We start from the raw sequence: 115,343 nt of genomic DNA on the forward strand, positions 1-115,343 counted from the left end.
GTTTCCAATCGGGACGGTAATGAAGAGTTCGTTTTCTACGACGGACCGCCATTCGCAAACGGTTTGCCGCACTACGGCCACCTGCTGACGGGGTACGTCAAGGACCTGGTGCCGCGCTTCCAGACAATGCGTGGACGCAAGGTCGAACGACGCTTCGGCTGGGATTGCCACGGCCTTCCGGCAGAGCTCGAAGCGGAGAAGCAGCTCGGCATCAAGGACAAGGCCGAGATCGAAGTCATGGGTCTGGCCAAGTTCAACGAGTACTGCAAGGCCTCGGTGCTCAAGTACACCGACGAGTGGCGTGACTACGTCACCCGCCAGGCGCGCTGGGTCGATTTCGACAACGACTACAAGACCCTGGACGTCGACTTCATGGAGTCCGTCATGTGGGCCTTCAAGGAGCTGCACGACAAGGGCCTGATCTATCAGGGCTTCCGTGTGCTGCCCTACAGCTGGTACGAGCAGACTCCACTGTCCAATCAAGAGACTCGCCTCGACGATGCGTACAAGATGCGTCAGGATCCTGCAGTCACGGTCGACATGCCGCTGGTCGCTCCGGGTTCACCCCTCGACGGCGCAAACGCGATCATCTGGACCACGACTCCGTGGACACTGCCGTCCAACTTGGCCACTGCGGTTCATCCCGAGGTCGACTACGTCCAGGTGCTCGGCGAGGACGGAAAGCGGTACGTGCTCGCAGAAGCACGGGTAGCTCATTACGCACGTGAGCTGGGGGAGGACCCCGAGGTCGTTTCCCGTCACAAGGGCGCCGAACTGGTCGGACTGTCGTACACACCGCCGTTCGACTTCTTCCTCGGACATCCGAATGCGCACGTCGTGCTCTCGGCGGACTACGTGACAACCGACTCCGGAACCGGAATCGTCCACCTCGCACCGGCTTTCGGTGAAGAGGATATGGACGTGGCCACGGCCAACGGTATCGAGGTCGTACAGCCGCTCGATCCGGGTGGAAAGTTCACCTCGATGGTTCCGCCGTACGAGGGTCTGATGGTGTTCGACGCCAACCCGGTCATCATCAAGGACCTCAAGGCTGCCGGAAAGCTGCTGCGGCACGAGACGATCGAGCACTCGTACCCACACAGTTGGCGCAGTGGGCAGCCGCTGATCTACATGGCGGTCCCCTCGTGGTTCGTCGCGGTCACCAAGTTCCGAGATCGCATGGTCGAGCTGAACAAGGACATCACGTGGGTGCCCGAGCACATCCGTGACGGCCAGTTCGGCAAGTGGCTCGAAGGTGCACGAGACTGGAACATCAGCCGAAACCGTTACTGGGGCAGCCCGATCCCGGTGTGGGTGTCGGACGATCCGCAGTACCCGCGTACGGACGTGTACGGATCGCTCGATCAGTTGGAGGCAGACTTCGGCGTGCGTCCGACCGATCTGCATCGCCCGATGATCGACGACCTGGTTCGCCCGAACCCCGACGACCCGACCGGGAAGTCGATGATGCGCCGCGTTCCCGAGGTGCTCGACTGCTGGTTCGAATCCGGTTCGATGCCGTACGCGCAGGTGCACTACCCATTCGAGAACCGTGAATGGTTCGAGGGCCATTTCCCGGGCGATTTCATCGTCGAGTACAACGGGCAGACTCGCGGCTGGTTCTACACGCTGCACGTGCTGGCAACCGCACTCTTCGATCGTCCGGCGTTCAAAACCGTTGCTGCGCACGGCATCGTGCTGGGCGACGACGGACTGAAGATGAGCAAGTCCAAGGGCAACTACCCGGACGTGAAGGAGGTGTTCAACCGCGACGGCAGCGATGCCATGCGATGGTTCCTGATGTCTTCGCCGATCTTGCGCGGCGGAAACCTCATCGTGACCGAGCAGGGCATCCGCGAAGGCGTACGTCAGGCGTTGCTCCCGCTGTGGAACGCCTGGAGCTTCTTGCAGTTGTACGCGCCGGAATCCGGTGTGTGGCGTACCGATTCGGAGAACATCCTCGATCAGTACATCCTGGCCAAGCTCGCTACCACCCGCGACGTGATCACCGAGGCCCTCGAGGTCAACGACATCGCCGGCGCGTGCGACGAGCTTCGGTTGTTCTGTGATGCGCTCACCAACTGGTATGTGCGACGGTCTCGTTCGCGGTTCTGGGACGAGGATCGCGACGCGATAGACACCCTGCACACCGTGCTCGAGGTCGTGACGCGTCTCGCTGCGCCGCTGTTGCCGCTGGTGTCCGAGGTGATCTGGCGCGGGTTGACCGGGGAGCGCTCGGTTCACCTGGCTGATTGGCCCGAGGCGTCGGAGCTCCCCGCGAACCCCGAGCTGGTAGCGGCGATGGACGACGTCCGGACCGTGTGCTCCACGGTGCTGAGCCTGCGCAAGGCGCAGAATCTGCGTGTTCGTCTTCCGCTGCCCGAGGTCACGGTTGCGGCGCCGGATGCCGAGCGTCTGCGTCCGTTCCTCGGACTGATTGCCGACGAGGTCAACGTCAAGAAGGTCGATCTGACCGATGACGTCGACGTGCACGGGCGCTTCGAGATCGCGGTCAACGCGCGTGCTGCAGGACCGCGTCTGGGCAAGTCCGTTCAGACTGTCATCAAGGCGGTCAAGGCGGGCGACTGGACCGAGAACGCGGACGGCGTCGTGGTTGCGGCGGGCATCGAACTGCTGCCCGAGGAGTACACGCAGAAACTGGTTGCAGCCGAGCCTGATTCGACGGCTGCATTGCCAGACGGTGTGGGACTCGTCGTACTCGATTCCGTCGTGACGGAGGAACTCGAAGCCGAGGGCTGGGCGAAGGACCGTATCCGTCAGTTGCAGGATGCGCGTCGTGCCGCCGGTTTGGACGTCTCGGACCGGATCAACGTCGTACTCGAGGTTCCGCAGGACTGCAAGGAGTGGGCGGAGCGTCATCGCGAATTGATCGCCGGTGAGGTTCTGGCCACCTCGTTCTCGGTGGGTGAAGCGGGAGACGACGCCGTCGATCTCGGTGACGGTATCCGCGCCGCGATCACGAAGGTCTAATACCGCCGTAACTACTCCGGCTCCCCGATGAATGTCTGTATGTCGGGGTGCCGGAGTAGTTTGCTCTCATGAGTACGAGCAAGGAAACCGTGGCGCGCATTCTCGAGCAGTTGGAACCGCTCGACGTGCGGGCAAGGGCGATGTTCGGCGAGTACGGATTGTATTGCGACGAGAAGATCGTGGGCTTGATCTGCGGAGACGTTCTGTTCGTCAAACCCACCGAGGTCAGTACGGAGTTCGGATCAGAGGCCGATCTGGCTCCGCCGTACCCGGGAGCGAAGGATTACTACCGGGTGACGGAGGAACGGCTGCAGGACCTCGATCACCTGCACGCCTTCATTCAACGGACTGCCGACGTACTACCCCTGCCGAAGAAGAAGTCGCCCAAGAAGAAGGCGCGGACGTAAATTCTGCACCTACTTTTGAGAGAACCGTAACTCCCGATGAATCAAGGTGATCCCACACGAAGTCGCAGGTGGGTGCTGCATCTCGACATGGATGCGTTTTTCGCTTCCGCCGAGCAGTTGACGCGTCCCACGCTGCGAGGCCGGCCGGTGCTGGTCGGCGGCTTGGGTGGGCGCGGAGTGGTGGCCGGGGCAAGTTACGAAGCGAGAGTTTTCGGTGCGCGTTCGGCAATGCCGATGCACCAAGCACGCCGGGTGGTCGGTGGCGGAGCGGTGGTATTGCCGCCGCGGATGTCGTTGTATTCGGTTCTGAGTAAACGCACCTTCGACGCGTTGCGCCTTCGTATGCCGATCCTCGAGCAATTGTCGGTGGACGAGGCCTTCGGCGAACCAGTGGAATTGGCCGGAGTCGGGGCCGACGAGGTCCGCGCGTTTTGCGAGGACCTGCGGGCGTTGATCAAGGCCGAGACCGGGTTGGTCGCCTCGATCGGTGCCGGCGCAGGTAAGCAGGTCGCCAAGATCGCGTCGGGACTGGCAAAGCCCGACGGCGTCGCAGTGATTCCTCCCGGGATGCAGCACGAGTTGCTCGATCCTCTTCCGGTGCGAAAGCTGTGGGGGATCGGTCCTGTTGCCGAGGAAAAGCTCAAGCGTCTCGGCATCGAAACCATCGGAGGGTTTGCCCGCACTCCCATAGCCGAGGTGGCGTCGATACTCGGAACCACTGTCGGACCGGGGTTGCATCGGCTTGCGCAGGGGATCGACGATCGGCCGGTCGCCGAGCGTGCCGAATCCAAGCAGATCAGCGCGGAATCCACGTTCGCCGCAGACATCGTCACGATGGCACAATTGCGCGCGGCCGTCGAAAGTAGTGGTCGTGCAGCATTTTCCAGGCTGGAGAAGGACGGAAGAGCTGCTCGCACCGTCGTACTGAAGCTCAAGAAGTCCGACATGAGTATCTTGACTCGATCCGTGACGCTGCCGTTTGCCACGATCGACCGCCAAATCCTTATCGCGACCGCGCAGAAACAGGTCATCGATCCACAGGAATTGGGGCCGATTCGCCTGGTCGGTGTGGGATTCGCGGGTTTGTCCACCGTTCGGCAAGGATCACTTTTTCCCGAGTTGGATCAGGACGTTCCCGGCTATCCGGTCGAGACTCTCACGGGCGCCCTCGATGAGGCCGAACTCGACGTTCCGGTGGCCGCACGCGTCCCTCAGCGCTACTGGCACCCTGGTTTGGACGTGAAGCATCCAGAATACGGACACGGTTGGGTGCAGGGTGCCGGGCACGGAGTGGTGACAGTTCGCTTCGAAACCCGTTCCAGCGGAACGGGAATAGCCAAAACCTTCGCCGAATCGGATGAGGTGCTCGAGGTAGCAGATGCGGTCGACAGCCTTCTCTGAGGATGTCCTTAGACTTTTTCCGCTTACCGTTGGGTAATGTTGTCGACGATCCTCGAGCAAGCACGATGTTCGACTGACGCTCGAATGTGAACACCCGAATGGATAGGACTGAGAAGTTGAAGCTTCAGAAGATGACCGTTGCAGCCGTGGCGATCGCAGCAGCCCTGACGATGACCGCTTGTGGTTCGGACGGAGGAGACTCCGACAAGACGACTTCGGCGAAGCCCACGACCACCACCGCTGCGGCACCCACGTCCGAGGTTGTCCTGCCGACGTCCGCTGAGCTCAACGCCAAGGTCGCTCAGGCACTCGACGAGACCGTTCCGGCCGCAGACAAGGTCAACCTCGTCCAGGGTGCCGAGCAGGATCCCGAGCTGATCAACCAGGTCGCCGCTGCCGCCAAGGCTGCCGGCGCGCAGGTCGAGATCCTCGACCCGGTCACCGACACGGGTAGCGAGACGGCCGCAGCTTCGCTGAACATCGTCGTCAACGGCCAGCCGCTGCAGCAGGGTCTGCAGGCTTCGTTCGTCTACGAGGACGGCGTCTGGAAGCTCTCGAAGACCACCGCTTGCCAGATCGTCGGCGTTGCAGGTCTGACCTCGCCTGCTTGCGCTGCTTGATCTCTGCGCAACACCTGAAACACCAGAGCGGCCGTCGACTCCCGAAAGGGAGCCGGCGGCCGCTCTTCATGCAGTGAGCGTCGTCAGTGATGGAATCCCTCGGTGACGCGTGGCCGCGGCATCGGGCTGTCGAGTTCGTCGAGGAACGCGGTTTCCTCTTCGATGATGCGCAGCAGATTGGCTGCCAGGTCCATGCTCAGTCCGTTACGAACCACGATGCGCTGCACTGTCAGATCCGAGAGATCGTCCGGCATGGGATAGGCCGGCACCAACCAGCCCTTGCCCCGCAGTCGGTCCGACAGGTCGTACAGCGTCCAGTTGGACGTGTGGCCCTCGGCGAGGCGCCACGCGAAGACCGGGATGTCGGAACCGTCGTTCCACAGTTCGAAGGCGTCGAGCTTCCCGATTCCTTCGGCGAGGAATTTCGCCACGTCCTGTGAGGACTGCTGGATCGCGCGATAGCCGTCGTGGCCGAGACGCAGGAACAAGTAGAACTGCAGGATCACCTGAGCGCCGGGCCGCGAGAAGTTCAGCGCGAAGGTCGGCATACTGCCGCCGAGGTAGCTCACCTTGAAGACGAGGTCGTCGGGAAGTAGATCCTGCGATCGCCAGACCACCCAGCCGAGGCCGGGGTAGACGAGTCCGTACTTGTGCGCCGAGGTGTTGATTGAGTGCACGCGTGGGAGCCGGAAATCCCATTCGAGTTCGGGCTGTAGGAACGGGGCGATCATTGCGCCGGAAGCGCCGTCGACGTGGATGGGAACGTCGAGTCCCGTCTTTTCCTGGATCGCGTCGAGTGCCTTCGAGATTTCCAGGACCGGCTCGTACATCCCGGTGTACGTGACACCCATGATCGCGATTACGCCGATCGTGTTCTCGTCGACGTACTTGTCCAGATCGTGACCGTCCAGGGTCCGGTGTTCCTCGCTGATCGGCACGTAGCGCGCCTCGACGTCCCAGTAGTTGCAGAATTTCTCCCAGCACACCTGGACGGCGGAACTCATGATGAGATTTGGTTTTTCGGTGGACTTCCCCGCGGCTTTTCGTGCGTGCTGCCAGCGTCGTTTCATCGCCAGGCCGCCGAGCATGCACGCCTCGGACGAACCGATCGTCGAGGTACCGATTGCGTCCTTGGGGGAGGGCGAGTGCCAGAGGTCGGCAAGGATGCGCCAGCAATAGGTTTCGATCGCGGCGGTCTGTGGATATTCGTCCTTGTCGATCATGTTCTTGTCGAACGACTCGGCATACAGTTTGGTGGCGTGATCGTCCATCCACGTGCTGACGAACGTCGCGAGATTGAGCCGCGCATTGCCGTCGAGCATCGTTTCGTCGTGGACGATCTGATAGGCGGTCTCGGGAAGCATGCCGTCGGGTTCGAGTGTGTACTTCGATGCAACCGAATCCTCGCCAGGCCTCGAGAAGATCGGATTGACGGCTACGTAATCGGTGTGATCTGACCTTCTGGGTTCCGGCATGAACTCTGGCTCCTCACATCAGTGTGTCGCGTTGGTCTGTTTCGTACCTACTCTCACCGTTCAGTGTGGACGGGCAGTTGTCAAAGGGTCTGTGGTCCCGAATCATTCGCGTAAGGCCGAGACGGGACTAATCCGCTCGTTGTCAGGGCGTTAGTGCGCGCAGGCGATCGGCGGCGGCCGATGCCATCGAGTGCAGAACATCGGGGGCGATCGGACTCGGCGCAGTTGCGGACACCTGGGTCAACGTGGTCCCGACTGCGGCCACGATCGCATCGGCGACCAAGGTGAAACCGCCACTCTCCGTGATGATTCGGAAAGCGAAAGACGCGTCGCCGACGTTCGGGTCCGATGCTCCGCCGACGCGATAGGTGATTGTCGTTCCGTCGGCATCGGTTCCCGAATACTCCGCACACCCGGCCAGCGTGGTCTGAAGTTTCTCGAAAGCTGCTGCTGCCGCTGCGCCGTCGGCGTACGAAGCAGAGTCCTGATCGATGCTCGTGAAATCGGGGCCGGTGAACATGTCGGAGAGGTCGGCGACGGATCCGGCGGCCTGGGTGGCTATCGGTGCCAGAACCTGAGCGCAGACGGCAGGGTCGGTGCTCGACTTGTCCGCCTCCGAACTCTCCGGCGCCGGTGCGAGGCCGAGGTCGTCGACCGGGTCGGGAACTATGTCGAAGTCCGCAGGTAGTTCGGAGCGGGTGAGCGCGGCTCGTTGCAGCGCATCACGGTCGAGAGGTGCCCCGCTCAGCGGTGGGGCCGGAGCAGCTGTGAACGGCGCCAAGCCGACCTGTGGGGCGGAAACCTGCGTAGTTGTGACAGCACTAGGAGAGTCGTCCGAGCCGCAACCGGTGACGACGAACAGTGCCGCCGTTGCTGTCAGGCCCAGTGCGAGCGACCGGCGTGTCACGATTCCCACCGAATGCTGTTGGAGATGGTCTGCCGGATCACCGAGGAGCTGTCCGGATCGCCGTACGCCTGGTCGCCGCCGACGGTCATCTGTCCGTCGATCGGCAAGGGGAGTGAGAGGTCGACGGTGAGGTTTCCGGAGCCGGCCATGACGTACTGATCGATGTTCAGCGTTCCGGCGTCACCGGCCAGGTTCCAGACCGGGCTCTGCGGGGTCTGCGATACGTCCACCGCGAGCGAAAGCCGATTGCCATCCCGCGCGGTGAGCGTGACGGTGGTTGTCTGATCGAGCAGGATTTCGCTGCTGACTTGTTGTCGAACCACCCAACGTGCGCCGACACCGACCGGAGCGTCGGGGAGTGCAACGGTCCGGTAGACCGCTTGGCCGAGCGCCTGTTCGATTGCAGCGCGGGCAGCATTGGCCGAGTTGGCGGACGGCTTCAACCGTAGGGCGGTGATGGCGCCCGAATCCGTGACCGACAATCCGGCCGCAGATCCGTCGGCCCCGCTCAGCGCTGCCTGCAGCGTTGCGTCCGGCGAGGTCATCGACGACAGCGTCAGGTCCACGACAACGGTGGGATCGTCAGCGGTCACGTTTGCCGAGAGCGGGATCGTGATCTCCGGCGAAGAGAAATCTTGTGCCGGCTGTTGATCGATCTGCTGACTCACGACCGCCTGGGTGACGAGCGTCGCCGTCTGCGTGGTGCCGACAGGCAAGTTCATGCGCAGTACCTCGCGCGGTTCGCTTCCCGCATCGAGTACCTCGACGGTGGCGGCGGTCACCGGAACAGTGACTTCGCTCGGCGACGAGGTAGGTGTGGTGGGAGGTTGATCCGAGTCGCCGCAAGCGGTGAGAACGGTGGTGAGAGCGAGGGCAGCGAGGGCGAACGGAACTCGTCGGCCGGTCGTGGACAGCAGTGGCACGCGCTCCAGGCTAGCCGCAGTTGCAGAGTGCGTGACCCGGTGCGGTGAACATGAGGGATGATGGTTGCGTGAGTACAGACCACCCAGACCGAGATGTCAACGCGGAGGATCAGCCGATTACCGAAATCTCGAAGGCCGACGAGCCCGAAACCGTGAAACCGGAAGCCGTGAAATCGGAAGACGGTGACCTGGCGGTTGCGCCGGTCGCAAAGCCCCGCCGGCTGACCATGCTCATTGCCATCGCCGCTGTCATCCTGCTCTCGGACATTCTCACGAAGGTGTGGGCAGTCGCCGCGGTCAAGCCGGGGCAGCCGATCGAAATCATCGGTGACGTGGTCACATTCACGATGGTGCGCAATCCCGGTGCAGCGTTCTCGATGGCGACGTCGATGACGTGGATCCTCACCCTCGTCGCCATCGGTGTCGTCATCGGTGTGATCAAGATCGGTCGCACGCTCCGATCACCGTGGTGGGCGCTCGGTCTCGGCCTCGTTCTCGGTGGCGCGCTGGGTAACCTCGTCGACCGATTCTTCCGCTCTCCCGGAATCATGCGCGGACATGTGGTGGACTTCGTCTCCGTCGGTTGGTGGCCCGTGTTCAACATCGCGGATTCCGCGATCGTCTGTGGCGCGATCCTGCTTGTCGTACTGACTCTTTTCGGCTTCGAACCCAACGGTGAACGCCTGCGTGATCACAAGGCGGACGACAAGAAGGTCACCGAATCGAAGGCCGCAGCCGAGGGAGAAACCAAGTGAGGGAATCCCGTTCGATGCCCGTGCCCGACGGCCTCGACGCCATGCGGGTCGATGCCGGCCTCGCGCGCCTGCTCGGACTCTCGCGCACCGTGGTCGCGACACTCGCGGAAGAAGGCTCGGTACTCGTCGACGGTGTGGCCGTCGGCAAGTCCGATCGTCTGACCGCAGGATCGTGGCTCGAGGTAGTCCTGCCCGAACCGCCGCGGCCTCTGACCATCGAGGCGACACCGGTCGAGGGAATGGAGATCCTCTACGCCGACGACGACGTCGTGGCAGTCGACAAGCCCGTCGGAGTTGCCGCGCACGCCAGCGTCGGGTGGACGGGACCGACCGTCATCGGCGGACTTGCCGCGGCCGGTTTCCGTATCTCGACGTCCGGTGCCCACGAGCGTCAGGGCATCGTTCACCGTCTGGACGTCGGAACGTCGGGTGTCATGGTGGTTGCCACCTCCGAGCGCGCATACACCTTGCTCAAGCGCGCTTTCAAGCAGCGGACCATCGACAAGCGCTACCACGCACTCGTGCAGGGACACCCCGACCCGAGCAGCGGAACCATCGACGCCCCGATCGGACGCCACCACGGGAACGACTGGCGGTTCACGGTCACGGCCGACGGCAAGCCCAGCGTCACGCACTACGACACCATCGAGGCGTTCCAGGCAGCGAGTCTGCTGGACGTGCACCTCGAAACCGGTCGCACACACCAGATCCGTGTCCACTTCTCGGCGTTGCGCCATCCGTGCTGCGGCGACCTGACCTACGGCGCGGACCCCCGACTTGCCGAGAGGCTCGGTCTCGAACGCCAGTGGCTGCACGCAGTCTCGCTCGGCTTCGCCCACCCGGCGGACGGTCGTTGGGTCGAGATCAAGAGCAAGTACCCGAAGGATCTCGAACACGCACTCGAAGTTCTCCGGTCCTCATGACGCCGCGCGGGCTTACCCCCGCGCTGGCCGTCGTCGCGGTGGTGGTCGGTGTGGCGGCGGTGGTGGGCGTGGGGTTCGCGAATCCCGTGCCGACCCCGCCGATCACGACGGACACTCTCGGTCCGGACAGTGGGGAAGCTGTGCCGGACTACCTCGACCGAGCGCGAGATTCTGTCGCGTCGGTCGACGGGCCGGTGTGGGCGTTGGTCTCGTTCACGAAGGCACTCACCGTCGACGAGGTCATCACGTCGACCAGCAGTGTTCAGGTGCCGGGCGCTGAGGTCTCGGGCGTTCGCGTGTCCAGGGTCATGTTCCGAGTTCCGATCGAGCGCGTCCAGACGCCGCTCATGTCGGTGCCCGTTCCCGACAACGACGAAGCAGTGCGCAGAGCGCCCGGTGTTGCAGCCACGCGACTGGTCTCGCTCGGCGGCGACACCGATCGTCAGCAACAGGTGGCGCTCGCGTCGGCGAAGCAATTGTCCGCCGGGTGCGCCTGCGCGGTGGGCGTGCTGGTGCGAGCTACTCCCGAAGGACTCGAAGCGATCGAACATGACTCGAACGTCCGTGCAGTGGAAGCGTTGCCGTCCGACGCCTCGCCGTGGTTGGCGGCCGTCCGTCCCTTGCTGCCGGAGTACGTGGACGTCGTTGCTCCCGGCCCCGACGACGGCCCGGTCCCGTGAACTCCGGTTCTGTGAACAAGGACGGACGCGCTAGGTCCGGTTCGTCCTCGGGGATCCTCTACGGTGTGGCGGCGTTCCTGTTGTGGGGAACGTTCCCGGCATTCTTCGGACTACTCGACTTCGCCGATCCGGTCGAGATCCTTGCGCACCGAGTGGTGTGGACCCTTCTGTTGATGCTGATCGTGTTGGCCTTTGCCGGCCGCCTCGGATCGCTTCGCGGAATCAGCGCACGCACCTGGCTGCTGGTGACCGCGGCATCAGCGGCGATCGCGGTGAACTGGGGAACGTACATCTATGCCGTGGTGTCAGGCCGCGTCGTGGAGGCGGCCCTCGGGTACTTCATCAACCCGCTGGTCACTGTTCTGCTCGGCGTCGTGATCTTCCGCGAACGATTGCGCCGCGCTCAGATCGCCGCCCTTGTTCTCGCTGCAACGGCAGTTGTCGTGATCACGGTCGACTTCGGTAAACCGCCGATCGTCGCATTGGTGCTCGCCGGTTCGTTTGCCACCTACGGGCTGGTCAAGAAGGTGGTTCCGCTCGATCCCCGAACCAGTTTGACTGCCGAGGGAGTCGTCGCCGCACCCTTCGCGGTCGGCTACCTCGTGTTTCTCGGCCTGACCGGGGCCGGTGCCTTCATCAGCAGCGGCGCCGGACACAGCTTGTTGCTGCTTGCCGCCGGCCCGGTCACCGCACTGCCACTGCTCCTGTTCGGCGTTGCCGCTCAGCGAGTTCCCTTGGCGACGATGGGCATGCTGCAGTACCTCACCCCGGCGCTGCAGATGGCGTGGGGTGTGGCCGTCATGCACGAGGACATGCCGGCCTCACGCTGGATCGGCTTCGTACTGATCTGGGCTGCGCTGGTGATCTTCACGACAGATACCTTCGTCGCCAGTCGACGTTCGCGGCGTTCGATGAGGTCGAGCGCCGAACCCGAGGTTCCGGTCACGTGATCGGAGGCGGCACACTGCGACTCCACGATGGCGGTCGCCGAACGTGTCGGCAACGCGGCATACACTCGATCTCGCTCCCAGACCTTCAGAGAGGCGCACGTGGCTGACTCGTTCGTACATCTTCACAATCACACCGAGTACTCGATGCTCGACGGTGCGGCCAAGGTCGGCGCCATGTTCGAGGAGGCCGCTCGTCTCGAAATGACCGCTGTCGGCATGACCGACCACGGAAACATGTACGGCGCCAGCCAGTTCTACAACGAGGCCAAGAGTGCCGGCATCAAGCCGATCATCGGCATCGAGGCGTACATCGCACCCGAATCCCGCTTCAACACAAAGCGAGTTCTCTGGGGAGATCGCAGCCAGAAGTCCGACGACGTCTCCGGTAGCGGTGCGTACACGCACATGACGATGGTGGCCGAGAACGCCACGGGGCTCCGAAACCTCTTCAAGCTGTCTTCTCTCGCGTCAATCGAGGGACAGCTCGGCAAGTGGCCTCGCATGGACGAGGAACTCATCGCGGCGCACGCCGAGGGCATTATCGCCACCACCGGTTGCCCTTCGGGTGAGATTCAGACGCGTCTTCGTCTCGGTCACGATCGCGAGGCTCTCGAAGCTGCCGCGAAGTGGCAGGAGATCTGGGGACCGGACAACTTCTTCCTCGAATTGATGGATCACGGTCTCTCGATCGAGCGCCGGGTGCGCGAGGGTCTGCTCGACATCGGCAAGCAACTCGGTATCCCGCCGCTTGCCACCAACGACTGCCACTACGTCACCAAGGACGCCGCCGAGAACCACGAGGCGCTGCTCTGCATCCAGACCGGCAAGACGCTGTCCGACCCCACGCGCTTCAAGTTCGACGGCGACGGCTACTACCTCAAGTCCGCTGCCGAGATGCGCGCCATCTGGGACAACGAAGTACCGGGGGCGTGCGACAACACCGTGGCCATCGGCGAGCGTGTGCAGTCGTACGAGGACGTGTGGGCGTTCCACGACCGCATGCCGATCTTCCCGGTCCCGCAGGGTCACACGCAGCAGACCTTCCTGCGCGCCGAGGTGATGCGCGGACTCGATCGCCGCTTCCCGAGCGGACCTCCGCAGGAGTACCTCGCCCGCGCCGACTACGAGATCGGCGTCATCAACGAAATGGGCTTCCCGGCCTACTTCCTCGTGGTCGGCGACCTGATCAACCACGCCAAGGACGTCGGAATCCGCGTCGGGCCCGGCCGTGGATCGGCAGCCGGTTCGTTGGTGGCCTACGCGATGGGGATCACCAACATCGACCCCATCCCGTACGGGTTGCTGTTCGAGCGATTCCTCAACCCCGAGCGTGTGTCCATGCCCGATATCGATATCGACTTCGATGATCGCCGTCGCGGCGAGATGGTTCGCTACGCGACGGACAAGTGGGGCAATGACAAGGTCGCCCAGGTCATCACCTTCGGCACCATCAAGACCAAGGCTGCCATCAAGGACTCGGCTCGCGTCCAGTTCGGCAAGCCGGGCTTTGCCATCGCCGATCAGATCACCAAGGCGCTCCCGCCGCCCATCATGGCCAAGGACATCTCGGTTTCCGGTATCACCGACCCGAAGCACGAGCGGTACAAGGAGGCAGTCGAGGTTCGAGCGCTCATCGACTCCAGCCCGGACGTCGCGAAGATCTACAAGACCGCGGTGGGTCTGGAAGGGCTGATCCGTAACGCCGGTGTGCACGCCTGCGCGGTCATCATGTCGTCCGAACCGCTCACCGACGCAATCCCGGTCTGGAAGCGCGCCCAGGACGGCGCCATCATCACCGGTTGGGACTACCCCTCGTGTGAAGCCATCGGTCTGCTCAAGATGGACTTCCTCGGTCTGCGAAACCTCACGGTTATCGGCGACACGCTCGAGAACATCAAAGCCAACCGCGGCATCGATCTGGACCTCGACACGTTGCCGATGGACGATGCGGCAACATACGAACTGCTCGCCCGCGGCGACACTCTCGGTGTGTTCCAGCTCGACGGCGGCGGCATGCGCGAGTTGCTGAAACTGATGCAGCCCACCGGATTCGGCGACATCGTCGCCGCATTGGCGCTGTATCGACCGGGACCGATGGGTGTGGACGCCCACATCTCGTACGCCAAGCGCAAGAACGCCTTGGAAGACGTCAAGCCGATTCACCCCGAGCTGGAGGAGCCGCTAGCGGAGATCCTCTCGGAGACATACGGCCTGATCATCTACCAGGAGCAGATCATGCAACTGGCGCAGAAGGTGGCCGGTTACACCCTGGGTCAGGCCGACTTGCTGCGTCGCGCCATGGGTAAGAAGAAGCTGTCCGAGCTGGAAAAGGCCTACGCCGGCTTCCGGCAGGGCATGTTGGACAACAACTTCAGCGAAGCCGCCATCAAGGCGCTGTGGGACACGGTCCTTCCCTTCGCCGGGTACGCGTTCAACAAGTCGCACTCCGCCGGCTACGGACTCGTGTCGTACTGGACTGCGTACCTCAAGGCGAACTACCCGGCCGAGTACATGGCGGGTCTGCTGACCTCCGTCGGTGACGACAAGGACAAGTCCGCGATCTACCTCGCCGACTGCCGCAAGTTGGGCATCACCGTTCTCCCACCGGACGTCAACGAGTCACGCGTCGACTTCGCGACCGTCGGCGACGACATCCGTTTCGGTATGGGGTCGGTGCGCAACGTCGGCGCCAACGTCGTTGCCTCGATCATCAAGGCGCGCACGGAGAAATCGAAGTTCACCGATTTCTCCGACTATCTCGGCAAGATCGACGCGATGGCTTGCAACAAGAAGGTCACCGAATCTCTCATCAAGGCCGGTGCTTTCGACTCGTTGGGTCACCCGCGCAAGGGCCTGATGTTGGTCCATGCCGACGCCATCGATTCCGTGATGAGCACCAAGAAGGCAGAGGCGATCGGACAGTTCGACCTCTTCGGCGGTGCCGAGGCGGACGAGTCGATCACCTCGGTGTTCGACGTCAAGATTCCTGACGAAGAGTGGGACTCCAAGCATCGCCTGGCGCTCGAACGAGAGATGCTGGGGCTATACGTTTCCGGTCACCCGCTCAACGGCGTCGAGCACATTCTTCGCCAGCAGTCCGACACGTCCATCGCCGCGATACTCGAAGGCGGCGTTCAGGACGGTGCCCAGGTAACTCTCGGCGGCATCATCGCCTCGGTGGACCGCCGGGTCAACAAGAACGGTCTGACCTGGTGCATCGTGCAGCTCGAAGATCTCGTGGGTGGAATCGAGGTGCTGTTCTTCCCACAGGCGTACGCGGTGTACGGAATGGACATCGCCGAGGATGCCATCGTGTTGGTCAAGGCTCGCGTCTCGATCCGAGACGATCGGATGTCGCTGATCGGCAACGACCTTGCGGTGCCTGATATTTCGGCGATCGGGGTCGCACGCCCCCTGTCGGTCTCACTGCCCCTTCGGCAATGCACCAAGGACAAGCTCAGTGCTCTCAAGCAGGTGCTGACGAGGCACCCCGGAACGTCCGACGTCCATGTCCGGCTGATCGGCGGAACCGAGATCAGCTTGTGGAAGGTCGACGACGTCCTTCGGGTCGAACCGTCCTCGGCGCTGATGGGCGACCTGAAGGCATTGCTCGGGCCGAGCTGTCTGACGGTCTGACCGCCGATCGAGCGGATCTGAACCGAACGAAGGGACCTTGCTGCATCAGCAGCAAGGTCCCTTCGTGGTTCGCGGGAGATCGGGGAGTGGGGTGATCAGGTGGTGCGTGAGTAGTACACGCGACGCGCCCACCAGGTGACCACGGCTGCTGTTGCGGCAGTCAGTACGGCTACCTGCATCGACTGGGTGACAGCTCCGGCGACCACGAACAGCACAAAACCGACCGCGAGAGCTTCGATCTTGTACAGCGGCCACCGAGTCCCGGCCAGATCGACGAAATGGTCGGACGCGGGGCGTGATTCGCGAGTGGAGATATCTGCGGTAGTCATCTCGTCCCTTTCTCGGTGCAGTCTGTTCTCGCTGCGGCCTGGTTAGCGATACGGCTGTTCGAAGCTGTGGTTTCAGAGTAACCAGAGATGAGAGTTCGGGCAAGCGAACTTTATTGATCGGCAGCTCACTTAATCGATCAACCAGGGGAGTGTGCCGACGACGGACCTGGTCGGTGTGGTTCGGTGGCCAAGGTGCTCGAGTGGGTGTTCACTGGTACACATGCCAATCACAGGTGAGTACGAACCCAGTCCAGCGTCGTGGGCCGCCGATCAGGTCGCACGCATCGAGAACTCCGGTGGCACCGAGGGAAACGACATGAACGGCATGCCCGTCGTCGTTCTCACGACCGTCGGGGCAAAGTCCGGCAAGGTCAGGAAGACGCCGCTGATGCGCGTCGAGCACGACGGCTCGTATGCCGTTGTGGCTTCGCTTGGTGGCGCTCCGAAGAATCCGGTTTGGTACTACAACGTCAAAGCCGATCCGCACGTCACGCTGCGTGACGCGACGCAGGTCTTCGACCTGGTTGCTCGTGAAGTCACCGGAGACGAGAAGGCGATCTGGTGGGAGCGCGCTGTCGCTGCGTACCCCGACTACGCCGATTATCAGACGAAGACCGATCGTGAGATCCCGGTGTTCGTGCTCGAACCCAAGTAACGCACTGCAGTCCTCACGAAACGGCAGTCCACAAGAAGCACTGCATAAACCACAAGCAAATCGTCACTCGCGGGGGTCGGCGATCCCGACTCCCGTGAGTGTGTCATGGAGGTCTGATGAGTCCGAAAACCGTTGCAGATCAATTGGTTCAGCAGCTCGTTGAGGCGGGTGTCAGTCGGATCTACGGAATTGTCGGTGACAGTCTCAATCCCATCGTCGATGCGGTACGTCGCACCGGTGGTTCCGAAAAGGGCGGAATCGACTGGATACACGTCCGTCATGAGGAAGCAGCTGCGTTTGCGGCCGCAGCGGATGCCCAGATCACCGGAAAACTCGCGGTGTGTGCCGGATCCTGCGGTCCCGGAAACCTTCACCTGATCAACGGCCTGTACGACGCTCATCGTTCGGGCGCCCCGGTCCTCGCGATCGCGTCACACATCCCCAGCGCCCAGATCGGAATGGGCTACTTTCAGGAAACGCATCCCGAGCGGATCTTCATCGAATGTTCGAGTTACACCGAACTCGTCAGCACGGCAGTCCAATCACCTCGCGTGGTGCAGTCGGCGATTCAGCATTCGGTGGCTCGAAACGGCGTCTCGGTGATCGTGCTTCCCGGGGACATCGCCGATTGTCCGGCAGAAGGCACCCCGCCGACGCTCGTCGAAACCCGAAGGCCGACAGTCGTTCCGGATGCCGGTGACGTCAAGGCGTTGGCAGATGTGATCAACGGCTCGCGTAAGGTTGCGATCTTCGCCGGCGCAGGCGTGCGAGACGCACGCGCCGAGGTGTTGGCGCTGGCCGAAACCGTCGGGGCTCCCATCGGGCATTCGCTGCGCGGCAAGGAATGGATCCAGTACGACAACCCGTACGACGTCGGGATGACGGGATTGCTCGGTTACGGTGCGGCGCACGACGGTATCCACGGCGCCGATCTCCTGCTCCTGATCGGTACGGACTTTCCTTACGACCAGTTCTTGCCCGATGACGTTCGTACCGCTCAGATCGACATCGCGGCCGAGCGGTTGGGGCGTCGAACCAGCCTGGACCTGGCGGTGCACGGTGACGTCGCGAGCACCTTGAGCGCACTGATTCCGCAGCTCGATCGAAAGACCGACCGCGGGTTCCTGGAGGATACGCTCGCAAAGCACAACACTCTGATGACCAAAGTGGTTGGTGCGTACACGGATCCGGTCAAGCAGCGCACACCCATTCATCCCGAGTATGCGGCCTCGATCCTCGACGATCTGGCGGCCGACGACGCAATCTTCACCGCCGACACCGGGATGTGCAACGTGTGGACGGCGCGCTATCTCAATCCGAACGGATCGAGACGCTTCATCTCCTCGGCGCTGCACGGATCCATGTCCAATGCGCTCCCACATGCGATGGGTGCGGCATGGTCGAGTCCGGGGCGTCAGGTCATCTCGGTGTCGGGCGACGGTGGATTGTCGATGCTGCTCGGTGAGTTGGTAACCGTCGCGATGTACAAGTTGCCGGTCAAGATCGTGGTGTTCAACAACTCGACGCTCGGAATGGTCAAGCTCGAGATGCTGGTCGACGGCCTTCCGGATTTCGGGGTCGACGTGCCCGCGGTCGACTACGCGGCGGTTGCTGCTGCGCTCGGTATCTTCTCTCGCCGAATCGAGAATCCCGCGGATATCGAAGCGGGCCTACGCGCCGCGCTCGATCACGACGGTCCGGCCTTGGTTGATCTGGTGACCGATCCGCTGGCATTGTCGTTGCCGCCCACCATCACCGGTGGTCAGATGAAGGGCTTCGCTTTGGCGATGTCGAAGATGGTGATGAACGGCGGTGTCGGCGAGGCGGTGCAGATGGCCAAGTCGAATCTGCGGAACGTGCCACGTCCCTCACAGTTGGATCCGCGCGGCTGACCTACCCGCCGCCCTGCCTCGCAGACCATGTGGGGCGGGGTGGTGGGAAGGTTGATCCCCGACGTGCGAAAATGGCGGAGTGTCTAACTCGCCCGATGTCGTAGTAACGAAGTCCACCGTCCCCGCGCTCGACGCGCAGGAGATCGACGCGGCCATCGAGCGAATTCAGCACGTCATTGCGGCGACACCCCTGCAGTACAGCGACCGTCTTTCGGCGTTGACCGGCGCGCACGTGTACCTCAAGCGCGAGGACCTCCAGGGCGTTCGTTCGTACAAGATTCGTGGCGCGTACAACCTGATCGCTCAGCTCAACGAGGCCGAGCGCGCGGCCGGCGTGGTGACTGCCAGTGCCGGTAACCATGCGCAGGGTGTTGCCTTCGCGTGCCGAACGATGCAGATCAAGGGTCGGATCTACGTTCCGGCAAATACCCCCAAGCAGAAGCGTGATCGCATCCGCGCCCACGGTGGAGCGTTTGTCGAACTGTTCATGATCGGTGAGACCTATGACGCCGCCGCTGCTGCGGCCGCGGAGGACGTAGCCGAAACCGGCGCAACCATGGTTCCCCCGTTCGACGACGTGCGCACCGCTGCGGGGCAAGGAACCATCGCAGCGGAGATTCTCACGCAACTGGACGCACCTCTCGACACGATCGTCGTGCCGGTCGGCGGCGGCGGTTGCATCGCGGGCATAGCCACCTATCTGCACGAGCGATCGCCCAAGACGTCGATCGTCGGGATCGAGCCGTCCGGCGCGGCGTCCATGACGGCCGCTCTCGTTGCCGGGGGCCCGGTGACTCTTCCCGACGTCGATCCATTTGTCGACGGGGCAGCGGTCAAGAGGATCGGCGATGTTCCCTACGAGGTCGTCTCACGTCTGGGTGCCGCAGTCGTGTCGCACGCGTCGTTGCCGCTCGTGGCTCGTCAACTTCAGACACGGTCCGGTTCGGGATCATTTGTCGTCAATCAGATCGACGAGGGCGCTATCTGCACGGCGATGCTCGAGCTGTATCAGAGCGAGGGCATCATCGCCGAACCCGCGGGAGCGCTTTCCGTTGCGGCACTTCAGAATTTGACGTTCGAGCCGGGTTCGACCGTCGTGTGCCTGATTTCCGGTGGCAACAACGACGTATCCCGTTACGGCGAAATCCTCGAGCGCTCGCTCGTTCACCTCGGGCTCAAGCACTACTTCCTGGTGGACTTTCCGCAGGAACCGGGAGCGCTCCGTCGCTTCCTCTCGGACGTGCTCGGGCCGGACGACGACATCGCGCTGTTCGAGTACGTCAAGCGAAACAATCGCGAGACGGGTGCCGCGTTGGTGGGTATCGAACTCGGTTCCGCCGACGGGTTGGCGGCGTTGCTCGAGCGGATGGAGCGCGCGCCGATGCAGTCCGAGAGGCTCGAGCCGGGAAGCCCGGCGTACCGCTATCTGACGTAAGGGACGCCCCCGGTCAGGGCCGCAGTCGCTCGACCACCTGTCGATGCAATTCGGGATCTGGCTGGGGGAGCCCGAGCATGGCCGCCAGGTACAGACCGTCGCCGACGAGTCGGATGATCTCGGCTTGTATGGGATCGGCGATCTCGGTCTGAAGGCCCTTGTCCCAGCTGCGCATCACGTGGGTGACGGCTTTCTGGATCTCGTCGTGTTGTCCGTCGACTGTTCTCAGTGCCGCGATGATCGACCGGAAGAGTGAGAGTTCTTCGCTTTCGTTCGCATCGGGGATCTGCAGATAGAACTCGGTGACCGTCGTACCGCCTGCTACGGCGTCTTCGAGTTGCTGATCCGAGCGTTCTCCGAGTCTGCGGACCATCGCCGCGAGCAGTGCTTCCTTGCTGGGGAAGTGATAGAGAAGTCCGCCCTTGGAAACCCCGGCTTCGGCAGCAACGCCTTCGAGCGTGACTTGGGCAACGCCGCTGACCAGCAGCAGCTTCTCCAGTGCGTCGAGAATTCGATCGCGAGTGTCGGCAGCCATGTGATGTGACCCTACCCGGAAATAACTTTACCGCTTGGACGGTTCACTGTTACCGTAGACCTACTGTACCGGCTGGACGGTTCAGTGAAATCTTTTCGAAAGAACTCAGAGAAAGTCGCAGGGGAGCAATGTCAGTGTCGGCAGATCAGACGTCTGCAATCAATCCCGACGAGGTTCGGGCGACAAAGCGTGACTGGGCGGGCTTGATAGTCCTTGCCTTTGCTGTGTTGCTCATCGCAGTCGACGGCACGGTGCTCGATCTTGCGCTTCCGTTCATCAGCGCCGATCTCGAGCCGAGCAGCACGCAGTTGCTGTGGATCATCGACGTCTATTCGTTCGTGCTCGCCGGTCTGCTCATCACCATGGGTACGCTCGGTGACCGGATCGGTAGGCGAAAACTGCTCCTGATCGGCGCAGTCGGCTTCGGTCTCGCCTCGATCATCGCCGCTCTTGCTGTCAGTCCCGAGATGCTCATTGCCGCCCGCGTGCTGCAGGGTATTTCCGGTGCAACGCTGATGCCGGCCACCCTCGGTCTGATCCGCACGATCTTCGTCAACCCGCGTCAGCGCACCGAGGCAATCGGTGTCTGGGGCGCGATGGCCGGTGGCGGTACAGCGGCAGGCCCTTTGGTCGGTGGTTGGTTGCTCGAGCACTTCTGGTGGGGTTCGGTCTTCTTGATCAACATCCCGGTCATGATCGCGCTGGTAGTACTCGGCCCGATCCTGATCCCGGAGTCGAAAGACCCCAACCCGGGTCGATTCGACCTCATCAGCGCTGGTCTGTCGATGGCGACCATGTTGCCGTTGGTGTACGCGGTCAAGGAATCCGTGGTGCACGGCGTCAGCATCACGTTGCTGGTGATCGGCCTTGTGGGTCTCGCCGCCGGCTACGTGTTCGTGCGTCGTCAGCGGATGCTGAAGGATCCGATGTTGGATCTGAAACTGTTTGCCAATGCGTCGTTTTCCACCGCCGTCATCACCAACCTGCTCTCGATCTTCGCACTCGCCGGTGTCCTGTTCTTCGGCTCGCAGTACCTGCAGTTGGTGCTGGGTAACTCGGCGCTCGACGCCGGCCTGCTGATGCTCCCGGGTATGTTGCTCAGCGCATTCACCGCGGTTGCGGCGGCCTGGTTGATTCGCCGGTGGTCGGTGTCTCACGTGCTCAGCGCAGGCCTCGCGGTTGCCGGAATCGGTGCTGCGATGCTGCTCGCCCTCGGGGTGGACAGCGGCCCGTTGATGTTCGTGATCGGCTTCGGTCTGGCCGGTGCAGGTGTCGGTGTCGCACTGACCCTGACGTCGGATCTTGTGGTCAGTTCGGTGGAACCCGAGCGTGCCGGCGCTGCGTCCGCGGTGTCGGAGACTGCGTACGAACTCGGTATCGCGCTCGGTGTGGCGATCCTGGGCAGCGTGGTGATGGCGATCTTCCGCAAGGGAATCGACACGTCCATGCTCGAAGCAGATCAGGCGCACGCTGCGCAGGGCACCCTCGGCGGTGCGCTGCAGGAAGCGACGTACCTACCTGGTGAACTCGGTTCGGTGCTTGCCGATTCCGCGAAGGCGGCGTTTGTCGACGGTATGCACGTTGCCGCCGGCGCAACCGCTTTGGTTCTGTTCGTCAGTGCCGCATTGGTATTGCGGATGCTGCGGAGTACACCAGAGAACGCGAAGCGGTAACGCGTGTAACGGTAGAACGCGAAGCGCTAGCTCCTGCAGAATCCGGGTAGTCAGCTTTCGAGTACGACGAACGAGTGCCCAGGCACGACTGTTGCGGACGCGGTCTCGTCCTGTGTCGGCGGATCCCACCAGAGGATGGGGGTTCCGCCGGCTGGGACCGAGGCCGCGTCCGTTCCCAGATTGCACACGATCTGTAATGCGCCGCGGCGCAGGGTGATCCACTGGTCGTCCTCGTCGTAGTCGACGTGCAGGTGCCCCAGCCAGGGGTCGGTGATCTCGATTCGCTTCTTGCGCAGGGCAAGGAGATCGCGATAGCACGCCAGGACGCGAGCGTGTGTCTGGTCGGTTCGCTCGTCCCAGTCCAGTTTGGACCGCAGAAATGTCTGTGGATCTTGCGGATCCGGAATGTCGTCGCTGTTCCAGCCGTGTGCCGCGAACTCCGCCTTACGGCCTTTGGCGGTCGCCTCGCCGAGTTCCCGTTCCGGATGCGAGGTGAAGAACTGGAACGGAGTGGTGGCTCCCCATTCTTCTCCCATGAACAGCATCGGCGTGTACGGCGAGAGCAGGACCAGTGCTGCCTTGATCGCCAATTGTCCTGGCGTCAGATAGGCGCTCGGGCGGTCGCCGATCGCTCGGTTGCCGATCTGATCGTGGGTGCACGTGTATGCGAGCAGAGCGCTGGCGGGCTGGTGCGTGATGTCGATCGGCCGGCCGTGAACCCGCCCACGGAACGAGGAATACGTTCCGGCGTGGAAGAACCCGCGCCGCAATGTACTTGCAAGGGATTCCAAGGATCCGAAGTCGGCGTAATAACCCTGACGTTCGCCGGAGACGGCTGTGTGAATGGTGTGGTGGATGTCGTCGTCCCACTGCGCGTCCAAGCCGAACCCGCCCGCCGCTCGTGGCGTGATCAGAGTGGCGTCGTTGAGATCACTTTCGGCAATCAACGTGAGCGGTCGGCCCAGATGGGCCGACAGTGTTTCCGTTCGGACGGCGAGTTCCTCGAGGATGTGCGTTCCGGTGTGATCGACCAACGCGTGGACGGCGTCGAGGCGTAGGCCGTCGATGTGGAAATCACGCATCCATCGCAGGGCATTCCCGATGATGTATTCGCGAACCTCGCCCGACTGCGGGCCTCCGATGTTGATCGTTCGGCCCCAGGTGTTCGCGCCATCGGCAATGTAGGGGCCGAACTTTTCGAGGTAGTTACCCGACGGGCCCAGGTGGTTGTAGACCACGTCCAGGATCACGCCGAGTCCACGTTCGTGGGCCGCATTCACCAAGCGCTGTAACCCGTCCGGGCCACCGTAGATCTCGTGGACCGTGTACCAGAGCACACCGTCGTAGCCCCAGTTGTGAGTTCCGTTGAAACCGTTGACCGGCATGATCTCGACGAACCCGACGCCGAGGTCCACGAGGTGATCGAGACGCTCGATCGCGGCGTCGAAAGTTCCTTCGGGGGTGAACGTTCCGATGTGCAGTTCGTAGACCGACGATCCTGGGAGTTGCCGTCCGGTCCACTGAGAGTCGGTCCAGGAGGACTCGTCGAGTTGGTGCAGTTGGGAGCGGAGATGCACGCCTTCGGGCTGGCGTGGTGACCGCGGATCCGGGAGTATTTGACCGTCGACGACAAAGCCGTAGCGAGCTTCGTTGTCGCAGTCGACCTCGCCTCGCCACCACCCGTCGTCGGTCCGCTCCATGTCGTGCGTGATGCCATCGACTTCGACCCGGACCGATTCCGGCGTTGGCGCCCAGACCTCGAAAGTATGCACACGATCAGCATGCCTTGTTCGGTCGGATGTGGCAGCCCGGCGGGGTGGATCCGTCGTCATGGACTGTTTCTAGCCGCGGGTGTTGCCAGACGGAGCGGACAACGTGATCAGTTCCGGAGTGGGTGCGCCGCAGCATCCGCCCTCGGCTTCCCCGCCTTCGGCTTCCGCTGCGTCAGCTTCGTCGAAAACACCTGCACCGCCGCAGACTCCGGTCTCCGGAAGGATCAACTCGACCCGGGCTGCCGCTTCGTGATCGCCGGCGAGTTCGGCGGCGATGCTGCGAACCTGCTCGTAGCCGGTCATCGCCAGGAAGGTGGGTGCCCGGCCGTAGCTTTTCATTCCTGCCAAGTACACGCCTGGCTCCGGATGGCGAAGCTCCTTCGCGCCATGCGGGTACACCGTGCCGCACGAGTGGACGTTCGGGTCGATCAGTGGAGCCAACTCGACCGGTGCTTGTAAGACCGGGTCGAGGCCGAGTCGAATTTCCGAAAGCCAGGAAAGATCGGGGCGGAATCCGGTCAGCGTTATGACGTTGTCCACGTTCTCGATGCGATCACCGGCATCGGAGGCAAGTACGAGTTGTCCCGAAGGGGTTGTTGTCACCTCTGCGGTGCGGAAGCCGGTGACCACTCTCAGTAGTCCGTCCTCGACGGCCTTCTTTGCGCGCAATCCCAGGGCGCCGCGAGCGGGCAGTTCGTCAGCTTCGCCGCCACCGAACGCTGAGCCGACGTTTCCTCGGCGGACCGCCCAGATGATGCGGGTGCTCGGAGCCTGCTCCGCCAACCCCGACAGCGCAACGATCGCCGTCAGCGCAGAGTGGCCGCTCCCCGCGATGACCGTGTGTTTTCCGGCAAACTGTGCACGCACCGCCGGATCGTCGAGATCAGGAACCCGGTACCTGATCGCAGAGCCCACAGCGCCCTCGCCGAGGGCGGGAAGACCTTCACCGCCGAGCGGGTTGGGAGTACCCCAGGTGCCGGATGCGTCGACAACCGCCTGGGCGAACACGCGGTCCTCGGTTCCGTCACGGCGGCGCAGATGAATCGAGAGGGGTTCGGTATCGCGGCCGGCGTCGACGACCAGGTCACGTCCGCGTCGGGCTACGCCGATCACTTCGGTGTCGAACTGGATGGCGTCGCCGAGTGCTGAGGCGAGTGGCCCGAGGTAGAGGTCGCGCCATTGCCGGCCGGTCGGGTACGTCTCAGCGGCGGGAGAGCGCCATCCATTCTGCTCGAGGAGTCGCTGCGCGGCGGGGGAGACGAGTTCGGACCACCGGGAGAACAGTCGCACGTGATTCCACTCGGAGATCGCAGCACCGGCTGTGCTTCCGCGCTCGAACACAAGGGGTGTCAGTCCGCGCTCGCGCAGATCTGCTGCGGCTGCCAGGCCGATCGGGCCGGCCCCGATCACGACAACGGGTAGGGGATTCATTTCGCACCTTTCATCGACGAGTATCGATCTATGCGGAACTGTATCGACAATCATCAATGTAGGCAACCATCGACAGCTGTCGATATAGTGGAGAGATGACATCGCTGCAGACTCCGACGGTGCGCGTCGGTGATTCGGACCCGGATCAGATTGGTTCTTCCGTCCTCGCGCAGGGCGATGCCGATACCTACGCGCAGTGGTTCGCCTGCCTTGCCGAGCCGATGCGCGTCCGATTGCTTCACCGGGTGGCGAGCGCGGTCGGTGGTATTACCGTCGGAGCGCTCGCCGAAGCGTTGGGGATCGGACAACCGACGGTGTCGCACCACCTGCGCAAGCTCGCCGATGTGGGTTTTGTGACCATGCGAAAGGAGGGGACGAGCACGGTCGTCGCGATGAATCCGACGTGTTGCGTTGCCTTGCCGCAGGCGGCGGACGTGGTGATGGGAGTCCTTGCTCCGCGTCCTTGCTGCCCGAGTGATCTGCCCGACGATGTCTCTGTCCGGGCCATGATCGACGACGACTGGGATGCGGTTCGCCGTATTTACGGCGAGGGTATCGACACCCGAAATGCCACCTTTGCTACTGAGGTCCCCTCGCGTGAGCATCTCCACGAACGGTGGCTGTCGAAGCATCGGTGGGTCGCGACTATCGAGGGTGTTGTTGTCGGTTGGGCTGCGTTGAGTCCAGTTTCCGAGCGTGACTGCTACCGCGGGGTGGCGGAAAACTCCGTGTACGTCGCGGGCGGAATGCGTGGTCGGGGTGTCGGAAAGGCGTTGTTGCGCAAGCAAGTCATGGCCGCTGATGTCGACGACCTCTGGACACTGCAGACGGCGATATTTCCCGAGAATCGCGCCTCCATCTCGCTGCATCATTCGGCCGGGTTCAGAACTATCGGTCTCCGCGAGAAGATTGCCCAGCTCGACGGTGTGTGGCGTGACACCGTTCTGCTCGAACGACGTGCGGTGACCGCCGAGGGGTGAGTCCGGGATCCGGCCGACCGGGCACTCGATTGCGCGTTGATTCGATATCTGTCAATATCGAAGAATGTCGAATCAAGAGCCACCGGAGTCCGAGGCTTGCTGCACCCCGCTCGTCCGTGAACCGCTGACCGAGGATTGGGCCGGCGACCTGTCGCGGATGTTCAAAGCCCTCGGCGATCCGGTTCGCCTCCGCTTGCTCAGCTTGGTGGCAAGTCACGAGGGTGGTGAAGCCTGCGTCTGCGACATCTCCGACTCGTTCGATCTGTCTCAGCCGACTATCTCGCATCACCTAAAGGTGTTGCGTCAGGCCGGGCTGCTTGACTGTGAACGACGCGGGACCTGGGTGTACTACTGGGTTATTCCGGCTGCGCTGCAACAGCTTTCCGCCGTTCTACTGGTTGAAGGTACGAGCGTGAGTGTCGCGGACGCGTGCGCAGAGGTCACCGCATGAGCAACACCGCTGCCACCACCGGACACCCCGCAGTCGTCGGAAAACTCTCCACCCTCGATCGCTATCTGGCGGTCTGGATCGGCGTGGCCATGGTCGTCGGCCTGCTGGTTGGACGCTGGATCCCGGGTGTGAACACTGCCCTGGACAAGGTGCAGATCGACGGCATCTCGTTACCGATCGCCCTCGGCCTGCTGATCATGATGTACCCGGTGTTGGCGAAAGTTCGCTACGACCGCCTCGACACTGTCACCGGGGACAAGAAACTCCTCGCCGGCTCCCTGTTCCTGAACTGGGTTCTCGGCCCGGCGCTGATGTTCGCCCTCGCCTGGCTGTTTTTGCCTGACCTGCCGGAATATCGCACCGGGCTGATTATCGTCGGTCTTGCTCGCTGTATCGCGATGGTGATCATCTGGAACGACCTGGCCTGCGGAGACCGCGAAGCCGCCGCGGTGCTGGTCGCCATCAACTCGGTGTTCCAGGTGATCATGTTCGCCGTGCTCGGTTGGTTCTACCTCTCGGTCCTGCCCGGGTGGCTCGGCCTCGAACAGACCACCATCGACACCTCGCCCTGGCAGATCGCGAAATCGGTCCTGATCTTCCTCGGTATCCCGCTGCTGGCAGGTTTTCTGTCCCGCTTCTTCGGTGAACGCGCCAAAGGCCGCGACTGGTACGACACCAAGTTCATCCCCAAGATCAGCCCCTGGGCGCTCTACGGTCTGCTGTTCACCATCGTCGTGCTCTTCTCGATGCAGGGCGAACAGATCACCTCCCAGCCTTGGGATGTCGTCCGGATCGCGTTGCCGCTGCTGGCGTACTTCGCGCTCATGTGGGGCGGAGGCTACATCCTCGGCGCCGCAATCGGATTGGGCTATGAACGCACGACGACCCTGGCGTTCACCGCCGCGGGCAACAACTTCGAACTCGCGATCGCCGTAGCCATCGCCACCTACGGCGCCACCTCGGGGCAAGCTCTTGCCGGTGTTGTCGGCCCGCTGATCGAGGTACCGGTGCTCGTCGGGCTGGTCTATGTCTCCCTTGCTCTACGCAAACGCTTTGCAGTCGAAGAGGTTTCATCCAGTCGAGAAAGAGCGAGGTCATGAGCAAACCATCGGTGTTGTTCGTCTGCGTCCACAATGCCGGCCGATCTCAGATGGCCGCGGGATTCCTGAGCCATCTCGCAGGCGACGCCATCGAGGTCCGTTCCGCCGGATCCGCACCCGCCGAGACCGTCAATTCGGCAGCGGTCGAGGCGATGGCAGAGCGCGGTATCGATATCTCAGCTCGGTCTCCGAAGATCCTCACCGTTGACGCCGTCCAGGATTCGGATGTCGTCATCACCATGGGCTGCGGCGACACGTGCCCGATCTTCCCCGGCAAGAGCTACCGAGACTGGGTTCTCGACGATCCGGCCGGACAGGGCCTCGAAGCGGTTCGCCCGATCCGTGACGAAATCGAGCGTCGCGTTCAAGCCTTGATCGCTGAACTCACCACTGCCGCGAAGTCTCCCTGACCGATCGGGGAATCGACAGGATCATTCGCCCGCGGGCTCGATGTGTTCGGCACCGAGGACCGAGAGTCGGTATTCCTGTGCGTCCTGCTCGGTTTCGAAATCTTTCTCTTCGAGGAGATTTCGATCGGCGTCGAGGTATCGGTAGGTAGTCATTCCTCCACCGTGCCACTGATGTCCGATTCGTGCTCGGATACCGGTTCGATTTCGTCGACGACTGTTTGAATCAGACTTCCGTAGCGCCGGATCAGGTCCTTCGACGACAACGAATCCTCACCGAGGAGTTCGAGCGTCCGCATGCCGGTGGCAAGTCCGAGCAACAGTGAGACGACGACCTGACTGCGAACCAAACCGGGCTCGGTGTCGCCGATGCGTCGCGCGATCCCGTGAACGTATCGTTCCTTGATCTCTGCCCGGGCGGCGTCCGGATCTGGCGCCTCGTGAACGTGTACTGCGAGCATTGCCCACGGATCGGTTTCGTCGGATTCTCTACGAGCGACAAGTTTCTCGACCAGTTGACAGCCGATGTTTCCGGTGGCGTCGGCATTCGGATCCTCGTCCATCGGAGGTGCGGACGGGATCGCAGCCGAATACAACCGAGCTTTGCTGCCGTAGATCTTCATGACCAGGGCAGGGGAGTAACCGGCCGCGACCGCGATGTCCTTGATGGTCGTCGATGCGTAACCTCGTTCCGCGAACAAGGCTTTTGCTGCTGTGAGGATGCTGGCTTCACCGCTGCTCATGCCGCTCGCCTCGGTACCCGATCGCCATGCGTTTGGTTGCTCATACTGTCGTCAACGGCTCGGCATCGACGGGTACGTCGAAGTCGACGACGGTGGACTGCGCGATGACCGCTATCTGACGAGCCAATGTGCCGTGTCCACTCTCGGTCAGCGCGGTCAGGATGTACCGGCCGGATGTCGGGAGTGCGATTCCGTAGTGCCCGGTTCCGTCGGTGACGGTGGATGCGACGAATTCGCCGGTCGGTTTCGTGAGTGTGACGACGGTTCCCGAGGTTGTTCGGCCGTCGACTCCGACCTTGCCGGAGATGGTGAGGCGGTCACCGAGTTCGACGGTGTGCGTCGATTGCGCGCTGTCGAAAGCGATCACCTGCGACCGAGGGGACCAGCCGTCGGCACTCGTCACCACCAAGTACCGTCCGGGCCGGGGTAGTGCGAGGGAGAAGTTGCCCTCGTTGTCGGCGCGACTCCAGTCGATCGGTCGCCCCTCCATGTCCATCACGGTGACAACAGCCTGCCGGATCGGTCGGCTGTCGGCTCGGACCACACGACCGGCAACCATAATTTCCGTTTCGGACACGGCGGCGTCGGGAAGCTCGAACCCTTCCGGGGTCACCGGGCGAAGCGCCGTTTCCGGTTTTGCGCCGCGGCGAGGAATGAACGCAGCGGCAGCGGCAGCAGCCACGGCGGCGAGGGCGGCCAGCCAGAAGATGTTCTTGAAGGCGTCGATCGACGGAAGGCCCTCGCCCGGCCCGGACGGGATGACCATCGAGGTGAGCATGGCGGCAACCACTGCGCTGGATGTGGACGTACCGACTGAGCGGAGCAGCGAATTGAGGCCGTTTGCGGACGCGGTTTCGGTGATCGGAACCGATCGCATGATCAGCATCGGCATCGCGGAGTAGGCGATTGCAGTTCCGATGCTGACCACCGCCGCGCTGATGATGATCAGTGCTATCGAGCCGGTCAGGAACACGCGCGCGATGTAGGCGAGCGCGAGCACAGTGCCGCCGACGATCAGGGTGATCTTGGCTCCGAATCGCTTCGTGATGTTCGCGGAGACGGGAGCGAAGAAGACCATCGCGAGGCCTGCCGGAATCATGCACAGTCCGGCCGCCATCACTCCCAGTTCGAAGCCGTAGCCGGAGATCTTCGGCATCTGGAGTTGCTGAGTGGTGGAGAGGTTGTTCGCATACATCGAGAAGCCGACGAGGATCGAGGCGACGTTGGTCAGCAGAACGGGCCGCTTGGCCGACGTTCGCAAGTCGACCATCGGCTGGGTGACCCGGAGTTCGTATGGGAACCACAGTGCGAGCGTCACGATTCCGATGACGAACATGAGCAATGTCAGTTCGCTCGTCCATCCCCAACGGGCCCCCTTGGAGATGGCGAGGAGGATCGCCGTGAGTGCTGTCGAGAGCATGACCGCGCCGAGGAAGTCGAATTTGCCGCGGGTGCGAACACTCGATTCCGGGACGACGGCGGCTACCGCGATGATCAACAGGACGCCCACGATTGCCGAGAGCCAGAAGATGGCGGGCCAGCCTAGATGCTCGAAGATCAACCCGGACAGGGGGAGCCCGAGTGCGCTGCCGATTCCGAGAGTGGCACTCATCAAGGCTGTTGCCGACGCCACCTTCTCCTTGGGCAGTTCGTCGCGCATGATGCTGATTCCGACGGGGATCATCGAGATCGCGAAACCCTGGAGGCCACGTCCGATCAGCAGGGCGACAAAGTTGCCGCCGATCGCCGCGACCAGTGATCCGACCACGATCATCGTCATCGAGATCAGCATCATGCGTCGTTTTCCGAACATGTCCGCCAGGCGGGAGACGATCGGAGTGGCGACGGCGCTCGTGAGGAGTGTGACGGTGACGAGCCAGGAGGCGTCGTCAGCGCTGACGCCGAGGATTTTCGGGAAATCGGGCAACAACGGAATGACCATCGTTTGCTGCAGCGCGACCACGGTGCCGGAAAGACAGAGAATTGCGGTGATGAGCCGACTTGAACGGCGAGTGGTCGGAGACGAGTGCAATGCCAAGAGAGGGTCCTTCACGCGGCGGTGGTGAACGGGAATTCACCCATGAGTGAACCACTGTTCACCCTCGCTGTCACCTTCGGTGAATATGCGATTCCTCACGACGGCAACCTGCCCAGGGTTTCCAAGTCGGTATCGCGGGAACAACGTCAGTGGTTGGTCTGCGCCCGCGCGAGCGGGCAGCGAGGAGGAGTGATGCATGCCGAAGTGGGTGACCGTCTCCATGTCCAGGGACGCGTGGTTGGGCAGGCGGAGGTAACTGCCGAGGTCCTCGAAGTCCACGGGGAGGACGGAGGGCCGCCCTATCTGGTCAGGTACGACAACGGGCACGAGGCGTTGGTGTTTCCCGGTAGCGACGGCTGGATAGATCACCCCGGAAAAGGCTCCTGAACTGCACGATTCTTTCCATGCATGGCCGTTGCATCGAATGCGGCTAAAGTGTGCGCAATGGAGGGCAGACGCCAGTACCACTCCCGCGTGCGTGAAGCTTCCGCACAGCGAACGCGTGAACTCATTCGTGATGCGGCGACGACCTTGTTTGTCCGAGACGGATACGTCAGTGCCACCGTCAAACAGATTGCCGACTCGGCCGGCGTCGCCAATCGGACGGTGTTCACAGCCTTCCCGGGCGGGAAGCTCGAGATCTTCGAAGCGGCCCTCGCCGCGGCGCTCGATGCCGACGAGGTTCCACTCGGCGCGCCGAACCTGGCCTCGGACCCCGATGACGTTCGCCGGATCGTCTCCCAGATCGTGGCACAGGGCATCGGACTGCTCGAACGTGCCGGCGCTCTGATGATGGTCGCGGTCGAATCGTCAGGTGCGGATGCCGACATGCGGCGACTGTCCGAGGAATCGTCGGATCAGTCGGCCGTCAATGCGATGTCGATAGCCGAGGGTCTGTCCGAGCATGGATTGTTGAGGCCCGAGATTTCGCTCGAGAAAGCCGCGGGCATACTTGCCGCTTTCGTCTCGCCTCAGCTTCATCAGCAATTGCGTCGGGTCAGTGGATGGGATGTCGATGCATACCGAGGATGGCTCGAGTTCAACATTCGGCAGAATCTAATGTACTAATCGGTCTGTTTTCGTTAGCATGGCGAGGGTTTTTTATTCTCGGGAGGAATCGCCAGCGTGCCCTATGCCTTGTTCGGCCTCATCACGATGTTGCTGTGGATTTTCTGCATCGTCGACGCCATCACGAGAGATGACGCCTACATCCAGTACCTACCCAAGGTCGTCTGGATTCTGATCATCATCTTCCTTCCCACCTTGGGGTCCGTTCTGTGGCTGGTGGTCGGGCGCGGACAGAACGCGCCCCGCGGTTACGTCGGCCCAACCGGTTACGGCGAATACGAGCGTCCGGGACGCGCCGTTGCGCAGGATCCGGCGGCGGACGAAGCATTCTTGCGTCAGTGCCGCGAGCGGGCGGAAGAGCAGCGTCGAATTGCCAAGCAGCAGCGCCACGACGGCGACGCTGATCGGATTTGAGTTATCGGTAGGCCGTGAGGCGGTCCAGCACGAGCCGAAGCGGCGGCCACGACGATCGGCCGCGACGCGTCACCGCATAGGCGGTGAGGATGACAGGCGGATCGGTCAGCGGCACGACGCGTACGCCTTCGCGGGTCTTGCGTTCGAGTGGCATCAGCCCCACGCCGTAACCACTGAGGATCAAGAGTTCGACCAAGTCGAGACTGTCGATCTGGTGAGTGATCCGAGGGGTGAATCCAGCCAGTGACGCGAGGGTTCGCACGGCCCGCTCGTCGGCTGTATTTCGCGAGTTCACTATCCATGGTGTGTCTGCGAAGGCACGCAGATCGATCCCGGATTTCGTGGACTCGTCGGGTGTGTGGGCGTTGTCGGGAACGCATAATCCCCACGGCGTCGACCAGAGCGGTAGTGCTTCGAGTAACGAGCTCGGGGATGCGGGGGCGAGGTTGTAGTCGTACGTCAGCGCGAGGTCCAGGTCGTCTCGTTCGAGTAGGGCAAAAGCCTCGGCCGGTTCGTACTCGCAGATCACCACGTCTACCTGTGGATGGCTGTGTTGCAGGCTCAGGGCGACGGGGAGCATCGCGGTTCTGACGGCAGTAGCGAATCCGCCGACTCTCAGTGTCCCCTCCGGTTCGGCGGTCGGATCGAGGTCCAGGCGTGCTGCATCGACGGCTGCCAGGATGGTGACCGCATGATCGGCGAGTCGTTGACCGGCAGGTGTGAGGCGAACGCGTCGGCCTTCCGGTTCGATCAATGCAGTACCGGTTTCCGCGGTCAAAGCCGCGAGCTGTTGGGACACTGTCGATGTCGTGAGGTTGTGAGCTTCGGCGACCGCGCGCATGGAACCCAAGCGGGAGAGTTCGAGGAGGAGATGGAGTCGACGGGTTTCCATCGTTCGATCATTCACTAATCGTGAACATAATGTAGGTCAAAATCGCGTGGACACGAACGGTTGGCGTCCCGTTCAATTCAGCTATGGATACGAAAGCGCGGGCCGGAGTGGGCCTGGCTGTTCTGGCGATGTTGTGCGTGCAGCTCGGGCTCGCCGTGTCGGTGGGTCTGATCGATCAGCTCGGAGCAGACGGAGCAGCGTGGATACGTCTCGCCTGGGCGGGCATCATTCTTCTGATCATCGTCAGGCCCCGTCCCTCCGCGTTCACTCGCAAAGCGTTTCTGGCCTGCGTGGTCCTGGGTGTGGTCACCGCCGGAATGACGCTGTTGTTCATGGCGGCCGTCGAGCGTCTTCCTCTGGGAACGGCAAGCGCGCTGGAGTTCTTGGGTCCGCTGACGGTTGCTTTGCTCCGGGGGCGTGGCCGCGTTCTGTGGCCGGTTCTGGCAGGCGTGGGCGTAGTCCTTCTCACCGAACCGTGGGCAGGGACAGTCGATCTGGTCGGTGTGGCGTACGCACTTGGCGCGGCGCTCTGCTGGGCGATGTACATACTGCTCACCCAGCGGGTCGGCGACGAGGTTGCCGGTATCAACGGGCTGGCGGTGTCGATGGCGGTTGCCGGGTTGGCCGCGACAATTGCCGTGGGGCACTCGGCCATTGGGCGGCTGACCCCGCACCTGGTTCTCGTGGGCCTCGGACTTGCGATCTTGCTGCCCGTCGTGCCGTTCGTTCTGGAGATGGTCTCGCTACGGCGGCTGTCGACGGCAGCATTCGGCACGCTGATGAGTCTCGAACCCGCTTTCGCGCAGCTCATCGGTCTTGTTGTGCTGCAACAGGTTCCGAGTTTGCTGGCGGTGGCAGGTATCGCATGCGTCGTCGTCGCGGGGATCGGCGCGGCCCGCGGTGGTGCTCGGGGTGGTGGCGGGAAGCCGGCAGGCCCACCGTCCGATTCCGAGCGAACGTACCTTTCGGCGCCTTCATGAGACCGAGAGTGCCGTTCGCTCAGGGCATGTCAGCTCAGTGCACGGCTGCCGCAGCGATTGCTCCGGCGAACACGTCGGCGACCTCGCCGAGGGAATCGAGGATCGGTTGACCTGATCGTTCGACGCGAGCCCGCACCAGCGAACCCTCGAGTGCGGACACTGCCAGGACGGCAAGCCGTTCCGCTCGAGTGCGTGCGACACCGGACTCGATCAGTGAGTCGCGCAGTAGCGAAGTCCACTGTCGGTAGACCGCCTGTCCTGCGGCTGTCACGCTCTCCGAATCGGGGGCAAGTTCCAACAACACCGTCGTGATCGGCGAGCCTTCGTGGAAGTCCGAATCGCTCACCCATCCAGCGAGCAGCCGCGCATACTCGCGCAGCAGTGCTCCGGCGTCCGGGTGGTTGTCGGCGAGTTCGGTCAGAGTGTCGGTGACCAACTGCCCGCCGACGCGGACGACCTCTTCACCGATCTGCTCTTTGCCGCCGGGAAAGTAGTGGTAGAGCGAACCTTTCGGGGCGCCACTCGACTTGAGGATCTCGTTGAGCCCCGTAGCCGCATACCCCTGGCGGCGAAACAGATCGGCTGCAGCTCGTACCAGTGCTTCGCGGTGTTTCGGGGGAGTCGCCACGAGTTGGAGCTTAAACACCCCAGCGATCCACCACAATCTATGTAGACTGGTCTACATGGAAAATTCGGAAATGCTGGAACAGTTGCGCGCAGTCAACGCCTCGGCGGCCTTCAACCGGTGGGCCGGATTCGAAGTGACGGAGGCCGAACCAGGACGTGTCTGCCTGCGGCTCGAATGGCGTGAGGATCTCGGCCAGTACTCGGGACACTTGCACGCTGCGCTTGTGGCGGGACTTATCGACACTGCGTGCGGATTTGCTGCCTTTACACAGGTAGGTGTCGTGGCGGCGTCCAACTGCGCGGTCAATTTCGTGAGCCCGGGAGTCGGAACGGCATTCGTCGCCACGGCACGCTCGGTCAAGGCTGGGCGCAAGCAGGTGTTCGTCACTGCCGAGGTACATGCCGAACGCGAAGGCGAATCCGTGCTCGTCGCGTTCGGCACTACCCTCTTGGTTCCACTCGCCGTTCAGGCTTAGGGAACCTCAGGGAATGAGGATGAACTTCCCGGCGGGATGAGAACTCTGCAACTCGGTGTGAGCGAGTGCGACGTCTGCGAGCGGGAAGGTCTTGGCGATCTTCACGGTGAGGTGTCCGGACCCGGCTTGTTCGACCAGTTCGGAGCGAGCCTTCAAACGTGCTTCGGCACTTGCCGGATTGCCTCCGCCGACAGACTCGAAGCCGTCGGTCTGGGCGCGTCCGAACGCGACGATGGTGACGATACGGCCCTTGTCGGTGACCAACGCCAGAGATGTATCGACGGCTTCGTCAGTTCCGGCGGTGTCGAAAGCGGCGTCGACACCGTTCGGTGCGAGTTCACGAACGCGGGCTTCGAGGCCCTCGCCGTAGAGCACCGGCGTGGCGCCGAGCGAGCGCACGTAGTCCTGATTCGATGCTCCCGCAGTGCCGATCACGGTGGCACCGCGTGCTGCGGCGAGCTGAACCGCAATAGCGCCGACGCCACCGGACGCGCCGTGGATGAGGACGGTGTCCCCGGAGCCGACGCGAATAGTGTCGAGGGCGTCGACTGCAGTTCCGCCGACGAGAAGGAGTCCGGCCGCCTGTTCCCAGCTGATGCCGGCGGGCTTCGCGGTGATCGAGGAGACCGGCACGACTACCTGTTCGGCGTAAAGACCGTTGCCGGGGCTGACGATCACTTCGTCGCCGACTGCAACACCGGTAACGCCGTCGCCGACCGCCGAGACGACGCCCGCTGCCTCGCCGCCGAGGCGGATCGGAAGTTTCTCGGGATCAGTGCCGAAAGCACCGCTGTAGAGCTTGAAGTCGAAGGGATTGACGCCGATCGCCTTCACGTCGACCAGGACTTCGCCTGATTTCGGTGCCGGTAAATCGATGTCCACCAGCTCCAGGACCTCGGGCGTGCCGTACGTCTGCGCTACAACAGTTTTGGTCATGTCTCGCGCAACCGTCCTCGGGGAAGCGATATTCCCCCGAGGACGGGAAAAACTCGAGAAGATTCGATCAGCGGATCAGGGTGCCCAGATCGAGCGGCATCGCGATGCCGGTGATGTGATGGGCCTCGTCGGAACCGAGGAACGCGACGGCTGCGGCGATGTCCTCCGGCTGGCTGACCGGGTCTGGCAAGGTCTGCATGAAGATCGGACCGAGGGTGTGAGCGTTGGCGTCGATGAGCGGCCGCATGTCCGTCATCTGCATTCCGGTTTCCACGCCGTGCGGGTGGATGGTGTTGACCCGAATGTTGTACTGCCCCAATTCCGAGGCCATCGTCTTGGCCAGACCGGTGATGCCGTGTTTGCTCGCGACGTAGTGGCCGAGGAAGGGGAGCCCACGCAGGCCGGCGACGGAGCTGGTGAAGATGATCGAGCCACCGGTGCCTTGCTTGATCAGGTGCGGGATCGCTGCCTTGGCGGTGTGAAAGACGCCGGTCAGGTTGACGTCGAGCGTTTCCTGCCACTGCTCGGGCGTGATTTCCCAGGACATGTTGGCAGAACAGATTCCGGCGTTCGCGACGACGACGTCGAGGCGCCCCAGTTCGTCGATGCCGGCATCGAGCGCCGCGGTCAGCGCAGAGAAGTCGCGGACGTCGGTCTTGGTAGCGACAATTCGTCGGTCCAGAGCCTTGACCAGTTCGACTGTCTCGGCCAGGTCGTCTTCGGTGGCGCCGGCGTAAGACGTGGATTCGAATTGAACACACGCGTCGACGGCGATGATGTCTGCGCCCTCTTCTGCCAGCCGGACAGCTTCCGCCCGCCCCTGACCGCGGGCTGCTCCGGTGATGAAGGCAACTTTTCCGGTGTATCGATTGGCAGTCATGCTCAAACCTCCGAATAGTGGTGACGATCTGCTCTTCGGAAGTTAGCGCGACGAAGTTCTTTTCGGGGGTGAATGTCCAGTCAGCGGAAACCGCTCAGCACACCCTGGTCAACAGGGCACATGGTCCGTCGGCGAAGACATCGCGCGCATCTGCGGACGTGACGGGTTGTCCGCTCAGTGCGTCGAGCCATTCGCCTTCGGGAAGGTCGATTCGTGTGTCTCGCCAGCCGTGCGACGAGAGTCCGAGCGAATGTCGCGTCGCCAGAGCAACGACCATGGGCGGATCACCTGCCGGGCCGCGCGAGAAGCCGACCAGATGACCGGATCCGGAACCTGAAGCGAAGATGGGCCGGTACTCACCGTGATCGAACCACGAGGGGTTCTCCCGCCGCAGTGTCAGTGCCGTGCGAACGAGGTGCAACTTTGCGGTTCCTGTCGCGTCGATCGGCGCGGCGCCGGATTCGAGCAGTGATCGCCTCGTTCCGTAGTCGACAACGCGCCGGTTGTCCGGGTCGACCAGCGAGTCCTCCCACAGCTCCGTGCCCTGGTAGACGTCGGGAACTCCGGGCCCGAGGAGTTGGAGCAGCTTTTGGCCCAGAGAGTCCGCCCAGCCGTGACGCGCGATCCGGCCGACGAATTCGCTGACCGAATCAGCGACAGGTCCGTCGAACACCTCGTCGATCCAGCGGTGCACTGCCGACTCGAAGCCGACGTCCGGATCGTTCCAGGAAGTCCTGGCGCCGGACTCGCGGACGGCTTTCTCCGCATAGGCGTGTAAACGCTCGCGCAGCTCTGGAACCGAGGCTGCCGAGCGGCTGTCCGCCGGCCACACACCGATGATGTTCTGCCACAGGAACAATCCGGTAAGCGGATCAGGGCTGGGGCACACGTTTTCCCACTCGCGAATCAGCCGGGACCACAGGGTCGGCACCTGAGACACAACACCGATCCGTGCCCGCACGTCCTCGCCGCGTTTGGTGTCGTGAGTGGACAGACTCGTCATCGCCCGCGGCCACCGCTTCGCTCGGTCCGCGTTGTGGAGATGGAATTCGGCGACGGAGACGGCAAGTGATGCCGGGTTGCCGCCGACTTCCTGACGTGAGACCAGTCGCGCCGTCCGATAGAAGAGTCGATCTTCGACGGACTTAGCCATGACGGCGCCGCACACCTGCTGGAAGCGAACCGCCGCTTCACAGCCGTTCACCAAGGATTGCGCCAGCACGTTGAACGCCGCTTCATGCCCGGGCGCCAATTCGTGCATGTCGCCGACGATGCGAGCGGCCAAACCGGCGAGGGGACTGTAGTCGGATCGATAGACCGGCATCCGAGCGATCGCGACGACGACTGCGTCGTTCAGTTCGGTCTCGCTGCAACGACTTCCGGTTTCGCGTCGGATTGCGCGCACGAGTCTGCGAACCTCGGGTGCAAGGTCACCGCGCCCGGTGTCGCGTTTGAACTGACGTTCGGTGTGATGCAACCACGTACTGTCCCCGTCGTCGCCGGTCAGATCTGCCGAGAGTTCGGTCAATTCGAGTTCGGCGGCGGGATCGACGAAAATGCCGCCCAGTTGATTGAGTGCGTCGTATCCGGTAGTGCCGTCGATCGGGAGCAGCGGATCGAGTGGTTCCGTATGGCCGAGGATCTTTTCGATCACGAGCCACTGATCTGGTCCGATCAGTTCCCGCAGGCGACAAAGGTACTCCGCCGGATCGGCGAGTCCGTCCGGGTGATCGATGCGAACGCCGTCGATCAGTCCTTCGTCGACCCACGACTTCAATTGCCGATGGCAGAGTTCGAAGACTTTGGGGTCCTCTTGGCGCAGTGCAGCGAGTTCGTTGACGGCAAAGAACCGTCGGTAGTTGATGATTCCGGCGTTCCACGGTACGAGTCGGTACGACTGCCTGGAGTGGACCTCCTGTGGAGATCCGAATTCGGTGCCGGAGGCGACAGGGAAGCGGTGCTCGTAGAACGCGAGAAGTGTTTCCTCACCATCCTTCTCGACAGTCAGTGCGTCGAGATCGTCCTGGCTGCCCAGCACCGGGAGCGAGAGTTTGCCGTTGGCCCCGTTGTCGTCTGCCCAGTCGATGTCGAAGAAGTCCGCGTACTCCGACGACTGCCCGTGCGTGAGAACGTCCCACCACCAAGCATTTTCGCGAGGTTTGGCGACACCGACATGGTTGGGGACCAGATCGACGATCAGGCCCATCCCACGTGATCGAACCGCGCGCGATAGCTCCACCAAAGCCTCGCGGCCACCAAGTCCTTCGGACACGGTCGTCGGATCGGTGACGTCGTAGCCGTGCGTCGACCCGGACGTCGCAGTGAGGATGGGGGAGAGATAAAGATGTGAGACCCCCAATGCCTCGAAGTAGTCCACCTGTGCGGCCGCATCACGAAGAGTGAATGCATCCGGTCGCAACTGCAGTCGGTAGGTGCTGGTTATCGGGGCCATGTGCACGTCTCCCTCAGGCGGTTCTGCGAAGTACCGTCAATGCTCGCGCTTTTACATCCAATGTTGTTCCGGCCTTGATCACGGTATCGCTCTCACCAGTGGGGACCGAGGTGTCGAGTACGACGGTCCACTCCGACGCGTAGTCCGCGTTGGGGGTGGAGAATTCGAGATCTTCGTAGTGAGCGTTGAAACACAGGAGGAACGAATCTCCCGTGACACGCTCGCCGCGGTAGTTCGGTTCCGGGATCGCGTCGCCGTTGAGAAAGACGGCCAACGACTTACCGAAACCGCTGTCCCAGTCGGCCGGAGTCATCTCCTCGCCCGACGGCGTGAGCCAGGCGATGTCTCGGCCCTGATCGCCACTTCGAATGGGTCGGCCCTCGAAGAATCGACGACGCCGGAAGACCGGGTTCTTGGCGCGCAAGGCAATTGCGCGCTTGGTGAACTCGACGAGGTCCGCATTGGTTTCCGCGAGAGTCCAATCCATCCATGACAGTTCCGAATCCTGGCAGTAAACGTTGTTGTTACCCTGCTGAGTTCGGCCCATCTCGTCGCCGTGAGCAAGCATCGGGGTGCCCTGACTGAGCATCAGCGTAGCCAGGATGTTTCGGCTCTGACGTCCACGCAGTTCGAGGATTTCGGGGTCGTCTGTGGGGCCTTCGACGCCGCAGTTCCAGGATCGGTTGTGCGATTCGCCGTCGTTGTTGTTCTCGCCGTTGGCTTCGTTGTGCTTCTCGTTGTACGAGACGAGGTCGTGCAGGGTGAAACCGTCGTGAGCGATGACAAAATTGATGCTCGCGCCGGGGCGACGTCCGGTCGCCTCGTAGAGATCCGAGGATCCGGTGAGGCGGGAAGCGAACTCGCCCAGCGTTGCCGGCTCACCACGCCAGTAGTCGCGGACGGTATCGCGGTACTTGCCGTTCCATTCGGTCCACAGGCCTGGGAAGTTGCCGACCTGGTAACCGCCTTCGCCGACGTCCCACGGTTCGGCGATCAGTTTCACCTGACTGACGATCGGATCCTGTTGCACCAGATCGAAGAAGGCGGAAAGGCGGTCCACGTCGTGCAGTTCACGGGCGAGTGTCGAGGCCAGGTCGAAGCGGAAACCGTCGACATGCATTTCGGTGACCCAGTACCGCAGCGAGTCCATGATCAATTGCAGGGTGTGCGGATGACGGGCATTGAGGCTGTTGCCCGTTCCGGTGTAGTCCATGTAGTGCGCTTCGTCGCCGTCTACCAGTCGGTAGTAGGCGGCGTTGTCGATTCCGCGGAAGCTGATGGTCGGCCCCATGTGGTTGCCCTCGGCGGTGTGGTTGTAGACCACGTCGAGGATCACCTCGATACCCGCCTGGTGGAAACTGCGCACCATTGCCTTGAATTCCGCCACGGCCGCATCGGGTTTGGCGGCCGAGGAGTAGTCGGTGTGCGGAGCAAGAAAGCCGAAGGTGTTGTAGCCCCAGTAGTTTCGCAGTCCCTGATCGAGCAGCACCTGGTCGTGCATGAACTGATGGACCGGCATCAGTTCGATCGCCGTGACACCCAGATTGGTGAGGTGCTCGATGATCACCGGATGCGCGAGTCCGGCGTAAGTGCCGCGCAATTCCTCCGGAACTCCGGGGTGCGTCGCGGTCATACCCTTGACGTGCGCTTCGTAGATGACCGTCTCGTGGTACGGACGCTTCGGCGAGCGGTCGGATGCCCAGTCGAAGAACGGATTGATGACGACGGTCGACATCGTGTGACCGAGCGAATCATGTTGGGGGAAAGGGATGGTAGCGGGTTCGTCGACGAGCGGTTCGGGATCGAAGGGTTCTGGGTCGAGGCTCTCGTCCGATTCCTGATCGTCCGTGGGTGACTCGTCTTCGAGGCCCACCTCGCCCGATTCGGCTTCCGAACTCGTTTCGTCGGTGGCTTCTTCCGGCTCCACGGCAGGAGTTTCGTCGTCTCCAGCAGGTTCGGGGTCCGCCGCCGACTCGACGTCGTACGAGAACAGTGAACGGTCTCCGTCGAAGTCTCCGTCGAACGCTTTTCCGTACGGGTCCAGCAGGAGTTTGCTCGGATCGCAGCGCAGACCTGCAGCCGGATCGTACGGCCCGTGCACGCGGTAGCCGTATCGCTGGCCGGGGGACACGGACGGAAGGTACGCATGCCAGACGTAACCGTCGACCTCGTCCATCCGAATGCGGGTTTCGGTGCCGTCCTTGGCGATCAGGCACAGTTCGACGGCTTCGGCGACCTCGGAGAAGAGCGAGAAATTGGTCCCCGCGCCGTCGTAGGTGGCACCGAGTGGGTACGCACTGCCAGGCCATACCGGGATGGGAGTGGCTGAGGGCGCGCTCGGCGGTTGATCCATGAATCAGACCCTATCGGGTGCAGCCGATCGAATCTTGTCGACTGTCTACGCCGCTGATCACCGTTTCGCCTGGCTGCGGGCGGTTGCAAGCATTCCGGCTGTGATCTGTTCCACCTCCGCGTCCGAACACAGGTACGGAGGCATCGCGTACACGAGGTTGCGGAACGGTCGAAGCCAGACCCCGGCGTCGACGGCCGCATCGGTGGCGCTCTGCATCTCGACCGGCTGCTCGAGTTCGATCACCCCGATTCCGCCTTTGACTCGAACGTCCACCACCCCGGGAATTGTGACGGCTTCGGCGAGGCCGCGAGTGAGGCCACGTTCGAGGGTTGCGACGTCACGCCGCCAGTCCATTGCGAGCAGAAGTTCGGTCGACGCGACCGCGACAGCGCACGCGAGTGGATTGCCCATGAAGGTGGGGCCGTGCATCAGTCCGCCGCCCTCGCCGGCAGTGATGGTCTCTGCGATCTCCGTGGTGCACAGCGTTGCCGCCAGACTCATGTACCCGCCGGTCAGTGCCTTGCCGACGCACATGACGTCGGGACTGACGCCGGCATGATCGGCGGCGAACAGTTCACCGGTGCGTCCGAATCCGGTCGCGATCTCGTCGAAGACCAGGAGGACTTGGTATTTGTCGCAGAGGTTACGTAGGTCGATCAGGTACGCGGGGTCGTGGAAACGCATTCCGCCGGCGCCTTGGACTACGGGTTCGACGATCACCGCGGCGAGGTCCTCGTGATGCTCGGCCAGCAGCGTTTCCAACTCCTGCACGTATTCGGGGAGATAGTCCGCCGGGGGAGTCTGCGCGAAGACCTGAGGGCGAAGGACGTCGGTCCAGAGAGAGTGCATGCCGCCGTCGGGGTCGCAGACGCTCATGGGGGTGAATGTGTCGCCGTGATATCCACCGCGCCAGGTCATCAAACGATTCTTCGACGGTTTTCCGAGGCTCCGCCAGTACTGCAGGCACATCTTGACTGCTACTTCGACGGCCACCGAACCGGAGTCGGAGAGGAACACCTTGTCGAGGTGAGGTGGTGTGATGTCGACGAGCAGTCGCCCGAGGCGAGCGGCGGGTTCGTGCGTCAGTCCGCCAAACATGACATGACTCATCTTGCCCAGCTGCCGTGCAGCAGCAGTGTCGAGCACGGGATTGCGGTAGCCGTGAATGGCGGCCCACCACGAGCTCATTCCGTCGACCAATCGGCGGCCGTCGGAGAGCGTGAGGGTAGCCCCCTGGGCAGAGTCGACGATCAGCGGACGAGTCGACGCGGGAAATGATCCGTACGGATGCCAGAGGACATCGGCATCGATGGCGGAGACGTCATGGGGATCAAGTCCAGTTGTGAGCACGGATGCACCCTAACCATTGAGTTGAACGGTGTTCAAGTATGGTCGGAAAAGTGAACACCTCGCTGAATTGGCTCACTGCCGTCGAAGCGGACCGTAGGGCCGCTGGACTGCGCCGCGAACTCCGTCCTCGCACGGTCGACTCCCCGTTGATCGACCTGGCGTCGAACGATTACCTCGGACTCGTGCGGCACCCCGACGTGATCGAGGGTGCAACGGCGGCTCTGCGCCGTTGGGGCGCGGGCGCCACGGGTTCGCGTCTGGTCACCGGCACCACCACCGAACACGAACTGCTCGAAGTCGAACTGGCCGAGTTCGTCGGGGCGGACTCCGGACTGGTCTTCTCTTCCGGCTACACAGCCAATCTCGGCGCGGTGACGGCGCTCTCGGGTCCCGGATCGTTGATCGTCTCCGATGCGGGATCGCATGCCTCACTCGTGGATGCCTGCCGCCTGTCACGTGCCCGGGTTGCGGTAGCTCCGCATTCGGACGTGAGCTTTCTCGCCGACACGTTGCGCAGCAGAGTGGAAGAGAGAGCGCTGGTCGTCACGGATTCGGTCTTCAGCGCCGACGGAGACCTCGCGCCGCTGCGGGAGATGCATCAGGTGTGCCGCGAGTACGGGGCGATCCTGCTGGTCGACGAGGCGCATGGCATCGGTGTGCGCGGTGCCGGTGGACGTGGACTCGTCCACGAGTCGGGCCTGGCGGGTGAACCTGACGTCGTCGTGACGGCAACGCTGTCCAAGTCGCTCGCCAGTCAGGGCGGAGTTGTACTCGGCGACAACAAGATTCGCGCGCATCTCATCGACGCGGCAAGAACGTTCATCTTCGACACCGGTCTCGCTCCCGCCGCTGTCGGCGCGGCCAGAGCTGCACTCGCCGTACTCCAGCGCGAGCCGACGCGAGCGCTCGACGTCCTGGCCCGGGCATCCGAACTCGCCGACGTCACCGGTGCACCGTCGCCTGAATCTGCTGTCGTCTCGGTCGTTCTCGGCGATCCGCAACGGGCGTTCGATGCCGCGTCGGCGTGCCGGGATCAGGGGTTGCATGTCGGTTGCTTCCGCCCGCCGTCGGTTCCGGAAGGAACGTCACGGCTGCGTCTGACCGCACGAGCGACGCTGTCCGCATCCGAGATGGAGCAGATCGCTCTCGTACTGCGCGACGTCTTGGCCGGTGCCCGAGCATGAGCATTTTCCTGGTGACCGGAACGTCGACGGACGTCGGAAAAACAGTGGTGACAGCCGCATTGGCATCGGTGGCCTTGCAGTCGGGCAAGTCGGTTGCAGTGCTCAAACCGGCCCAGACCGGCGTCGACGTGGACGGTGCGGGTGATCTGGCCGAGATCGAGCGTCTGACCGGTGGCGGCGTGACGCTGGTCGAGTTGGCGCGGTATCCCGAACCTTTGGCGCCGGATACTGCTGCCCGTCGAAGTGGTCTCCCGTTGTTGGCGCTCGACGACGTAGTCCGAGTCGCTCGCGACCTGGACACCACCCACGACTTGACCCTGATCGAAGGTGCCGGCGGCTTGTTGGTTCGGTTGGGGGTGGACGGGTTCACCGCGCGCGATCTCGCCGCAGCTCTGGCAGCACCGGTAGTGCTGGTGGTTGCGTCCGGCCTGGGCACGCTAAATCACACCGCTCTGACCGTGGAAGCGCTGGGTGCATCCAGTGTGGAATGCGCCGGGTTGGTGATCGGTTCGTGGCCGCAGGAACCGGACCTCGCCGAGAGATGCAATCGCGAGGATCTTGTCTCGGTCAGTGGTGTTCCCCTTCTCGGGTTGATGCCTGCGGGAAGTGGCAGCGAGAGTGTCCAAGAGTTTGCTCAGACCGCTTTGGGCGCGCTCGGTAAATCTCCTTTGGCCATCTGACGCCGTAACATCCGATTTGTCTGCATCGATAGCCAAGGCACAGTAGGGCGAATTGTGAGTAGGTCAGCCGAATGTAGGTGGTGAGCACGGTCGAAAAGTCGTTGTCGTCATCGGCCGTACGTCGCGCACTGCTTGTCGGCGTAGTCGTCTTCGTCTCGTGCCTGGTCGGAATTCTGAGCCGCCTGCCGGGCACGCTTGCTGTCTTCTGGCCGGCCAATGCGCTGCTTCTCGGGATTCTCTTTCGATCGCCGCGCTCGGCCACACCGCTCACCTGGATCTGCGCTGCAGCCGGCTACGTTGGAGCCGACCTCATCACGGGCGGGGCGTGGGAGTCCACGGTGTGGCTCAACGCGGCCAACATCGTCGGTGTTGCGAGTGGCTTTTACGCCTTCCGCTGGGTGGGCGGCGACGATCGTCGACTGACCAGTATTCAGTCCGTCGGCTATCTCGTGTCGATGACTGTCGTGGCCGCGTCGATGGCGGCGCTCGTGGGCGGAATCGCGAACCGCGTGCTGTTCGGCGGGCAGTGGTGGGACGGCTGGTTGCTCTGGTTCTCGAGTGAGTTCGTCAACTACATGACCATCGTCCCGTTGGTGCTGACTTTCCCTTCGCTTCGGCGGGTGGATCGAGACCCGAAAGCTGTTGCCACACTTCTGCGTCGATCAGTTGTTCCGACAGCGCTGCTGGCCATCTGCATCATCTTGGAGTGGGTGATCGGCGGCGCCGGAGCGATCGCGTTTGCCATGCCGGCGCTGGTGACTGCCGCTTTGCTCACCAATGTCTTTGTCACGTCGGTGCTCACCGCCGCATCAACTGCCTGGACGTTGGTACTGACGGCCGACGGGCATCTCGGATTGTCCAGCGAAGGCGTCTCGCCCGTCAGTGCGTCCGTCCAGATCGGATTGTCGTTGCTGGCGGTAGCGCCGATCGCGGTGGCGTGTGTGATCCTCGAGCGCCGCCGCGCGCTCGAGGCACTCACACAGGCCGTCACCCACGACGATCTCACCGGTGCGTTGCGCCGGGACGAGTTCTTGCGGCGAGGCGGCAGCGTGACGGGTGCGCCCGATCCGCGTCGCCACTCTGGTCGTCCGGTGAGCGTCCTGATGATGGATCTGGATCACTTCAAGATGGTGAACGACAACCTCGGTCATCGCGCCGGCGATACCGCGTTGGTGAGTTTTGCCGATCAGGTGCGGCGGAACCTCGATGACAAGCATCTCTTCGCCCGGTTGGGCGGTGAGGAGTTCGTCGTACTGATGGCCGGCGTCGATCTCGAGGGTGCGACCGAAACGGCCGAGATGATTCGACGCGCACAAGCGGAGAATTCGTCGGCGGTATTGGGTGAACTAGGGCCGACGGTCAGCATCGGCGTCGCATGTTCACCCCACGGCGACGCAGCCCTGACGCAATTGGTCGATTGCGCCGACGAGGCGTTGTACCGAGCGAAGAAGCTGGACCGGAATCGAACCGTGGCGCTCACGGTCGGTAGCTGAAGAAACACGTGCGGACCCGCATTCTTGCGGGTCCGCACGTGTTGGTTGAATCCAGCGATTCAGAACAGATTGATCAGGGCAGGAACACTGAACAGCGCCACGTAGTAACCCATGAACAGAACCCCGCCGTGAATCTTGAACAGGCGCCCGAGAAGGCCACCGACCAGGCCGACCGTCACGGTGATCAGAAGCCCGAGGATGCCGCCCTCCCAGATGCTGATGACCACGACCAGTCCCGTGAACACCGCGATCACAGCTTCGTGGCTGATGTGCTTGACCACCGCTGACGCAGCGCGGTACGCGTAGTTCATGGCAAACGGGTATGCGATGACCGTTGCCGTGACCACTGCGAGCAGTCCGTAGAGCAGGAACTCCCACTGCGTCAGGTACGTGGAGAGATTGTTGATCACTCCGGTTTCCTGATTGGTCTCGAAGACCGGCGGAGCGTTGAACAGAGGGGCCGCGGGACCTGCTGCCAGCGGGCTGAGCGGAAGGCCGAAGGCCACGAGAGGGATGAGGGTTTCCGCGATGTAGGTGGATTCCGTCGTACCGTTCTTTGCCGAGACCATGGTGGTCAGTCGGTGATAGCCGTTCTTGATCCGCGCACCTACCAGCTCACCCATCAGAACTGTCATGGCGACAGGGCTGAAAACGAACGTTGCGCTCGACACCGTGGAAGCGGCTGCGGTGTAACCGATCTGCTTGCGATCGAGGACCTTCAGAGGATTGGGGAAGTATCCCTTCCATCCTTTGATGTCCGGGGCCAGTGCGACGGTCTTGGGTTCGCTGCGTTCCATGTCCTTGCGGCTCGACGGCCCCAGGGTCAGCGCGAGGTCGGCGATCAGCGGCCCGACCGCAATCGCCAGGAAGTAGCTGATGTTCAGCGACACATCGTAATTCGACGTCAACGCGCGGGCACCGAGGATCAAGATGACAAACGGAACGAGGGCGACCACCCCGGCCCAACGGCCTGGTGAGGCATAGGCGATGCCGATGGCGGCGACCAGGAACAGCCACGGTGCTATCGACTGAACGGTGTCGGCGAACGGCGCGAGGATGGTCGCGAACAGAACGGCAACCGGCACGGCGACGAACGCCGAGATCACTGCTCCCGAGATCGCCTTGCGGAGTGCGATGTGCGGGATGCCGAGTGAGCGCATCATCTGTGCTTCCGGCAAGAGCGGAATCGCCATCGTGTCGCCGGGAATGCCCAGCAGCATCGTCGGCACCGCATGCGTCATGTGTTTGGCGATCGCACCGGAGAGGAAGAACGTGAAGACTGCCGCCGGGGGAGCGCCGAGCAGAATCACGAGCAGAGTCAGCGGTGCGATGGTGGCGGTCTCGTCCGTGCCGGAGATCAATCCGATGAACGTGAACGCGACCGCACCGATGATGCCGAAGAGAACGGCGATCAGAATTTCGTTGGTCAGAACCGAACTCATGCGCGCCCACCGTCCTTCGGCGGGTTCGAGGGCGATGTCTTCGAGGCCTGTGCGTGCTCGGCCTCGGCAGCGGCGAAGTGGTCGTACAGACCGAGTTCGCGAAGTTCCTGTCGACTCTGCTCCGGAATGTCGGCGAGAGTGCCCAGACCCTGACGCTGCTCACTCATCGTCGTGATGACACCGTCGATCGACTCCGCGTCGGCGGCGGCCAAGGCGACTATCCGCTTCGGCTTGATGAAGATTCCGCAGACGACGCCGGCGAGCAGGCAGGCAGCGATACCGACCAGCAGGCTGTACGCCTGGGCCAACGACGGTTCGCTGACGACCCGTTCGAACAGCGACTGGGCCGCAAGCAGAGCCGACGCGCCCACGACACTGCCGACTGCGACGGAGATCGCGAGGTGTCGACCGTTGACAGTGTCGCCCCAGACTTCGAGGTATGTCTGCTGATCGGTCGGCGCGGTTGTGGTGGTCGGCGTCGTTGCCGACTGCGGTGGTGACATCAGTCTTCTCCAGTGTCATGCATGGCAGGGGGTCGTACAGGGAGGGGCTTGCGTGCGAGTGTCAGGTACGTGCTGCGCGGAGGGCGGTGACGACTCGGGACGGACTCGAGTGTCCGATCTGTTCGGCCATCCAACTACTTGTGTCGGTAAGGGAATCCAGGTCGATGCCGGTGTCGATCCCGAGGCCGTGGAGCATCCACACCAGATCCTCGGTGGCGAGATTCCCGGTCGCGCCCTTGGCGTACGGGCACCGTCCGAGACCACCTGCGGAACTGTCGAATTCGGATACTCCAGCGGTCAACGACGCATGGACGTTCGACAGCGCCTGGCCGTAGGTGTCGTGAAAGTGCATGGCGATCTGCGATGTGGGGATGCCACGTTCTCGGAGGGCGTCGAGTAAGGCGAGCACATGGCCAGGTGTGCCGACGCCGATGGTGTCGCCGAGTGAGAGTGACGTGACACCGCTGTCGACCAGGGTCTTCGCGATGTCGGCGACACGTTCGACGGGCACAGTGCCTTCCCAAGGGTCGCCGAAGCACATCGAGATGTAGCCGCGGACGGGAAGTCCCAGAGCTCTTGCGGCGGCAGTGACCCCGGTGGCCGCGGCTATAGCGCCGTCCACCGTCGAGTTGAGGTTTCGTTTCGCGAATTCCTCTGTAGCGCTGACGAACACTGCAACTTCGCGCGCTCCGGCGGCAACAGCCCGCTCGAGACCCCTACGGTTCGGGACAAGAACGACCGTACGTACCGAGTCCGGCAGGTGCAGCCGATCCATCAATTCTTCCGCGTCCGCGAGTTGCGGGATCCATCGAGGTGAGACGAAGCTCGTCAATTCGACAGTGCGGGAACCCGCCGCGACGAGGCGTTCGATGAACTGGGCTTTCGTCTCGGTCGGGATCACCGCCGTCTCTGCTTGAAGTCCGTCGCGTGGCCCGACTTCGTAGATCCGGACCGAGGTCGGTAGTCCCGGCGCCGGCACTCGATGAGGCGCCGGCTTCCACACTGGTGATCCTGCAACTGTTTCGGTCATTGTCGTCAGTTTTCGCCGCGGATCTCGGCGAGAACCTTCTCGGCATGTTCGACGCGAATGCTCTTGTCCGCGATCAGGCGTGCGACCACGGCGTCGATCTCGCTCTTCTGCGCTCCGGCGGTGGCAGCGATGTTGCGGGCGTGCAGTCCCATGTGTCCGCGTTGGACACCTTCACTGGCCAGAACGCGGACAGCGGCCAGGTTCTGCGCCAGACCGACTGCCAGGATGATGCCGGCGAGTTCCTCGGCGCTCTCGACGCCGAGCATCTTGATTGCGGCCTGCGCTACGGGGTGCACTTTGGTGGCCCCGCCGACGAGGCCGACCGGCATGGGCAGCTCGAGGGTGCCGACGATGTTTCCGTCGGCATTCTTCTCGAAATGCGAGAGCGAGGAGTAGATTCCGTCGGCGTTGACTGCATGGGAGTGGCATCCGGCTTCGACTGCGCGCGTGTCATTTCCGGTCGCCAGCACTACGGCGCTGATGCCGTTCATGATGCCCTTGTTGTGCGTCGCGGCGCGGTAGGGATCCAGCTCCGCCAAGCGCGCGGCATGGATCAGGTTGTCCACAACCTCTGCGCCGCCGATCAATTCGGCGTCGAACACGGCGCGAACGCGCGTCAGCCGCAGATCGGCCTTGTTGGTGAGAATGCGCAGGACAACGTGTCCGCCGCCGATCTCGGCGACTCGATCCGCGATTGCCTCGGCCATCGTGTTGACGGCGTTGGCGCCCATGGCATCTCGTACGTCGACATGAAGATGGAGGACCACGTAGGTGGCCTTGTCCGAAGGAACGATGCGAACCGAAATGTCCTTCACTCCACCGCCGACGCTGACCAACTTCGGGTCCTGCTCGTTGGCGAGTGCAATGATTTCCTCGCGAGCCTCGAGGAGTCGGATTCGGGCGGCCGCCGGATCCACGACGTCGACGAGTTGTATCTGGGCCTGCATGATCGGCGGGGTGCTCGAGACGTGAAAGCCGCCGAGTCCGCGTGCGATGCGGGCAGCGTTACTCGCGGCTGCGACTACCGACGGCTCCTCGGTGGCGAGAGGGATCAGGTAGTCCGTGCCGTTGATCGTGAAGTTGGTGGCGACGCCGACCGGGATGCCGATGACACCGACTACGTTCTCGACCATGCGATCGGCCTGATCGATGGTGAGACCGTCGGCAGCGTCGTAGACCGCGATGTCTGCTTCGGTCAGGTCCGTCTGGCGGACGATCTCGGCGCGCCGTGCGGCGACATCGTAGGACCGGAAATTGGCGATACGGCTATTGATAGACCGGCTGTTGATTGACACGGGGGGTGGTCCTCCTGAAGTGATTCTGTGCTCCGCTTCACAGTAGGGAGGGTGATGGCTGCCAGGCCACGTGCTCAGGGCACATCGATCGGTCGAAATTGTAGTGTCATGCACCACCGTCTTTGTCGACGGTCTCACCCCCGGCCTCTTCGGCGCCCACTTGCCGAAGCTCGTCGAGCCTCGTCGCCATCGACACCCGAAAGAAGTTCTCGTCTTCACGCCACGAGTGACCGAGGAGCGTGCGGATGCGCTCGAGACGCTGAATGACGGTGTTCGGGTGATAGTTGAGGGCGCGGGCAGCCTTGGTCGGGCTTCCTTCGTTGCGCACGAGGGCGCGCAGGGTCGCAGTGAGATCGGTGTCCTTGTCGCGGTCGTAGGCGAGTACCGGGCCGATCACGTCATCGATGAACTGATGAAGTGATTCCGGATTTTCGCCGAACAGAACGGTGTACGGCAGATACGACGCCGTCGTGACCGCGCCGTCGGTCTTGCCCAACGCCGAGAGCAGGCGAGCAGTACGCAGGGCAGAGGTGAAGCGCGCCGGGAGGTCTTCGGGACGCTCCGCCGTTGCCGGCGCAATCACCACGGCGTGAGGTCCCACCGAACCGGTGATCTGGCGGTGAACGACGGTCGCCGCGGCTGCCGGGTTCCCCGAGCGCGAGACCACCGCGATCAATCCGGCGTGCTGCGACGCCAAAGCCCCGACCGGCAAACTCTGCCCGATTGCGCGGAGCGCAGCGGTGCGGAGTTCCGGAGCAACCGACACCACGAGGACGGTATCGAGTTCGCCGAGGGAGATGCCGAGGTTGCGGGTCCGACGTTCGAGATCGCGCCTGCGCTCGGGCGCAGTGCTCAACAGATCGGCGACCAGTTCGTCACGTGCGCGCCGATCCGCTGCTGCCGCCGCCGTGTGTTGCAACACGAGGATCGCAGTAACCTGAGCGGCCCGTTCCACGGTCCTGAGTTCGACAGGTCCGATCGGCGCGTCCGAACGATTCAGCAAGATGGCCCCGAGGAATGATTCGCCGGCGGTGATGGCGCTGACGAGTTGGATCACGGTTTCACTGTCATCGGCGACAAACGTGCATCGGCCGCTTCGGCGACTCTGGTCGATGGCCTCGGACACGGCGCGAGGTAGAGACAACGGCACCGTCGTGATCTGCTCGCCCGAGGATTTGACCAGAGGGCGTAGCTCACTGTCGACCACGACGGTGCCGCGCTCGAGTGCGCTGCTGAGGGTTCGTGCAACCTGGGCGTATCCGCCGCCACGGAGAACGGCGTGGATCAGATCCTGGTGGACGATGTTCGATTTGTCGCGCGCGGACACGTGCTCACGCAGTTCGTCGAGTGCTCGCCCGGTCTCGGCGGCGGATTCCTCGGCGCGGTCGAGCGCCCGCGCGGTTTGCAGGACCACCGAGGCATGATCCGCCAGCGCCGACAGCAGGGCTATCTGATCGGCAGTAAATCGTCGTTCCCGGCGGTCGGCGGCAAACAGAACTCCGAGGATCTGGCCGTCCGAGAGCATCGGCACGCCGAGAATCGCCACCAGACCTTCGGCGACTATCGCGGCGTCGACCACCTCGTCGTGACGCGACTGCGTGTAGTCGCTGTAGTTCTGAACCCATTGGGCTGCTCGAGATTCGGCAATCGCACTGACCAGTCCCGCGCCGGCAGGAACCTGCAAATGCTGTAGCTCCGGCGAGACGGCGCCTGCTGTCTTTCGAACATTCAGATCTCTGGTGACCACATCGAACTCGGAGAGGTACGTGACGTCGGTGCCCATGATGTCGTGTGCTCGGTTGACGAGTCGCTGGAGCAGAGTGTCCACGTCGCGAACTTGCGCGAGTTCACGCGCACTCGAGTAGAGGACCGCCAATTCGTTCTCGCGACGGCGCAGTCGGCGAAATTCCGACCGACTGGCCCGGATGCGGGCCGCGGTCTGCGTGATCTCCGTTGCGCCGAGGCCGAATTCGGAAAGTACCTGTTCGACATGTTCGTCACCGACGGAGTCGGACGTCACGTCGAACAGTGCGGCAATCTCGTTGGGTTCCGAGTCGGAGTCTGAATCAGGGGCGGTCACACCGAACAAACTACAGACCTGCGGACCTACCGAACTCGTCGAGCGGCGGGGATGTGTGACTGTTGTTGGCTTCTAATGCATTTCGATCCGTGCCCGTGCCTCCCAGTTCTTCGTGCAGCCTGTCCATGTCCTTCTCGAGCGCGCTGACCTTTGTCTCGAGGGCGAGAACTTTGCGGTTCAATGCTTGAATGCTCGCCATGCAGACGCCGTTTGCATCGACGGCCGAGATCCGACGGGTGTTGGACCCCAGGCCGAAGACTGCGGCAAAATCCTGTGCCATCGGTCCGAGATGACGGATCGACTTGTGGTCGAAACCGTAACTCCACGTGCTGATTCGGAGAGCCGTCAGCCGGTCGAGCACGTCCTGGGCACTGGTGGGAACGGCTGCGTCTGTGTCCACGCCGCGGCGACGTGTGGCGTGCGAGAGCACCCACTGCGCGGGGTGGCGCATCGCCGCGTTGACCCGAGTGCTGACCCGAGTGTCCAAATAGTCAGTGCGCTCGCCCTCGTCAGGCGGTGAGGTCACGTCGCGCAGTTTTGACGGTCTTGTCGCTCAGCAGAATTCCCGCTCCCGCGCCCAGTAGTCCGAGGCCGATTCCGACAGCAGCGCTGCCGAGGCCCAAAGCAATTCCCAACATGATTCCTCCAAAAATTGTGCGGTGAATTGAGGGGCCAGGTGTCCGACGAAAGTGCTGCCGACCTGCTCCGCGCTCATCTTTCACATTGCTCCGCCGTGCGGGCGATGACAACCCGTCTGGACCGAATTTCTCGTGGAAAACACAGGCGTGCAACACTGGGTCAAGAACTGCTGGGTCATCGGCGCCTTGTCGGCGCCGTACGGGCGGCAGTAATCAAGTAGCCATCGACCGATCTCTAACGCAGGTTTATCTGCGCGCGGCAACGATGACCAGGCAAAAGGGTGGCATGTGAACGAATCGAGCAATGGCTTGTTTTCCGACCTCAGCGCGTCGGAGCCCGTTGTCGACGCAAAAAGCGCCGAGCAACTGGCGGCCGAGCGTGAAACTGCGGCAGCAGAACGCTCGAACACCGACACCGCTGAACAGCGGCAGTCACAGCTGTTCAGCGGTTAAGCGCGTCAGGACTCCTTGATTACCGACAGAACATTGCCGGCTGGATCGGTGAACCACGCGATGTCGGGGCCGTTGCCACGCATGATGCCTCGCGCATCCTGGGGGAATCCGTCGTATTTCAGAAACTCCACGCCACGTGCGGTCAGTTGATCGACGGTTGTGTCGATGTCGTCGACGACGAAGTTGAGAATCGTGTACGTCGCCGCTTCGTGATTCGGTTTGGGATAGACGAGGATTTCGGTTCCGCCGGCAAGATGTAGCCGAATCAGCCCCATGTCTTCATCGGTCACTTTCAGCCCGAGTATTTCGCCGTAGAACTTCTGTGCAGCATCGATGTCTGTCACCGAAAATCCGCTGAATGCTTTGGTGTCCGCAAGCATGGCTATCTCCGTTCCTAGCTGTTGTCGGACTAGGTGGGTTGGGAATCCGTCATTCCGGATTCCATGTCGGCCCTGGCCTCCTCGCTGAACTCGATGATCTGAACGTAGTTTCCGTCGGGGTCGATCGCGGTGGCGAACAAACTGCCCCCGCGGACTTCGAGCGGAGCGTGCCAGTTTCCGCCGAGTGCGTCGATGCGCTGTGCGATCGACCGGGCGTCGTCGGTCTCGACGTTGAGGAACATGCGACCCGGCTGGGGGTTGGTCTCACCGACGTCGTCGCGTCTGTCGAGCATTACGTAGAAACCGTTGAAGTCGAGGACGTCGTAGCCAGGTTCACCGGGAGTCCGGTCGACCTTCGGGGCGAACGCCTCGGCGTACCAGTCGCGCAATCGTTCGGGGTTGGTGCTCGAGAGCAAAATGCTGCTGATGCTGGATCCGGACATGGGTCCTCCTGCTGTCGGTCGTTACTGTCGTCGGCAATCGAGGCTCTGGCCACATCACCTCCCAGATACAGACTTCCCGCAGCGGCGAAACTCATCGCGGCTCAGCTGTGTTCCGACACCATGATCGCCGTCGTCCCTGGTTCGAGCGCCCGAAAGATATGCTCCTCGTCGCCGGGATAAGCGAGATAGTCGCCCGGGCCGAGCTCGATCGGATCTGCGGTGGGCCCGACCTCCGCTCGCCCGGTGCCGATCACAACGTGTTCGGTGGTGCCGCGCGCATGCGGAGTCGAAATACGCGGCTCGCCCGGTTCGGCGACTATGCGATACAGATCGCGTCGTGCGTTCGGTGGGCTCGGCGCCAAGAGCGTCGCGATGTACGACGCGTTTGCCGAAGCAATTGCGGGACCTTCTCCGGCTCGAATCAATTGAACGGTCTGTGCCTGCGAGTCGACGAGTTGTGAGAACGGCACACCCAACGCGTTGCCGAGTGCCCACAGTGTTTCGAGGCTCGGGTTCCCGAGGCCGGATTCGAGTTGGGAGAGTGTGGATTTGGCGATGTCGGCGCGCCGCGCCACCTCCGAGAGGCTCAAGCCTGCTCGGGCACGTTCGCGTTTGAGTGCGACGGCGACCAGTTTCTGAGGAGTCTCCGCTGTATCCGTTTCATTACTGGTCATCGTTCGATTCTCCGATCGGTCGTTCTACTTGACGAACGGTGTCACTTCGTTCAACATAGAATACATGCGTTCTTTATGGCGAACAGTTGATCGAGACACGGTTCGGGTGAGCGTGCTGATCTGGCTCTCCGTGGCCATCGTCGGTGTGTCCTACGGTGTGACGGCAGGATCGGCTGGATTCTCGTTGTGGCAGCTTTCGGCGTTGGCTGTACTCGTTCTGGGAGCGTCTTCGGAGTTCTTGTTCATCGGAATCATCGCAGCCGGAGGCAGTGCCACCGCTGCTGTTGTGGCGGGCTTGTTGATCAACTCACGTAACTTCGCCTACGGGATGTCGGCAGGATCATTTCTCGGCAGGGGTCGCTACAAAGATTCAGGCTGGCGCAGTATGGTCGGCGCGCACCTGGTCAACGACGAAAGCGTCGCGGTCGCCATGGCGCAGGAATCGGTGGAGCGCAAGCGTGCGGCTTTCTGGTTCTGTGGAATCGGGATCGCGGTGTCGTGGCCGATCGGAGCGCTGCTGGGCGGGTTGCTCGGCAGCGTCGTCCGAGACCCCGGCGCGTTGGGGTTGGATGCCGCGTTTCCGGCTGTCATTCTGGCCCTTGTCCTGCCTGCGCTGAAGGAAAAGGTGACGCTGCTTGCCGCCCTGATCGGTGCAGCAGTCGCGGTGGCCACGTCGCCATTCCTGCCGCCCGGTACCGCGCCGCTCGTAGCGCTGCTGAGTATCGCGGTGACGATACCGTTCCGGGAGAAGGTTCGATGAATGCCGCGTCGGTCTGGATCGGTATTGTCGTGTTCGCTTGCGGCTCTTACGCTTTGCGGGCAAGTGGCGTTCTGCTCCGCTCTCGGGTGAAGCTTTCGAGCTTTGCCGAGAAAACCCTCGATCGTGCTGTCGTGGTGCTGCTGCTTGCAGTGGTTGCGACATCGACGATCTTCACCGGGCATGACGTTGCGGGGCCGGCGCGGATGCTCGGCGTGGTGGCCGGAGGCATCTGCGCCTGGTTCAAGGCGCCGTTGGTACTAGTGGTGATTGTCGCGGCCGGCACTACTGCACTACTACGGCTGTCAGGAGTGTCGTAGAGCCGATTCTGTGCGCGTTGAATGTGTGGTCGAATTCAGGCGAGTGCGGATGCCGTCGATGAACAGGTCCAGGCCGAACTGGAAGCGCACTGTCGGATCGCCGTCGAGGAGGTCCTCGTCGGAACCGCCGCCGATCACCTCGGGGGAGTCGGGGGAAATGGGTGCTCGGGTAAGTGCCGCCATTTCTTCCATCTGCGCTCGGGACTGCTCGTCGACGGTGTGGCCGAGCACGTAGTACAGCAGGGCGTACGCCGCGAGTTGGGCATGCTCGCGTGATAGCCCGGATTCTTCGCCGGCGTGTACGAAGTGCTCGCGCACCTTGCTGCTTGTCATCCGCGAAGCGAAGGTGGCACTGACCAACTCGGCGCCGTCGCGGTGCGCCAGCAGGGCAGACCGAAGTCTGTGTGCCAGTTCGGAATACGCGTCTTGCCATGTCTCTGCGTCTACGGGAGTGTCGAGGTCTTCGAGGATCTTGTCGACGACCGCACCGAGCAAGGTCTGCTTGTTCGGGAAGTGCCAGTACAGGGCGCCGGGTTGGACACCCAGTGACGTTGCGAGCCTGCGCATCGTGAGGTCGGCAAGTCCGAACTCGTCGAGTATCGCCATGGCGCCGTCCAGCACGTCGCCGCGTCGCAACTGCACTTGTTGTTCCCCTCGTTTCGTCCCGCTGTGGGGCGCTCGCGATCGAATGTCGATCGGACCCGCCTTTGACAGTATTCCACCACGTCTCTAACGTGAACACCGTTCAACTTGTACGGTGTTCAATTTTGCTGGTTTCGAAGGAGACGTCTGTGACCCCGCCCCCGATTAGCACGGCCCCTGCGACGGTCGACATCCTCGACCAGGCGCGTGAGCAAGTTCTCGAAAGAGGAGTTGGCCTGACCGAAAGCCAGGTGCTCGACGTACTCCGACTCGACGACGACAGGCTCGAAGACCTGCTGGCTCTCGCCCACGATGTGCGTATGAAATGGTGTGGACCGGAGGTCGAGGTCGAGGGCATCATCAGCCTCAAGACGGGCGGTTGCCCCGAGGACTGCCATTTCTGCTCGCAGTCCGGACTCTTCCAGTCGCCGGTTCGCGCGGCCTGGTTGGACATCCCGAGCCTGGTGGAAGCTGCCAAGCAGACTGCGAAGTCGGGCGCTACCGAGTTCTGCATCGTGGCCGCCGTCCGCGGACCTGACGCCCGGTTGCTCGCTCAGGTAGCCGCAGGTATCGAGGCGATCCGCAATGAGGTCGACATCCAGATCGCCTGCTCGCTCGGCATGCTGACCCAGGAACAGGTCGACCAACTGGCCGCCATGGGTGTGCACCGGTACAACCACAACTTGGAGACCTCGAAGTCGCATTTCCCGAACGTCGTGACCACACACTCGTGGGAAGAGCGGTGGAACACGCTTCGGATGGTTCGCGAAGCAGGCATGGAAGTGTGCTGCGGCGGAATCCTCGGTATGGGTGAATCATTGGAGCAGCGCGCAGAATTTGCCGCGAACTTGGCTGAGCTCGAGCCGGACGAGGTCCCGCTCAACTTCCTCAACCCGCGTCCCGGCACCCCCTTCGGGGATCTGGATGTGCTGCCCGCCAGCGAGGCGCTCAAGTCCGTGGCGGCATTCCGTCTCGCGCTGCCCCGCACGATCCTGCGCTTCGCGGGTGGACGCGAGATCACCCTCGGCGACCTGGGTGCCAAGCAGGGCATCCTCGGCGGAATCAACGCCGTCATCGTCGGCAACTACCTGACCACCCTCGGGCGTCCCGCCGAGAAGGATCTGGATTTGTTGGTGGATCTGCAGATGCCGATCAAAGCACTGAACGACACCCTGTGAGCACTCCGGTGACCGAGGAGCGGTACAACCCGTTCACCGGGCGTCGGATCGTCGACGGTGTCGACGATCCGACGCCGACTGCGGCGTCGATGGGGCTAGAGCCGCCTCGCTTCTGCGAGCAGTGCGGGCGCCGCATGATCGTTCAGGTCAGCCCTGACGGATGGTGGGCGAAATGCTCCCGACACGGTGTCGTCGACTCGATCGACGCCGCCCGCAGGTAGCGTCACTCTGTGTGATCTCTCTTCGGCAGACTCGTCTGCGCACCGCGATCGTGATCGCCGCAACCACTGCGGGCGTGAGCGTGCTCGTCGGTGTGGTGTGGGCGTTCTTGGCTCCGGCCGAGCACCTGTTGGTGGTGTCCGAGGGGCGCGGCGTCGCGTTGACGGGTGAGAGCCTCCATCAGTTCGACGCGAGTGCTGTGTTCATCTGGCTGGCACTGATCGTCGGTGTGCTGTCGGCAGTAGCGGCGTGGTTGGCGCGTCTGAGTCGAGGCCCGTATGCCCTGGGCGGGTTGATAGTCGGCTCGGCGGCAGGTGCCGGACTGATGGCACTCGCGGGTTCGGGCGTGACAAAACTGCGTTTCCCCACCGCCGACAATCCGGCGGTCGGGGAGATCATCGCGCGTGCACCGAACATCGGCACGTTGCTCGTGCTTCTGTTTCAGCCGCTTGCGGCGTGCGTCGTGACTTTGGTTCTTGCGGTGCTCAATCCGTACGACGACCTCGGTGTTGGGGACCACCCGGAATCTGGGGATCCGGAATCCGGGGATCCGGCCACCGAGGCCGAACAGACCGACGACGAGGTCCAGCCGAAACTCCCGTAGCCGAAACTCCCGTAGCCGTTGCTTCTATACAGCCGTTGCTTCTATACAGCTGACGCTTCTCTATACCGCCGACGTCGACGGGCGGTTCGCTGCGGACTTCATTCGCACGTCACCCAACAGTCGACCCGAAATCAACGCTCCCAACCGGCGGGTTGCGAAGCGAGTGCTGATCGAGGACACCCAATTCGGCAAACCTGATACGACTGTCGGCGGTGCGTTGCGTCGATCCAGTGCCCGGAAAGCTGTATCCACCACCTGAGTTGCCGTCTGCATTCGCCCGACCGCAGCATCTTCGGAGCCGACGACGTCGAAGAACTCGGTTCGTGTCGGGCCGGGGCACACCGCCAATACGGTCAATCCGCTGCCGCGAGCTTCTGCCCAGAGTGCTTCGGTGAAGTTGAGTACAAAAGCCTTGGACGCGCCGTAGACGGCCATGCCAGGGGTCGGCTGGAACGACGCCGTGCTCGCGATGTTGACGAGCGCTCCACGTCCGCCCAGGAGATCGGGCAGGAAGGTGTGCGTCAGTTCGACCAGCGTGGCGATGTTGAGCTGAATTTCGGACGTGACGCGCTCGAGATCTTCGTCCACGAATGCTCCGTGTGTTCCGAATCCGGCGTTGTTGATCAGCGAGGTGACGGTGATGCCACGGTTTGTCAGCTCCTGGTGCAGTGTTGCGCCGACGCCGGGCGCCGCCAGGTCGGCAGGCAGAACTGTGACTGTGATGCCGTGGGCGACGCGGAGTTCGGTAGCGAGGGCTTCGAGGCGATCTGCCCGCCTGGCGACGAGAACCAGATTTGCACCGCGAGCGGCGAAGCGGTGAGCGAATTCCACTCCGAGCCCAGCGCTGGCTCCGGTGATGAGGACGGTGGTTCCGGTTACGTCGATGGCCATGGTGGCTCCTTCGGTTCGGGTGATCCCAAATGTAGGCACTGACACCATAGTTGTCAATGACAACATTTTGATATGGTGCCACCATGCCCGCCCACGAACAGCCGTACCACCACGGCAGCCTGCGACAGGAACTCCTGGCTTCGGCTGAAGCGACCCTCGAGCGAGATGGCGTCGACAAGTTGTCGCTGCGGCAGCTTGCGCGCGAGGCGGGCGTGAGTCACGCGGCCCCTGGCAAGCATTTTCGCGACCGTCAGGCTTTGCTCGACGCCTTGGCTGAAAGCGGATTCCATCGGATGACCGGTGCACTCGAGCGAGCAGTTTCGGAGGCGCCGCCGACCGCGAAAGCCCGGTTCTCCTCGCTCGCCAACGCCTATGTGGATTTTGCGCTCGAGCATCCGGGCCTGTTGTCTCTGATGTACAGCAACAAGCATGCACCCGGTGCGGCCGAGACTGTCGTGAACGCGGGGCACGCGACGATGGATCTGACCGTTCGGCTCGTATCGGAAGCGCAGGCTGCGGGTGACATTGCCGCCGGCGATCCGGAAAGTATTGCGCTGGTTGCCTTTGCGACGTTCCATGGCGTCGCGACGCTGGCCGCGGGCGGAATGTTGGGCGACGTGCCGGTCGGCGATGTGGTGAACGCGGCCTCGACGGTCTTCTGGGCGGGATTGTCTCGATCTGCCTGATGTGTGGGCGCGCGCGGAATCCCCAGAGTTCTCACAGAACCAACACAAGGGAGCCACAAGATTGCGGACTTACATGGGAGTCAAGAAGTTTGATTCCGAGTGGAGGTTTCGCAATGAGCGTTTCGGAGATCGCCCCGAACAGGGGAGTTGTACTTGTCACGGACATCGGATTCGAGCACGGTGCGCGTATCGCCACCGAGTTTCTCGACGCCGGTTGGAGCGTGGCGGCCACCGCGCGGACGGTGACAGAATTGGTGCGCGTCATGGCGGGAAAACCGACCCATCGCTTCTTTGCGATAGTCGCTGATCCGACGGATCGTTGGCAGGCCGATCGGATTCTCGATCGGGTGACGACGCGGTTCGGCGCAATCAATCGGGTCATCGATCCGGCCGGCGCGGTGAACTCGGCGTGGCTGCAACGCGGAAGTTTCGAAGCCGTTGCCTGAGAACCTGATCGACGTCAGCTCGGGGGACGCAGTGCAGCGAACTCGTCGGTGACTCGCAAGGTGGAGTCGGTGAAGCGGTACAGGGCCGGTGGGCGTCCGCCCGACTTGCCGGACGGTGCGGTGTTGCCGGTGGGAGTCAGTACGCCTCGGCGACCCAGTACGCGTTGCAAGTTGGTTGCGTCGACTTGGTAACCGAGCGCAGCGCAGTAGATTTCGCGCAGTGTCGACATCGCGAACTCTTCGGGAGCCAGCCCGAATGCGATGTTGGTGTAGGAGAGTTTTGCAGCCAGTCGATTACGCGCGTGCCGTACGACGGTTCCGTGGTCGAACGACATCTCCGGCAACTTCGAAACGGGGTGCCAGGCCGTGTCGGGTGGAAGTTGTGGGTCGGCGCTGAGGGGAACGAGTCCGAGGAAGGTCGACGCGATGCGGCGCGGGCCCGGCACTCGTTGTGGATCACTGAAGACGGAGAGTTGCTCGAGGTGGGCGACCTTTCGTAGGTCGACCTTCTCAGCGAGGAGTCGTCGAGCGGAGGTCGTCAGGTCCTCGTCGTCGCGCAAAGTGCCCCCGGGCAGTGACCATGTGCCTTTCTGCGGGTTGAGTGCGCGCTGCCACAGCAGCACGGCCAACTCTTCACGCCCTTGTGGGCAGTGATCGCCGTCACCTGCGGCGATGCTTGCGGGGAAGGTGCGAACTTGGAACACCGCTGCAAGCACTTCGTGGGTGGTGTTACTATTGGGCACGTTTTCGATCCTAAGTCGAAAACCTCGAATACGGAAATCCGGGCCAGCCCGTCCGGATTTGAACTGGGTGACGAGCCCGGGTTCACGGTGAAGGAGAACGCCATGACGACCACGACGTTATGGGAGGGATCGGCCTCGCAGATTCACGACGGCCCCGGCGGATACAACGGAGTCGAAGCGACCCCCGAGTGGGCCGCTGAGATCAAACGTCTGGCTCGCGAACGGGGCGCGACGATTCTTGCGCACAACTACCAGCTGCCTGCGATTCAGGACGTCGCCGATCATGTCGGCGACTCCCTGGCGCTTTCGCGAATCGCTGCCGAGGCGCCAGAGGACACGATTGTCTTCTGTGGTGTGCACTTCATGGCCGAGACCGCGAAGATCCTGTCGCCGTCCAAGACCGTGCTGATCCCGGACGAGCGAGCCGGCTGTTCTCTGGCCGACTCGATCAATGCCGAGCAGCTTCGTGAGTGGAAGGCCGACAACCCGAACGCGCTGGTGGTGTCGTACGTGAACACGACGGCAGAGGTGAAGGGTCTCACCGACATCTGCTGCACGTCGTCCAATGCCGTCGACGTGGTCAACTCGATTGATCCCGACCGGGAAGTTCTCTTCCTCCCGGACCAGTTCCTCGGAGCTCACGTCAAGCGCGTCACAGGCCGCACCAACATGCAGATCTGGGCCGGTGAATGCCACGTCCACGCGGGTATCAACGGTGACGAGTTGACGGCGAAGTCCAAGGCTCACCCCGATGCCGAGCTTTTTGTGCACCCTGAATGTGGTTGCGCTACTTCGGCTCTGTACCTCGCCGGTGAAGGCGCGGTACCCGCGGACAAGGTCAAGATCCTCTCCACCGGCGGAATGCTCGACGCTGCCCGCGTCACCAAGAGCAAGCAGGTTCTGGTCGCCACCGAGATCGGGATGCTGCACCAGTTGCGCAAGGCAGCGCCCGACGTCGATTTCCAGGCCGTCAACGACCGCGCGTCGTGCCCGTACATGAAGATGATCACGCCTGCCGCGTTGCTTCGCTGCCTTCTCGAGGGCAAGGACGAGGTCCACGTCGATCTCGAGATGGCCAAGCGTGCACAGAAATCGGTGCAGCGCATGATCGAGATCGGTAATCCGGGCGGCGGCGAGTGACCAGCCCTGCCGGGCGTTTCGCCTGGGAGGCTCATGCCGACCTGGTCGTCGTGGGAGGCGGTGTCGCGGGCCTCACCGCTGCGCGCACCGCTTCTCTGCGGGGGCTGAAAGTACTCACGGTCAGCAAGGGTGGTCCGACGGACACCTCGACTCAGTACGCGCAGGGCGGCATCGCAGTCGTCGACGATCTGAATACGGATTCCGTCGAGTCGCACGTTGCGGATACGTGTGAGGCCGGCGTCGGCTTGTGCGACGAGGAAGCTGTCTATTCCATCGTCGAAGCTGGTCACGACGCAGTTGCGGCGCTGGCCGCGTTGGGCGCGGTCTTCGATCGCGGGCGAGACGGCGAGGTGTCGCGCACCCGCGAGGGTGGGCACAGCACGCGTCGGATCATCCATGCGGGCGGCGACGCCACGGGCGCGGAAGTGCAGCGAGCTCTCAACGCTGCCGGCCTCCCCGTTCTGTTCGGTGCAGCGGCAGTCCAGGTGGTGACCAACCGGCGCGGGGTGTGTGGACTCATTGTCTCCTCGCCGGAAGGGCTCGGAGTGATCCATGCGCCCGCGGTACTGCTCGCTACCGGTGGACTCGGTCAGCTGTATGCCTGCAGTACAAATCCGCCCGGTGCAACTGCCGACGGAATCGCGTTGGCGCTCGAAGCAGGTGCGGCAATTGCGGATCTGGAATTCGTTCAGTTCCATCCGACGGTCCTCTTCACTCCGGGTGGAGTAGGTCGCCGGCCCTTGATCAGTGAGGCGGTCCGCGGCGAAGGTGCGATTCTTGTCGACACCAACGGCGATTCGGTCACCGCAGGTGTTCATCCGCTGGGTGATCTCGCCCCGCGTGACGTGGTCTCGCGCGCAATCGCAGCACGCCTACGAGATCTCGGCACCGATCACGTCTACCTCGACGCCCGCAAGCTCGACGGCTTCGATTCGCGGTTCCCGACGATCACCGCATCCTGTCTCGAAGCGGGCATCGATCCACGCACCCAACTCATTCCGGTCGCTCCGGCCGCGCACTACTCGTGCGGTGGAGTCGCCACCGACGTCCATGGACGAACGGGAGTGCCTGGACTCTACGCAGCCGGCGAAGTGGCTCGCACGGGATTGCACGGCGCGAATCGTCTTGCGTCCAACAGCCTTCTCGAGGGTTTGGTGGTCGGGGAGCGTGCCGGAATCGCAGCTGCCGAGCGTCGAGAGGTTCATGCCGAAGTGGTCAACGTGGTGCGCAAGCCGATGCCGATCCTCCCACGAGAGACTGTGCAGTCCGTCATGACAGCACACGCGTCGGTGGTTCGCGACGGAGGCGGTCTCCAGACTGCGCGAGCCGCGCTTGCCGACGCCGATCAGACAGTGGCGGTGGCTGCTGGGGACCTCGAAGACGCGGCGCTCACACTGACCGCGACAGCGTTGGTCGATGTAGCCGTGGCACGAACCGAGAGCCGAGGCTGTCACACCCGCACCGACTATCCTGAAACAGATCCGAATCAGCGTCGCAGCACTCGGATCAAGATGAGTGCCGATGGAGCGCTCGAAATACCAGACATGTTGTTGACAGGAGTTCATTGATGACCGAGCAGAAGATCCTGCCCGCGCCGCTCGACCGTGACGAACTGCTCACGTTGGTCAGGCTCGCTCTGGACGAGGATCTGCGCTATGGCCCTGATATCACTTCTACCGCAACGGTTCCCGCCGATGCGGTCGCGAAGGCTTCGGTCGTCTCACGCTCCTCGGGTACTGTCGCCGGCATCGACGTCGGACTGCTTGTTCTCGACGAGGTGATCGGCGCGGGTAACTACGAGGTCGTTGATCGGGTGGCCGATGGAACTCGGGTTGCGCCAGGTCAATCGGTGCTCACCGTCGTCGCGCCCACCCGCGGCCTTCTCACGGCAGAGCGGACGATGCTCAACCTCGTCTGCCATCTCTCGGGAATCGCCACGGCGACGTCGCAGTGGGTCGACGCCATCGCCGGCACTCATGCCAAAGTGCGGGACAGCCGAAAGACACTGCCCGGACTACGTTCTCTGCAGAAATATGCAGTCCACGTGGGCGGAGGCGTCAACCACCGCATGGGATTGGGTGACGCGGCGTTGATCAAGGACAACCACGTTGCCGCTGCCGGTTCGGTGGTCGCAGCACTTCGTGCGGTCCGTGAGCTCGCCCCGGACATCGAGTGCGAAGTCGAGGTCGACAACCTCACTCAGCTCGACCAGGTGCTGGCGGAGAACGTGGAACTTGTTCTGCTGGACAACTTCCCGCTGTGGCAGACGCAGATCGCGGTCCAACGCCGAGACGCTGTTGCCCCCGAAACCAAGCTCGAGTCATCCGGTGGTCTCACCATCGACGTTGCCGCAGAGTACGCCCGAACCGGCGTCGACTACCTCGCTGTAGGTGCCTTGACGCACTCGGTGACAGTGCTCGACCTCGGGCTCGACATGTAGGTGCCGCTATCGCTCGGCGTCCAGCAGTTGCGGGACGGCCGAGCGAAGCGCGCTTGTCACGGTTGCGACCGCCGGGTGAGCGTCGGAGCCGGCTCGGTGTGCGATCTTGGTCCTTCGTCGAATGGGCATCGGCGTCAGGCGCACTCCGAGTGGCGGATGGATGGCTCCGAGTTCCGGGACCAGTGAAACGCCCTGCCCTGCAGCGACGAGGGCGAGAACGGTGGCGAACTCGTCGATGTGGTGTCGCACTTTCGGGGTGAACCCGGCCGCTTGGCACGCGCGAATGGTCATTGCATGACAAGCAGTTCCGGGGATCGCAGTAATCCAGTGCTGCTCCACGCAGTGGGTCAGCGCGGTAATGGTGCTGTCGGGATCTGTAGCGGTGTCGTTCGACGCCAGATAGACCGATTCGCTGCACAGAGGCAACGCTGTCAGGCCCGGTTCGCTGGGACGAGGGACGAAGTCGTAGTCGTGAATCAACGCCAAGTCCAGATTCCCAGCTCGTAGGGCGTCGGCGACGTCCGCTGGGTCGATCTCCGAAACCATCGGTTCCAACCCGGGATGCTCGCGAGAGAGGGCGATCAATGCCGGCGGGAGGATCGCCCGTGCGGCGGTCGGGAACGTTCCGATGCGCAGCGGCCCCGCCAGTCCACGACGCGCGTCGACCAATTCACCCGACGCCTGCTCCAGGCGTTGCAGGATGACTTCGGCATGACGTGCGAGGTTCTCACCGGCCGGCGTGAGGCGGACGCGACGGCCTGTTCGTTCCAGCAGCGGCACGCCGGCTTCACGTTCGAGGACGGCCAATTGCTGCGACACCGCGGAGGGACTGAACGACAGCGCCTCGGCAACGGCAACGATGGTTCCGCGCAGCGCTAGTTCGCGCAATAGCTTCAGTCGACGAACATCGAGCATCAGCTCAGCTTACGCTCGACGATGGAAATGCGAACTAGACCTACAAGGTCTGTTCGGTGAGGCTGAGTTCTATGACTATGACTATGACTATGACTACGACTCGAGTTGACCTGGCCGGAATCCATGTACCACTGATCACGCCCTTCGAGAGCGACGGTCGTGTTGCAACCGACGCACTCGAACAGCTTGCGCACCAGGTCCTCTCCGACGGTGCGGTCGGACTCGTTGCACTGGGGACTACAGCGGAAACCGCAACCCTCACCGAGCAAGAGAGAGTGACCGTTCTGGATATCTGTGCGAGCGTGTGCCGTGCGAGAGGTGCGACGTTGATCGTGGGCGCGGGTAGCAACGACACGGCGGGCAGTGCGCAGGCGCTCGGGAGGCTGACTCGGTGGCCTGACGTCTCGGCGGCCTTGGTGCCGGTTCCCTCCTTCACGAGGCCGTCGAAAGCCGGTGTGGTGGCGCATTTCGCGCATCTGCAGTCGTCGAGCCCCGTGCCGCTGATCGTCTATCACGTGCCGTACCGAACTGCGTGCGATCTGGACAGCGGCACTTTGCGGGAGCTGGGTGCTTTGCCCGGGGTTGTTGGTGTGAAGTATGCAGCGGGCGGTATCGACGCAGCTGCCGTCGAACTCTTCGCGGATCTTCCGGACGACTTCGCCGTATTGGCGGGGGATGATCTGTTTCTCGCGCCGCTTCTGGCCTTGGGGGCGTCAGGCGGAATCTTGGCGTCCGCTCATCTGTCGACCGCCGAGTTCGTGCGCCTGGTGAAGGCTTGGGACAGTGGAGATGTGGACAGTGTTCGCGATCTTGGGCGACGGTTGTCGACGCTGTCAGGAGCTCTCTTTTCCGAATCGAACCCGACTGTCATCAAGGGCGTGTTGCATGCATTGGGGCAGATTCCGACTCCCCATGTGCGACTGCCGTTGCTACCTGCGAGTGACGAATCGGTAGCGCGGGCGCTTGAGGTCTACCACTCTTGACTCGAACGGGTGTTCGAGTATTGTTGGGGGTGGGGATCGGGGGATTCAATGAGTGTCTATCTGTCGGATGTGGTTTCGGGTTCTGCGGTGGGGTTGCGCGGACGCCTGTGGCGGTTGTCTGCTTCTGAGTTGCGTGCTGCTGCTATCGAGGCGAGTTCGGAGATTCTGCGTCTCGAGGCTGTTCGTGTGGCGGTGGTGGACGAGTTGTCGTTGCGGCCGGATGATCAGGTGATCGCGAGCCGCGGGGTGGGTTGCTGGTTGGCGGCAAACACGATGCTGCAAATCCGGGACGGGAAGAAGATCGCCGCCCTCGGTGCAGCGCTACGCCCGTTTCCGGCAGTGGCGACCCGATTCGATGACGGGGACTGCTCGTTCGATCATGCCGTGTTGATCGTGGCGTTCTGCGAATCACCACCAAAGGGCATGCCTGACGAAGCGCTACCGAAGTGCATCGATTTGTTGTTGGCTGCCGCTTCCGGAGTGGAGGCCACGACCACGAAAGTGCGAAACGTCATCGCGACCTTGGAGCGCATTTTCGAATCGGATGAGATTCCACCCGCCGAAGATGTGGATCGGAACGAGTTGCGGATCGCGTCGACGTTGAACGGTCGGGTGGTGGTGCGCGGAGATTTCGATGCTCTCACCGGGGAAATGTTGTTGTCGGCATTGTCGAATCTGACGATGCCCACCCCGGCACCGGATGGAACCCCGGATTCTCGGTCGGCGGCGAAGCGGACCGCGGACGGGTTCACCGAACTGATCCGCCGCTACCTGGACTGCGCCAAAACCGGCACCGACGGTGGTCAGCGTCCGCACGTGAACGTGCACATCAACGCCCGTGATCTGGCGGAGCACCGGGACTGCGCCGGAACACCCGCTGCTCCTGATGGTGGAGCGGCTGTGTCGGATCTCGATGTCGGGCACATGCCCTGGCTGGGGCCGCTGTCGGTGTCGCAGAGCAGACTCCTTGGATGTGATTGTTTCCTCTCGACTGTTCTGCTCGACGGTCACGGCGTGCCGTTGGATGCGAGACCCGGAAAGCGATTGGTGTCCGCGGAGCAGCGAGTGGCGTTGATCGCCCGGGACAAGGGTTGCGCGTTCCCGGGCTGCGCGTGCGTGCCTGCGTGGACGGATGCGCATCATATTCGGCACTGGGCGAACGGTGGCCCGACGGTGATGAACAACCTTGTCCTGCTGTGCCGTTCACATCACCGGCTGATGCACCGGAAATCCGGTTTCGTCGGGAAATGGGAGATTCGGATCGGCGCCGACAACAAACCGTGGTTCATCCCGCCGCCCTCGATCGACCCGCAGCAGCATCCGCGGCCGGCCAACACCACATTCAAAACCTGACTGAGTGGTGAGACCCGTTCAGATACACAACTTCACGTCGATAGGCTTCAACTCGGAGATACATCCGGGTTGGGGCCTGGAGGCCGTGTTGTTGTGAACGGCTGCAGATATGGGGGAGGTCATATGGTTGTGGACGTTGTGCAAGCGGTCGAGGCCGATGGGCCGGAGATTCTGGCGCTGCGGCACGCGGCAGAAGACTGGTTGGCAGAACGCGGAATCATCCAGTGGCGCCCACGCGAAGTGTCTGTCGAGCAGGTCGGGGAGCAGATTTCGAGAGGGGAGTTCTTTGTTGCGCGAGACCGGGCGCAGTCAAGGATTGTCGGCGCCCTGCGGTTGATCTGGTCAGATCCCGTGGTCTGGCCCGATTCGAACGAGCCTGCCGGCTACGTGCACGGATTGGTTATCGATCGAGAATTTTCGGGCACCTCGTTGGGCGAACGCTTACTCGTCTGGGCCCATCGACGGTCCGCGGAGGAGGGCGCGCAGTACTTGCGGCTCGATTGTGTCGAAACGAACGTGCGGTTGCGCCGCTATTACCGAGACGCGGGTTTCGCCGAGGTAGGGCGTCGTGACTTCGGAGATGTTGTCGACAACGGTTGGTTCAGCGTCGTGCTGTTCGAGCGCTCCCTGGCCTGATTCATTCACAGCAACTTTCCAGCCGGCTCCCAGTGCCGCCGGGGTTGAAAGCGCGATCGTTGGCAGGACAGTAACTCGTGAAGGGACTTCCTGATGACCGCCGTTCTGCATCCGGCCCCGCCTCAGCGGCCGGCACCAACTGCCCATCGAGCCGAGCCCTCGCCGTCGTGGTTCCGCACTCGCCGTACCGGATTGGCGCTGACGATCCTGTTGGCAGCAACGGCGGTCTTGTATTTGTGGAATCTGACCGCGAGTGGCTATGCCAACACCTTCTACGCTGCGGCGGCGCAGGCCGGCTCCCAGAATTGGAAAGCGTGGTTCTTCGGCTCCCTCGATACCTCGAATTTCATCACTGTCGACAAACCGCCCGCTTCATTGTGGGTCATGGGTCTGTCCGGACGAATCTTCGGATTTTCGAGTGCCAGCCTTCTTGTTCCGCAGGCGTTGATGGGCGTCGGATCGGTTGCGCTCGTGTATGCGGCCGTCAAACGAGTGGCGACCCCGGCTGCGGGTCTTGTGGCGGGAGCTGTGTTGGCAGCTACGCCCGCTGCCGCCCTGATGTTCAAGTTCGACAATCCTGATGCATTGCTTGTCCTGCTCATGACTCTCGCCGGCTACTTCGTGATTCGCGCCATGTGCACGGCGGTGGGTCGACGAGCCGCAATGTGGGTGGCGCTCGCAGGAGTCGCGCTGGGCTTCGCTTTTCTCACCAAGATGTTGCAAGGGCTGATCGTGTTGCCTGCATTTGGTGCCGCGTATTTGACGGCCGGACAGGTGCGCTTGCGGACTCGCCTGTTCCACCTGGTGATCGGTGCTGCGTCCGTTGTCATATCGGCTGGGTGGTGGGTGTTGGCAGTGTGGCTGTGGCCCGCTGATTCTCGCCCGTACATCGGCGGATCGACCAACAACAGCGTCATGGACTTGGTACTGGGATACAACGGATTGGGTCGACTTTTCGGGAACACCGGTGGCGGAATGTCCGGTGGTAGTAGTGGAATGGCCGGTGGCAGTGCAGGTTCCAGCTTTGGGGGAAGTGCCGGACTCGATCGGCTGTTCGGCAGCGAGATGGGTATCCAGATTTCCTGGCTGATTCCTGCGGCACTGATCGCGTTGGTGTTCGGACTCCTCGCCCGTGGGCGGGCACCGCGCACAGATCTTCTCCGTGCGTCGTTGATCCTGTGGGGTGGTTGGTTTCTCGTTACCGGCCTGATCTTCAGCTACATGTCCGGAACGATCCACCCCTATTACACAGTTGCGCTGGCGCCTGCTGTTGCGGGGATGATCGGCGTCGGTGGATACGCCCTGTGGTTGGTGCGTGCCCGCTGGATCGGGCGCTGCGGCTTGGCAGCGATGATGCTGGCCGCAGGAATTTGGAGCTGGGTGTTGTTGCACCGCAATGCCGAATGGCTGCCGATGCTGAAGTGGATTCTGTTGGCGGGCACTGTCGTCGGCGCGATCCTGGTTCTGGTGGAAGCCAAGGGTCGATTTCGCAAGCTCGCTGTCGCTGGATTGATCATCGGTTCGTTGGCAGGGATAACCGGTTCGGCGTCTTACGCGATTGCCACTGCCGCAACAGCGCATGGTGGGTCCATCCCGACGGCAGGACCAACCGGCGCCGTGTCCGACTCCGGAATGGGCGGGGGAGGAGGCATGGGTGGGGGCCAAGGGCAGGGAGACGGTGAGGCTCTGCCGAACTCTGATGACGCGAGCAGTAATCCGACGGCGAGTGGGCCAGGAACAACGAGTGGGCCAGGAACAAGCAGTGGTAGCGAAAGTACTTCCGAGTTGACGGCAATGTTGGTCAATGCGGGCACCACGTGGTCGGCCGCGACCAACGGCTCGCAAAGCGCAGCAACCTACGAGTTGGCCAGCGATACTGCGGTGATGGCGATCGGCGGTTGGAGTTCTGATCCCGCACCGACGCTGGACCAGTTCATCGAGTACGTGGCAGACGGCGAGGTCCACTACTACATCGCCAGTGGCCAGGGCGGAAGCCCGAAAGATGGCCAAGGCGGGGAGAGTACGTCGAGCGCTATTCAGGAATGGGTCGAAGCGAATTTCACGTCGACAACGGTGGGAAATTCCACGATCTACGACCTCAGCGGGTATGTCGGATAGCGACGTAGTTGTTGTCATAGGCAATGATCGAGAAATGTCTGGGCGCACCGCACACGAGTCGAACCGTCGCCGCGAGCAATGGACCTGGCGCGACGGGCTGGTGATCGTCTCGATCGTCGCATTGGGAACTGTTGTCGCAGCGGTGACGAACGAGGGCGCGGGCACGTCGATTCCCGGCTGCGAGTCGGTGGAATCGCCAGGTCCGCCGGTGCGCATCAACTACGGTTTTACCGGTGAGCCCGGTTATGACGACCCGGACTATCCATGGTTCTCGGGACCGAAGGCCACCGCCATGAGCGACGCACTACTCGAATCGTTGCCTTCCGATGTCGACGTTGCATTTGCGAGTCCATCGAAATCGCTCGAGTTTGCGCCGATCCAGAATTACCGGGGCGTTTCGTTTCCCGACGGGGTCGACCCGATCGAGTTCAGCGGTTCGACGTCGGCGAAGGGAACCTTGACTCGCGTCGGGCGGACTGCGGATATCTCGGTTCAGGTTCGTGCATGGGATCAGCCGGTGCCACCGTGCCTGGAGGGGCTGGTGGATCGGCGGGAGTATCTCGCGAACGGAACAGTGCTCGATATCTCAGATTTCGAGGACAGAGCAGATTTCGAAGACAAAGACGGTTCGGAAGTCGGGGGCGAGCGCGGTGTAGTCGCTTATCTCGGTGACGGATCCAGAGTTGTTGCGAGCATCGACACATCGACCGGGACTTCGACGGATACTGGTCCGCATTTGACGATGGACGAACTGATCGCGGTCGCGACAGCGCCCGGGCTCGCTGTGACTGAGCCGGTCCCAGACTCGACGCCGCCACCGATGGCATCCTGCTACACCGATTCCGTGAATGCCGGTCCACCTGCGACGCGCATGGATATCGACCGACTGAATCAGTTGCTCGATGCACGTTGGAAGGATCTCGGCGCGGAAGAGGTCACTTTGGAACGCTCGCTCGGTTCGCTGGTTCCGGATGACTACGGACGGGGAGGGGCGTGCGAACGAATCGTCGTCTCGACATCGGACGGCCGCGGTGATGTCGAGATATCGATTGGTACGGCCGTCCCGGAACCAGGCGCGATCCTGACGTTGCCCAACGCCACCACGGTGACTCGCCTGGTCGATCCCGATGGCTCGGGCGATGACACGGTCCGGGTTGTTCACCCCTCCGGCGAAACAGTAGTGGTGACCCAGTTCGTGACATCGGCTGGCTCCACATCGGCGTCGCCTTTGACGATCGAACAGCTCGAGTTCATCGCAACTACACCAGGATTGTTGATTTCGCGGTAGTAGTGGACGCGTCTCGGTTACCGTGTCGCGAATGGCAGGGGAAATTGGTCGGTGGCGTCTGTTGATTTGCGTAGTAGGCATGGCTTCCTCGATCGGACTCGTGGGATGCACAGTCGATCTGGAGCAATCGTCACCCTCGCGGGCGACACCATCCGGTGGTCTTTCTGCAGGTTCAGAGTGCCCAGGAGACCCCATTGTGGAGGCGGCATTGGCTGACGCACTGCGCTCACGAGCATCCGAGTTACCTACTGGATTGACAGTCGGCGGCGGATCGTTTGATAGTGAATCGCGAAATGTCCGCCTCGATCTGTGCGTCGTGGATACCGACCCGCGCGACTCGGCTTCGTTGACCGCCCGGGCCATTCAGGCTTCGCCTCTTGGTGATTCGGTGAGCTCGGTGGTCGTCCAAGTCCGCGAGCCGAATGGGTCGGCGACGACGGTGACGTGTGCCGACTTCACAGCGCACGACTTCTCGGGCGACCCTGCGGCGACGCGGAATGCGTGGGTGTAGGCATCAGCTGGCAGAATCGGAAGTCAATGTTCTTGTTGTCGAGTGACGTCGGAGGCTCAACGAATGGGCGATGCCAGCCCTGCTCGCGGTGACGACTTCTCCACGTGGTTCATTGACCAGTTCTCCGTGTACTGGCAGTCCGGTGGTGGAGCTCGCATCGAGGGACGCATTGCGGGCTATTTGTTGATCAGCGAGTCGCCAGGGGTCAGTGCCGAAGAGTTGGCGCAGGCACTGGGCGCCAGTCGCGGATCGGTGTCCACTTACATTCGCCGGTTGATCGACCGGGGGTTCGTCAAGCTCACGCGCAAGCCTCGGGATCGGACTCACTACTACGTCATGGATTCCGACGTGTGGGGCGGATTCCTCGAAACAGAGCACGTGTATCTCGAGAATCAACGCAAACTCGCGACTGAAGCACTGCAGTACGCAAATCCCAACGGCCCCGCCTACATTCGTGTCCTCAACATGCGCGATTACATGGGGTGGATCATCGACAATCGAATGTTGAGTAGCGAGTGGATGCGATTCAAAGCCCAACGCGACGGCAAGAAGCCCGCATCCGAATAGGACGCGGGCTTCTCGATCGCGCGATGCTGATCTACATCACTTGTTCAGCTTTGCGATTGACTCGTCGATCATCGGCACGTAGCGCTCGAGCGACCAGGGCACGGTCAGCGGGTTGATCATCGAGGAACCGGTGACGAAGGGCTGCTCGGTCGGAGCGATGACAGTTCCCCGAGTCACAGCGGGGATGGCCTGGTAGGCCGGCTGCGCTTCGATCTCGGCCCGATTGGCCGGGTCCGAGTAGAAGGTGAAGAGCAGGTCGGACTTGTCGAGGAGGTTTGCGTTCTCGAGGCCGATGACGGCGGAGTCTGTTCCTTCAGATTCCGTCAAGGTGTAGACGACGGGATCCACCTGCAAGCCGAGTGCGCGGACCATGGCCACGCGCTGCTCTTCGGCGAAGAAGACGCCGAGGGTTCCTGGACCCGTGTTGTAGATGAAGGAGAAGCTGACGTCGGCGTAGTTCGGATGTGCTGCAGTCGATTCCGCGAACTGCGACTTGATCTTGTCGATTTCGGCTGTCGCCTTCTCGGATTCGCCCATGGCTTTGCCGATGACGTTGATTTGCTCTTCCCACGTGATGGTCCACGGGCTTTCGGCGTAGGCGACGGTCGGCGCGAACGCGTTCAGAGAGTCGAACTGCTGCTGGGTGATGCCGGACCAGGGGGCGAGGATCAGGTCGGGCTCAAGAGCGATGATCGCTTCGATGTTGAGGTCGGTGCCGCCGGTGAACTGCTCTGGCAGTTCGCCACCCTGCTTCGTGACCGCTTCGTGCACCCACGGCAGATATCCGGTGTCGTCGCTGCCCCATGCGTACTTTTCGACGCCGACGGGAATTGTGCCGAGCGCGATCACGGTCTCCGCCGACCCCATGCCGAGGGTCACGATTCGCTCGGGCTTTTCGGTGATGACGGCGTTTCCGAGCGCACTTTCGATGGTGACGGTTTCGAAGTCGCTGCTGCTCGATTCGGTTGCGGTGTCGTTGTTACTGCATCCGCCGATTACAAGGGCGGCAATGACCAATCCGCTCAGGGCCACAGTTCGGCGAAGTGAGCGCACACGGGCGTATCGCATGGGGAACCTTCCGTTGTCGATGCGCCGAGGAGTGAGACTCCGACGGATCGCAGCCGACGGCCGGTTCCAGGCGCGTCAGGAAGCATAGGCTAGCCTTTGCCGAAGTTTCAAATCTGTTGAAAGTTCGCGCGGCGGCAAACGTCGACACGACAGGGGGATCCGTCGACGTTTGCCGGTCAGGCTCAGCAGGTAGGCACGTCGACCGTGATCTTCGGCTCGTCGACCAGCGGCTGGACAGGGACACGGGCTTCGCCCTCGGCTGTTGGCTCGGTCAGATCGAACTTCAGCTCAACGGTCTGCCCTCGCGGAATGACGGCCCTTGTCATGAATGCCGGGTGGCCCTGTTCGGTTCCGTTGACGGCAAACGAAATCTGCCCGCCCACGGAGACTGCGTCGAGTTTGGCGCCGGTCGTTGCCAGTAGTGTGACTGCAGCCACGTTGGTGCCCTTGGGTAGTCGTCCGGGGTTGTCGACGATCCCGCTGACATATTCAGTCAGGTCGGCGTCGGGCGCGTTGTTTGTCAGTCGAACGGTGACCGTTGTCTTTCGGGTGTCGCCGGTGCACGTCTGGGCTGTGTAGTCGATTTCTCGTGTGAGGTAGTAGTCGAGCTTGTTGCCGGCTTGGTTGTTGATCACCACACCGGCGTACGGAGCGGCATCATCGGGAATGGTGTGCCCGAGGACGGTGTCGGCGAGAACCGACTGTTCGTCGGGGTGAGAGCTCCACACGGCGATTCTGCCCTCGCTGACGCCCTTGCCCAGAGCTTCCAGCAGTGCGCTCGGCGACTTGATGTTCCCGGTCATCTTCTCCACGACACGAGCTGCGATTGTCTGCAGATACTGCTTTCGTGCCTTGTTGTCGGAAGGGAAGCGAGCGTACGCAGTCGACTCGGTCAGTTCCACGACGTTGTCGGCGGTGACCGACTCTCCGTCGGGCATCTTGATCGGTCCCACCGCTGCGAGGATGTAACTCAGGGCGATCGGATCGGTCGCTATCGCACCGTCGACCATCTCACCCCCGGACTCCTGTGACCACAGGGACTGCCAGATCTGCGCTGCGTAGGGAAAGTGCGAGCTGAGGTTGCTGTTGCGAGAATCGGTGGTCGGGCGACTGGTTCCGTACAGCTGATTGAAGTCAGGACCAAGGTCTATCGGTTGATTGTCCAGTGTTAGTTCGGAGTTGGGGGAGAGCGTGTCCACCCGAGCGGCGCCGTTGTCGACTCGGACGATGCCGTATCCACCCAACAGACCGCCGGTTCCTCGGGCTTCGGCATTGGTCTGGAAACCGATGAAGTAATTGCGCGGTCCGTCGGTGCCGAGCATCGCCGGTGCGATGCGCGCCGCGGTGGCGGTGTTCGTCAGGAGGGTAGCCAGTTCGCTTGTCTGCGACTGCAATTCTGCTCTGGCATCGTTAACTCGGCCCAGGTACTTCGATTCGCGAACTTCCTGTGCCTGCGACGACAGCAATTCCGCGGCGATAGCTGTTTCGGCCAATTTCGGTTCCGCTTCGCGTAACGGTGCGAGTGCCAAGCGTCCACCAGGCTGGACCAATTCCGTTGGTGCGAGTGAAGTTCCGACAGTGACAGCGGGACCGAGAACGTCACGCGTGAGTCCCTGAACGACCTCGGTCATCTGACGCGTCGTGTCGAAGGGCGACCCGATGACCGGAATTGCGGCGGCGATGTTCCAGGGGAGTGAATGGGTGTTGTCGTACGCTGCGGATGCATTTCGATCGGCTTCCGCCGCGGTGGACTCTGCGACCCCGGTATCTCCGGCCAGAAGTGCACTCTTCGCCGATTGTGCATGGTCGCGAGCTGCTTCAAGGTTGTCTTTTGCCTCGTATGCCGTGTACCCGAGCCAGGCCACGAAACCGCCCACGACCAGTGCCGTTCCCGTGATTGCGAGTACAGTTCGACGGCCTCCCGGCAGGGTGACCGTCCTCTTCGGTTCGCGCTCCGGGCCCCTCGGTGGGATGGTGTTGGAGCCGCTCGGTTCAGCCCCGGAATCGTCGTCGGACTTTGGTCCCACCGTGTCGTTGTTCATCCGCTGAAGCTCCTGACGTTTGAGTGCGTGAAAGCTGCGTCGACATGTCTAGCAGTGTTGGCCCAGTGGTGAAAACTTAGACGAGACAGTAGGGTTCGGTTCGGCCGTTCGTGGTGTTCGCTCCCATGGATTCACGTGATCAGCCATCGAATGTTCGTGAAAAACAAGGCTGGTGAAATGTGAGGTGACGGGTTGAGTGCTTTTCCGTTGTCTCGGGCTCAGCTCGCGCTGTGGTTTGCGCAGCAACTGAGTCCGTCAACTCCGTTCGTGGTGGCTCAGTACGTGGAGCTACGAGGACCGGTTGACGTCGACGCTCTGATCGAGGCAACGAACACGGCATGTCATGAATTGGAGTCGCCGTTCGTTCGCCTCGTCGCCACTGATGCCGAGCCGGCGCAGATTGTCGATCACTCGATCGTCGACGATCTCGCATACCTCGACTTACGCAGCGACGACGACCCGGTTCAGCGCGCGAACGAGTGGATGACCGCGGAATACTCACGGCCACTTGACGTGATGTCTGACCGCCTGATCTCGGCGACTTTGCTTCATCTGGCAGATGATCACTATTTCTGGTACTCGCACGCCCATCATCTCGTGCTCGACGGACATGCGGCGATGACACTCACCGCGCGGGTGGCCGAGCGCTATTCGCATCTGGTTCATGGCAAGACGCTGACTCCTTTCGGTGGTCTCGGGGTACGTGCACTGCATGACCTCGACGTCGACTACCGATCCTCGTCGCGGTATCGATCGGACAAGCAGTACTGGACGGAGATGTCCGAAGGCCTGCCCCGCCCGGTTCGCCTCGCCGACGGCGCCGGCCTGACGTCCATGCCGCAGCGCATGATGGTGCGGACACTGAATCCAACTCTTGCAAAACAGCTTTCGGATGTCGCGACCGAGTGGACTACGTCCGAGGTGGCGGTCCTCGTCGGTGCATTCGCGTCCTATCTCGGCCGCATGACTGATTCCGATGACGTAGTCCTCAGCTTGCCGGTGTCCGGCCGCACCACGGCGACGTCGAAACGTTCAGGTGGGATGCTGTCCAACATCGTGCCTGTTCGTGCGCAACTCGAACGGGATCTGTCGCCACAAGAACTGGTGCGTCAGATCTCGGTTCAGATGACCGGTGCACTACGCCACCAGCGATTCCGCTACGAGGACATGGGCTTCCAGGAGGGTCAGGGCGGATCCCGTGAGGCGGCGGGCCCGGCCGTGAACGTCATGATGTTTCACGAAGCCATTCGGCTCGGCGACGTCGTCGGCGAATTTCACGTCCTCACATCCGGACCCACCGAAGATCTGTTCTTCAGCATTTATCCGTCGATCGCGGGGGAGAACGTTCGCCTGTCCTTCGAAGCCAATCCACGCCTCTACAGCGAACGTGACCTGGCGATGCATCATCGTCAGTTCGTTCGGTTTCTCGAGGGATTCCTCGACTCGGCTACCCGTGCGCTCGGTGACCTCCGCATCCTCTCGACGGACGAAGCGAAGGATCTGGTCCCCGCGTTAGGTCCGCGGACGGACGGATTCGCGACGCTCGATTCGGTCGTCAGAGGCGGCGCAGGGCAGGGGAGCGCCGTCGCGATCCGCGAGCAAGGTGTGGACGTCACTTACGACCAGCTCGGCGCTCGCGCGGATGCACTGTGCGCCTTGCTCGTGGAGAACGGCGTCGAACGAGGTGACGTCGTCGGGATCCTCACCGAGCGCTCGACCGATTCCGTAGTTGCATTTCATGCAGTAGTGCGGGCTGGTGCTGCCCTTCTTTTCGTGGATCCTCAAACACCCTCCGAGCGTGTCGCTTTCATCCTCGACGACGCCGACGTGTCCGTTGTGGTCGGCGGCGAACTCGTGAACGTGCCGGCTTGGGTCTGCGTCGTCGACCCCAGGGAAGACGAGACCGTAGATGGGCCGATCGATCGAGGCGCGGGGACCGGTTCGTCTTCAGGCGACGTGTCCCTGGACGACACCGCCTACGTGGTCTACACGTCGGGGTCGACCGGACGGCCGAAGGGCGTCGCGGTCACGCACCGAGGTATCTCACCGTTGCTGCGTTCTCACGCCAGGCGACTGAACATCGATAGTTCCTCCCGCGTCGCGCTCCTGGCAGCTACCTCGTTCGACGTGGCGATCCTCGAGATTCTGCTTGCTCACGGCTGCGGCGCGACCGCCGTGATCGTTCCTCCCGGATTGATCGGCGGAGTGGACCTCGAAGACTATCTGCGGCTCGAGGGTGTCACGCACCTGATCTCGACACCGTCGGTTCCGCTGACGATGGATCCTCGGAAACTGCCGGATCTTCGAGTGTTGAACGTCGGCGGCGAGCGACCGCCGGTGGCGCTCGTGGATGTGTGGTCGAGTCATGTCGACATCGTTAATTCGTACGGACCCAGTGAAGCGACCGTCGCGGCATTCATGAGCGAGCCACTCGAGCCTGGCGGTGATACTCCGATCGGGCGTCCGATCGACGGCGTTGCCGCTGTGGTGTTGGATTCGTGGTTGCGTCCGACTCCGGTCGGCGCCGTGGGTGAGCTGTACGTGATGGGACCAGGACTGGCGCGCGGGTACCTTTCCCCGACGCTGACCTCGGAGCGTTTCGTAGCGGCGCCCTTTGGTGCCACTGGTGGCGGCGAGCGCATGTACCGCACCGGGGACGTCGTGCGATGGAACGATGCCGGTCAGCTCGAGTTCTTGGGCCGCTCTGATCAACAAGTCAAGATCCGTGGAGTACGCGTCGAACTGGGCGAGATCGAGGCTGTGCTCCTGTCGACTCCCGGTGTTGCGCAAGCAGCGGTGGTCGAGCGATCCGGGTCGCTTGCGGCGTACGTGACTGCCGCCGAAGGTGGGGACGGCACTGCTCATCTATTGAGTCAGAAGGCGGTCCACGAACATCTGGCTTCACTACTTCCACGTTCCATGCTTCCGGGTTCGGTGACGATTCTGGCAGCGTTGCCCGTCACGAGCCACGGAAAGACAGACCGTTCAGCGCTTCCTGAACCGACATGGTCCGCGGTCGCCGAACAGCACTCGACCGTGCACCGTCCGATCGAGTACGACGAGGAATTGATTGCCTCGGTGATGGCCGAGGTCCTGGGCGTCGGAGTTCTCGGACCCCACTCCGACTTGTTCGCCTGGGGCGGTAGTTCCCTCGACGCCGTGTATGTTGCCGCGCGCGTGAGTTCTGCACTCGGTAGACGAGTTGGTGTCAGGGACGTGTTCGGCGCCCCGACTCCGGCGCGTCTGGCCCAGAAGATTCGTGAGGACCGGGCGGACTGGGTGGTGGAGCCCGAGCGCATTTCGGACGAGGTCACCGTCGAAATCGCTCCGGCGCAACAACGTCTATGGCTGCTCAACCGTCGCGATCCCCAGTCGTCGGCGTACAACATCGCGTTCGAGGTCGCGTTCAGTGGTGCACTGGATACAGAGGCGATGAGGGCGGCGGTAGCCGACCTGACCGATCGCCATCTCGTCTTGCGTACCGTGTTCTCGTTCGAACAGAATCACGACACGTGGCCGATCCAAGTTGCGACCGCGACTCCGGTGACTCTGATCGAGGTTCCGTCCGAGGATTACGAGGCTGCGTCAGCGGATTTGGTTGCGGCAGGTTTCGACCTGGAGACCGATGCGCCGCTTCGTTTGATCCTCACCTCCGGCAGCGATGCCGACCACCGCTTGACCGTAGTTGCGCATCACATAGCCTTGGACGGCCTTTCGTTCGCCACGATCGTTTCTGACCTGATCTCCGCGTACGACGCTCGCGCCGACGGACGGTCGCCGATCTGGCCTTCGCCCGCGCTCGACTACCGCGACTATTCCGCTTGGCACAGAACCATTCTCGGTGATCCTGCAGATCCACAGAGCTTGGCAGGTCGCCAGCTGGAATTCTGGTCCGACGCACTCGCCGGCGTTGATCCGACTCTTGCGCTTCCCGTGGACAGATCCCGCCGGCCGGACCAACCGTCGTCGGCTCGGGACGTGACTTTCGAATTGCCCTCGACCGTCCATGCAGCGCTCAACGAGATCGCTCGAGCGCATCACTGCACAACCTTCATGGTGTTGCACGCCTGCCTTGCGATTGCGCTGAGCAAGATCACCGGTGCGTCCGATGTGGTCATCGGAGCCCCGACGTCCGGCCGAACACACCCTTCGTTCGACGGCGCCGTCGGTATGTTCGTCGGGACCGTGGCGCTGCGAACGCTCCTTCGCGGCGGAGACACCTTCGGTGAGTTCTTGAGTCGGGTACGCGAGGCCGACGTGGCAGCTTTGTCCAATGCCGACGTCCCGTTCGACTGGGTGGTCGACCGCGCGGTCGGTGGGGCCGCAGGCGACAAGAATTCCTTCCTCAGAGTGGTTCTCGCTGTCGATCCGGTAGCACCGGATTCCGAGATCGCGGTGGGAACTTTGACGGCCCACGGCACTCCGCTACCTCCCGTGCACCCTCGCTTCGACCTCGAAGTGACTGTGCGCGAAGATCGTACGATTGACGGCGACGCAAGCGGTATTCGCGGCACTTTCCGATATGCCGCCGATCTGTTCGATGCGGGCACCGTGCAGAGCTGGGTCGAGCGACTGCGTCGAGTATGTGACTCGATTACCGAGAACTCGTCAATCATGCTGCGCGACATCGATGTTCTCAGCGTTGCGGAGCGCGAAGAATTGCTGGCTTGGGTGCCGGGTCCTTCGATTGTCGCGCAGTCGCTGCCCGACCTCTTCGGGGCCGTCGCAGCCCGGCATCCGAATGCAATCGCGGTGTCGAGTGGCGATACTCGCGTCACCTATGAAGAGGTGCGAGTTCGTTCGGAGGGCCTTGCCGCCGTCTTGATCGATCGAGGAATTGGAGTCGGGGATCGCGTGGCGGTCGCCCTGCCTCGATCGGTCGACCTCGTCGTAGCCATCATCGCCGTCGTTCGCGCGGGCGCTGCGTACGTCCCGATCGACTTGCAGTATCCCGACGCTCGCATCCACTACGTACTTGCCGATGCAGGCCCGAAAGCGATTGTGTCGACGGACGAATCAGCTGGGCGGTTCGTTGGGTACGAGCAAGCTGTCATCCTCGTGAACGAGACGGCTGACGCGACGGGCGGTTGGCCTGTTCCGCAGTCGGAGGCCGCCGCCTACGTGATCTACACGTCCGGATCGACCGGAGCGCCCAAAGGTGTGGTGGTGACTCACGACAACGTGTTGGCTCTGCTGGCCTCGACTCGCGAGATCTTCGACTTCGGCGACGAAGACGTGTGGTCGATGTTTCATTCGCACGCATTCGACTTCTCGGTCTGGGAGATGTGGGGTGCGTTGACCACTGGCGGATCCCTGGTGATCGTAGACGGTGACGTCGCGCGCTCTCCCGAAAGATTCGCGGATCTGATTGTGCGGGAGAAAGTCACCGTTCTGAATCAGACCCCGGCCGCCTTCTATGCGTTGGCGGAAGTTACGCCGGAAATGCTGCTTCCGCTCCGGACGATTGTTTTCGGCGGCGATCGCCTCGACGTCGGGCGCGTGCAGGGTTGGTTCGATCGGCACCCGGACGTGCGGGGTGTCAATATGTTCGGAATCACCGAAACCACGGTCCATGTAACCAATTTCGATCTCATCTCCGGTGACGAGGCTGTCTCGCCGATCGGGTCCCCACTACCAGGGTTTCGCAGCTACGTGCTGGACGCGTCGTTGAAGCCCGTCCCGCCGGGATCTGTCGGCGAACTGTACGTTGCCGGTCCGCAGGTGGCCGAAGGCTACTTGGGTCAACCAGGGATGACGTCTTCCCGATTTGTGTCTGAACCCGGATTCGAAGGATCGCGGATGTACCGCAGCGGCGATCTGGTCCGTTGGCGAGCCGGTCGACTCGAATATGTTCGCCGCGCCGACGATCAGATGGCCCTGCGCGGTTACCGCGTCGAACCGGGCGAGGTCGAATCCGCGCTGTTGGCTCACACGTCGGTGGAGCAGGCCACGGTGGTGGTGAGAGAACTCGACAGTGGGCCGACTTTGGTCGGTTACATCACCCCTGAGAACGGACACGACCTCGACGGTGTGTTGCGGACTGCTCGTTCGTTGTTGCCCGCACATATGGTCCCGTCGGCTTTGATGCCGCTTGCGTCATTGCCGGTCACGATCAACGGCAAGATCGACCGAGCATCACTGCCGGACCCGACTTCGCAAGTGCAGCCGTCTCGGCAGTCGCGAGACTTCTTCGCTCAGACAGTTGCAGCCATTCTGAGCGATTTGATGGAAGTTCCGCATATAGATCCGGTCCGGAATCTCTTCGATCAAGGGGCCAATTCCTTGATCGCCACTCGTCTTTCGTCGCGCCTGAACTCCGCTTTGGGCTGTAACCTCGACGTCCGCGATGTGTTCGAGCACCCATTCGTCGATCAGCTCGCCGGCATCGCTGCCGCCCGAATCGGCGCGGGGCAAGCGTCTCCGTTGTCTTTGGTACCTCGTCTGGCTTTGGTACCTCGCCCAGGCGCTGCGGAGGTGCAGCTGTCGGCTCCCCAACACCGAATGTGGATTCTGAATCAGTTGGATACAGAGTCCTCCGGCTACAACATTCCGATAGTGTTACGACTGACGGGTGAATTGGACGTAGCTGCAGCCGAACTGGCAATTCGCGACCTGGTCGATCGCCATCGCACTCTGCGGACCGTATACCCGGTTGTCGGCGAGCGTCCGGTTCAGACGGTGCTCGACGCCGAGGACGCGATGCCGCTGTTTCATCCCGAGGCACTCGCCGGCGACGACGCCGAGAATCGTGTTGCAGAACTGGTGGGTTCGGGCTTCGATGTCACCGTGGATCCGCCCGTACGTGCGGCACTTCTCCAGCTTTCGCCTGACGAGTACATCCTGGCTGTTGTTGTCCATCACATTGCAGGCGATGCTCGATCGCTCGAATTGTTGGTACGTGACTTCACGGCGGCGTACATCGCTCGCTCGGCGCAGCAAGCTCCGACGTGGTCGCCGCTCGCGCTCGAATACTCCGATTACAGCGCATGGCAACGGGAATCGGGGATTCCCGAGACGGTATCCAGCTACTGGAAGCAGGCTCTCGAAGGCCTTCCCGAGCAGGTGACGCTACCCCTGGACCGTCCGCGTTCGACCTCCGCCCGCGCGTCGAGCTGCCGGGTAGAGATCTGGGGTTCGGTACGGACGGGCCTTCAAGCACTCGCACGATCGAACAACGGAACCATGTTCATGGTTGTCCACGCTGCACTCGCGGCGCTGCTGGCGAGGTACAACGGCAGCAATGACGTAGCTGTCGGCACTGTTGTGTCCGGACGCGTCACACCCGAACTCGACGAGCTGGTCGGCATGTTTGCCGGCACGATTGTTCTTCGGACCGAAGTCGATCCGTCGAAGTCGTTCGGCCGGTTGGTCGAGCAGGTTCGTCAGCGAGACGTAGCGGCGTTCGCGCACGCAGAGATGCCCTTCGAATCGCTGGTTGATCTGATCGACCCACCGCGATCGCGTTCGCGACATCCGTTGTTCCAGGTGGCGCTCTCGTTCCAGACAACTCATTCCGCCGCGTGGTCCATACCGGGGTTGTCCGTCACTCAGATCTCGCCCGATGTCAGGCAAGCAAATTTCGATCTGCAGCTCAACGTCACGGACGAGGGGATCGGGGGTGGTCTCGGTCTCGAATTCGTGTATAACGCTGATCTATTCGATGATCTGACGGTATCGAGCTTTGCGGGTCGGTTCGAGCACCTCCTGAATCAAGTGTCTGTCGACCCCAATGTCGCGGTAGGGCGAATCGACCTGTTGACGAGTGCGGAGCGAGCTCTTCTCGTCCCCGCACACGGCGCGGTCGACCGGCCCGATGCATCTCGGTGTTCCGGTACGACGCTTGCCTCGATGCTGCGATACGGCGTCGAATTCGCTCCGGACGCCGTGGCGGTCGAAGCTGAGGGCAACACACTCACTTACCGAGACCTCGATGCACAGTCGGACGTCGCAGCCGACGAGTTGCGTTCCGGGGGAGTCGGAGTGGACCACGTCGTTGCCTGGACTGCCGATCGGACCATAGCGTCGATCGTACGATTGTGGGCGATCGCGAAGGTCGGTGCAGCTCCGGCATTGGTGGACCCGGAACAGCCGCAGGCGCGAGTACGCGATGTCCTCGAAGCACTGGGCGACGGCGCGGTCTGCGGCCTCGACGCCGGTGGTGGCCAGGACGCAGACTGGGTGCGACAGCATTCCGAGAACCTCGCGGCCTACGTAGTTTTCACGTCAGGAACGACTGGAACTCCGAAGGCCGTGGTGGTGACCAACGGCGGGCTCGGCGTGATCGCCGAAGACCTGCCCCGTCGATTCTCGGCTGGTCCGGGTTCGCGCGTATTCCATCGCGGAGCGCCAGGGTTCGACATGACGTTGCTCGAGGTGCTCATCGCGAGTGCGTCCGGGGCGACGCTCGTTCTGGCGAAGGACGACCAACTGTTCGGCTCGGGACTTGCATCAGCACTGAGGCGCGAGCGAATTACTCATCTGTGCGCCACACCTACTGTCGTCGCCTCGATCGGCGATCCGTCGCTGCCGGACCTTGCAACGGTGATGTTCGGGGGCGAGCGACTCGGCGGTGCGTTGGCGAAGCGCTGGCAAGCCGGACGCAGAGTGATCAACGGATACGGACCTGCCGAGTCCGCGATGTATTCGCTTGCTACCGAACCACTGTCGATCGACCATCTGTCAGCTGACACTCACGACGGATCCGTCGGGTATCCACTGGCCGGGGTCGACGCCGTCGTGCTCGATGATCGACTCGAACCGGTGCCGCCGGGAGTCGCCGGCGAACTGTATCTCTCCGGTCGAATGCTCGCGCGCGGTTACGCCGGCCAACCGGCCCGAACCGCGGAACGATTCGTGGCAACCAGTTCAGGAGCCCGGATGTACCGGACCGGCGATCTGGTGATGTGGAAGCCGGAAAGCCCCAAATCTGAAGGCAATACGTATCGCCTGCATTATCTCGGGCGAACCGACGTGCAGGTGAAGGTCAACGGTGTCCGGATCGAACCGGGTGAGATCGAGGCAGTCATTCAGTCTGTCGCGAACGTCGATTTCTGCGTCGCCGGGGTTCGGTCGGCCCAGGGGGGAAGTCCTCTGTTGGTCGCCTACGTGCGAAGCTCGGATGCCGAAAGAGTTGACACGGGTCAACTTCGCGCCGCTGTCGCAGAAGTCCTTCCGACGTACATGGTTCCGCATGTCATCGTCGAAATCGAGGGCGCGCTTCCGATGCGGAACGGCAAGGTCGACTTCGCCCGTCTCCCGGCGCCGACACTGGAAGCTTCCCGTGCAGAGGGGCCGGCCACTGCCACAGAACGCCTTGTTGCCAAAGCTTTTACTTCGGTGCTCGGCGGGAATGAGGACGACCGCGACGCAGACTTCTTCTCGCTCGGCGGCAACTCGCTGTCGGCCGCGGAGGTTACCTCGCTCTTGAGTAGTTCCCTTGGGCTGGTTGTTCCGCTCCGGACCGTATTCGAGCATCCAACCGTTGCGGCGTTGGCGGCCCGGATCGATTCGCTCGAGCAGAGTGGCCCGGCGACCGATGTTGTCAGACTGGAACCGCGCCGCGACCCCACGCCCGCACCTCTGTCACGGAACCAGCGTGCGATGTGGGTACTGAACCAGCGGAACACGTCGAGCGGTGCGTACAACCTGCCGATCTGCATCGAGATCGACGGTGAACTCGACGTGCCCGCGCTGCGTCACGCAGCGACGGATCTTGTCGGCCGTCATGACGTCCTCAGAACCCGGTATCCGGGCACTCCACCGGTTCAGGTCGTGGATCCTCCGACCCCCCTGACAATGGAAACGCGACTGGTCGCCGACATCGAGGTCGAGGTGCTGCTGCGAGAGTTCGGCTCGCGCGGTTTCGATGTAGCGGCAGACCTGCCGGTGCGCTGGATGCTGCTCCAGGTGTCACCGGTCAGGCACGTTCTGGCAGTGAGCTTTCATCACATCGCAGTCGACGGGGTGTCGATGCGAACGGTGGTCGGCGACCTGCTGACCGCTTACGGCAAGCGACGAGCTGGACTGGATCCGCAATGGTCTCCGCTGCCGATCCAGTACGGGGATTTTGCCGCGTGGGAGGCAGCACGTGACGTTTCCCCTGTCGTCGAGGAGTTCTGGCGCCGAACGCTCGACGGTGTGACATCTGTGTCGCCGCTGACGGTGGATCATTCTGATGGCGGGCCGGATTCCGTAGCGCAGCGAGTGAACTTCGTGATTCCAGCCGTCATCACCTTGTCACTGCAGGCGCGAGCCGATCGATTGAAGGTCTCGCTGTTTGCGGTGGTTCATGCGGCGTTGTCCGTGGTGCTTGCCAAGCTGAGTGGAAATCCCGATGTCGTGATCGCGACAGCTGTCGACGGACGGCGTACGCCTGAGCTCGACGGCGTGGTCGGCATGTTCGTGGATACGGTGCCTCTTCGCCTTCGGATCGACGGGGACGTGCCGATCGACCTTCTGTTGGGTGCAGCTTTCCATGCTGATGTGGCAGCATTCGAAAATAGCTCTGTTCCTGCCGAATTGGTTGGTGAGCTGCTCGGCGGACGAACTCCCCAGATTGCGCTGGGTCTGCAGAACTTCGCGATCCCTGCCGTGGAGGTGGCCGGTCTCACGATTGAGGCTCGCGAAATCGAGACCGCGACAACGAAGTTCCCCATGCACGTCTCGCTCGCACCCGCTGTCGACGGATCATTGACCGGAGCGCTCATCTATGCCGCGAGCGCGTTCGATCCTTCGAGCGCCGACGCGGTTGCTCGACAACTGTCGAGAGTGCTCACCTCGATGGCCGAGGATGTGCCAGTACTCGTTTCGGATCTCGCGGTGGGCGCGGCGCCCAGTTGGACTGCTGTCGAGGTCGATTCGTCCCGGACGCTGACCCAGATTTTCGCCGCCACAGCGGCGCGATTCCCTGACAACATTGCTCTCGACGACGGGCAGCGCACGGTGACGTATGCCGAACTCGACTCTGCCTCGGATGCCCAAGCCTGGGAACTGGTGGCTCGGGGCGCAGGACCGGGTGCCGTGTACGAGATTCCGGCGGTACGGACTATCGCGTATCTGGTCCGAATGTTGGCGATCTCGAAAACGGGCGCGGCATTCGTGCCGATCGACCCCGACCTGCCGCCGGCACGGCTGAAGCAACTGCGCACAGTGCTCTCCGACCGCAGCCCCGTTCCCGGTCGGCAGTATCCGGATTCAGTCGCGTACGTCGTTCACACGTCCGGGTCGACTGGTGAACCGAAAGGCGTTGCAGTCACCCACCGAGGTCTGGGCCTTCTTACCGACGACGCAATCCGGAAGTACGGCGTGACTTCGGACTCGGTTGTGCTGCACGGTTACAAACCGACGTTCGATGCGGCGATTCTCGAGATGATGTTGGCGATCGGCGCCGGGGCTACCTTGGCGGTCGCTCCTCGGGAGGCTTTCGGCGGAAGGGCACTCGAAGAATTCGTCGCAGAACGCGGCGTCACTCACATGTTGTCCACTCCGGCCGTACTCGACACCATGGCTCCGGAGCGGTTCGACTCATTGGAGGTGGTGGCAGTCGGTGGCGATGTGCTCTCACCTTCCACCGCGCGTGCATGGAGTCGCCGCGCGCGAATGCTCAACGCATACGGACCGACGGAATGCACGGTGGTCACGACCGTCGCCGAGGTGGATCATCGGGTCACCATCGGAGTTCCACTCGCCGGAATCGGTGCAGAGGTACTGGATACGCGACTGCGTCCGGTGCCGTGGGCCGGGATCGGTGAGTTGTACGTCAGCGGGCCCGGGCTTGCGATGGGCTATGCCGGAGATCCCGCCGGCACCGCCAGCTCGTTCGTCGCAGCACCAGGTGGACGCCGCCGTTATCGGACCGGTGATCTGGTTCACCGCCGCACCGATGACACGCTCGGATTCGTCGGACGCTCCGACCGTCAGATGAGCGTGCGAGGAATCCGCGTCGAGCCCGCCGAAATCGAATCAGCTCTGCGGCGGTGCACGGGCGTCGAGGCTGCGGCGGTTGTCCTCGTCGACGAGATCGCCGTTGCGTGCGCGGTTGGCGATGGTGTGGAGGCGGATCAGCTGACAATCGAGTTGGCCGCGATGTTGCCTGCATATCTGATGCCCGGCCGCGTGGTCGTGTTGGAGTCGATCCCGCTGACGACGAACGGAAAACTGGACGCAGATGCGTTGCGGCGCCATGTGTTCGAGAGCCAGGCGCCCGATGCAGCAGTGACGGTTTCGGAGGAACTCGTCACCGCTGTCATGTCGGAACACGTGTCCGGAAGTTTCGGCGCTCTGCACGACCTGTTCGAATCAGGTGGTGATTCGTTGGCCGCAGCAGCGGTGGCAGGTCGACTCGCCTCGATCTTCGCGCGGGATGTGCCTGTTCGCGCCGTCTTCGACAATCCGTCGCCGCGAGCGATGTCTCAGTGGCTGTCGGCGAGCGCGTCCGATGGCAAGCGCCGCGAACTGACTCGACGTGATTCCGGCATGCCGGCCCCACTGGCGCCCTCGCAACAACGACTTTGGCTGATCAATCAGCTTCAGCCGGAATCGACTGCGTACAACCTGACGTTTGCAGCGGTCCTGGCAGACGACATCGATCGTTCGGTTTTGAGCAGCGCCCTCGGTGACGTCGTCGATCACCATGCCGTGTTGCGAACTGTGTTTGTTCCGGGTGAACTCGGTCCACAACAGGTTGAAATAGACTCTGTTGCAGTCGATCTCACCGCTGAGTGCGTCGACGATATCCGTGCGAGCGCTTCGGCCTTCGCGACTGTGCCGTTCGATCTCGAACGAGATGTTCCGTTCCGTGTGCGTGTGTTCAGCGAAAATGCAGGAGCCGATTCTGCAGGATTGACTGTCCTGGTACTGGTTGTTCACCACATCGCAATCGACGGTGCGTCGATGGGCCCGATCCTTGCCGATTTCGCGGAAGCCTTCGAGGCGAGGGTGCTCGGAAGGGAATGGGATCGCTCCGCTGAGGGGATCAGCTACGGCGACTACAGTCTCTGGGCGAGAGAGAGCTTGGGCGATCCGGAGGATCTTCTGAGCGTGGCGCATCGGCAACTCGACTACTGGTCGAACGCACTTGGTGGCGTCGAGGATGTGTTGGCTCTACCCGTCGACAACCCCCGGAGTCCGGTGTCTTCACGATCCGACGAGATGGTGACGGAAGTCCTCGATGGTGCCACCTATGACGCGTTGTCGGCGTTGGCTCGTTCGCATGGCGTCACGGTATTCATGGTTGTCCACAGCGTGATTGCCGTGCTGCTCGCTCGCGAGTGCGTCACGGACGACGTCGTGGTGGGAGCAGCTGTGAGTCTGCGGAACGATCCGGCGCTGCTGAGCGTGGCCGGCATGATGGTGGGTACTGTCGCATTGCGCACGAGGATCAACTCCTCCGACCGCTTCGCTGCTGTCCTGGACGAGGTTCGCCGTGTCGATCTGGAAGCAATGGCGAACGCGGACGTCTCGTTCGACGATGTAGTTGCGAAGGTCGATCCGCCGCGCAGGATGAACGAGCATCCCCTGTTCACAGTCATGCTGGCATATCGGCGAGCGCTCGACGTGCCGCAGATCGACGGCATCACCGTCTTCGACATCGACAAGGCAGGGTCGTCGACCGGTTACGACTTGACGTGGGACCTGGTCGACACCGGTGACAGTCTGACGATTCGATTGCTGTATGCCACAGACAGATTCCGCGCGTCGACGGCGGAACTGTTCATGCAGCGGGTGACACGTATCGCCGAAGCAGTGACAGGTGAACCCGAGATCGTGGTCGGGGAGATCGAATTGCTGTCCGGTCTCGAACGCTCGGCGCTGACGGCTGCGAATCCTCGACACGTCGAACCGCTGACGATTGCGGACATTTTCGAACGCGCGCTGCGGCAGGCACCCGACGGCATCGCGCTGGAAGAGAACGGCAGGCGCTGGACCTATCGCGACCTGCACAAGGAGTCGTCGCACTGGACTCGCGAGCTGGTGGTCCGAGGAATCGGACCCGATGACGTGGTGGCCGTTGCGCTCGGTCGCGGGCATCTGTGGATCGTTGCGCTGTGGGCGGTAGCGCGGGCAGGCGCAGCGTGGCTGTCGCTCGATCCAGCGCTGCCGACAGCGCGCCGACAGACGATGGTCGAGGAGTGCGGTTCGGTTGTCGGTTTGACAGCGCGAGGTGCATCCGAGAGTTTGCCGGACTCCGTCGAGTGGGTGGCGATGGATGAATCCTGCACTGCTGGTGGGGCTGTCGAGGTATCGGCAACGCCGGCTCATCCCGACAACCTCGCCTACGTCATCTACACGTCGGGTTCCACGGGAAGACCCAAGGGTGTCGAGGTTTCACACCGCGGCATCATGAACGTCTACACCGCGCACGCCGAGATCGCCGAGCTCGATCGTGGCCCCCGAGTCCTGCAATTGGCGTCGTCGACCTTCGACGCGTCGGTGATCGAGATTCTTCTGGCGGCGGCAGGGTGTGGAACGTTGATTCTGGCTCCTGACTTCGTCTACGGGGGAGAGGAACTCACGAATCTGCTGATCGCTGCCGACGTCACACATCTGATCGTGACGCCAACGGTCCTGGCCACAGTCGATCCGGATGCAGTGCAACCGTTGATCGTCGAATCGATGGGGGAGCCGCTCTCTGCCCGCCTTGCGTCGGCGTGGTCACCCCGACATCGCATCGTCAACGGATACGGACCGACCGAATCAACGATCGCGGCATCGATTTCCGCGCGGATCACTGACGGGGACGTCACCGTCGGCACCCCGGTACCTGGCACGACGCCGTTTGTTCTCGATCAGAGGCTCCGACCGGTTCCGGATGGCGTTGCGGGAGAGCTATTCCTCGCCGGCGAGAATGTGGCACGGGGGTACGTCGCCTCTCCGGGTCTGACTTCCGAGCGTTTTGTTGCCAATCCTTATGCGGTGGGGACTCGGATGTATCGCACGGGTGACCTCGTGCGTCGTAGGCGTCACGACCGAGCGCTCGAGTACCTGGGGCGCAACGACGCACAGGTGAAGGTGCGGGGTGTCCGCGTGGAACCGGCGGAGGTCGACGTGGCTCTGTCAAGCCATGGAGCAGTGACCTTCTCGGTTACCGTCGTCTCTGACGACGGGCACGGATCCGCTGAACTCCGGTCGTACGTAACGCTGGCGGAAATCGGTTCGGTGACGGAATCGGAGCTTCGCGGGTTTGTCTCCGGCCTGCTGCCGAAGCACCTGCTGCCTTCGTCGGTGACGGTGGTGGGAGTGGTCCCGCTGCTCGCTTCGGGGAAGATAGACGTAGCGGCACTTCCTGCTCCTTCGCCGCAGGTAGGGTCGAGTGTGGATCGACCCGTCTCGGATACCGAACGTCAAGTGGCACAGGCATTCGAGGGCGTGACCGGCGCGAAATCGGTGGGCCGCTACGACGACTTCTTCGAGCTCGGCGGGACATCCATGGGTGCAGTTCGAGTGGCTTCGCGCTTGCGTGAGACCCTGAACAGGGATTTCCCGGTTCAATGGATTTTCACCGATCGAACTGTGGCGGAGCTTGCCTCTCGGATGGATCTCGTTCATGCCGACGTCTTGGAGGGTGATTCGTTCCATTCGGATCCGCTGGACACGCTCGTCATGTTGGGCGGCAATCCTGATGACGTAAGGCCGCCGTTGTTCTGTGTGCATCCGGTCAGCGGAATTGCCTGGTGCTACGTCGGACTCGTCGGTCAGCTCGAAGGTCGACGGGTGTACGGCATCCAGGCAACGGGTGCAGGTGAGCTACCCGGCACGGTGGCGGAGTTGGCGTCGGGGTATGTCGATGCCGTACGGAATGTGCAGCCGTCGGGTGAATACCATCTACTGGGTTGGTCTGCCGGTGGAACGATCGCGCTCGAGATGGCGAGCCAACTCGAAGAGACGGGCGATCTGGTCGGTTCGGTTGTCATGCTCGACGCGCTGTTGCCGGAGATGATGCCATCGGTACAAGCGGCTCCGAAACCTTCCGAACTGTTTGCACAGATCGGACTAGCTGAGGTTGAAACTGAAACTGCAGCATTGACTTTCGTAGACGTTGCGGCAGAGATCCGAAGGCAGACCGGTATGGATTTCCTTTCCGATACGGTTCTCGAATCCGTGGTGGGGCGGGTTGAAAAACTGTCGCGAATCGTCCGGGACCACACGCCGCGGCGCTATTTCGGTTCAGTGGAATTGTTTGTGGCGCAGCATGATCTGCCTGAACATCGTCACCTGGTCGAAAAATGGTCCCAACTGGTGGGGCCGCTGCGGCCGTACTTGGTCGACTGCTCTCACGCGGAAATGTCGAGCATGGAGGCTTTGGCGAGTGTTGCGAAAGTCCTCGTCGACAATTCTCAAGGCGTCGAATCCGAGGCGGGGGAGAGCAATCATGCTGGGGTGCAGTAGATCTGCGGTGCCGGGACTTTGGTCCGGAGTTGTCACACCCGGGGTCCCCCATGCTTCCGTTCCACAAGTAGAACCCGTAGCATTTTCCTTGTGGCAGTAAGCCATTCAGAAACTATCTCCGGAGGATCGTATGTTGGGTTCCCTTTTTTCCATCAGCTCTGAAATCGGTGTCCCGTCCGTTGATGCGCTCTTCGAGGCTGCTCGGACCATCATCGGCGCGATCTTCGGCCTGAGCTGACACGTCGCAGCGACCTTCCCCCGCGGTGAAGAAAGTCCCTGTTCTCCGACAAGGAGAACAGGGACTTTCGTGCAGCGTGCCGGTGAGTGGTTGCGTGGCGGCGAGTTAGTGTCCTACCGGCCGTTCTGTAGATACGCGATGGCTATCAGCGATCCGACTTCGTCGTTCACGTCCTCGGTGCTGGTGAGCCCGATCTTGTGAGTCGACTGCCCGGGAGCTTTGGCCGGCACCAGAAGTTCGGAACCGGGGGCCTCGACAAAACGTAGTCCGAGGTCGACTCGGGCTTTGGTGGCCGCTGCGATGGCAGCAAATTGGCGAGCGCGAACAAAGGGCGTGTATGTTCCGCGGCCTTCGACTCGAACATCGGTTCCGAGCTCTTCGATCAGACGTCGGGCTGCATCGAAGATGGGTCGCAGTGCTGCCTTCGGGCCGCTGTACTGCTGGTCGATGTATTGCTCGACGGTCGGCTCCACCCATCCGGACTGTTTGGCAGTCTCGAATGCAATTGCCCACTGCGAGTTCTGCGGTACACCGTGCTCTGCTTTCAGCCACTTGCGGACTTTGTTCTGATCGAGCGGGTCGACCCCCGACGTCCGTACAGCCTCAACCCATTCTTCGAGAGTGCGTCCGGTACGGTCGCGCATGGACGAGGTGACTGCGGCCATCATGTCGGAGGGTTCCATGCGTCTGTTCTACCGGCTGTCACGGTGCACGGGTAGCTCGCTCAGTCGATACCCAGCATCGCCCTGAGCGCGTCTGCGCCGGTCACTTCGACGGGGTACGGCGGTGCGACAAAATCTTCGCGCCTGAGGGTGAAGAGTCGACGCACGGTCATTCGGCCGTCGGCAGCCAACTCCTCTACTGTGCCGTCGGCGCGGTAGCCGACTTTGGTCGACACCGTGATCGAGGCGGGGTTGTCCGTGAACGCCGACGACACGACGCTTCGTGCGCCCAAAGAGTCGAATGCGAATGCGCAGATTGCCTGTCGGGCAAGAGTGCCGATGCCCCGGCCTTGGAACCCGCGCCCGATCCACGAGCCGGTTTCACCGGTACGACTTTTGGGAAAGTCCGTCGCGGCGAACGCCTGGCAGCCGACAATTTCTCCGTCGACGACAATGGCTGTTTCGAATTTCCAGTCGGCCGTGGTCATCGCTCCGCGGACCGACCAGTGGTATTGGATGAATCTTCGCGACACTTCTTCGGGAGTGCCCACCGTCCAGGGGACGAGAAACGGCATCTGTTCGGCAGGGTGAATGCCGGCTCGGACCAGCGCAGCGAGTTCGGGGAAATGGTCGTCGCGCACAGGGACCAAGGTGATGCGCCCACACGTGATCGTGACTCCGTACGGAGGCCAGATCTCTGTCAGTGGATCAACCATCGTCTTCAGGCTTTCGTTCGTGTGCGAATCGGGTCACAGTCTGGCATGCCCGGCCCGTCCGAGTGAGCGACTTCTGGTCATCGAGATTCTTTTGCCCTCGCGGTACGGAGTCGTGACATTAGTGTGTGGACGGTGACTACAGACAAACCGGTACGTCTTCGTGAAGGTAGATCGCCTGACAGGCTTTCGCGTGGTGTGGTGGCCGGATACGCAGCGGGAAGTGTCGGCACGGGTGGATTCGGCGTGCTTCCAGGTCTGGTACTGGCGTACTACCTGACCGATACGCTCGGCGTGGCCGCGGCGCTCGCGTCGCTTGTAGTCATTGTCCCGAAAATCGCCGACGTCCTGATCGATCCGCTGATCGGGTCGATCAGCGATCGAAGCTCTCATCGAACTGGTACGCGAGTGCCACTCATGCTCGCAGGCGCTTTGGGACTGCCGTTGCTCTTCATTCTCACGTTCTCAGCCCCCGTGTCTGCGGGCCCCGGAGTCGGGGCGTTGTGGGTGCTCGTCTTCTTCCTGCTCGCGGCGAGTGCGTACAGCCTCTTTCAGGTTCCATATATCGCGTTGCCGACCGAGTTGACCGGCGATTACCACGAACGCACTCGTTTGGTATCGGTTCGAATTGCGGTGTTGGCCCTGACAATTCTGGTCATCGGCGCCGGTGGACCGGAACTTCGCGACGCTGCCGGGGGCGGAGCACGCGGTTATCTGGTCATGGCCATCGGGGTGTCGGCGCTGATGTGTGGGGCAATGATCTGGGCAGTTCGCGGAGCGGCGCGCCACACGGTGACTCACGCGGACGCGCCGGTCGGCTCGTTGCTCTCGCAGTACCGGGACGGGTTCGACGCGATACGACGTACCCGCGCGTTCCGATTGCTGGTCATCGTCTTCGTGCTCCAAGCACTTGCCACCGCTGTGATGTTGGCGGGTGCGCAATATCTGGCGACCTATGTGATGGGCAGCGAAGGCGCGCTCCCCGGTCTGTTCGTTGCACTCGTCGGACCAGCTCTCGTCGTCATGCCGCTGTGGTACCGGTTCTCGCATCGGTACGGAAAGCTTCGCGGCTACGTCGTGTCCTCGGTTCTGTTTGTCGTCGCGACGGCGTTGTTGACCCTTGCGGCTGTCAACGCCGGTTCGTGGATCTACGGTGCAGTCGCCCTTGCCGGCGTCGGATATGCCGGCATGCAGGTGTTCCCGTTGGCGATGCTTCCTGACGTCATCGAGGACGACGCGCGAATCGGTGGACGCCAACGTGGTGGTTCGCTCAGTGGTATCTGGACCGCCTCGGAAACCGCAGGCCTTGCTCTGGGGCCCGCGGTGTTCTTGGGTGTACTCGCGGTGACCGGCTTCGTTTCGAAAACTGCGGGCGAGACTGTCGTGCAACCGGAATCAGCGCTGACCGGGATAGCCCTTGGCTTCTCGGTCGTGCCGGCGATCCTGGTTGCGATCAGCCTGGTCGTATTGCGGAATTACCGCACTGAACAAGAATCCACTCACGAGAACGTAGGTGAACGATGAGTTCCACTCAGGCCGAGGAACTTCAGGGCAAGATCGTCGAGAGCACGAACCTCGAGAAGAGGGCGGCCGACATCTTGACTCGGCTGCGTTCGCTTCGTGAGCAGGACGCCCCGACGCACGGAGGCCGGGTTCTGTCGTACGTGTACGACAGCGGTCTCGCAGCCCTCGACGAGTTGGCAGCGGACGCAGCTCGATTGGTTCAGCCGGTCAACGGTCTCGACCCGACGGTGTTCCCGTCCACGGCGGTGATGGAGCGTGAGTTGGTTGCGTTCGCTCGCGAGTTCCTCCATGGAGCTTCAGACCCAGCCGCAGATACCGATACAGACACAGACACAGACACCGGAGGAGTAGTCGTCGGAAATGTCACCAGCGGCGGAACGGAGAGTTGTGTGTTGGCCGTCAAGGCAGCTCGCGACTTCCGCGGGCTCCCGCCGGGTGAGGGTTCGCTGGTTCTTCCGACCACCGCGCACGCCGCTTTCCACAAGGCAGCGCACCTACTCGGACTGGAACTCATCCTGGTACCCGTAGATCCCACGTCGGGGCGCGTGGGCGCACAAGATATTGCGACGGCAGTTCGGAAGGACACGGTTCTGATCGTCGTCTCGGCGCCCAATTACCCGTTCGCGGCGCTCGACCCGATCGCCGACGTCGCGGAAGTTGCTCGTGCACATTCGATTCCATTACATGTCGACGCCTGCATCGGTGGGCTTGCGTTGCCGTGGTGGGGTGATCTGCCGCCCTGGGATTTCCAGGTGCCCGGTGTCACCAGCATGTCGGTCGACTTCCACAAGTACGGATACTCACCCAAGGGCGTCTCGGTCTTGCTGCACCGCGGGCGTGACCTGCATCGCAAGCAGTATTTCGGGCTCACGGACTGGCCGGGGTATCCGGTGGTCAATCCCACGCTTCTCGGTTCCAAATCCGTTGCTGCTCTGGCCGGAGCGTGGGCGATTTCGCAAGTTCTCGGGCAATCGGGGTACGCCGAACTGGTGTCCCGGGCGCAGCGGGCCACCCGTGCGCTGATCGAGACGGCCCAGAGCATCGACGGGCTTCGCGTCGTGGGCTCGCCGGTGGGGCCGCTGTTCGCGGTCGCCACCGATGGTTCGGTGCCCCTCGAACGTCGAGTCGATCCGCATCGCTGGGTAAGCGCTGTCGGTGCCCGCGGCTTCGTCCTTCAAGGGCAGCCGGCGTCGACGCAACCTGACGGAACTGTATTGCCTCGAACAACCCACCTCACCGTCACCCCGGTGACCGAGTCGGTGCTCGGCGAGTTGACCAATGCGCTCGTCCTCGGTGCCGACGACGTTCGCGGCTCGGCGGCAGCCGAGGCGCCGCCGGCACTGGCAGAGTTGGCCGGAGCATTCGAACGTGGCGATGTCACCGTCGCCGATGTTCTTGCGTTGCCAAGTGACGCCGTCGCGGCAGCTTTGAGGTCGGCGGGGCTGGATCCTCGGGGTTCTGCTGATTCTCCCTTGGACATGGCGGCCGTCCTCGCGGCAGTGGAATCGCTGCCACGTGAGGTGACTAAGAGACTGCTGGTGGAATTCCTCGCCGGGCTGGTGGAGCCCTGACACCGCTATGAATACCGAAACCTCGATGAATACCGAAACTGCGGTGAACACTGCCCAAAACTCGGACAAATGGCGCGAAAGATTCGCGAATCGGGCGTAAGTTTTCTGTCATCGGCTAACCATCTTTGTCGGAGGGGTTGATCTGTGACTGGTGCCGCGACCAAGATTTTGACGGTTTTCGAGGAAGTGATCGGGGTTCCGCTTCCGGTTCGCGTGCGATGTTGGGACGGTTCGGAGGCAGGTCCGCCGGACGCCGCTGCGCGGGTACATTTCCGGAATCGGCGTGCCCTACGTCGAGTCCTGTACTCTCCCAACGAATTGGGGCTGGCGAGGGCATACGTGTCCGGCGATCTGGACGTAGACGGCGATATCTTTGCGCTCCTCGGTGTCCCGGATCTGGTCACGCGGCTCGGTGAGAATCGTTTGTCGGCGTTGCCGTTGCGCTCGCTGGTGCGCGCCGCCGGTACTTTCGCCGGCTTGGGGGCGGTGGGTCCACCGCCATCGCCTCCGTCGATCGAGATGCGTCGTAAGCGAGGCAAGCGGCACAGTAAATCACGCGATTCGGCCACGGTCTCCCATCACTACGACGTCGGGAACCGCTTCTACGAAATGTTTCTCGGGCCGAGCATGGTCTATTCGTGCGGGTACTGGCCGGAAGGGGTCGAATCCCTCGAAGCTGCTCAGTACGCGAAGCTGGATCTGATTTGCCGCAAGCTCGATCTGAAGCCGGGAATGCGACTGCTCGACGTCGGTTGTGGCTGGGGATCGATGGCACTGCACGCTGCCCAGAACTACGGCGTCGACGTCGTCGGAGTGTCACTGAGCAACGAGCAGGTCGAGTACGCCAAGGGACGAGTTGCCGACGCGGGTTTGGCCGATCGTATCGAGATTCGGGTGCAGGACTATCGCGACGTCGACGACGGCCCGTACGACGCGATTTCGAGCATCGGCATGTCCGAGCATGTGGGCCTGGCCAATTTGCCGGTGTACACGGCAAAACTCTTCGACCTGCTCGCGCCACAGGGTCGTCTGCTCAATCACGCCATCGCGGCGGTGAAGTCTTTGTCGGACAACGTCGATGACGGACGCAGTTTCATCGACAGGTACATCTTCCCGGACGGTGAGATCCTTCCGCTGAGCAAAACCATTGATGCGCTGGAACTTTCAGGTTTCGAGACGCGTGACAGCGAGGCGTTGCGCGAGCATTACGCCTTGACACTGCGCGCGTGGGTACAGAACCTTCGCGAGAACTGGGACGCATCGGTCCTACAGGTCGGTGCTCCCCGCGTGCGTACCTGGTTGCTGTATCTCGCTGCCAGTGCCCTGGGTTTCGAGGAGTCGCACAGGCTTACGATTCATCAGGTCCTGGCCGTGAAACCAGGCGATCGGGGGGCCAGTGGCATGGCCCGCTCGCGTAGCAGTTGGTATCGATCGATTGAAGTCCCGCAGATCGAAACCGGTCCGCGCGTCGACTGAGGCCTATACGTTGGATTTCCATGAGCACCCGGAAGGTTGTCCTCGCGGCACTGAAGGTTTCGGCCGTTGCGGTATCGGCGCTGTTGTCGACCTCGCTACTGTTCACACCGATATCGAACGCCGAACCTGTGAACGACTTCTACGACGCGATTCCGGGCGACGTCGGTGATCCGGGTTCGGTGATTCGGACGGAACCGCTGCCGCTGGCCGGTGCCGTTGGCGGAGTGCCTGGTGTCGGGACCCGGATCCTGTATTCGAGTACCGACACCCACGGATCCAATGTTGCTGTGTCGGGCTCGTTCCTGGAGCCGGCTGCCCCGTGGTCAGGCGCGGGCCCGCGCCCGACGGTCGTGATCGGTCCGGGCACTCAGGGCCAAGGTGATCAGTGCGCGCCGTCGAGGATGTTTCCCACTGCCGGTCAACTCCGCCTGGCGGAACCCGGGAATCCGTCGAACTACGGTGCCGGTGTGGACAGTGTCGGTGTCAACTACGAGTCCGCATTTGCTTTCGCATTCCTAGCCCAGGGCGTTCGCGTGTTTGTCACCGACTACATCGGACTCGGAACACCCGGCATCCATACCTACGTCAATCGCGCCGAGGAAGCCCATGCGATGTTGGACGGTGCACGCGCTGCCCGAGCCTTGGCGAAGGCAGGAGAGGACGATCCGATAGCGCTGTGGGGCCATTCGCAGGGCGGCGGCGCCACTGCCGCTGCAACCGAACTGGCACCCGAATACGCGCCTGAGTTGAATCTGGTCGGGAGTTACGCGAGCGCGCCCCCGGCAGACCTGGCAAGCGTTCTGCGTCATATCGACGGTACCGGCCTGATGGCCGCGATCGGCTACACGATCAACGGCGTCCTCGACCGATATCCCGCCGCCCGAGAGCCGATCGAATCTCGACTCAACGACTACGGCCGGTCCGTGCTCGCCGACGTCGCCGGGCAATGCCTCATCGATTCCCGAACCAAGTACGGGAAGCAGTCGACGGCGTCGTGGACCACGGACGGCCGGCCACTTGCCGACGTGGTGGAATCGGTACCGGAGATCCAGCAGGTGATCGAGGAACAACGCATCGGGCGGCGAACCCCGGCCTCGCCGATTCTGGTCAACGGAGCGCTCAACGACGATTTCATCCCGTACGAGCAAACCCGGCGCCTGGTTCAGGACTGGTGCGCGCGCGGGGCCGAGGCGACGTTGTTCACCGACACCCTGCCTGCAGTGAATCCGGGGAGCGGTAACAATCACCTCGCGCCGGCCGTAGCGGACTTCGGTGTCGGATTGCGGTACGTGCTGGACAGATTCAACGGCAAGCCTTTGGTCGACACCTGCAACGCCTGACACGCCTGCTTCTCGATTACCTTGCGGCGTAACCACCGTCTCATTGCGAACGGTGGTTGACTGAGCCCGTGAACGATCGATCGCACGACCTTCCGATCAACCCGGTTCCGCGGAGTGAGCTGGGTGCCGGGCCAGCGCTGAGAGTGTCGACAGGTCTGGTGCTCGGTGTCGCTGCAGGCGTCGTCACGGCGTTGGTCGGCTACCCCCGGTTCGCTTTCCTGATCGGCTGGGATGTCGCGGCGATGGTGTTCACGGTGTGGACGTGGATTCTGGTCTGGCCCTTCGATGCGACGCTCACCGCGAGCCACGCAACGCGGGAAGAACCGGCTCGCAACGTCGCACACCTGCTGATTCTCGGCGCTGCCGTCGCGAGCCTCGTCGGTATCGCGTTCCTGCTCTTGGCGGCACCCGACGGACATCACTACCAAGTCGTGGCGGCATCGGTTGCAGTCGGTAGTGTCGTGATCTCGTGGCTGGCGGTCCACACGCTCTTCGCCCTCGGCTATGCGCGGCTGTACTACTCGGGCCCCGACGGCGGAATCGATTTCAATCAGGAAGAACCGCCGCGGTACAGCGATTTCGCCTACGTGGCCTACACAGTCGGGATGAGCTTCGCGATTTCCGACACCAACTTGAAGTCGTCGGACATGCGCGCGATGGCGCTCGGCCACGCATTGCTCTCGTACCTGTTCGGTTCGGTGATCGTGGCGTCCGTCGTAAACTTGATTGCAGGCCTGTGACCGATCAAGCCGCTGCACGTCCGATGCTCGAGAGGAAGCCGGCGGCTCCGAAGAACAGGCCGGCGAACACTCGATTGGTGGTTCTCTGCTGTTTGGGGGATCGCATCAAGGTGAGCACCCGTGCGGCCAGCCCGGTGTATCCGGTCATCACGATCACGTCGACTGCGCACATCGTGGCGGCGATGATCAGATACTGCGGAAGCAGCGGTGCCGACGGGTCCAGGAATTGTGGGAGCACTGCGAGCATGAAAACGACAGCCTTCGGGTTGCTCGCGTTCACGAGAAAACCGCGAAGCATCATCATCGGGCCGGAACTGCTCGCGGTTGCCTCGTCGGTCTCCACCTCGGTGGGCGCCGATCGCCACTGCCTGATTCCCAGGTAGACGAGGTATGCCACACCGAACCACTTGATCAAGGAAAAGGCCACGGTCGAACTGGCGAGAATTGCACCGACCCCGGCCGCGACAATTCCGATCTGCAGCAGCAATCCCAACTGCAGCCCGAAGATGTTCCAGTATCCGCGCCGCAAGCCGTAGGCAAGCCCTGACGACATCGACGCAATGGCGCCGGCCCCCGGTGACAGGCTGATCACCCAACTTGCTCCGAAGAACGCCAACCAGACGTGCCAACTCATGTCGAAAGTCCTTTGATCGGGAAATACTCCCGACATCCAGCACGCACGGGATCAGAAAAGTGTAGACGGACTGTCCTGCTCACTGCTCGCGACAGTGCAATGATCGGGAGATGACGTCGTATCCCGTACTCGACCTGACACCCGACGAATTACTGACCACAACGCGGACGGTTCGAAAGCGTCTGGATCTGACCCGTCCCGTGCCGTTGGACCTGGTGAAGGAATGCCTCCAGATCGCCCTGCAGGCGCCCTCCGGTTCGAATCGCCAGGGGTGGCAGTGGATGGTGGTGACCGATCCGGCACTGCGTGCAGCAGTCGGGCAGATCTACAAGGAAGTCACCGACGAGTACCTTGCTTCTCACGGTTCGGCGGCAAAACTCTTCGCCGATGATCCCGATCGCGCGCCGATCCAACAGCGAGTAGGCACCAGCGTCGCGTGGCTCGGTGAGCACATGGGCGAGGTGCCGGTTCTTCTCATTCCGTGCATCAAGGCGGGTAAGACGTTGCCGGAGGGGAACCAGGCCGGTCTGTGGGGTTCTCTACTCCCGGCCGCGTGGAGTTACGCTCTGGCCGCACGGGCACGTGGACTCGGTACGGCGTGGACGACATTGCACCTGCAGCGTGAAGCGGAAGTTGCCGAGCTGCTGGGTATTCCGGCCGGATTCCATCAGGCGGCGCTTATCCCGACGGCGTACTTCACCGGCGAGACGTTCAAACCCGCCGCCCGTGAACCGGTCGACAACGTGCTGCACGTGGACCGATGGTGAGCCTGATCTACTCGGCGATCTGCTCGATCGACGGGTATGTGGCTGATGAGCAGGGGAACTTCGACTGGGCGGTTCCCGACGCGCAGGTCCATTCGTTCGTCAACGAGCTCGAGAGGGGAGTCGGCACGTACCTGCTCGGGCGCCGGATGTACGAGACGATGATTCCCTGGGAGACAATGATTCCCTGGGAGACAACGGCACACGAGGACCTTCAAGGTACTTCCGCATCGGTAGGTTCTTCGGTGCCGGACGAGTTTGCCGGAATCGAGGCGGCGACAGTCGAGTTCGTTCAGATCTGGGGTGGCATCGATAAAATCGTGTACTCCACGACGCTGAACGAGGTGTCGACGGCGCGCACAACGATTGCCCGGGACTTCGACGCCGACGCCGTTCGTGCGCTCGAGAGCGAAGCGGTACAAGATATCTCGATCGGCGGGCCGACGATCGCTGCAAGTGCATTCGCGGCGGGGTTGGTCGACGAATGCCGACTGTTCGTCTGCCCGGTCAGCGTGGGAGGCGGATTGCCTGCTCTCCCGCGCGGGCGACTGGACCTGCGGCTGCTGGAACAGAAAACCTTCGACAGTGGCGTCATCTATCTGCGGTACGCCGTCCACTAAGCCGCGATCATCACCGCCGTGACTACGCCGAGTAAAGCGATGTAGGCGGCGGCGTGGATCCGGTCCGGGATGGCGCCGACAATTCGCCGGCTCAGTGCAATCGCAGGTAGAGAGCCGGCCAGTAACGCGCAAACGGCGAGAAGGTCGATTGCGCCGACTCTGCCCGCTGACAGATCCGAGGCGGTGCTGTGCCCTGATGAGGCCGCGTACACCGCAGTCGCGACGACGGCGACAGGCAAGCTCAACGGGTTGGCGCTCGCGGCGGCGTCGGCCATCGGAACTCCGCCGCGACGCATCATCGGAACCGTCATGACGCTCCCGCCGACTCCGAGGAAACTTGCGACGGCGCCGATGCCTATCCCGACAGCGCGGACGCCGTGACGGTCAAGATGTTCTCGAGGTTCAGGTGGTGTCAGAAACCCTTGTCGCAGAAGGCTGTCGAGGATTGTGACCACGAGGTAGAGGACGAACAGAATCCGAACGGCGCCGTCGTCGACGTGACCTGCCGCAACCGCTCCGAGGCCTGCTCCGGCTGCGACGGGGCCGATCAGTGGTCTGATGTACTCCGCCCGAAGCCGTCCTGACTTCCTGAATGCGATTGTGGCACTGAGTGAATTGACCACCATCACTGCCGCCGAGGATGCGACGGCGACATGCATCGGATCGATGACGTCCGCCCGAAGTGTGGATGCAGCGTAAACGACTGGGACGGTGACAAACCCGCCACCGAATCCGAACAGAACGGTAGTGACTCCGGTCAAGGCGCCGAAAGCGAGAAGGATGAGGGCGTAGTGAAGCACTTGATGAACGGTAGCGATTTCTCCGCTGGCGCACATTCGAAGGTTCGCCACGTTCCATTGTCAATCAGACACGGACTCGGTAGGTTCCTCCGGTGCGCAACATCTCGATCAACGACGTCGATCACTCACCTCGCGGTGTTCTCGCAATCGGAACCGACTACCCACCAGGTCACGTGCTGGCCGCCCACAAACATCGACGAGCCCAGTTTCTCTTCGCTGTGAACGGTGCGATGAACGTCGAAACCGATGACGGTGAGTGGACGGTTCTGCCGTCCAATGCGGTCATGATTCCCGCCGGTGTCGCTCATGCAGTGACGATGGACGGCGTCAGCACGCGAAGCCTCTACATCGAACCGTCCGCAGCGCCGTGGTTCCCGGTCAGGTGCCGAGTCGTCGCGGTGTCGTCGCTCCTGCGTGAGCTGCTCGTCGCTGCAGTCGACATGGATGTCGAGCTGAACGTGGAGGACGACTTCCCCGCACACGGACGCGGCGCCGCGGTATTTCAGCTGATCCTGCACGAACTTCGCGATCTTGCGCCCCTACCTGTGGAACTCCCGCTGCCTCGGCACCCGCGATTGCGGGCGTTGTGCACGCGGTATCTCGCCGGCCCGTCGATCCACGACTCGCCCACGCGGTGGGCCGAGCAACTCCACATCAGTGAACGAACACTGCACCGCTTGCTGATCTCGGAAACGGGGATGAGCGCGTCGTCGTGGATGCAGCGTGCCTGCATTCTTCACGCGCTGCCGAAACTCTCTGCCGGTGCCAGTGTGACAGCCGTTGCGTCTGAACTCGGATACTCGACGCCGGCTGCCTTCGCAGCGATGTGCACCCGAGTTTCGGGTGCACCGCCCAGTAGCTATCGGGCGCGCGTCAGGACACAGACACCGGGATGATGTGGGCGACGACGTCGTGGATGAGACCGTCACGGACTTCGAAGGTTTCACGAATCTCCACGGTCATGAGGCGAGTGCCACCGATTCCCGCGTCGAGCAGATAGGTGGTCGAGACGATGTCCCCGGCTTCCGACATCTCTAGGTCTCGTACGCCCTGGATAACGCGGTATTGGATACCGTTTTCGAGGTCGGCGGACATCTGTGGTCCGGAGAACCCCGTCTTGAGTCCGGCTTCGACGCGCGTCGCATCCGGGGCGAAATGAACATCGGAAACGTCATGGGAGACCAGGGCGTCGATGTAGGCGCGTGCCTGCGCCTCGCGGGGTGAATCGGCCGGGTTGGGGGCTGCTGTCGCAGCGCCTCCGGCAACCAGGATCAGGGCAGCCGTGGCAGCGGCAGTTCCGGCGATATTTTGCAGTGTTCGCATGGGACATCCTAACGACGAGGTGTGGAGGAATTTCGGAAAACGGCCGTCATCGAGTAGCCGTACAGCTGCGGGGAGGATCGACGAGCGAGCAGAAAGCCGGGGCCATGACGGGCACGTAGTCGGCCCCGACGCCGTTCTCGTGAATGATCCGGCGGTAGGCGTCGACGCCGTCGGTCGGGATTCGCGCCGCAGTGGGATCGCCGAGAACATCGACCGTGTAGAGGCCGAATCGAGGTCGGTACGAACCCCATTCGTAGTTGTCGGTGATGGACCAGTAGTTGTAGCCGATCACGTCGGCACCGTCTTCTCGGGCGCGTTCCATCCAATAGATGTGATCGCGTAAGTGATTCGCGCGTGTGTAACCGTCGGCGCGCGGCGCTCCATTGTCGGTGGGCATGCCGTTCTCGACGATGTAGAGGGGGAGTTCTGGATACTTGCCCGAGTACCGCATCAATGCGTCGTAGAGGCCTTCGGGTTGTGGTGTGACGTTGTAGAACTCGTCGAGTGCGGCGTACGCGGCAGTCGGATTGTTCAGGGCCACACCGTAGTAGTAGTCGATCCCGAGAAAGTCGAGCTTGTCGCGCACCCGATCCGTGAATACCGAATCGATCGCCTCGGACACGCCGGGAATGAAGGAGAAATTACTGCTCGCGCGGGCACCGGGATCGAGAACATGGATGCGGTCGTAGATCGCCCGGTGGACTCGGACCAATGAATCGAACATCGACGGTGCCTGGGTGAGTGCGATTCCGCCGTAGGTCAATTCACGCTGAACATACACAGTCGGCTCGTTGATCGTGATCCACAGCGCTCCGATTCCGGAGTACCGCTCGACTACCTTCTCTGCGTTGACCAGCCAATCGGCTTCCGTCTTCGGATTTGTCCAGCCGCCTTGATCGACAACCCATCCCGGATACACCCAGTGGTCGAGCGTGATCATCGGAGTCATGCCCCGCGCGCGGATGTGAGCTACCACGTCGTCGTAGTACGCGAATTCGGCCTCGTTCCAGCTCCCGGCGGCGGGCTGAACTCGCGCCCACTCGACGCCGAATCGGAAAACCTTCGATCCCAGATCGGCCGCCCGGTCGATGTCCTCGGCGTAGCGATGCCGGAAGTCGACCGAATCACCGATCTTGTCGTGGGTTCGTCCGGAATCGGAGTATCGAGACCAGTTGCTGTCCGGCGACGAACCTTCCGATTGGAATCCGGAGGTGGCAACGCCCCAGAGGAAGTCATCCGGTACCTCCGCCGAGGCGCGAGTGGGAAAGGCGAGCGCCCCGAGCAGGCACGTCAGTGCCATGAGTGCAGGCGTAACAGACCGTGACAGGGCTCCCATGCCTGGGAGACTAAGTCATACAAGTGTCCAGTCGCAGGCGTTTCGTCCGATCCGCCCGCGACTGGACCGTGTCACTCAGTGACCCATCCGCTCAGAAATTCCGCTCAGAAAACCATGGTCATCGATCCCGGATTCCACGTCCCGGAGCGCTGAACGGTCGCTTCGTCGACCTGGGCAGGCACTGCACTCGGATCGATCGGTGTGTACTTCTCGATCGAACCCCAATCGCGAGCCCAGTCGTTGTCGAGATACGACGGAATGGTCTGAGCGGTCAGGAGCAGATCGATCCACCCCAACGGTCCACCGCCGTAGTGGTCCTGCCAGGCACTGGTCACGAGCGCGCCGGAATGGTCGGGAAGGATCCGATACTCGGGGACCTCGGCGATACCGACCCGATGATCGAAGGGGCGTTGGCACGGGAATGCCAGTCCGACAGCCCAATCCAGCATGGCGGGCGCCTGTGAACCGACGACGTCGTTGAGCTTCTGGGTCTTCGGAACCCGCGGCGGGGTGACGGCCACCCATTGGTCGGGCTTGCTGTCGTAGTCGCTGACGACAAGTCGAATGCTGTTGGCTTCGACGGGAATCTGGTCCAGCGGCACACGCAGGTTCCGCCACGACGGTGCCGGACCGATGTCGAGGGGCGCGATCTTTCCGAGTGTTTCCACAGCGTCTGTTTCGGCATCGTCGACGCCACGCGCTGTTCCGTATTCGACCTCGACGTTCTGGCCGTAGGTGACGATTCCGTCCTTGTCGACCGACCGAACACGACCAGCGGTTGCAATCGAGATGATGTCTCCGCGTGTGGCGTTCTCGCCCACGTCGGGGAGTTGGTACCAGTCGCTGGTCAGAGTGCCGGGGGAGGGCTGACCGTAACTACCCATGACGGGTGTTGTCGCCGGGTCGAGACCGAACGGCAACGCGACCGAACTACCGTTGACTCCGGTCTGTCCGGCGCCACCGCCGGTTCCGGCCGAGTTACCGGCGGTGTCCTCGGAGGTGTCGACGGTGTTCGCGCCGCCGGTAGCCGTGGCTTCCTTGTCTGCTCGAAGGTCGGAGGCGACGCCATTCGGATCGAATCCCGTAGCCCCACCGGCGGAGAGTGCTGTGGCGACGCTGCCCGAGAGGGGCGTCAGCATCGAGGCGTTCGGATCGGTCTCGAGCAGAACGTCGTTGGCGAGTCCGCAGTGTTGGCCGAGAACGGCGTCGACGTTTGCACGGCCCACCGAATAGGCCGGGTACTGGGTGATCGCGCCCTTGGCCATGGACAGCACCTCGAAGAGGACCATGGCACCTGCGGCAATCGTCAGTGGCGAAATGGCAAGCAGTCGAGCGTGCTTCGCGGACGGTTCCTTCCCGGCGGTGTACGGCTCACGGAAGAAGTACCACGCGGCGACGCCGAGCATCAGCACCGTCAGCCCGAGGAGGACGGTGCTCGCGCCGAGTCCGCTGATGGACACCGGCTTGTCCCACCACGGAACGCTGTAGCTGGACACGTAGTAATAGCTGTTGCTGCCGGTGAATGCGACAGCCAGGAGAAACAGTACGGCTGCCGCGAAGAGGGCCCGATTGCGCGGCGAGCGCAGGAGTTTTGTTCCCACGGCGACCGCCGTCATCATCGCCAGAACGGCGGTGAGTCCGGCAAAGATTCCGAAGTGGTGCGTCCACTTGGTCGGCGAGAACATCAGCAGTGGCAGTGCGCCGATCGTCAGCCCCACGACGCGGCGTGACGGACCGGCGGCCAAACCGGGAATCCGGCCGCCCTTGCGCAGCATCATCGCGGTGCAGACGCCAAGGCACAGAACCATGACGAACACACCGAATCTGCGAGTCAGAGAACCGTCGACAGAGATGTTGAAGAGGTATTGGTAGCGGAGGTACTCGTCGAACCAGGGCTGGTTCGGTGAGATCGAGTGGACGCGTTGCATCTCGACGACGGCGGCGAGGCTCTGATCGCCGAACGCGGGGATGAGGATCGACAGTCCGGCAGCTAGCAGTGGCCCGACGGCCGCGATGTAACCGGTGGTGCGGGCACGTTCGATGATGATGCGCATGATCGGGCGGATTCCGGCGATCAGTGCGGCGAAGCAGATGAGGCCGGAAGGCCCGGCGGTCAAGGTGAATCCGGCGATCAGAATCGCGACTGCGACCGGCAGAAGTCGTCTCGTCGCGACTGCGCGTTCGATCGAGCACCACGTCAGCAGGACGCCGAGAGCAACGATCGGTTCGGGGCGCAGTCCGTTGTTGAACGGAAGCCAGAACGCGAGGAAGACAAGTGCGCCGGTCCACAGGGCGAGCCGGTTTCCGCGAATTGCGGCTCCCAGTCGAGGCGCGACCTCGCGGCTGATGACGAGCCAGGTGATGATGCCTGCCAACAGAGCAGGCAGACGAACCCAGGGGCTTGCAGTGCTGACGTGCGCCAGGAGTCCGAGGATGTTGTAGTACGGCGTTCCGAACGGGGTCTCGGGGACCGCGAACCACCGGAAATAGTTGGACATGTAGCCCGATTGCTCGGAGGCCCTGGCCATCGTGAACTGGTAGCCGTCATCGGTGGTGGTAGCGCCGATGAAGTGCCAGAGCACCAGAGTTCCGACGACGACGCCGTCGAGGACGGTGAACTTCCACCATCGGGCGGGCAGAAATTTGCGTGTGCCCCGGCCGTCGCGGTTGTCGAGGCGGTGCAGCGCGAAAAGGGACACGACAGCCGTGAGTGCCCCGAGAATCATGGCGAGAGTCTTGATCACCGACGGGCTCGACGTGAAGCGAGAGTCCGCCTCGATCGAGACGTTCAAACCGGCTGATGCCGAATCGAGGTCGCTGAAGACGCCGACTACCTGTGGTCGGCTGTCGCCCTCGATGACGCGCGGTTCGGAACCGGTGGCGCTGAAGGTGGTTCGGGTCGGCTCGGCGGCGAGCGTGAGTGCGCATCCAGTTTGCAGATCAGCAACGGGTGTCGAGAGCAGCACTTGATCGCGCAGGACAACGTCGACCCGAGCGGGAGCGTCGGCGGATTCGGGGGAGACAGTGGCAACAAATCCGTAGCGGCGCGCATCGGCGGCACCCGGGGGAGCCGTCGAGACGAGTGTTCCGCCGGTGGCGGCCAACTCGCTGATCGACGCGCACGGGATCGATGCCTCCATGCGCAGCGGTGTGTACGAGACCAATGGCGCCTCGACGCTTTTCGTCGACCCGGCCTGCGGCCAGTTGACGACGGCTGTGTCCTGCTCGATCGGCAGGAACGGCACTGATCCACACAAAACTATGCCGAGGATCGATGCGACAATCGCAACGATCCGTGCTCGGTTCGGTCCGCTGGATCGCTGAGGGGTCGGCAAGGCCGGAGGTGCGGTCGTGGCCACGTCACTGTCTGTCACGACTTTGGACCCTAGCTGTGCGTGACGTGTTTGTTATAAAAGCGCGAGTAATGGGATGGTCGTGTTCCCGGTGCCGTTCCGCGGTGCGGGGGTTGTCGGCGATCGAGGCGGGGGTGCTGTGCACGAAGTTCACGAGTCCATTTCGTTGAGCCCACTTGTGCGGCGTTCGACGGCCGCATTGTGCGTCGTCCTCGGAATTGTCCTGGTGATTGTCTGCGGGTTCGCGGCGATCGTGGAACACGACCCGGCGGGCTACGTCGGCGCCGTGTTGTCCGCGGTCCTGTCCTTCGGGTTGGCCGCGTACATGTGGAAGGTGCGCGTGATCATCACCACAGACGTCGAACGAGTGTCGATCGCACTATCTCCGGGGCTGCGTCAGGTATTTCGGTGGGACGAAGTTGTGTCTGCAACTGCAGTACATATCGGGATGGGCTCCGGAATCGGTTATCGAATGACCGGCCCAGGTATGCGGGTAATTCTCGCGTCACCCGGCGCCGGGGTCCGCTTTCGTCTGCACGACGGACGCGAAATCTCGGTGGCGACCGACCGAAGGGACGAGCTGATCGAACTCGCCCGGCGGCGGGCGCCGGACCTGCAGTGAGCGTCGCAGGTGGACCGGTGAAAAATGGGGTGCGCCTATCCTGGATAATTGACATCAGTTCTGTGTTTCAGGCGCGTTGTTCAGGCCTGTAATGCCGGACCGGTTTGCTGCCGCTTGCACAGGCACCCCGTTTGCGTACGAGAGGAACTCTCATGCTTGCCCGCACCGACCTGCGTGGTCGTACCCCATCCACGGCCGAACTTCGCGCCGCGCTTCCCCGAGGTGGAGTGGATGTGGACGCGGTGCTGCATCAGGTTCGCCCGATGGTCGAAGCTGTTCGTGATCGCGGGGCAGAAGCCGCCCTCGAGTTCGGCGAGAAGTTCGACGGCGTTCGTCCGGCTTCGGTTCGTGTACCCGCAGCCGAGCTCGAGCGCGCACTTCGTGAACTCGACCCCGCAGTCAAGGAAGCCCTCGAGGTTGCGATCGAGCGCACCCGCAAGGTGCACGCCGATCAGCGTCGCAAGGACACCGTCACCGAGGTCGTTCCGGGTGGCACGGTCACCGAGCGTTGGGTGCCGGTCGAGCGCGTCGGGCTGTACGTACCCGGCGGCAATGCCGTGTACCCGTCGAGCGTTGTCATGAACGTCGTGCCGGCTCAGACGGCCGGCGTCGGGTCGCTTGTTGTCGCCTCGCCGCCCCAAGCCGACTTCGGCGGATTGCCGCACCCGACCATTCTTGCCGCCGCAGCCATGCTCGGCGTCGACGAGGTGTGGGCCGTCGGCGGCGGGCAGGGCGTCGCCCTCCTTACCTACGGCGGAACCGACACCGATGGAACCGAGCTTGTCCCGGTCGACCTCATCACCGGTCCCGGCAACATCTACGTCACTGCGGCCAAGCGTCTGTGCCGCGGACTGGTCGGCATCGACGCAGAAGCCGGTCCCACCGAGATCGCGATCCTCGCCGACCACACCGCTGACCCGGTCCACGTTGCCGCCGACCTCATCAGTCAGGCCGAGCACGACGTGATGGCCGCCAGCGTTCTTGTCACGACCAGCGTCGAATTGGCCGACGCGGTCGACAAAGCTCTGGCTGCGCAGCTCGAGATCACCAAGCACCGCGAACGCGTCACCACGGCACTGACCGGCAGCCAGTCGGGCACGGTACTGGTTTCTGATGTTTCCGCTGGTCTGCGCGTCGTCAACGCTTATGCGGCCGAGCACCTCGAGATTCAGACCGAGGACGCAACCGGTGTCGCAGCTCAGGTCACCAGCGCTGGTGCCGTGTTCGTCGGCCCATGGGCGCCGGTCAGCCTCGGCGACTACTGCGCCGGCTCCAACCACGTTCTGCCGACGGCCGGGTGTGCACGTCACTCCTCCGGTCTGAGCGTGCAGACCTTCTTGCGTGGGATCCACGTGATCGACTACTCCGAGTCGGCTCTGAAAGACGTTGCCGGACACGTCATCACGCTCGCCAATGCGGAGGACCTGCCCGCTCACGGCGAGGCTGTGCGTCTACGATTCGAGGCTCTGCGATGAGTAGTGCTCCTGGAGAATCGATTACGGTCGACGCCCTTCCGATTCGCGAGAACCTGCGTGGAAAGTCGGCATACGGCGCACCGCAGTTGACGGTGCCGGTTCAGCTCAACACGAACGAGAACCCGCATCCGCCGACGCAGGCGCTCATCGACGATGTCGCCGAATCCGTGCGCGAAGCCGCGAAGGAACTGCACCGCTACCCCGACCGTGACGCTGTCGCGTTGCGGACGGATCTGGCGGCGTACCTGTCGAAGCAGACGGGTGTACCGGTCACCGTCGACAATCTGTGGGCGGCAAACGGATCGAACGAGATTCTGCAGCAGCTGTTGCAGGCATTCGCAGGTCCGGGACGTAGCGCGATGGGTTTTGTTCCCTCGTATTCGATGCACCCGATCATCGCCGACGGTACCGATACCGAGTGGGTCGAGGTCTTCCGTCGGGACGACTTCGCACTCGACGTGGATGCTGCCGTCACAGTGATCGAGGAACGTCGACCGGACGTCGTGTTCGTGACCAGTCCCAACAACCCGACCGGACACAGCGTCGGTATTGCGGAACTACGACGCATCCTCGACGTGGCGCCGGGCATCGTGATCGTCGACGAGGCGTACGCGGAGTTCTCCGCTGCCCCCAGCGCGATGACGCTGATCGACGAGTTCCCGGCCAAGCTGGTTGTGACCCGCACCATGAGCAAGGCTTTCGCGTTTGCCGGTGGCCGACTCGGCTATCTCGCCGCCGCTCCCGCGTTCATCGACGCACTGTTGTTGGTGCGCTTGCCCTATCACCTCTCGGTGGTCACGCAAGCGGCGGCACGTGCCGCCCTGCGTCACGCCGACGAGACCCTCGGCAGTGTCCACGCCTTGTCCGCCGAGCGTGATCGGGTGTCGAAGGCACTGGCGGACACCGGTTTCCGAGTGATTCCCAGTGACGCGAACTTCATCTTGTTCGGTCAGTTCACGGACAGCGCACAGGCGTGGAAGGAATACCTCGACCGCGGGGTTCTCATCCGCGACATCGGCATCCCCGGATATCTGCGGGCTACCGTGGGACTCGAAGCCGAGAACGACGCGTTCATCAAGGCCAGTGACGAAATCGCAGGCACCCAGCTGGTCGACACGAATTCAGGAGAGACGGCATGAGCGATCGCATCGCGCGGATCGAACGAACAACTCGGGAATCAAGCATCGTCGTCGAACTGAATCTGGACGGGACCGGCATCGTCGACGTCTCCACCGGCGTTCCGTTCTTCGACCACATGCTCAATGCCTTGGGTACGCACGCCAGCTTCGATCTCGACGTCAAGGCGAAGGGTGACGTCGAGATCGACGCCCACCACACCGTCGAGGACACCGCGATCGTTTTCGGCCAGGCGCTCGGCCAGGCACTCGGCGACAAGAAGGGCATCCGTCGTTTCGGCGACGCTTTCATCCCGATGGACGAAACGTTGGCGCACGCGTCGGTCGATGTCTCCGGTCGCCCTTACTGCGTGCACACCGGTGAGCCCGACTACATGGTGCATTCCGTCATCGGCGGGTACCCGGGTGTTCCGTATCACGCGGTGATCAACCGCCACGTGTTCGAGTCGATCGCATTGAATGCACGTATCGCACTGCACGTTCGGGTTCTGTACGGCCGCGATCAGCATCACATCACCGAAGCCGAGTACAAGGCCGTTGCGCGCGCTCTGCGTGAGGCGGTCGAGCCGGATCCGCGCGTGAGTGGCGTGCCGTCGACGAAGGGAACACTGTGAGCGTCCTCTTCACCTACCTGCTGTTCATCGGCGCGGGTATTGCCGTGGGCGGCGCCTACTCGATGTTCAAGGTCAACAAGCTTGCGTCGGGAATCCTTCTGGGGTTGGCGGTTCTGGCGGCGGTAGCGGGCGCACTGCGTCTGTGACGCGAAAAGTGACTGCGTCTGTGACGCGAAAAGTGACTGTGTCTGAGACGCAAGATCCTGCTCCATCGCCGGGGTTGCTTCGCACTCCGGGCATGATCGGTGTCCTGATCATGGCGGCAGCAGCTTTCGGTGGCTGGTCGTTGCTGTTGCCGGTGGTGCCGTTGCTGGTTGCGCAGTCCGGCGGATCGGATGCGCTTGCCGGATCGGTGACCGGTGTCTTCATGGCGGCCACGGTCTTGACGCAACTGCTCGTGCCTCGGTTGTTGCGGACGCAGGGCTACCGGCGCGTGCTGGCGGTCGGGTGTCTGCTCCTCGGTCCACCGTCGTTGGTGCTGTTGATCTCGGCCGACGCCGGTCCTGTCCTGGCGGTTTCCGCGGTGCGTGGTATCGGTTTCGGCATGCTGACGGTGGCCGGCAGTGCACTGGTGGCGGAGTTGGCGCCCAAACGAATTCTGGGCCGTGCCACCGGTGCTCAGGGAATCGCGATCGCA

97 protein-coding genes (2 of these 97 running past the window's edge) are annotated in these 115,343 nt (G+C 62.6%); 57 read left to right on the forward strand and 40 right to left on the reverse strand.

The features are described from left to right. The 4 genes from ileS to AC3WQS_RS18040 form a co-directional block, all read left to right on the forward strand. Positions 1-2,991 carry the 3' portion of an isoleucine--tRNA ligase gene (ileS, locus tag AC3WQS_RS18025; RefSeq protein WP_020969853.1) on the forward strand. It extends 123 nt beyond the left edge of the window, so the window shows 2,991 of its 3,114 coding nt (coding positions 124-3,114); its start codon lies beyond the left edge, outside the window; it ends in the stop codon at positions 2,989-2,991. 68 nt (positions 2,992-3,059) lie between these two features. Continuing rightward, positions 3,060-3,398 (forward strand): TfoX/Sxy family protein, encoded by a 339-nt coding sequence (locus AC3WQS_RS18030; RefSeq protein ID WP_003941748.1) that lies wholly within the window; start codon positions 3,060-3,062, stop codon positions 3,396-3,398. A 36-nt stretch (positions 3,399-3,434) separates the two neighbouring features. Further along, entirely contained in the window at positions 3,435-4,799 is a 1,365-nt protein-coding gene (locus AC3WQS_RS18035) for a DNA polymerase IV (protein WP_492711445.1), read from the forward strand. 116 nt (positions 4,800-4,915) lie between these two features. Further along, complete coding sequence (locus tag AC3WQS_RS18040; RefSeq protein WP_031331883.1) at positions 4,916-5,419, forward strand: WKL family lipoprotein; 504 nt, start codon at positions 4,916-4,918, stop codon at positions 5,417-5,419. Between the two features lie 83 nt (positions 5,420-5,502). Here AC3WQS_RS18040 and gad read toward each other — a convergent pair whose 3' ends face one another. From gad to AC3WQS_RS18055, 3 genes are all read right to left on the reverse strand, one after another. Then, positions 5,503-6,894, reverse strand: coding sequence for a glutamate decarboxylase (gad, locus tag AC3WQS_RS18045; protein WP_046378698.1), 1,392 nt, complete (start codon positions 6,892-6,894; stop codon positions 5,503-5,505). Positions 6,895-7,036: 142 nt separating this feature from the next. Then, entirely contained in the window at positions 7,037-7,801 is a 765-nt protein-coding gene (locus tag AC3WQS_RS18050) for a sensor domain-containing protein (RefSeq protein ID WP_223258020.1), read from the reverse strand. Then, positions 7,798-8,724 (reverse strand): hypothetical protein, encoded by a 927-nt coding sequence (locus tag AC3WQS_RS18055; RefSeq protein ID WP_047890074.1) that lies wholly within the window; start codon positions 8,722-8,724, stop codon positions 7,798-7,800. Before AC3WQS_RS18055 ends, AC3WQS_RS18050 begins: the two co-directional genes overlap by 4 nt. Before the next feature lie 68 nt (positions 8,725-8,792). Between AC3WQS_RS18055 and lspA the strand changes: the two genes are divergently transcribed. From lspA to dnaE, 5 genes are all read left to right on the forward strand, one after another. Beyond that, on the forward strand, positions 8,793-9,479 hold the full coding sequence (gene lspA / locus AC3WQS_RS18060; protein ID WP_019748858.1) for a signal peptidase II: 687 nt from the start codon (positions 8,793-8,795) through the stop codon (positions 9,477-9,479). Further along, positions 9,476-10,402, forward strand: coding sequence for an RluA family pseudouridine synthase (locus tag AC3WQS_RS18065; RefSeq protein WP_007733161.1), 927 nt, complete (start codon positions 9,476-9,478; stop codon positions 10,400-10,402). The genes lspA and AC3WQS_RS18065 overlap by 4 nt, the downstream gene beginning before the upstream one ends. Further along, positions 10,399-11,082 carry a hypothetical protein gene (locus tag AC3WQS_RS18070; RefSeq protein WP_047890073.1) on the forward strand — a complete coding sequence of 228 codons (684 nt, stop codon included), beginning with the start codon at positions 10,399-10,401 and terminating at the stop codon, positions 11,080-11,082. The genes AC3WQS_RS18065 and AC3WQS_RS18070 overlap by 4 nt, the downstream gene beginning before the upstream one ends. Further along, complete coding sequence (rarD, locus tag AC3WQS_RS18075; protein WP_371747263.1) at positions 11,079-12,032, forward strand: EamA family transporter RarD; 954 nt, start codon at positions 11,079-11,081, stop codon at positions 12,030-12,032. Before AC3WQS_RS18070 ends, rarD begins: the two co-directional genes overlap by 4 nt. A gap of 99 nt (positions 12,033-12,131) precedes the next feature. Further along, positions 12,132-15,668: a DNA polymerase III subunit alpha gene (dnaE, locus tag AC3WQS_RS18080; RefSeq protein ID WP_047890086.1), complete on the forward strand. Its 3,537-nt coding sequence runs from the start codon at positions 12,132-12,134 to the stop codon at positions 15,666-15,668. Positions 15,669-15,763: 95 nt separating this feature from the next. Here the strand turns inward: dnaE and AC3WQS_RS18085 are convergent, their stop codons facing one another. After that, positions 15,764-15,997 carry a hypothetical protein gene (locus tag AC3WQS_RS18085; protein WP_047890072.1) on the reverse strand — a complete coding sequence of 78 codons (234 nt, stop codon included), beginning with the start codon at positions 15,995-15,997 and terminating at the stop codon, positions 15,764-15,766. A 220-nt stretch (positions 15,998-16,217) separates the two neighbouring features. On the opposite strand from AC3WQS_RS18085, the gene AC3WQS_RS18090 reads away from it, so the two are divergent. The 3 genes from AC3WQS_RS18090 (at position 16,218) to ilvA (ending at position 19,979) form a co-directional block, all read left to right on the forward strand. Beyond that, complete coding sequence (locus AC3WQS_RS18090) at positions 16,218-16,652, forward strand: nitroreductase family deazaflavin-dependent oxidoreductase (RefSeq protein WP_019748853.1); 435 nt, start codon at positions 16,218-16,220, stop codon at positions 16,650-16,652. 116 nt (positions 16,653-16,768) lie between these two features. Beyond that, positions 16,769-18,544 (forward strand): pyruvate dehydrogenase, encoded by a 1,776-nt coding sequence (locus AC3WQS_RS18095; RefSeq protein ID WP_047890071.1) that lies wholly within the window; start codon positions 16,769-16,771, stop codon positions 18,542-18,544. A 79-nt stretch (positions 18,545-18,623) separates the two neighbouring features. Continuing rightward, positions 18,624-19,979, forward strand: a complete 1,356-nt coding sequence (gene ilvA, locus AC3WQS_RS18100) for a threonine ammonia-lyase IlvA (protein WP_019748851.1) — start codon at positions 18,624-18,626, stop codon at positions 19,977-19,979. 13 nt (positions 19,980-19,992) lie between these two features. On the opposite strand, the gene AC3WQS_RS18105 is transcribed toward ilvA, so the two are convergent. Continuing rightward, positions 19,993-20,514 carry a TetR/AcrR family transcriptional regulator gene (locus AC3WQS_RS18105; RefSeq protein WP_019748850.1) on the reverse strand — a complete coding sequence of 174 codons (522 nt, stop codon included), beginning with the start codon at positions 20,512-20,514 and terminating at the stop codon, positions 19,993-19,995. A 128-nt stretch (positions 20,515-20,642) separates the two neighbouring features. On the opposite strand from AC3WQS_RS18105, the gene AC3WQS_RS18110 reads away from it, so the two are divergent. Continuing rightward, on the forward strand, positions 20,643-22,187 hold the full coding sequence (locus tag AC3WQS_RS18110; RefSeq protein WP_019748849.1) for an MFS transporter: 1,545 nt from the start codon (positions 20,643-20,645) through the stop codon (positions 22,185-22,187). 50 nt (positions 22,188-22,237) lie between these two features. Here the strand turns inward: AC3WQS_RS18110 and treZ are convergent, their stop codons facing one another. Both treZ and AC3WQS_RS18120 read right to left on the reverse strand, forming a co-directional pair. After that, on the reverse strand, positions 22,238-23,959 hold the full coding sequence (treZ, locus tag AC3WQS_RS18115; protein WP_084324817.1) for a malto-oligosyltrehalose trehalohydrolase: 1,722 nt from the start codon (positions 23,957-23,959) through the stop codon (positions 22,238-22,240). A gap of 69 nt (positions 23,960-24,028) precedes the next feature. Then, positions 24,029-25,390 (reverse strand): NAD(P)-binding domain-containing protein, encoded by a 1,362-nt coding sequence (locus tag AC3WQS_RS18120; RefSeq protein ID WP_492711442.1) that lies wholly within the window; start codon positions 25,388-25,390, stop codon positions 24,029-24,031. Positions 25,391-25,485: 95 nt separating this feature from the next. Here AC3WQS_RS18120 and AC3WQS_RS18125 point away from each other — a divergent pair, with 95 nt between their 5' ends. The 4 genes from AC3WQS_RS18125 (at position 25,486) to AC3WQS_RS18140 (ending at position 28,331) form a co-directional block, all read left to right on the forward strand. After that, positions 25,486-26,370 (forward strand): helix-turn-helix domain-containing GNAT family N-acetyltransferase, encoded by an 885-nt coding sequence (locus AC3WQS_RS18125; RefSeq protein WP_021334077.1) that lies wholly within the window; start codon positions 25,486-25,488, stop codon positions 26,368-26,370. Between the two features lie 64 nt (positions 26,371-26,434). Then, a complete protein-coding gene (locus AC3WQS_RS18130; protein WP_021334076.1) occupies positions 26,435-26,821 on the forward strand; it encodes an ArsR/SmtB family transcription factor in 387 nt (128 codons plus the stop codon). Next, complete coding sequence (gene arsB, locus AC3WQS_RS18135; protein ID WP_283309736.1) at positions 26,818-27,921, forward strand: ACR3 family arsenite efflux transporter; 1,104 nt, start codon at positions 26,818-26,820, stop codon at positions 27,919-27,921. The genes AC3WQS_RS18130 and arsB overlap by 4 nt, the downstream gene beginning before the upstream one ends. Continuing rightward, positions 27,918-28,331 carry an arsenate reductase ArsC gene (locus AC3WQS_RS18140; RefSeq protein ID WP_019748843.1) on the forward strand — a complete coding sequence of 138 codons (414 nt, stop codon included), beginning with the start codon at positions 27,918-27,920 and terminating at the stop codon, positions 28,329-28,331. The genes arsB and AC3WQS_RS18140 overlap by 4 nt, the downstream gene beginning before the upstream one ends. A gap of 21 nt (positions 28,332-28,352) precedes the next feature. On the opposite strand, the gene AC3WQS_RS18145 is transcribed toward AC3WQS_RS18140, so the two are convergent. Genes AC3WQS_RS18145 through AC3WQS_RS18155 form a run of 3 tightly spaced genes read right to left on the reverse strand, consistent with a single transcriptional unit; the run spans position 28,353 to position 31,124 of the window. Beyond that, positions 28,353-28,484, reverse strand: a complete 132-nt coding sequence (locus AC3WQS_RS18145) for a hypothetical protein (RefSeq protein WP_007733137.1) — start codon at positions 28,482-28,484, stop codon at positions 28,353-28,355. Next, complete coding sequence (locus AC3WQS_RS18150) at positions 28,481-29,071, reverse strand: TetR/AcrR family transcriptional regulator (RefSeq protein WP_019748842.1); 591 nt, start codon at positions 29,069-29,071, stop codon at positions 28,481-28,483. The genes AC3WQS_RS18145 and AC3WQS_RS18150 overlap by 4 nt, the downstream gene beginning before the upstream one ends. A 40-nt stretch (positions 29,072-29,111) precedes the next feature. Further along, on the reverse strand, positions 29,112-31,124 hold the full coding sequence (locus AC3WQS_RS18155) for an MFS transporter (RefSeq protein ID WP_492713562.1): 2,013 nt from the start codon (positions 31,122-31,124) through the stop codon (positions 29,112-29,114). A 27-nt stretch (positions 31,125-31,151) separates the two neighbouring features. Between AC3WQS_RS18155 and AC3WQS_RS18160 the strand changes: the two genes are divergently transcribed. Genes AC3WQS_RS18160 through AC3WQS_RS18170 form a run of 3 tightly spaced genes read left to right on the forward strand, consistent with a single transcriptional unit; the run spans position 31,152 to position 32,591 of the window. Beyond that, entirely contained in the window at positions 31,152-31,496 is a 345-nt protein-coding gene (locus AC3WQS_RS18160; protein ID WP_443723302.1) for a DUF1918 domain-containing protein, read from the forward strand. Positions 31,497-31,553: 57 nt separating this feature from the next. Continuing rightward, entirely contained in the window at positions 31,554-32,177 is a 624-nt protein-coding gene (locus tag AC3WQS_RS18165; RefSeq protein WP_019748839.1) for a TetR/AcrR family transcriptional regulator, read from the forward strand. Between the two features lie 57 nt (positions 32,178-32,234). Continuing rightward, the gene (locus AC3WQS_RS18170; RefSeq protein WP_070386481.1) at positions 32,235-32,591 is read left to right on the forward strand and encodes a PLD nuclease N-terminal domain-containing protein; all 357 of its coding nucleotides are present in this window, start codon (positions 32,235-32,237) and stop codon (positions 32,589-32,591) included. A gap of 1 nt (position 32,592) precedes the next feature. Here AC3WQS_RS18170 and AC3WQS_RS18175 read toward each other — a convergent pair whose 3' ends face one another. Further along, on the reverse strand, positions 32,593-33,483 hold the full coding sequence (locus AC3WQS_RS18175) for a LysR family transcriptional regulator (RefSeq protein ID WP_070386480.1): 891 nt from the start codon (positions 33,481-33,483) through the stop codon (positions 32,593-32,595). Positions 33,484-33,566: 83 nt separating this feature from the next. Here AC3WQS_RS18175 and AC3WQS_RS18180 point away from each other — a divergent pair, with 83 nt between their 5' ends. Continuing rightward, the gene (locus tag AC3WQS_RS18180) at positions 33,567-34,463 is read left to right on the forward strand and encodes an EamA family transporter (protein ID WP_070386479.1); all 897 of its coding nucleotides are present in this window, start codon (positions 33,567-33,569) and stop codon (positions 34,461-34,463) included. A 34-nt stretch (positions 34,464-34,497) separates the two neighbouring features. Here the strand turns inward: AC3WQS_RS18180 and AC3WQS_RS18185 are convergent, their stop codons facing one another. Further along, a complete protein-coding gene (locus AC3WQS_RS18185; protein WP_019748835.1) occupies positions 34,498-35,091 on the reverse strand; it encodes a TetR/AcrR family transcriptional regulator in 594 nt (197 codons plus the stop codon). A gap of 55 nt (positions 35,092-35,146) precedes the next feature. Between AC3WQS_RS18185 and AC3WQS_RS18190 the strand changes: the two genes are divergently transcribed. Next, positions 35,147-35,566: a PaaI family thioesterase gene (locus tag AC3WQS_RS18190; RefSeq protein ID WP_020908051.1), complete on the forward strand. Its 420-nt coding sequence runs from the start codon at positions 35,147-35,149 to the stop codon at positions 35,564-35,566. A gap of 6 nt (positions 35,567-35,572) precedes the next feature. On the opposite strand, the gene AC3WQS_RS18195 is transcribed toward AC3WQS_RS18190, so the two are convergent. The 5 genes from AC3WQS_RS18195 to AC3WQS_RS18215 all read right to left on the reverse strand — a co-directional run bounded on the left by AC3WQS_RS18195 (position 35,573) and on the right by AC3WQS_RS18215 (position 43,537). After that, positions 35,573-36,502: an NADP-dependent oxidoreductase gene (locus AC3WQS_RS18195; protein ID WP_492713441.1), complete on the reverse strand. Its 930-nt coding sequence runs from the start codon at positions 36,500-36,502 to the stop codon at positions 35,573-35,575. A gap of 67 nt (positions 36,503-36,569) precedes the next feature. Continuing rightward, entirely contained in the window at positions 36,570-37,382 is an 813-nt protein-coding gene (locus tag AC3WQS_RS18200) for a mycofactocin-coupled SDR family oxidoreductase (RefSeq protein WP_046378692.1), read from the reverse strand. A gap of 94 nt (positions 37,383-37,476) precedes the next feature. Next, positions 37,477-39,834, reverse strand: a complete 2,358-nt coding sequence (treY, locus tag AC3WQS_RS18205) for a malto-oligosyltrehalose synthase (RefSeq protein WP_070386476.1) — start codon at positions 39,832-39,834, stop codon at positions 37,477-37,479. Between the two features lie 13 nt (positions 39,835-39,847). Beyond that, on the reverse strand, positions 39,848-42,187 hold the full coding sequence (gene glgX / locus AC3WQS_RS18210) for a glycogen debranching protein GlgX (RefSeq protein WP_020908048.1): 2,340 nt from the start codon (positions 42,185-42,187) through the stop codon (positions 39,848-39,850). A gap of 57 nt (positions 42,188-42,244) precedes the next feature. Continuing rightward, positions 42,245-43,537 carry an adenosylmethionine--8-amino-7-oxononanoate transaminase gene (locus AC3WQS_RS18215; protein WP_020908047.1) on the reverse strand — a complete coding sequence of 431 codons (1,293 nt, stop codon included), beginning with the start codon at positions 43,535-43,537 and terminating at the stop codon, positions 42,245-42,247. 38 nt (positions 43,538-43,575) lie between these two features. On the opposite strand from AC3WQS_RS18215, the gene AC3WQS_RS18220 reads away from it, so the two are divergent. The 3 genes from AC3WQS_RS18220 to AC3WQS_RS18230 all read left to right on the forward strand — a co-directional run bounded on the left by AC3WQS_RS18220 (position 43,576) and on the right by AC3WQS_RS18230 (position 46,894). Further along, positions 43,576-44,721, forward strand: a complete 1,146-nt coding sequence (locus tag AC3WQS_RS18220) for an 8-amino-7-oxononanoate synthase (protein WP_019748828.1) — start codon at positions 43,576-43,578, stop codon at positions 44,719-44,721. Continuing rightward, positions 44,718-45,401: a dethiobiotin synthase gene (gene bioD, locus AC3WQS_RS18225; RefSeq protein WP_492713442.1), complete on the forward strand. Its 684-nt coding sequence runs from the start codon at positions 44,718-44,720 to the stop codon at positions 45,399-45,401. The genes AC3WQS_RS18220 and bioD overlap by 4 nt, the downstream gene beginning before the upstream one ends. An 80-nt stretch (positions 45,402-45,481) precedes the next feature. Then, on the forward strand, positions 45,482-46,894 hold the full coding sequence (locus tag AC3WQS_RS18230) for a GGDEF domain-containing protein (protein WP_492713443.1): 1,413 nt from the start codon (positions 45,482-45,484) through the stop codon (positions 46,892-46,894). 59 nt (positions 46,895-46,953) lie between these two features. On the opposite strand, the gene AC3WQS_RS18235 is transcribed toward AC3WQS_RS18230, so the two are convergent. The 7 genes from AC3WQS_RS18235 to AC3WQS_RS18265 form a co-directional block, all read right to left on the reverse strand. Further along, the gene (locus AC3WQS_RS18235; RefSeq protein WP_003941745.1) at positions 46,954-48,336 is read right to left on the reverse strand and encodes a tripartite tricarboxylate transporter permease; all 1,383 of its coding nucleotides are present in this window, start codon (positions 48,334-48,336) and stop codon (positions 46,954-46,956) included. Then, the gene (locus AC3WQS_RS18240) at positions 48,333-48,839 is read right to left on the reverse strand and encodes a hypothetical protein (protein ID WP_019748825.1); all 507 of its coding nucleotides are present in this window, start codon (positions 48,837-48,839) and stop codon (positions 48,333-48,335) included. The genes AC3WQS_RS18235 and AC3WQS_RS18240 overlap by 4 nt, the downstream gene beginning before the upstream one ends. A 61-nt stretch (positions 48,840-48,900) precedes the next feature. After that, entirely contained in the window at positions 48,901-49,869 is a 969-nt protein-coding gene (locus AC3WQS_RS18245) for a hydroxymethylglutaryl-CoA lyase (protein WP_279219186.1), read from the reverse strand. A 5-nt stretch (positions 49,870-49,874) separates the two neighbouring features. Then, positions 49,875-51,164: a hydroxymethylglutaryl-CoA reductase, degradative gene (locus AC3WQS_RS18250; protein WP_279219185.1), complete on the reverse strand. Its 1,290-nt coding sequence runs from the start codon at positions 51,162-51,164 to the stop codon at positions 49,875-49,877. Between the two features lie 106 nt (positions 51,165-51,270). After that, entirely contained in the window at positions 51,271-53,244 is a 1,974-nt protein-coding gene (locus tag AC3WQS_RS18255; protein ID WP_092763601.1) for a helix-turn-helix domain-containing protein, read from the reverse strand. A 10-nt stretch (positions 53,245-53,254) separates the two neighbouring features. Then, the gene (locus AC3WQS_RS18260) at positions 53,255-53,770 is read right to left on the reverse strand and encodes a tail fiber domain-containing protein (RefSeq protein WP_492713444.1); all 516 of its coding nucleotides are present in this window, start codon (positions 53,768-53,770) and stop codon (positions 53,255-53,257) included. Further along, positions 53,754-53,882 (reverse strand): hypothetical protein, encoded by a 129-nt coding sequence (locus AC3WQS_RS18265; RefSeq protein WP_021333694.1) that lies wholly within the window; start codon positions 53,880-53,882, stop codon positions 53,754-53,756. The genes AC3WQS_RS18260 and AC3WQS_RS18265 overlap by 17 nt, the downstream gene beginning before the upstream one ends. A gap of 288 nt (positions 53,883-54,170) precedes the next feature. On the opposite strand from AC3WQS_RS18265, the gene AC3WQS_RS18270 reads away from it, so the two are divergent. Further along, on the forward strand, positions 54,171-54,335 hold the full coding sequence (locus tag AC3WQS_RS18270; RefSeq protein WP_019748819.1) for a hypothetical protein: 165 nt from the start codon (positions 54,171-54,173) through the stop codon (positions 54,333-54,335). Between the two features lie 5 nt (positions 54,336-54,340). Here AC3WQS_RS18270 and AC3WQS_RS18275 read toward each other — a convergent pair whose 3' ends face one another. The 3 genes from AC3WQS_RS18275 to AC3WQS_RS18285 form a co-directional block, all read right to left on the reverse strand. After that, complete coding sequence (locus AC3WQS_RS18275) at positions 54,341-54,715, reverse strand: VOC family protein (RefSeq protein WP_172932062.1); 375 nt, start codon at positions 54,713-54,715, stop codon at positions 54,341-54,343. A 29-nt stretch (positions 54,716-54,744) separates the two neighbouring features. After that, positions 54,745-55,158: a VOC family protein gene (locus AC3WQS_RS18280; RefSeq protein ID WP_021344530.1), complete on the reverse strand. Its 414-nt coding sequence runs from the start codon at positions 55,156-55,158 to the stop codon at positions 54,745-54,747. A gap of 101 nt (positions 55,159-55,259) precedes the next feature. Further along, entirely contained in the window at positions 55,260-55,832 is a 573-nt protein-coding gene (locus AC3WQS_RS18285; protein WP_021344529.1) for a helix-turn-helix domain-containing protein, read from the reverse strand. A gap of 64 nt (positions 55,833-55,896) precedes the next feature. Between AC3WQS_RS18285 and AC3WQS_RS18290 the strand changes: the two genes are divergently transcribed. Beyond that, positions 55,897-56,592, forward strand: coding sequence for an AzlC family ABC transporter permease (locus AC3WQS_RS18290; RefSeq protein ID WP_037249420.1), 696 nt, complete (start codon positions 55,897-55,899; stop codon positions 56,590-56,592). Then, complete coding sequence (locus AC3WQS_RS18295; protein ID WP_080910806.1) at positions 56,589-56,909, forward strand: AzlD domain-containing protein; 321 nt, start codon at positions 56,589-56,591, stop codon at positions 56,907-56,909. Before AC3WQS_RS18290 ends, AC3WQS_RS18295 begins: the two co-directional genes overlap by 4 nt. Here the strand turns inward: AC3WQS_RS18295 and AC3WQS_RS18300 are convergent. Continuing rightward, positions 56,895-57,551 (reverse strand): TetR/AcrR family transcriptional regulator C-terminal domain-containing protein, encoded by a 657-nt coding sequence (locus tag AC3WQS_RS18300; RefSeq protein ID WP_492713445.1) that lies wholly within the window; start codon positions 57,549-57,551, stop codon positions 56,895-56,897. The genes AC3WQS_RS18295 and AC3WQS_RS18300 overlap by 15 nt on opposite strands. Positions 57,552-57,715: 164 nt before the next feature. Here AC3WQS_RS18300 and bioB point away from each other — a divergent pair, with 164 nt between their 5' ends. The 3 genes from bioB to AC3WQS_RS18315 are packed head-to-tail and all read left to right on the forward strand — an operon-like array spanning position 57,716 to position 59,552. Continuing rightward, a complete protein-coding gene (gene bioB, locus AC3WQS_RS18305) occupies positions 57,716-58,729 on the forward strand; it encodes a biotin synthase BioB (protein WP_024487821.1) in 1,014 nt (337 codons plus the stop codon). Then, entirely contained in the window at positions 58,726-58,950 is a 225-nt protein-coding gene (gene bsaP / locus AC3WQS_RS18310; protein WP_019748812.1) for a biotin synthase auxiliary protein BsaP, read from the forward strand. The genes bioB and bsaP overlap by 4 nt, the downstream gene beginning before the upstream one ends. A gap of 11 nt (positions 58,951-58,961) precedes the next feature. Further along, positions 58,962-59,552, forward strand: a complete 591-nt coding sequence (locus tag AC3WQS_RS18315) for a DUF2567 domain-containing protein (protein ID WP_492713446.1) — start codon at positions 58,962-58,964, stop codon at positions 59,550-59,552. Between the two features lie 60 nt (positions 59,553-59,612). On the opposite strand, the gene AC3WQS_RS18320 is transcribed toward AC3WQS_RS18315, so the two are convergent. Then, the gene (locus AC3WQS_RS18320) at positions 59,613-60,443 is read right to left on the reverse strand and encodes an SDR family NAD(P)-dependent oxidoreductase (protein WP_019748810.1); all 831 of its coding nucleotides are present in this window, start codon (positions 60,441-60,443) and stop codon (positions 59,613-59,615) included. An 83-nt stretch (positions 60,444-60,526) separates the two neighbouring features. Between AC3WQS_RS18320 and AC3WQS_RS18325 the strand changes: the two genes are divergently transcribed. Next, entirely contained in the window at positions 60,527-61,129 is a 603-nt protein-coding gene (locus tag AC3WQS_RS18325) for a TetR/AcrR family transcriptional regulator (RefSeq protein ID WP_019748809.1), read from the forward strand. A gap of 113 nt (positions 61,130-61,242) precedes the next feature. Next, positions 61,243-61,575 carry an SDR family NAD(P)-dependent oxidoreductase gene (locus AC3WQS_RS18330; RefSeq protein WP_019748808.1) on the forward strand — a complete coding sequence of 111 codons (333 nt, stop codon included), beginning with the start codon at positions 61,243-61,245 and terminating at the stop codon, positions 61,573-61,575. A 14-nt stretch (positions 61,576-61,589) separates the two neighbouring features. On the opposite strand, the gene AC3WQS_RS18335 is transcribed toward AC3WQS_RS18330, so the two are convergent. Beyond that, positions 61,590-62,318 (reverse strand): NUDIX hydrolase, encoded by a 729-nt coding sequence (locus AC3WQS_RS18335; RefSeq protein WP_007733069.1) that lies wholly within the window; start codon positions 62,316-62,318, stop codon positions 61,590-61,592. A gap of 102 nt (positions 62,319-62,420) precedes the next feature. On the opposite strand from AC3WQS_RS18335, the gene nadA reads away from it, so the two are divergent. The 3 genes from nadA to nadC are packed head-to-tail and all read left to right on the forward strand — an operon-like array spanning position 62,421 to position 65,898. Continuing rightward, complete coding sequence (gene nadA / locus AC3WQS_RS18340; RefSeq protein WP_020908027.1) at positions 62,421-63,458, forward strand: quinolinate synthase NadA; 1,038 nt, start codon at positions 62,421-62,423, stop codon at positions 63,456-63,458. Beyond that, a complete protein-coding gene (locus AC3WQS_RS18345) occupies positions 63,455-65,026 on the forward strand; it encodes an L-aspartate oxidase (protein ID WP_029255523.1) in 1,572 nt (523 codons plus the stop codon). Before nadA ends, AC3WQS_RS18345 begins: the two co-directional genes overlap by 4 nt. Next, positions 65,026-65,898: a carboxylating nicotinate-nucleotide diphosphorylase gene (gene nadC, locus AC3WQS_RS18350; protein WP_003941805.1), complete on the forward strand. Its 873-nt coding sequence runs from the start codon at positions 65,026-65,028 to the stop codon at positions 65,896-65,898. Before AC3WQS_RS18345 ends, nadC begins: the two co-directional genes overlap by 1 nt. Before the next feature lie 6 nt (positions 65,899-65,904). Here nadC and AC3WQS_RS18355 read toward each other — a convergent pair whose 3' ends face one another. After that, positions 65,905-66,813, reverse strand: a complete 909-nt coding sequence (locus tag AC3WQS_RS18355; RefSeq protein WP_042952068.1) for a LysR family transcriptional regulator — start codon at positions 66,811-66,813, stop codon at positions 65,905-65,907. A gap of 89 nt (positions 66,814-66,902) precedes the next feature. Here AC3WQS_RS18355 and AC3WQS_RS18360 point away from each other — a divergent pair, with 89 nt between their 5' ends. The 6 genes from AC3WQS_RS18360 to AC3WQS_RS18385 all read left to right on the forward strand — a co-directional run bounded on the left by AC3WQS_RS18360 (position 66,903) and on the right by AC3WQS_RS18385 (position 74,269). Next, entirely contained in the window at positions 66,903-67,796 is an 894-nt protein-coding gene (locus AC3WQS_RS18360) for a dihydrodipicolinate synthase family protein (RefSeq protein WP_492713447.1), read from the forward strand. Positions 67,797-67,844: 48 nt separating this feature from the next. Then, the gene (locus AC3WQS_RS18365) at positions 67,845-69,149 is read left to right on the forward strand and encodes an HNH endonuclease signature motif containing protein (RefSeq protein WP_492713448.1); all 1,305 of its coding nucleotides are present in this window, start codon (positions 67,845-67,847) and stop codon (positions 69,147-69,149) included. A gap of 123 nt (positions 69,150-69,272) precedes the next feature. Beyond that, positions 69,273-69,785, forward strand: a complete 513-nt coding sequence (locus AC3WQS_RS18370; protein ID WP_492713449.1) for a GNAT family N-acetyltransferase — start codon at positions 69,273-69,275, stop codon at positions 69,783-69,785. A 93-nt stretch (positions 69,786-69,878) separates the two neighbouring features. Then, positions 69,879-71,903 (forward strand): ArnT family glycosyltransferase, encoded by a 2,025-nt coding sequence (locus AC3WQS_RS18375; protein ID WP_492741524.1) that lies wholly within the window; start codon positions 69,879-69,881, stop codon positions 71,901-71,903. A gap of 34 nt (positions 71,904-71,937) precedes the next feature. Beyond that, positions 71,938-73,191 (forward strand): hypothetical protein, encoded by a 1,254-nt coding sequence (locus AC3WQS_RS18380; protein WP_492713288.1) that lies wholly within the window; start codon positions 71,938-71,940, stop codon positions 73,189-73,191. Positions 73,192-73,765: 574 nt separating this feature from the next. After that, complete coding sequence (locus tag AC3WQS_RS18385; protein ID WP_020908019.1) at positions 73,766-74,269, forward strand: GbsR/MarR family transcriptional regulator; 504 nt, start codon at positions 73,766-73,768, stop codon at positions 74,267-74,269. 36 nt (positions 74,270-74,305) lie between these two features. Here the strand turns inward: AC3WQS_RS18385 and AC3WQS_RS18390 are convergent, their stop codons facing one another. Both AC3WQS_RS18390 and AC3WQS_RS18395 read right to left on the reverse strand, forming a co-directional pair. Further along, on the reverse strand, positions 74,306-75,337 hold the full coding sequence (locus AC3WQS_RS18390; protein WP_029255518.1) for an iron-siderophore ABC transporter substrate-binding protein: 1,032 nt from the start codon (positions 75,335-75,337) through the stop codon (positions 74,306-74,308). Between the two features lie 182 nt (positions 75,338-75,519). Next, positions 75,520-77,379, reverse strand: coding sequence for a DUF4012 domain-containing protein (locus AC3WQS_RS18395; protein ID WP_492713289.1), 1,860 nt, complete (start codon positions 77,377-77,379; stop codon positions 75,520-75,522). 192 nt (positions 77,380-77,571) lie between these two features. Here AC3WQS_RS18395 and AC3WQS_RS18400 point away from each other — a divergent pair, with 192 nt between their 5' ends. Beyond that, on the forward strand, positions 77,572-93,765 hold the full coding sequence (locus AC3WQS_RS18400) for a non-ribosomal peptide synthetase (protein ID WP_492713290.1): 16,194 nt from the start codon (positions 77,572-77,574) through the stop codon (positions 93,763-93,765). 351 nt (positions 93,766-94,116) lie between these two features. Here the strand turns inward: AC3WQS_RS18400 and AC3WQS_RS18405 are convergent, their stop codons facing one another. After that, positions 94,117-94,686 carry a DUF5655 domain-containing protein gene (locus AC3WQS_RS18405; RefSeq protein ID WP_446695852.1) on the reverse strand — a complete coding sequence of 190 codons (570 nt, stop codon included), beginning with the start codon at positions 94,684-94,686 and terminating at the stop codon, positions 94,117-94,119. Between the two features lie 41 nt (positions 94,687-94,727). Beyond that, on the reverse strand, positions 94,728-95,381 hold the full coding sequence (locus AC3WQS_RS18410; protein ID WP_019748791.1) for a GNAT family N-acetyltransferase: 654 nt from the start codon (positions 95,379-95,381) through the stop codon (positions 94,728-94,730). Positions 95,382-95,504: 123 nt separating this feature from the next. Here AC3WQS_RS18410 and AC3WQS_RS18415 point away from each other — a divergent pair, with 123 nt between their 5' ends. The 5 genes from AC3WQS_RS18415 (at position 95,505) to AC3WQS_RS18435 (ending at position 102,029) form a co-directional block, all read left to right on the forward strand. Further along, positions 95,505-96,902, forward strand: coding sequence for an MFS transporter (locus tag AC3WQS_RS18415; RefSeq protein WP_492713291.1), 1,398 nt, complete (start codon positions 95,505-95,507; stop codon positions 96,900-96,902). Then, positions 96,899-98,473 (forward strand): pyridoxal phosphate-dependent decarboxylase family protein, encoded by a 1,575-nt coding sequence (locus tag AC3WQS_RS18420; RefSeq protein WP_492713292.1) that lies wholly within the window; start codon positions 96,899-96,901, stop codon positions 98,471-98,473. The genes AC3WQS_RS18415 and AC3WQS_RS18420 overlap by 4 nt, the downstream gene beginning before the upstream one ends. Positions 98,474-98,617: 144 nt before the next feature. After that, positions 98,618-99,949: a class I SAM-dependent methyltransferase gene (locus tag AC3WQS_RS18425; RefSeq protein ID WP_492713293.1), complete on the forward strand. Its 1,332-nt coding sequence runs from the start codon at positions 98,618-98,620 to the stop codon at positions 99,947-99,949. 20 nt (positions 99,950-99,969) lie between these two features. Next, entirely contained in the window at positions 99,970-101,289 is a 1,320-nt protein-coding gene (locus AC3WQS_RS18430) for a lipase family protein (protein ID WP_264612926.1), read from the forward strand. 68 nt (positions 101,290-101,357) lie between these two features. Next, complete coding sequence (locus AC3WQS_RS18435; protein WP_020908009.1) at positions 101,358-102,029, forward strand: DUF1345 domain-containing protein; 672 nt, start codon at positions 101,358-101,360, stop codon at positions 102,027-102,029. Between the two features lie 4 nt (positions 102,030-102,033). Here AC3WQS_RS18435 and AC3WQS_RS18440 read toward each other — a convergent pair whose 3' ends face one another. Next, the gene (locus AC3WQS_RS18440; RefSeq protein ID WP_020908008.1) at positions 102,034-102,663 is read right to left on the reverse strand and encodes a LysE family transporter; all 630 of its coding nucleotides are present in this window, start codon (positions 102,661-102,663) and stop codon (positions 102,034-102,036) included. A gap of 110 nt (positions 102,664-102,773) precedes the next feature. On the opposite strand from AC3WQS_RS18440, the gene AC3WQS_RS18445 reads away from it, so the two are divergent. Both AC3WQS_RS18445 and AC3WQS_RS18450 read left to right on the forward strand, forming a co-directional pair. Then, the gene (locus AC3WQS_RS18445; protein ID WP_003942413.1) at positions 102,774-103,430 is read left to right on the forward strand and encodes a nitroreductase family protein; all 657 of its coding nucleotides are present in this window, start codon (positions 102,774-102,776) and stop codon (positions 103,428-103,430) included. Continuing rightward, a complete protein-coding gene (locus AC3WQS_RS18450; protein ID WP_047889943.1) occupies positions 103,424-104,047 on the forward strand; it encodes a dihydrofolate reductase family protein in 624 nt (207 codons plus the stop codon). Before AC3WQS_RS18445 ends, AC3WQS_RS18450 begins: the two co-directional genes overlap by 7 nt. On the opposite strand, the gene AC3WQS_RS18455 is transcribed toward AC3WQS_RS18450, so the two are convergent. Continuing rightward, on the reverse strand, positions 104,044-104,847 hold the full coding sequence (locus AC3WQS_RS18455; RefSeq protein WP_223258000.1) for a sulfite exporter TauE/SafE family protein: 804 nt from the start codon (positions 104,845-104,847) through the stop codon (positions 104,044-104,046). The two genes, AC3WQS_RS18450 and AC3WQS_RS18455, sit on opposite strands and share 4 nt — an antisense overlap. Positions 104,848-104,939: 92 nt before the next feature. On the opposite strand from AC3WQS_RS18455, the gene AC3WQS_RS18460 reads away from it, so the two are divergent. After that, positions 104,940-105,743, forward strand: a complete 804-nt coding sequence (locus tag AC3WQS_RS18460; RefSeq protein ID WP_020969793.1) for an AraC family transcriptional regulator — start codon at positions 104,940-104,942, stop codon at positions 105,741-105,743. Here the strand turns inward: AC3WQS_RS18460 and AC3WQS_RS18465 are convergent. The 3 genes from AC3WQS_RS18465 to AC3WQS_RS18475 form a co-directional block, all read right to left on the reverse strand. Beyond that, complete coding sequence (locus AC3WQS_RS18465) at positions 105,721-106,170, reverse strand: DUF8021 domain-containing protein (RefSeq protein WP_492713296.1); 450 nt, start codon at positions 106,168-106,170, stop codon at positions 105,721-105,723. The two genes, AC3WQS_RS18460 and AC3WQS_RS18465, sit on opposite strands and share 23 nt — an antisense overlap. A 46-nt stretch (positions 106,171-106,216) precedes the next feature. After that, positions 106,217-107,470 carry a glycoside hydrolase family 1 protein gene (locus AC3WQS_RS18470; RefSeq protein ID WP_097387308.1) on the reverse strand — a complete coding sequence of 418 codons (1,254 nt, stop codon included), beginning with the start codon at positions 107,468-107,470 and terminating at the stop codon, positions 106,217-106,219. 140 nt (positions 107,471-107,610) lie between these two features. After that, positions 107,611-110,880, reverse strand: a complete 3,270-nt coding sequence (locus AC3WQS_RS18475) for an arabinosyltransferase domain-containing protein (RefSeq protein ID WP_492713297.1) — start codon at positions 110,878-110,880, stop codon at positions 107,611-107,613. A gap of 118 nt (positions 110,881-110,998) precedes the next feature. Between AC3WQS_RS18475 and AC3WQS_RS18480 the strand changes: the two genes are divergently transcribed. From AC3WQS_RS18480 to AC3WQS_RS18505, 6 genes are all read left to right on the forward strand, one after another. Further along, positions 110,999-111,481, forward strand: coding sequence for a hypothetical protein (locus AC3WQS_RS18480; protein WP_492741527.1), 483 nt, complete (start codon positions 110,999-111,001; stop codon positions 111,479-111,481). Between the two features lie 152 nt (positions 111,482-111,633). Further along, positions 111,634-112,956, forward strand: coding sequence for a histidinol dehydrogenase (gene hisD, locus AC3WQS_RS18485; protein WP_020908000.1), 1,323 nt, complete (start codon positions 111,634-111,636; stop codon positions 112,954-112,956). After that, the gene (locus AC3WQS_RS18490; RefSeq protein ID WP_019748776.1) at positions 112,953-114,095 is read left to right on the forward strand and encodes a histidinol-phosphate transaminase; all 1,143 of its coding nucleotides are present in this window, start codon (positions 112,953-112,955) and stop codon (positions 114,093-114,095) included. The genes hisD and AC3WQS_RS18490 overlap by 4 nt, the downstream gene beginning before the upstream one ends. Next, positions 114,092-114,706 carry an imidazoleglycerol-phosphate dehydratase HisB gene (gene hisB, locus AC3WQS_RS18495; RefSeq protein WP_003942383.1) on the forward strand — a complete coding sequence of 205 codons (615 nt, stop codon included), beginning with the start codon at positions 114,092-114,094 and terminating at the stop codon, positions 114,704-114,706. Before AC3WQS_RS18490 ends, hisB begins: the two co-directional genes overlap by 4 nt. Further along, entirely contained in the window at positions 114,703-114,852 is a 150-nt protein-coding gene (locus AC3WQS_RS18500; RefSeq protein ID WP_019748775.1) for a hypothetical protein, read from the forward strand. Before hisB ends, AC3WQS_RS18500 begins: the two co-directional genes overlap by 4 nt. Positions 114,853-114,944: 92 nt before the next feature. Beyond that, on the forward strand, positions 114,945-115,343 hold the beginning of the coding sequence (locus AC3WQS_RS18505) for an MFS transporter (protein WP_042449554.1). The gene runs 723 nt beyond the window's last position; only the first 399 of its 1,122 coding nucleotides appear in the window; its start codon is at positions 114,945-114,947; its stop codon lies beyond the right edge, outside the window.

It is taken from the genome of Rhodococcus sp. FW305-130, assembly GCF_058788335.1.

What these genes read in the sequence shown, in the direction of transcription:
- AC3WQS_RS18030 (WP_003941748.1), top strand. Translation starts at nt 3,060, where the DNA reads ATGAGTACGAGCAAGGAAACCGTGGCGCGCATTCTCGAGCAGTTGGAA.
- AC3WQS_RS18035 (WP_492711445.1), top strand. Translation starts at nt 3,435, where the DNA reads ATGAATCAAGGTGATCCCACACGAAGTCGCAGGTGGGTGCTGCATCTC.
- gad (WP_046378698.1), bottom strand. Translation starts at nt 6,894, where the DNA reads ATGCCGGAACCCAGAAGGTCAGATCACACCGATTACGTAGCCGTCAAT.
- AC3WQS_RS18070 (WP_047890073.1), top strand. Translation starts at nt 10,399, where the DNA reads ATGACGCCGCGCGGGCTTACCCCCGCGCTGGCCGTCGTCGCGGTGGTG.
- AC3WQS_RS18085 (WP_047890072.1), bottom strand. Translation starts at nt 15,997, where the DNA reads ATGACTACCGCAGATATCTCCACTCGCGAATCACGCCCCGCGTCCGAC.
- AC3WQS_RS18090 (WP_019748853.1), top strand. Translation starts at nt 16,218, where the DNA reads ATGCCAATCACAGGTGAGTACGAACCCAGTCCAGCGTCGTGGGCCGCC.
- AC3WQS_RS18095 (WP_047890071.1), top strand. Translation starts at nt 16,769, where the DNA reads ATGAGTCCGAAAACCGTTGCAGATCAATTGGTTCAGCAGCTCGTTGAG.
- AC3WQS_RS18105 (WP_019748850.1), bottom strand. Translation starts at nt 20,514, where the DNA reads ATGGCTGCCGACACTCGCGATCGAATTCTCGACGCACTGGAGAAGCTG.
- AC3WQS_RS18110 (WP_019748849.1), top strand. Translation starts at nt 20,643, where the DNA reads ATGTCAGTGTCGGCAGATCAGACGTCTGCAATCAATCCCGACGAGGTT.
- AC3WQS_RS18120 (WP_492711442.1), bottom strand. Translation starts at nt 25,390, where the DNA reads ATGAATCCCCTACCCGTTGTCGTGATCGGGGCCGGCCCGATCGGCCTG.
- AC3WQS_RS18125 (WP_021334077.1), top strand. Translation starts at nt 25,486, where the DNA reads ATGACATCGCTGCAGACTCCGACGGTGCGCGTCGGTGATTCGGACCCG.
- AC3WQS_RS18130 (WP_021334076.1), top strand. Translation starts at nt 26,435, where the DNA reads ATGTCGAATCAAGAGCCACCGGAGTCCGAGGCTTGCTGCACCCCGCTC.
- arsB (WP_283309736.1), top strand. Translation starts at nt 26,818, where the DNA reads ATGAGCAACACCGCTGCCACCACCGGACACCCCGCAGTCGTCGGAAAA.
- AC3WQS_RS18140 (WP_019748843.1), top strand. Translation starts at nt 27,918, where the DNA reads ATGAGCAAACCATCGGTGTTGTTCGTCTGCGTCCACAATGCCGGCCGA.
- AC3WQS_RS18145 (WP_007733137.1), bottom strand. Translation starts at nt 28,484, where the DNA reads ATGACTACCTACCGATACCTCGACGCCGATCGAAATCTCCTCGAAGAG.
- AC3WQS_RS18150 (WP_019748842.1), bottom strand. Translation starts at nt 29,071, where the DNA reads ATGAGCAGCGGTGAAGCCAGCATCCTCACAGCAGCAAAAGCCTTGTTC.
- AC3WQS_RS18160 (WP_443723302.1), top strand. Translation starts at nt 31,152, where the DNA reads ATGAGTGAACCACTGTTCACCCTCGCTGTCACCTTCGGTGAATATGCG.
- AC3WQS_RS18165 (WP_019748839.1), top strand. Translation starts at nt 31,554, where the DNA reads ATGGAGGGCAGACGCCAGTACCACTCCCGCGTGCGTGAAGCTTCCGCA.
- AC3WQS_RS18175 (WP_070386480.1), bottom strand. Translation starts at nt 33,483, where the DNA reads ATGGAAACCCGTCGACTCCATCTCCTCCTCGAACTCTCCCGCTTGGGT.
- AC3WQS_RS18180 (WP_070386479.1), top strand. Translation starts at nt 33,567, where the DNA reads ATGGATACGAAAGCGCGGGCCGGAGTGGGCCTGGCTGTTCTGGCGATG.
- AC3WQS_RS18190 (WP_020908051.1), top strand. Translation starts at nt 35,147, where the DNA reads ATGGAAAATTCGGAAATGCTGGAACAGTTGCGCGCAGTCAACGCCTCG.
- AC3WQS_RS18195 (WP_492713441.1), bottom strand. Translation starts at nt 36,502, where the DNA reads ATGACCAAAACTGTTGTAGCGCAGACGTACGGCACGCCCGAGGTCCTG.
- AC3WQS_RS18200 (WP_046378692.1), bottom strand. Translation starts at nt 37,382, where the DNA reads ATGACTGCCAATCGATACACCGGAAAAGTTGCCTTCATCACCGGAGCA.
- treY (WP_070386476.1), bottom strand. Translation starts at nt 39,834, where the DNA reads ATGGCCCCGATAACCAGCACCTACCGACTGCAGTTGCGACCGGATGCA.
- glgX (WP_020908048.1), bottom strand. Translation starts at nt 42,187, where the DNA reads ATGGATCAACCGCCGAGCGCGCCCTCAGCCACTCCCATCCCGGTATGG.
- AC3WQS_RS18220 (WP_019748828.1), top strand. Translation starts at nt 43,576, where the DNA reads ATGGTCGGAAAAGTGAACACCTCGCTGAATTGGCTCACTGCCGTCGAA.
- bioD (WP_492713442.1), top strand. Translation starts at nt 44,718, where the DNA reads ATGAGCATTTTCCTGGTGACCGGAACGTCGACGGACGTCGGAAAAACA.
- AC3WQS_RS18235 (WP_003941745.1), bottom strand. Translation starts at nt 48,336, where the DNA reads ATGAGTTCGGTTCTGACCAACGAAATTCTGATCGCCGTTCTCTTCGGC.
- AC3WQS_RS18240 (WP_019748825.1), bottom strand. Translation starts at nt 48,839, where the DNA reads ATGTCACCACCGCAGTCGGCAACGACGCCGACCACCACAACCGCGCCG.
- AC3WQS_RS18245 (WP_279219186.1), bottom strand. Translation starts at nt 49,869, where the DNA reads ATGACCGAAACAGTTGCAGGATCACCAGTGTGGAAGCCGGCGCCTCAT.
- AC3WQS_RS18265 (WP_021333694.1), bottom strand. Translation starts at nt 53,882, where the DNA reads ATGTTGGGAATTGCTTTGGGCCTCGGCAGCGCTGCTGTCGGAATCGGC.
- AC3WQS_RS18275 (WP_172932062.1), bottom strand. Translation starts at nt 54,715, where the DNA reads ATGCTTGCGGACACCAAAGCATTCAGCGGATTTTCGGTGACAGACATC.
- AC3WQS_RS18280 (WP_021344530.1), bottom strand. Translation starts at nt 55,158, where the DNA reads ATGTCCGGATCCAGCATCAGCAGCATTTTGCTCTCGAGCACCAACCCC.
- AC3WQS_RS18285 (WP_021344529.1), bottom strand. Translation starts at nt 55,832, where the DNA reads ATGACCAGTAATGAAACGGATACAGCGGAGACTCCTCAGAAACTGGTC.
- AC3WQS_RS18290 (WP_037249420.1), top strand. Translation starts at nt 55,897, where the DNA reads ATGCGTTCTTTATGGCGAACAGTTGATCGAGACACGGTTCGGGTGAGC.
- AC3WQS_RS18295 (WP_080910806.1), top strand. Translation starts at nt 56,589, where the DNA reads ATGAATGCCGCGTCGGTCTGGATCGGTATTGTCGTGTTCGCTTGCGGC.
- AC3WQS_RS18320 (WP_019748810.1), bottom strand. Translation starts at nt 60,443, where the DNA reads ATGGCCATCGACGTAACCGGAACCACCGTCCTCATCACCGGAGCCAGC.
- AC3WQS_RS18325 (WP_019748809.1), top strand. Translation starts at nt 60,527, where the DNA reads ATGCCCGCCCACGAACAGCCGTACCACCACGGCAGCCTGCGACAGGAA.
- AC3WQS_RS18330 (WP_019748808.1), top strand. Translation starts at nt 61,243, where the DNA reads ATGAGCGTTTCGGAGATCGCCCCGAACAGGGGAGTTGTACTTGTCACG.
- nadA (WP_020908027.1), top strand. Translation starts at nt 62,421, where the DNA reads ATGACGACCACGACGTTATGGGAGGGATCGGCCTCGCAGATTCACGAC.
- nadC (WP_003941805.1), top strand. Translation starts at nt 65,026, where the DNA reads ATGACCGAGCAGAAGATCCTGCCCGCGCCGCTCGACCGTGACGAACTG.
- AC3WQS_RS18355 (WP_042952068.1), bottom strand. Translation starts at nt 66,813, where the DNA reads ATGCTCGATGTTCGTCGACTGAAGCTATTGCGCGAACTAGCGCTGCGC.
- AC3WQS_RS18360 (WP_492713447.1), top strand. Translation starts at nt 66,903, where the DNA reads ATGACTACGACTCGAGTTGACCTGGCCGGAATCCATGTACCACTGATC.
- AC3WQS_RS18365 (WP_492713448.1), top strand. Translation starts at nt 67,845, where the DNA reads ATGAGTGTCTATCTGTCGGATGTGGTTTCGGGTTCTGCGGTGGGGTTG.
- AC3WQS_RS18370 (WP_492713449.1), top strand. Translation starts at nt 69,273, where the DNA reads ATGGTTGTGGACGTTGTGCAAGCGGTCGAGGCCGATGGGCCGGAGATT.
- AC3WQS_RS18375 (WP_492741524.1), top strand. Translation starts at nt 69,879, where the DNA reads ATGACCGCCGTTCTGCATCCGGCCCCGCCTCAGCGGCCGGCACCAACT.
- AC3WQS_RS18380 (WP_492713288.1), top strand. Translation starts at nt 71,938, where the DNA reads ATGTCTGGGCGCACCGCACACGAGTCGAACCGTCGCCGCGAGCAATGG.
- AC3WQS_RS18385 (WP_020908019.1), top strand. Translation starts at nt 73,766, where the DNA reads ATGGGCGATGCCAGCCCTGCTCGCGGTGACGACTTCTCCACGTGGTTC.
- AC3WQS_RS18390 (WP_029255518.1), bottom strand. Translation starts at nt 75,337, where the DNA reads ATGCGATACGCCCGTGTGCGCTCACTTCGCCGAACTGTGGCCCTGAGC.
- AC3WQS_RS18395 (WP_492713289.1), bottom strand. Translation starts at nt 77,379, where the DNA reads ATGAACAACGACACGGTGGGACCAAAGTCCGACGACGATTCCGGGGCT.
- AC3WQS_RS18405 (WP_446695852.1), bottom strand. Translation starts at nt 94,686, where the DNA reads ATGGAACCCTCCGACATGATGGCCGCAGTCACCTCGTCCATGCGCGAC.
- AC3WQS_RS18410 (WP_019748791.1), bottom strand. Translation starts at nt 95,381, where the DNA reads ATGGTTGATCCACTGACAGAGATCTGGCCTCCGTACGGAGTCACGATC.
- AC3WQS_RS18420 (WP_492713292.1), top strand. Translation starts at nt 96,899, where the DNA reads ATGAGTTCCACTCAGGCCGAGGAACTTCAGGGCAAGATCGTCGAGAGC.
- AC3WQS_RS18430 (WP_264612926.1), top strand. Translation starts at nt 99,970, where the DNA reads ATGAGCACCCGGAAGGTTGTCCTCGCGGCACTGAAGGTTTCGGCCGTT.
- AC3WQS_RS18440 (WP_020908008.1), bottom strand. Translation starts at nt 102,663, where the DNA reads ATGAGTTGGCACGTCTGGTTGGCGTTCTTCGGAGCAAGTTGGGTGATC.
- AC3WQS_RS18445 (WP_003942413.1), top strand. Translation starts at nt 102,774, where the DNA reads ATGACGTCGTATCCCGTACTCGACCTGACACCCGACGAATTACTGACC.
- AC3WQS_RS18450 (WP_047889943.1), top strand. Translation starts at nt 103,424, where the DNA reads ATGGTGAGCCTGATCTACTCGGCGATCTGCTCGATCGACGGGTATGTG.
- AC3WQS_RS18465 (WP_492713296.1), bottom strand. Translation starts at nt 106,170, where the DNA reads ATGCGAACACTGCAAAATATCGCCGGAACTGCCGCTGCCACGGCTGCC.
- AC3WQS_RS18470 (WP_097387308.1), bottom strand. Translation starts at nt 107,470, where the DNA reads ATGGCACTGACGTGCCTGCTCGGGGCGCTCGCCTTTCCCACTCGCGCC.
- hisD (WP_020908000.1), top strand. Translation starts at nt 111,634, where the DNA reads ATGCTTGCCCGCACCGACCTGCGTGGTCGTACCCCATCCACGGCCGAA.
- AC3WQS_RS18490 (WP_019748776.1), top strand. Translation starts at nt 112,953, where the DNA reads ATGAGTAGTGCTCCTGGAGAATCGATTACGGTCGACGCCCTTCCGATT.
- hisB (WP_003942383.1), top strand. Translation starts at nt 114,092, where the DNA reads ATGAGCGATCGCATCGCGCGGATCGAACGAACAACTCGGGAATCAAGC.